Source organism: Flavobacterium sp. (assembly GCF_024642105.1).
Classification (GTDB): domain Bacteria; phylum Bacteroidota; class Bacteroidia; order Flavobacteriales; family Flavobacteriaceae; genus Flavobacterium.
Genome location: NZ_JAHEBT010000055.1, coordinates 1 through 115,343, shown reverse-complemented (window position 1 = coordinate 115,343; position 115,343 = coordinate 1). Strand labels below are relative to the sequence as shown.

At 34.7% G+C, this 115,343-nt stretch carries 122 protein-coding genes and 1 tRNA gene; 27 read left to right on the top strand and 96 right to left on the bottom strand.

All coding sequences use genetic code 11. The features are described from left to right. The first annotated feature begins 98 nt into the window (after positions 1 to 98). A complete protein-coding gene (locus tag Q0L65_RS11580; protein ID WP_296686501.1) occupies positions 99 to 635 on the top strand; it encodes a hypothetical protein in 537 nt (178 codons plus the stop codon). A 124-nt stretch (positions 636 to 759) separates the two neighbouring features. On the opposite strand, the gene argS is transcribed toward Q0L65_RS11580, so the two are convergent. From argS to Q0L65_RS11560, 4 genes are all read right to left on the bottom strand, one after another. Next, positions 760 to 2,538, bottom strand: a complete 1,779-nt coding sequence (gene argS, locus Q0L65_RS11575) for an arginine--tRNA ligase (RefSeq protein ID WP_296686498.1) — start codon at positions 2,536 to 2,538, stop codon at positions 760 to 762. Between the two features lie 416 nt (positions 2,539 to 2,954). Further along, on the bottom strand, positions 2,955 to 3,962 hold the full coding sequence (locus tag Q0L65_RS11570; protein WP_296686496.1) for a beta-ketoacyl-ACP synthase III: 1,008 nt from the start codon (positions 3,960 to 3,962) through the stop codon (positions 2,955 to 2,957). A 282-nt stretch (positions 3,963 to 4,244) separates the two neighbouring features. Next, entirely contained in the window at positions 4,245 to 5,177 is a 933-nt protein-coding gene (locus Q0L65_RS11565) for an ABC transporter ATP-binding protein (protein ID WP_296686494.1), read from the bottom strand. 105 nt (positions 5,178 to 5,282) lie between these two features. Further along, positions 5,283 to 5,972: an OmpA family protein gene (locus Q0L65_RS11560; protein WP_296686492.1), complete on the bottom strand. Its 690-nt coding sequence runs from the start codon at positions 5,970 to 5,972 to the stop codon at positions 5,283 to 5,285. A 168-nt stretch (positions 5,973 to 6,140) separates the two neighbouring features. Between Q0L65_RS11560 and htpG the strand changes: the two genes are divergently transcribed. The 3 genes from htpG (at position 6,141) to Q0L65_RS11545 (ending at position 8,935) form a co-directional block, all read left to right on the top strand. Then, the gene (gene htpG, locus Q0L65_RS11555) at positions 6,141 to 8,024 is read left to right on the top strand and encodes a molecular chaperone HtpG (RefSeq protein WP_296686490.1); all 1,884 of its coding nucleotides are present in this window, start codon (positions 6,141 to 6,143) and stop codon (positions 8,022 to 8,024) included. A gap of 121 nt (positions 8,025 to 8,145) precedes the next feature. Continuing rightward, on the top strand, positions 8,146 to 8,427 hold the full coding sequence (locus Q0L65_RS11550; RefSeq protein WP_296686487.1) for a hypothetical protein: 282 nt from the start codon (positions 8,146 to 8,148) through the stop codon (positions 8,425 to 8,427). 106 nt (positions 8,428 to 8,533) lie between these two features. Next, on the top strand, positions 8,534 to 8,935 hold the full coding sequence (locus Q0L65_RS11545) for a hypothetical protein (RefSeq protein ID WP_296686485.1): 402 nt from the start codon (positions 8,534 to 8,536) through the stop codon (positions 8,933 to 8,935). A gap of 262 nt (positions 8,936 to 9,197) precedes the next feature. Here Q0L65_RS11545 and Q0L65_RS11540 read toward each other — a convergent pair whose 3' ends face one another. Next, positions 9,198 to 11,303, bottom strand: a complete 2,106-nt coding sequence (locus Q0L65_RS11540; protein ID WP_296686482.1) for a TonB-dependent receptor — start codon at positions 11,301 to 11,303, stop codon at positions 9,198 to 9,200. Between the two features lie 136 nt (positions 11,304 to 11,439). On the opposite strand from Q0L65_RS11540, the gene Q0L65_RS11535 reads away from it, so the two are divergent. The 8 genes from Q0L65_RS11535 to Q0L65_RS11500 all read left to right on the top strand — a co-directional run bounded on the left by Q0L65_RS11535 (position 11,440) and on the right by Q0L65_RS11500 (position 18,302). Beyond that, positions 11,440 to 11,853, top strand: a complete 414-nt coding sequence (locus tag Q0L65_RS11535) for a DUF2721 domain-containing protein (protein WP_296686481.1) — start codon at positions 11,440 to 11,442, stop codon at positions 11,851 to 11,853. Next, positions 11,853 to 12,746 (top strand): DMT family transporter, encoded by an 894-nt coding sequence (locus tag Q0L65_RS11530; RefSeq protein WP_296686479.1) that lies wholly within the window; start codon positions 11,853 to 11,855, stop codon positions 12,744 to 12,746. The genes Q0L65_RS11535 and Q0L65_RS11530 overlap by 1 nt, the downstream gene beginning before the upstream one ends. After that, positions 12,730 to 13,353: an alpha-ketoglutarate-dependent dioxygenase AlkB gene (locus Q0L65_RS11525; RefSeq protein ID WP_296686477.1), complete on the top strand. Its 624-nt coding sequence runs from the start codon at positions 12,730 to 12,732 to the stop codon at positions 13,351 to 13,353. Before Q0L65_RS11530 ends, Q0L65_RS11525 begins: the two co-directional genes overlap by 17 nt. Before the next feature lie 31 nt (positions 13,354 to 13,384). Then, positions 13,385 to 14,197, top strand: a complete 813-nt coding sequence (locus Q0L65_RS11520; protein WP_296686474.1) for a sterol desaturase family protein — start codon at positions 13,385 to 13,387, stop codon at positions 14,195 to 14,197. A 98-nt stretch (positions 14,198 to 14,295) separates the two neighbouring features. After that, positions 14,296 to 14,574 carry a DUF2805 domain-containing protein gene (locus tag Q0L65_RS11515; protein WP_296686472.1) on the top strand — a complete coding sequence of 93 codons (279 nt, stop codon included), beginning with the start codon at positions 14,296 to 14,298 and terminating at the stop codon, positions 14,572 to 14,574. 50 nt (positions 14,575 to 14,624) lie between these two features. After that, positions 14,625 to 15,566, top strand: coding sequence for an alpha/beta hydrolase (locus Q0L65_RS11510; RefSeq protein WP_296686471.1), 942 nt, complete (start codon positions 14,625 to 14,627; stop codon positions 15,564 to 15,566). Between the two features lie 54 nt (positions 15,567 to 15,620). Next, positions 15,621 to 17,480: a peptidase M61 gene (locus Q0L65_RS11505; RefSeq protein ID WP_296686469.1), complete on the top strand. Its 1,860-nt coding sequence runs from the start codon at positions 15,621 to 15,623 to the stop codon at positions 17,478 to 17,480. A gap of 111 nt (positions 17,481 to 17,591) precedes the next feature. Further along, positions 17,592 to 18,302 (top strand): DUF4369 domain-containing protein, encoded by a 711-nt coding sequence (locus Q0L65_RS11500; protein ID WP_296686467.1) that lies wholly within the window; start codon positions 17,592 to 17,594, stop codon positions 18,300 to 18,302. A gap of 98 nt (positions 18,303 to 18,400) precedes the next feature. Here Q0L65_RS11500 and Q0L65_RS11495 read toward each other — a convergent pair. From Q0L65_RS11495 to idi, 6 genes are all read right to left on the bottom strand, one after another. Next, positions 18,401 to 18,477, bottom strand: a tRNA-Thr gene (locus Q0L65_RS11495). Positions 18,478 to 18,555: 78 nt separating this feature from the next. Beyond that, entirely contained in the window at positions 18,556 to 18,822 is a 267-nt protein-coding gene (locus Q0L65_RS11490; RefSeq protein ID WP_229316154.1) for a hypothetical protein, read from the bottom strand. A 57-nt stretch (positions 18,823 to 18,879) separates the two neighbouring features. Further along, positions 18,880 to 19,848 (bottom strand): type I phosphomannose isomerase catalytic subunit, encoded by a 969-nt coding sequence (locus Q0L65_RS11485; protein WP_296686463.1) that lies wholly within the window; start codon positions 19,846 to 19,848, stop codon positions 18,880 to 18,882. A gap of 23 nt (positions 19,849 to 19,871) precedes the next feature. Continuing rightward, positions 19,872 to 20,339: a peroxiredoxin gene (locus tag Q0L65_RS11480; RefSeq protein ID WP_296686461.1), complete on the bottom strand. Its 468-nt coding sequence runs from the start codon at positions 20,337 to 20,339 to the stop codon at positions 19,872 to 19,874. After that, positions 20,339 to 20,749: a 6-carboxytetrahydropterin synthase gene (locus Q0L65_RS11475; RefSeq protein WP_296686460.1), complete on the bottom strand. Its 411-nt coding sequence runs from the start codon at positions 20,747 to 20,749 to the stop codon at positions 20,339 to 20,341. Before Q0L65_RS11475 ends, Q0L65_RS11480 begins: the two co-directional genes overlap by 1 nt. Positions 20,750 to 20,759: 10 nt before the next feature. Beyond that, positions 20,760 to 21,287 (bottom strand): isopentenyl-diphosphate Delta-isomerase, encoded by a 528-nt coding sequence (gene idi, locus Q0L65_RS11470; protein WP_296686458.1) that lies wholly within the window; start codon positions 21,285 to 21,287, stop codon positions 20,760 to 20,762. A gap of 149 nt (positions 21,288 to 21,436) precedes the next feature. Between idi and Q0L65_RS11465 the strand changes: the two genes are divergently transcribed. The 3 genes from Q0L65_RS11465 to Q0L65_RS11455 all read left to right on the top strand — a co-directional run bounded on the left by Q0L65_RS11465 (position 21,437) and on the right by Q0L65_RS11455 (position 24,137). Then, the gene (locus tag Q0L65_RS11465; RefSeq protein WP_296686456.1) at positions 21,437 to 22,528 is read left to right on the top strand and encodes a bifunctional methionine sulfoxide reductase B/A protein; all 1,092 of its coding nucleotides are present in this window, start codon (positions 21,437 to 21,439) and stop codon (positions 22,526 to 22,528) included. A 104-nt stretch (positions 22,529 to 22,632) separates the two neighbouring features. Beyond that, complete coding sequence (locus Q0L65_RS11460; RefSeq protein ID WP_296686454.1) at positions 22,633 to 22,848, top strand: SHOCT domain-containing protein; 216 nt, start codon at positions 22,633 to 22,635, stop codon at positions 22,846 to 22,848. Between the two features lie 209 nt (positions 22,849 to 23,057). Further along, positions 23,058 to 24,137 (top strand): glycoside hydrolase family 130 protein, encoded by a 1,080-nt coding sequence (locus Q0L65_RS11455; RefSeq protein WP_296686451.1) that lies wholly within the window; start codon positions 23,058 to 23,060, stop codon positions 24,135 to 24,137. 3 nt (positions 24,138 to 24,140) lie between these two features. On the opposite strand, the gene Q0L65_RS11450 is transcribed toward Q0L65_RS11455, so the two are convergent. Further along, positions 24,141 to 25,700, bottom strand: coding sequence for an FAD-dependent protein (locus Q0L65_RS11450; protein WP_296686449.1), 1,560 nt, complete (start codon positions 25,698 to 25,700; stop codon positions 24,141 to 24,143). A 29-nt stretch (positions 25,701 to 25,729) separates the two neighbouring features. Then, positions 25,730 to 26,800, bottom strand: coding sequence for a DUF2891 domain-containing protein (locus Q0L65_RS11445; RefSeq protein ID WP_296686447.1), 1,071 nt, complete (start codon positions 26,798 to 26,800; stop codon positions 25,730 to 25,732). 85 nt (positions 26,801 to 26,885) lie between these two features. Between Q0L65_RS11445 and Q0L65_RS11440 the strand changes: the two genes are divergently transcribed. Continuing rightward, the gene (locus Q0L65_RS11440) at positions 26,886 to 27,125 is read left to right on the top strand and encodes a hypothetical protein (protein WP_296686446.1); all 240 of its coding nucleotides are present in this window, start codon (positions 26,886 to 26,888) and stop codon (positions 27,123 to 27,125) included. An 11-nt stretch (positions 27,126 to 27,136) separates the two neighbouring features. Here Q0L65_RS11440 and recQ read toward each other — a convergent pair whose 3' ends face one another. Beyond that, the gene (recQ, locus tag Q0L65_RS11435) at positions 27,137 to 29,332 is read right to left on the bottom strand and encodes a DNA helicase RecQ (RefSeq protein ID WP_296686444.1); all 2,196 of its coding nucleotides are present in this window, start codon (positions 29,330 to 29,332) and stop codon (positions 27,137 to 27,139) included. Positions 29,333 to 29,416: 84 nt separating this feature from the next. Between recQ and Q0L65_RS11430 the strand changes: the two genes are divergently transcribed. The 5 genes from Q0L65_RS11430 (at position 29,417) to Q0L65_RS11410 (ending at position 32,586) form a co-directional block, all read left to right on the top strand. Continuing rightward, complete coding sequence (locus tag Q0L65_RS11430) at positions 29,417 to 30,382, top strand: KpsF/GutQ family sugar-phosphate isomerase (RefSeq protein ID WP_296686443.1); 966 nt, start codon at positions 29,417 to 29,419, stop codon at positions 30,380 to 30,382. Further along, on the top strand, positions 30,382 to 31,197 hold the full coding sequence (tatC, locus tag Q0L65_RS11425; protein WP_296686441.1) for a twin-arginine translocase subunit TatC: 816 nt from the start codon (positions 30,382 to 30,384) through the stop codon (positions 31,195 to 31,197). Before Q0L65_RS11430 ends, tatC begins: the two co-directional genes overlap by 1 nt. Next, positions 31,190 to 31,537 (top strand): carboxymuconolactone decarboxylase family protein, encoded by a 348-nt coding sequence (locus Q0L65_RS11420; protein WP_296686439.1) that lies wholly within the window; start codon positions 31,190 to 31,192, stop codon positions 31,535 to 31,537. The genes tatC and Q0L65_RS11420 overlap by 8 nt, the downstream gene beginning before the upstream one ends. 72 nt (positions 31,538 to 31,609) lie before the next feature. Next, complete coding sequence (gene lptB, locus Q0L65_RS11415; RefSeq protein ID WP_296686438.1) at positions 31,610 to 32,350, top strand: LPS export ABC transporter ATP-binding protein; 741 nt, start codon at positions 31,610 to 31,612, stop codon at positions 32,348 to 32,350. Positions 32,351 to 32,361: 11 nt separating this feature from the next. Continuing rightward, positions 32,362 to 32,586: a DUF5808 domain-containing protein gene (locus Q0L65_RS11410; protein ID WP_296686436.1), complete on the top strand. Its 225-nt coding sequence runs from the start codon at positions 32,362 to 32,364 to the stop codon at positions 32,584 to 32,586. 127 nt (positions 32,587 to 32,713) lie between these two features. Here the strand turns inward: Q0L65_RS11410 and Q0L65_RS11405 are convergent, their stop codons facing one another. Beyond that, positions 32,714 to 33,427 carry a CDP-alcohol phosphatidyltransferase family protein gene (locus Q0L65_RS11405; RefSeq protein ID WP_296686922.1) on the bottom strand — a complete coding sequence of 238 codons (714 nt, stop codon included), beginning with the start codon at positions 33,425 to 33,427 and terminating at the stop codon, positions 32,714 to 32,716. Positions 33,428 to 33,612: 185 nt separating this feature from the next. On the opposite strand from Q0L65_RS11405, the gene Q0L65_RS11400 reads away from it, so the two are divergent. Next, the gene (locus Q0L65_RS11400; protein WP_366051708.1) at positions 33,613 to 34,737 is read left to right on the top strand and encodes a DUF4105 domain-containing protein; all 1,125 of its coding nucleotides are present in this window, start codon (positions 33,613 to 33,615) and stop codon (positions 34,735 to 34,737) included. A 536-nt stretch (positions 34,738 to 35,273) separates the two neighbouring features. On the opposite strand, the gene Q0L65_RS11395 is transcribed toward Q0L65_RS11400, so the two are convergent. From Q0L65_RS11395 to Q0L65_RS11215, 37 genes are all read right to left on the bottom strand, one after another. Then, the gene (locus Q0L65_RS11395) at positions 35,274 to 36,152 is read right to left on the bottom strand and encodes a hypothetical protein (protein WP_296686433.1); all 879 of its coding nucleotides are present in this window, start codon (positions 36,150 to 36,152) and stop codon (positions 35,274 to 35,276) included. Further along, entirely contained in the window at positions 36,152 to 37,585 is a 1,434-nt protein-coding gene (locus Q0L65_RS11390; RefSeq protein WP_296686432.1) for an MBOAT family O-acyltransferase, read from the bottom strand. Before Q0L65_RS11390 ends, Q0L65_RS11395 begins: the two co-directional genes overlap by 1 nt. A gap of 1,325 nt (positions 37,586 to 38,910) precedes the next feature. Next, positions 38,911 to 40,863, bottom strand: coding sequence for a nucleoside-diphosphate sugar epimerase/dehydratase (locus Q0L65_RS11385; RefSeq protein ID WP_296686430.1), 1,953 nt, complete (start codon positions 40,861 to 40,863; stop codon positions 38,911 to 38,913). Between the two features lie 125 nt (positions 40,864 to 40,988). Next, positions 40,989 to 41,858: a glucose-1-phosphate thymidylyltransferase RfbA gene (gene rfbA, locus Q0L65_RS11380; RefSeq protein WP_296686428.1), complete on the bottom strand. Its 870-nt coding sequence runs from the start codon at positions 41,856 to 41,858 to the stop codon at positions 40,989 to 40,991. Positions 41,859 to 42,275: 417 nt separating this feature from the next. Then, positions 42,276 to 43,322, bottom strand: a complete 1,047-nt coding sequence (rfbB, locus tag Q0L65_RS11375; RefSeq protein ID WP_296686426.1) for a dTDP-glucose 4,6-dehydratase — start codon at positions 43,320 to 43,322, stop codon at positions 42,276 to 42,278. 435 nt (positions 43,323 to 43,757) lie between these two features. After that, entirely contained in the window at positions 43,758 to 44,606 is an 849-nt protein-coding gene (gene rfbD / locus Q0L65_RS11370) for a dTDP-4-dehydrorhamnose reductase (RefSeq protein ID WP_296686423.1), read from the bottom strand. A 460-nt stretch (positions 44,607 to 45,066) separates the two neighbouring features. Continuing rightward, positions 45,067 to 45,390 (bottom strand): type II toxin-antitoxin system RelE/ParE family toxin, encoded by a 324-nt coding sequence (locus Q0L65_RS11365; RefSeq protein WP_296686421.1) that lies wholly within the window; start codon positions 45,388 to 45,390, stop codon positions 45,067 to 45,069. Beyond that, positions 45,381 to 45,617, bottom strand: coding sequence for a hypothetical protein (locus tag Q0L65_RS11360; RefSeq protein WP_296686417.1), 237 nt, complete (start codon positions 45,615 to 45,617; stop codon positions 45,381 to 45,383). Before Q0L65_RS11360 ends, Q0L65_RS11365 begins: the two co-directional genes overlap by 10 nt. A gap of 400 nt (positions 45,618 to 46,017) precedes the next feature. Beyond that, positions 46,018 to 47,214, bottom strand: coding sequence for an AAA family ATPase (locus Q0L65_RS11355; protein WP_296686414.1), 1,197 nt, complete (start codon positions 47,212 to 47,214; stop codon positions 46,018 to 46,020). 678 nt (positions 47,215 to 47,892) lie between these two features. Next, entirely contained in the window at positions 47,893 to 48,441 is a 549-nt protein-coding gene (gene rfbC / locus Q0L65_RS11350) for a dTDP-4-dehydrorhamnose 3,5-epimerase (protein ID WP_296686411.1), read from the bottom strand. Positions 48,442 to 48,751: 310 nt separating this feature from the next. Beyond that, positions 48,752 to 49,255 carry a phosphoheptose isomerase gene (locus Q0L65_RS11345; RefSeq protein ID WP_296686409.1) on the bottom strand — a complete coding sequence of 168 codons (504 nt, stop codon included), beginning with the start codon at positions 49,253 to 49,255 and terminating at the stop codon, positions 48,752 to 48,754. Next, on the bottom strand, positions 49,243 to 50,178 hold the full coding sequence (locus Q0L65_RS11340) for a GDP-L-fucose synthase (RefSeq protein WP_296686407.1): 936 nt from the start codon (positions 50,176 to 50,178) through the stop codon (positions 49,243 to 49,245). The genes Q0L65_RS11345 and Q0L65_RS11340 overlap by 13 nt, the downstream gene beginning before the upstream one ends. 20 nt (positions 50,179 to 50,198) lie before the next feature. Beyond that, positions 50,199 to 51,311 (bottom strand): GDP-mannose 4,6-dehydratase, encoded by a 1,113-nt coding sequence (gmd, locus tag Q0L65_RS11335; RefSeq protein ID WP_296686405.1) that lies wholly within the window; start codon positions 51,309 to 51,311, stop codon positions 50,199 to 50,201. A 3-nt stretch (positions 51,312 to 51,314) separates the two neighbouring features. Beyond that, a complete protein-coding gene (locus tag Q0L65_RS11330; protein ID WP_296686403.1) occupies positions 51,315 to 51,914 on the bottom strand; it encodes a sugar transferase in 600 nt (199 codons plus the stop codon). Further along, complete coding sequence (locus Q0L65_RS11325; protein ID WP_296686401.1) at positions 51,911 to 53,140, bottom strand: DegT/DnrJ/EryC1/StrS family aminotransferase; 1,230 nt, start codon at positions 53,138 to 53,140, stop codon at positions 51,911 to 51,913. The genes Q0L65_RS11330 and Q0L65_RS11325 overlap by 4 nt, the downstream gene beginning before the upstream one ends. 3 nt (positions 53,141 to 53,143) lie before the next feature. Next, positions 53,144 to 54,496 (bottom strand): fatty acid--CoA ligase family protein, encoded by a 1,353-nt coding sequence (locus Q0L65_RS11320; protein ID WP_296686398.1) that lies wholly within the window; start codon positions 54,494 to 54,496, stop codon positions 53,144 to 53,146. 2 nt (positions 54,497 to 54,498) lie between these two features. After that, entirely contained in the window at positions 54,499 to 55,212 is a 714-nt protein-coding gene (locus Q0L65_RS11315) for an SDR family oxidoreductase (protein WP_296686395.1), read from the bottom strand. Further along, positions 55,205 to 55,516: a hypothetical protein gene (locus Q0L65_RS11310; RefSeq protein ID WP_296686394.1), complete on the bottom strand. Its 312-nt coding sequence runs from the start codon at positions 55,514 to 55,516 to the stop codon at positions 55,205 to 55,207. Before Q0L65_RS11310 ends, Q0L65_RS11315 begins: the two co-directional genes overlap by 8 nt. A 3-nt stretch (positions 55,517 to 55,519) precedes the next feature. Further along, on the bottom strand, positions 55,520 to 56,143 hold the full coding sequence (locus Q0L65_RS11305) for a hypothetical protein (protein ID WP_296686391.1): 624 nt from the start codon (positions 56,141 to 56,143) through the stop codon (positions 55,520 to 55,522). A gap of 319 nt (positions 56,144 to 56,462) precedes the next feature. Then, positions 56,463 to 57,707 carry a glycosyltransferase family 4 protein gene (locus Q0L65_RS11300; RefSeq protein ID WP_296686390.1) on the bottom strand — a complete coding sequence of 415 codons (1,245 nt, stop codon included), beginning with the start codon at positions 57,705 to 57,707 and terminating at the stop codon, positions 56,463 to 56,465. After that, positions 57,704 to 58,492, bottom strand: a complete 789-nt coding sequence (locus tag Q0L65_RS11295) for a hypothetical protein (RefSeq protein ID WP_296686388.1) — start codon at positions 58,490 to 58,492, stop codon at positions 57,704 to 57,706. Before Q0L65_RS11295 ends, Q0L65_RS11300 begins: the two co-directional genes overlap by 4 nt. Continuing rightward, positions 58,489 to 59,484 (bottom strand): acyltransferase, encoded by a 996-nt coding sequence (locus Q0L65_RS11290; protein WP_296686386.1) that lies wholly within the window; start codon positions 59,482 to 59,484, stop codon positions 58,489 to 58,491. Before Q0L65_RS11290 ends, Q0L65_RS11295 begins: the two co-directional genes overlap by 4 nt. Beyond that, positions 59,481 to 60,509 (bottom strand): glycosyltransferase, encoded by a 1,029-nt coding sequence (locus Q0L65_RS11285; protein ID WP_296686383.1) that lies wholly within the window; start codon positions 60,507 to 60,509, stop codon positions 59,481 to 59,483. The genes Q0L65_RS11290 and Q0L65_RS11285 overlap by 4 nt, the downstream gene beginning before the upstream one ends. Before the next feature lie 12 nt (positions 60,510 to 60,521). Then, the gene (locus Q0L65_RS11280) at positions 60,522 to 61,775 is read right to left on the bottom strand and encodes an O-antigen polymerase (protein WP_296686382.1); all 1,254 of its coding nucleotides are present in this window, start codon (positions 61,773 to 61,775) and stop codon (positions 60,522 to 60,524) included. Positions 61,776 to 61,839: 64 nt separating this feature from the next. Then, the gene (locus Q0L65_RS11275; protein ID WP_296686380.1) at positions 61,840 to 63,360 is read right to left on the bottom strand and encodes a lipid II flippase MurJ; all 1,521 of its coding nucleotides are present in this window, start codon (positions 63,358 to 63,360) and stop codon (positions 61,840 to 61,842) included. Positions 63,361 to 63,380: 20 nt separating this feature from the next. Further along, positions 63,381 to 64,934, bottom strand: a complete 1,554-nt coding sequence (locus Q0L65_RS11270) for a sulfatase-like hydrolase/transferase (RefSeq protein ID WP_296686377.1) — start codon at positions 64,932 to 64,934, stop codon at positions 63,381 to 63,383. Next, positions 64,921 to 66,267, bottom strand: coding sequence for a hypothetical protein (locus Q0L65_RS11265; RefSeq protein WP_296686375.1), 1,347 nt, complete (start codon positions 66,265 to 66,267; stop codon positions 64,921 to 64,923). The genes Q0L65_RS11270 and Q0L65_RS11265 overlap by 14 nt, the downstream gene beginning before the upstream one ends. Further along, complete coding sequence (locus tag Q0L65_RS11260; protein ID WP_296686372.1) at positions 66,260 to 66,421, bottom strand: hypothetical protein; 162 nt, start codon at positions 66,419 to 66,421, stop codon at positions 66,260 to 66,262. Before Q0L65_RS11260 ends, Q0L65_RS11265 begins: the two co-directional genes overlap by 8 nt. Before the next feature lie 4 nt (positions 66,422 to 66,425). After that, a complete protein-coding gene (locus Q0L65_RS11255; protein ID WP_296686370.1) occupies positions 66,426 to 67,487 on the bottom strand; it encodes a Wzz/FepE/Etk N-terminal domain-containing protein in 1,062 nt (353 codons plus the stop codon). Between the two features lie 658 nt (positions 67,488 to 68,145). After that, the gene (locus tag Q0L65_RS11250; RefSeq protein WP_296686368.1) at positions 68,146 to 69,114 is read right to left on the bottom strand and encodes a PDDEXK nuclease domain-containing protein; all 969 of its coding nucleotides are present in this window, start codon (positions 69,112 to 69,114) and stop codon (positions 68,146 to 68,148) included. A 2-nt stretch (positions 69,115 to 69,116) separates the two neighbouring features. Next, a complete protein-coding gene (rhuM, locus tag Q0L65_RS11245; RefSeq protein ID WP_296686366.1) occupies positions 69,117 to 69,479 on the bottom strand; it encodes a RhuM family protein in 363 nt (120 codons plus the stop codon). A gap of 282 nt (positions 69,480 to 69,761) precedes the next feature. Continuing rightward, on the bottom strand, positions 69,762 to 70,073 hold the full coding sequence (locus Q0L65_RS11240; RefSeq protein WP_296686364.1) for a helix-turn-helix transcriptional regulator: 312 nt from the start codon (positions 70,071 to 70,073) through the stop codon (positions 69,762 to 69,764). Beyond that, on the bottom strand, positions 70,070 to 70,426 hold the full coding sequence (locus Q0L65_RS11235; protein WP_296686362.1) for a type II toxin-antitoxin system RelE/ParE family toxin: 357 nt from the start codon (positions 70,424 to 70,426) through the stop codon (positions 70,070 to 70,072). Before Q0L65_RS11235 ends, Q0L65_RS11240 begins: the two co-directional genes overlap by 4 nt. A gap of 539 nt (positions 70,427 to 70,965) precedes the next feature. Next, positions 70,966 to 72,261, bottom strand: coding sequence for a nucleotide sugar dehydrogenase (locus Q0L65_RS11230; RefSeq protein WP_296686361.1), 1,296 nt, complete (start codon positions 72,259 to 72,261; stop codon positions 70,966 to 70,968). Positions 72,262 to 73,025: 764 nt separating this feature from the next. Further along, positions 73,026 to 75,467: an SLBB domain-containing protein gene (locus tag Q0L65_RS11225; protein ID WP_296686359.1), complete on the bottom strand. Its 2,442-nt coding sequence runs from the start codon at positions 75,465 to 75,467 to the stop codon at positions 73,026 to 73,028. A gap of 140 nt (positions 75,468 to 75,607) precedes the next feature. After that, on the bottom strand, positions 75,608 to 76,609 hold the full coding sequence (locus Q0L65_RS11220) for a sugar phosphate nucleotidyltransferase (RefSeq protein ID WP_296686357.1): 1,002 nt from the start codon (positions 76,607 to 76,609) through the stop codon (positions 75,608 to 75,610). 63 nt (positions 76,610 to 76,672) lie between these two features. Continuing rightward, positions 76,673 to 77,104, bottom strand: coding sequence for an adenylyltransferase/cytidyltransferase family protein (locus Q0L65_RS11215; protein WP_296686355.1), 432 nt, complete (start codon positions 77,102 to 77,104; stop codon positions 76,673 to 76,675). A gap of 889 nt (positions 77,105 to 77,993) precedes the next feature. Between Q0L65_RS11215 and Q0L65_RS11210 the strand changes: the two genes are divergently transcribed. After that, entirely contained in the window at positions 77,994 to 78,386 is a 393-nt protein-coding gene (locus tag Q0L65_RS11210) for an endonuclease domain-containing protein (protein ID WP_296686352.1), read from the top strand. A 1,035-nt stretch (positions 78,387 to 79,421) separates the two neighbouring features. On the opposite strand, the gene Q0L65_RS11205 is transcribed toward Q0L65_RS11210, so the two are convergent. The 42 genes from Q0L65_RS11205 to rpsL form a co-directional block, all read right to left on the bottom strand. Then, positions 79,422 to 79,886 (bottom strand): UpxY family transcription antiterminator, encoded by a 465-nt coding sequence (locus Q0L65_RS11205; RefSeq protein ID WP_296686350.1) that lies wholly within the window; start codon positions 79,884 to 79,886, stop codon positions 79,422 to 79,424. Positions 79,887 to 79,993: 107 nt separating this feature from the next. Further along, positions 79,994 to 81,385, bottom strand: coding sequence for a UDP-glucose 6-dehydrogenase (locus Q0L65_RS11200; protein WP_296686348.1), 1,392 nt, complete (start codon positions 81,383 to 81,385; stop codon positions 79,994 to 79,996). 30 nt (positions 81,386 to 81,415) lie between these two features. Further along, positions 81,416 to 82,036: a recombination mediator RecR gene (recR, locus tag Q0L65_RS11195; RefSeq protein WP_296686346.1), complete on the bottom strand. Its 621-nt coding sequence runs from the start codon at positions 82,034 to 82,036 to the stop codon at positions 81,416 to 81,418. A 415-nt stretch (positions 82,037 to 82,451) separates the two neighbouring features. Then, positions 82,452 to 82,817 (bottom strand): CoA-binding protein, encoded by a 366-nt coding sequence (locus Q0L65_RS11190; protein WP_296686344.1) that lies wholly within the window; start codon positions 82,815 to 82,817, stop codon positions 82,452 to 82,454. 62 nt (positions 82,818 to 82,879) lie between these two features. Next, positions 82,880 to 83,821, bottom strand: coding sequence for a citrulline utilization hydrolase CtlX (ctlX, locus tag Q0L65_RS11185; RefSeq protein WP_296686341.1), 942 nt, complete (start codon positions 83,819 to 83,821; stop codon positions 82,880 to 82,882). 145 nt (positions 83,822 to 83,966) lie between these two features. After that, positions 83,967 to 84,335 (bottom strand): four helix bundle protein, encoded by a 369-nt coding sequence (locus Q0L65_RS11180; RefSeq protein ID WP_296686339.1) that lies wholly within the window; start codon positions 84,333 to 84,335, stop codon positions 83,967 to 83,969. Between the two features lie 148 nt (positions 84,336 to 84,483). Then, the gene (locus Q0L65_RS11175; RefSeq protein WP_296686338.1) at positions 84,484 to 85,398 is read right to left on the bottom strand and encodes an arginine deiminase family protein; all 915 of its coding nucleotides are present in this window, start codon (positions 85,396 to 85,398) and stop codon (positions 84,484 to 84,486) included. Positions 85,399 to 85,476: 78 nt separating this feature from the next. Continuing rightward, a complete protein-coding gene (locus Q0L65_RS11170) occupies positions 85,477 to 86,748 on the bottom strand; it encodes a citrate synthase (protein ID WP_296686337.1) in 1,272 nt (423 codons plus the stop codon). A gap of 159 nt (positions 86,749 to 86,907) precedes the next feature. Continuing rightward, positions 86,908 to 88,200 (bottom strand): phosphopyruvate hydratase, encoded by a 1,293-nt coding sequence (gene eno / locus Q0L65_RS11165; protein WP_296686335.1) that lies wholly within the window; start codon positions 88,198 to 88,200, stop codon positions 86,908 to 86,910. Between the two features lie 243 nt (positions 88,201 to 88,443). Then, a complete protein-coding gene (gene carA, locus Q0L65_RS11160; RefSeq protein WP_296686333.1) occupies positions 88,444 to 89,544 on the bottom strand; it encodes a glutamine-hydrolyzing carbamoyl-phosphate synthase small subunit in 1,101 nt (366 codons plus the stop codon). Positions 89,545 to 89,708: 164 nt separating this feature from the next. Further along, positions 89,709 to 90,212 (bottom strand): 50S ribosomal protein L17, encoded by a 504-nt coding sequence (gene rplQ, locus Q0L65_RS11155; protein ID WP_229316095.1) that lies wholly within the window; start codon positions 90,210 to 90,212, stop codon positions 89,709 to 89,711. 40 nt (positions 90,213 to 90,252) lie between these two features. Continuing rightward, positions 90,253 to 91,245 carry a DNA-directed RNA polymerase subunit alpha gene (locus tag Q0L65_RS11150; RefSeq protein ID WP_026706997.1) on the bottom strand — a complete coding sequence of 331 codons (993 nt, stop codon included), beginning with the start codon at positions 91,243 to 91,245 and terminating at the stop codon, positions 90,253 to 90,255. A gap of 21 nt (positions 91,246 to 91,266) precedes the next feature. Next, positions 91,267 to 91,872 (bottom strand): 30S ribosomal protein S4, encoded by a 606-nt coding sequence (rpsD, locus tag Q0L65_RS11145; protein ID WP_296686329.1) that lies wholly within the window; start codon positions 91,870 to 91,872, stop codon positions 91,267 to 91,269. Positions 91,873 to 91,963: 91 nt separating this feature from the next. Continuing rightward, a complete protein-coding gene (rpsK, locus tag Q0L65_RS11140) occupies positions 91,964 to 92,347 on the bottom strand; it encodes a 30S ribosomal protein S11 (RefSeq protein WP_229316093.1) in 384 nt (127 codons plus the stop codon). Between the two features lie 8 nt (positions 92,348 to 92,355). Then, entirely contained in the window at positions 92,356 to 92,730 is a 375-nt protein-coding gene (rpsM, locus tag Q0L65_RS11135; RefSeq protein WP_296686325.1) for a 30S ribosomal protein S13, read from the bottom strand. A gap of 2 nt (positions 92,731 to 92,732) precedes the next feature. Continuing rightward, positions 92,733 to 92,849 carry a type B 50S ribosomal protein L36 gene (gene ykgO / locus Q0L65_RS11130; protein WP_002987490.1) on the bottom strand — a complete coding sequence of 39 codons (117 nt, stop codon included), beginning with the start codon at positions 92,847 to 92,849 and terminating at the stop codon, positions 92,733 to 92,735. Between the two features lie 14 nt (positions 92,850 to 92,863). Next, on the bottom strand, positions 92,864 to 93,079 hold the full coding sequence (gene infA / locus Q0L65_RS11125) for a translation initiation factor IF-1 (RefSeq protein ID WP_007136545.1): 216 nt from the start codon (positions 93,077 to 93,079) through the stop codon (positions 92,864 to 92,866). A 3-nt stretch (positions 93,080 to 93,082) separates the two neighbouring features. Continuing rightward, on the bottom strand, positions 93,083 to 94,429 hold the full coding sequence (secY, locus tag Q0L65_RS11120) for a preprotein translocase subunit SecY (protein ID WP_296686322.1): 1,347 nt from the start codon (positions 94,427 to 94,429) through the stop codon (positions 93,083 to 93,085). Positions 94,430 to 94,442: 13 nt separating this feature from the next. Then, the gene (gene rplO / locus Q0L65_RS11115) at positions 94,443 to 94,895 is read right to left on the bottom strand and encodes a 50S ribosomal protein L15 (RefSeq protein ID WP_229318514.1); all 453 of its coding nucleotides are present in this window, start codon (positions 94,893 to 94,895) and stop codon (positions 94,443 to 94,445) included. An 11-nt stretch (positions 94,896 to 94,906) separates the two neighbouring features. Next, entirely contained in the window at positions 94,907 to 95,089 is a 183-nt protein-coding gene (rpmD, locus tag Q0L65_RS11110; protein WP_264533718.1) for a 50S ribosomal protein L30, read from the bottom strand. A 14-nt stretch (positions 95,090 to 95,103) separates the two neighbouring features. Further along, the gene (rpsE, locus tag Q0L65_RS11105) at positions 95,104 to 95,628 is read right to left on the bottom strand and encodes a 30S ribosomal protein S5 (RefSeq protein ID WP_024981522.1); all 525 of its coding nucleotides are present in this window, start codon (positions 95,626 to 95,628) and stop codon (positions 95,104 to 95,106) included. 6 nt (positions 95,629 to 95,634) lie between these two features. Continuing rightward, a complete protein-coding gene (rplR, locus tag Q0L65_RS11100) occupies positions 95,635 to 95,985 on the bottom strand; it encodes a 50S ribosomal protein L18 (RefSeq protein WP_229318510.1) in 351 nt (116 codons plus the stop codon). An 11-nt stretch (positions 95,986 to 95,996) separates the two neighbouring features. Then, entirely contained in the window at positions 95,997 to 96,539 is a 543-nt protein-coding gene (rplF, locus tag Q0L65_RS11095; RefSeq protein WP_296686315.1) for a 50S ribosomal protein L6, read from the bottom strand. An 18-nt stretch (positions 96,540 to 96,557) separates the two neighbouring features. Next, the gene (gene rpsH, locus Q0L65_RS11090; RefSeq protein WP_229318508.1) at positions 96,558 to 96,956 is read right to left on the bottom strand and encodes a 30S ribosomal protein S8; all 399 of its coding nucleotides are present in this window, start codon (positions 96,954 to 96,956) and stop codon (positions 96,558 to 96,560) included. A 75-nt stretch (positions 96,957 to 97,031) separates the two neighbouring features. Further along, positions 97,032 to 97,301 (bottom strand): 30S ribosomal protein S14, encoded by a 270-nt coding sequence (rpsN, locus tag Q0L65_RS11085; RefSeq protein WP_121337687.1) that lies wholly within the window; start codon positions 97,299 to 97,301, stop codon positions 97,032 to 97,034. Positions 97,302 to 97,304: 3 nt separating this feature from the next. Further along, positions 97,305 to 97,856 (bottom strand): 50S ribosomal protein L5, encoded by a 552-nt coding sequence (gene rplE, locus Q0L65_RS11080; protein ID WP_296686311.1) that lies wholly within the window; start codon positions 97,854 to 97,856, stop codon positions 97,305 to 97,307. Positions 97,857 to 97,858: 2 nt separating this feature from the next. After that, positions 97,859 to 98,173: a 50S ribosomal protein L24 gene (rplX, locus tag Q0L65_RS11075; protein WP_229318507.1), complete on the bottom strand. Its 315-nt coding sequence runs from the start codon at positions 98,171 to 98,173 to the stop codon at positions 97,859 to 97,861. Between the two features lie 11 nt (positions 98,174 to 98,184). Continuing rightward, entirely contained in the window at positions 98,185 to 98,553 is a 369-nt protein-coding gene (gene rplN, locus Q0L65_RS11070; RefSeq protein WP_007803649.1) for a 50S ribosomal protein L14, read from the bottom strand. Positions 98,554 to 98,555: 2 nt separating this feature from the next. Then, positions 98,556 to 98,813, bottom strand: a complete 258-nt coding sequence (gene rpsQ / locus Q0L65_RS11065) for a 30S ribosomal protein S17 (RefSeq protein ID WP_264533725.1) — start codon at positions 98,811 to 98,813, stop codon at positions 98,556 to 98,558. 17 nt (positions 98,814 to 98,830) lie between these two features. Further along, positions 98,831 to 99,022, bottom strand: a complete 192-nt coding sequence (gene rpmC, locus Q0L65_RS11060) for a 50S ribosomal protein L29 (RefSeq protein ID WP_229318503.1) — start codon at positions 99,020 to 99,022, stop codon at positions 98,831 to 98,833. Positions 99,023 to 99,034: 12 nt separating this feature from the next. Further along, positions 99,035 to 99,460: a 50S ribosomal protein L16 gene (rplP, locus tag Q0L65_RS11055; protein ID WP_017495016.1), complete on the bottom strand. Its 426-nt coding sequence runs from the start codon at positions 99,458 to 99,460 to the stop codon at positions 99,035 to 99,037. A 19-nt stretch (positions 99,461 to 99,479) separates the two neighbouring features. Beyond that, the gene (gene rpsC / locus Q0L65_RS11050) at positions 99,480 to 100,235 is read right to left on the bottom strand and encodes a 30S ribosomal protein S3 (RefSeq protein ID WP_229318501.1); all 756 of its coding nucleotides are present in this window, start codon (positions 100,233 to 100,235) and stop codon (positions 99,480 to 99,482) included. Positions 100,236 to 100,240: 5 nt separating this feature from the next. After that, entirely contained in the window at positions 100,241 to 100,651 is a 411-nt protein-coding gene (gene rplV / locus Q0L65_RS11045; RefSeq protein ID WP_264533729.1) for a 50S ribosomal protein L22, read from the bottom strand. Between the two features lie 6 nt (positions 100,652 to 100,657). Then, positions 100,658 to 100,936 (bottom strand): 30S ribosomal protein S19, encoded by a 279-nt coding sequence (gene rpsS / locus Q0L65_RS11040; RefSeq protein WP_229318495.1) that lies wholly within the window; start codon positions 100,934 to 100,936, stop codon positions 100,658 to 100,660. A 6-nt stretch (positions 100,937 to 100,942) separates the two neighbouring features. Then, a complete protein-coding gene (rplB, locus tag Q0L65_RS11035; RefSeq protein WP_059114053.1) occupies positions 100,943 to 101,767 on the bottom strand; it encodes a 50S ribosomal protein L2 in 825 nt (274 codons plus the stop codon). Positions 101,768 to 101,776: 9 nt separating this feature from the next. Further along, on the bottom strand, positions 101,777 to 102,067 hold the full coding sequence (gene rplW / locus Q0L65_RS11030; RefSeq protein ID WP_229318493.1) for a 50S ribosomal protein L23: 291 nt from the start codon (positions 102,065 to 102,067) through the stop codon (positions 101,777 to 101,779). A gap of 8 nt (positions 102,068 to 102,075) precedes the next feature. Then, on the bottom strand, positions 102,076 to 102,705 hold the full coding sequence (gene rplD / locus Q0L65_RS11025) for a 50S ribosomal protein L4 (RefSeq protein WP_229318484.1): 630 nt from the start codon (positions 102,703 to 102,705) through the stop codon (positions 102,076 to 102,078). Beyond that, on the bottom strand, positions 102,705 to 103,322 hold the full coding sequence (gene rplC, locus Q0L65_RS11020; protein WP_296686301.1) for a 50S ribosomal protein L3: 618 nt from the start codon (positions 103,320 to 103,322) through the stop codon (positions 102,705 to 102,707). The genes rplD and rplC overlap by 1 nt, the downstream gene beginning before the upstream one ends. A gap of 157 nt (positions 103,323 to 103,479) precedes the next feature. Next, complete coding sequence (rpsJ, locus tag Q0L65_RS11015) at positions 103,480 to 103,785, bottom strand: 30S ribosomal protein S10 (protein ID WP_007803605.1); 306 nt, start codon at positions 103,783 to 103,785, stop codon at positions 103,480 to 103,482. 11 nt (positions 103,786 to 103,796) lie between these two features. Continuing rightward, a complete protein-coding gene (gene fusA, locus Q0L65_RS11010) occupies positions 103,797 to 105,953 on the bottom strand; it encodes an elongation factor G (RefSeq protein ID WP_296686297.1) in 2,157 nt (718 codons plus the stop codon). A 10-nt stretch (positions 105,954 to 105,963) separates the two neighbouring features. Continuing rightward, positions 105,964 to 106,440: a 30S ribosomal protein S7 gene (gene rpsG, locus Q0L65_RS11005; protein ID WP_121337677.1), complete on the bottom strand. Its 477-nt coding sequence runs from the start codon at positions 106,438 to 106,440 to the stop codon at positions 105,964 to 105,966. Between the two features lie 102 nt (positions 106,441 to 106,542). After that, the gene (rpsL, locus tag Q0L65_RS11000) at positions 106,543 to 106,926 is read right to left on the bottom strand and encodes a 30S ribosomal protein S12 (protein ID WP_007136570.1); all 384 of its coding nucleotides are present in this window, start codon (positions 106,924 to 106,926) and stop codon (positions 106,543 to 106,545) included. Between the two features lie 492 nt (positions 106,927 to 107,418). On the opposite strand from rpsL, the gene Q0L65_RS10995 reads away from it, so the two are divergent. The 4 genes from Q0L65_RS10995 (at position 107,419) to Q0L65_RS10980 (ending at position 114,397) form a co-directional block, all read left to right on the top strand. Beyond that, positions 107,419 to 110,679: a SusC/RagA family TonB-linked outer membrane protein gene (locus tag Q0L65_RS10995; protein WP_296686289.1), complete on the top strand. Its 3,261-nt coding sequence runs from the start codon at positions 107,419 to 107,421 to the stop codon at positions 110,677 to 110,679. Positions 110,680 to 110,682: 3 nt separating this feature from the next. Continuing rightward, on the top strand, positions 110,683 to 112,149 hold the full coding sequence (locus Q0L65_RS10990) for a SusD/RagB family nutrient-binding outer membrane lipoprotein (protein WP_296686287.1): 1,467 nt from the start codon (positions 110,683 to 110,685) through the stop codon (positions 112,147 to 112,149). Between the two features lie 67 nt (positions 112,150 to 112,216). After that, positions 112,217 to 112,951, top strand: coding sequence for a 23S rRNA (guanosine(2251)-2'-O)-methyltransferase RlmB (rlmB, locus tag Q0L65_RS10985; protein WP_296686284.1), 735 nt, complete (start codon positions 112,217 to 112,219; stop codon positions 112,949 to 112,951). A gap of 168 nt (positions 112,952 to 113,119) precedes the next feature. Further along, complete coding sequence (locus Q0L65_RS10980; RefSeq protein WP_296686282.1) at positions 113,120 to 114,397, top strand: replication-associated recombination protein A; 1,278 nt, start codon at positions 113,120 to 113,122, stop codon at positions 114,395 to 114,397. Here Q0L65_RS10980 and Q0L65_RS10975 read toward each other — a convergent pair. Together Q0L65_RS10975 and Q0L65_RS10970 are read right to left on the bottom strand one after the other, a co-directional pair. Continuing rightward, positions 114,394 to 115,134, bottom strand: a complete 741-nt coding sequence (locus Q0L65_RS10975; protein ID WP_296686279.1) for a hypothetical protein — start codon at positions 115,132 to 115,134, stop codon at positions 114,394 to 114,396. The two genes, Q0L65_RS10980 and Q0L65_RS10975, sit on opposite strands and share 4 nt — an antisense overlap. A gap of 2 nt (positions 115,135 to 115,136) precedes the next feature. Then, positions 115,137 to 115,343 (bottom strand): HAD hydrolase-like protein (locus tag Q0L65_RS10970; protein ID WP_296686277.1); only part of this gene is annotated, 207 nt, incomplete at its 5' end.

Genomic DNA, 115,343 nt, shown 5'->3' with positions numbered 1-115,343 from the left:
TTAAAGTTTGTTTTGTAATTTTGATTTTAATGATTAGTCAATAATTTTAAACTTTCAAATCCAAAATTTATAAAACCAAAAAATTGCTTCTAAAACTTATGAAAAAAGCATTAAAAATACTAGTATTACTTACTACATCTTTGGTTTATTCACAAAACAACTCACAATCTGAGGTTTTTAAAAAAATCATTGAGGAGCAAATTAATAAAGGAGCATTAAACCTTTATGTCCAATGTGAAAAACCACAAACTTTTTTTGACAAAACCATTTTTAAAGAAGAAACTGGACTTGAAGTCTCTGAAAAAATATTAAATGAAATCGAAGTAAATATTGAAAAAAGTAGTGCTAGTTTTTGGAATTCAAAATTAACAACCGAATTAAATTACAACTCTAATTTTTTAAACGGCAAAAAATGTTTGACTAGAAAAGATACCGAAAAACTATTTTTAAAAACTAAAAAAAGACAAAATATTATTTCAATAAGTGAACCCATTTTTGACTATACTTATGAAAATTGTATTGTTTCTATTACTTACCATACATATATAGATAGTGCTGCCGGACATAGTTATTTTCTTAAAAAAATTCATGGAATTTGGACAATTATTACTATTTATAATTTTTGGATGACTTAAAACCTTTAATCCCCAACTAACTATCGATAACAATAATATAAATAAACAGCAAAAATCAGCTGGTATACCAACAAAAAAACGACCTCTACTAAAGGTCGTTTTCTATTATAATACAATTTCAATTTTACATTCTTTCCGGAACATTGATCCCTAATAAACTAAAAGAAGAAGCAATCGTATCAGCAACTTTTTTAGACAATTGGACTCTGAATATTTTCTTTTCTTGGTTTTCTTCGCCTAAAATAGGCACCGCTTGGTAAAACGAATTGTATTCACGAACCAACTCATACGTATAATTGGCAATCAAAGCCGGACTGTGATTTTGAGCTGCATTCTGAATCACTTCTGGATACAATTCAATTTGTTTCAACAGTTCTTTTTCTTTTTCGTGCAAGTCAGTAGTTTTGGCTGTAGCCGAAAAATCAAAAGTCGCTTTACGAATAATCGACTGAATACGCGCATACGTATATTGAATAAACGGCCCTGTATTTCCAGCAAAATCAACCGACTCTTCTGGATTGAACAAAATGCGTTTTTTAGGATCTACTTTCAAAATATAATATTTCAAAGCACCCAAACCAATCGTGTTATATAATTTGGCTTTTTCTTCTTCTGAATAGCCTTCTAGTTTGCCTAATTCTTCCGAAATAGTTTGAGCCGTACTCGTCATTTCTTGCATCAAATCATCGGCATCAACTACGGTTCCTTCACGGCTTTTCATCTTACCCGAAGGCAAGTCCACCATTCCGTAAGACAAGTGATACAAGCTCGAAGCCCAATCAAAACCTAGTTTTTGCAAAATCAAAAACAACACTTTGAAATGGTAATCTTGTTCGTTACCCACCGTGTACACCATACCTCCTACATCAGGATGGTCTTTCACACGTTGAATCGCCGTACCAATATCTTGTGTCATATACACCGCTGTGCCATCGGAACGCAAAACGATTTTTCGGTCCAAACCTTCGTCAGTCAAATCAATCCAAACCGAACCGTCTGGATCTTTTTCAAAAACGCCTTTTTCTAGACCAATTTGAACGACATCTTTTCCTAATAAATAGGTATTGCTTTCGTAGTAAAAACTATCAAAGTTAACGCCCAAATTGCTGTAGGTAGTCGCAAAACCATCGTACACCCATTGGTTCATCATCGCCCAAAGTGATTTTACTTCCTCATCTCCTGCTTCCCATTTCAGCAACATCTCTTGCGCTTCCAAAATGATGGGCGCTTGTTTTTTGGCTTCTTCTTCGGTTTTACCCGCAGCCATTAAGTCGTTGATTTCTTCTTTGTAGGCTTTATCAAAAGCTACATAGTAATTCCCAACTAATTTATCTCCTTTTAATCCTGTAGAAGCAGGCGTTTCTCCATTACCAAATTTTTTCCAAGCCAACATCGACTTGCAAATATGAATCCCACGGTCGTTGATAATTTGGGTTTTGTACACTTTTTTACCCGAAGCTTTAATAATCTCAGCCACCGAATACCCTAACAAATTGTTACGCACGTGTCCTAAATGCAAAGGCTTATTGGTATTTGGTGAAGAATACTCCACCATTACCGCCTTGTCTGAAGGATTTGGTGTTACAAAACCGTACTTCGCATCGTCTTTGATTCCGTTAAAGAAATTCAAGTAGTACGAGTCGGAGATTACAATATTCAAAAATCCAGACACCACATTAAAACGGGCTACTTCTGAAACGTTCTCCACCAAATAATTCCCAATTTGAGTTCCTAATTCTACCGGATTACTTTTCACCAATTTCAACAAAGGAAAAATAACTATGGTAATATCGCCTTCAAACTCCTTGCGGGTAGCCTGAAACTCTACTTTATCAACGGATACTTCAAATAAATCCTGAATCGCTTTTGTTATTGATGGGGTAAGAATGTGTTGTAATGACATTGAATCTGTTTTTTTAAGAGTGCAAATATAAGGATTTCAGAAGGAAATAGAATAGCCTTTTTTTGTATTGGTTTTAGTAGGTTAAAAAAGCTTTTATTTGTTTTTTTCGACACAGATTACACAGATTACACGGATTTTATTATTGGAAATAATTCACAATTTTTAAAGTTTTTTTTACCACATACCTGCCTGCCGCAGGCAAGGAGACATAGACAAAATGTACAAAACAAAGAATTACTATATTTTTTTTCGCCCCAGATTCAACGGATTTAATCCGTATGAATCAGTATAATCTGTGAAATCTGTGGCAAATTTAAAAAAAGAAACCAGTAAGTAATTAAGATTCATTAAGCGCTTAATGAACCTTAATTACTTAATGGTTTACAATTTTAATAAAAATAGTTACTATCCAACAACTACCATTTAATAATAGCACTTGCCCAAGTAAAACCGCTACCAAATGCCGCTAAAACTACGGTATCTCCTGACTTGATTTTACCTTGTTCCCAAGCCTCAGTCAAAGCAATCGGAATAGATGCCGCGGTGGTATTACCGTATTTCATCACGTTATTATGAACTTGTTCGTCTTTCAATCCGAATTTTTTCTGAATGAATTGCGAAATTCTCAAATTCGCTTGATGCGGAATCAACATATCAATATCAGCCACTTGCAAATTATTGGCTTCCAATCCTTCATTAATTACCTCCGCAAAACGAACCACTGCATTTTTAAACACAAATTGACCATTCATATACGGGAAATAACTTTCGTCTTCTGGATTGTTGTCTTTCAAAATATCCGTTACCCATCGACCGCCCATTCCAGGTGCTTTCACAATCAATTCTTCGGCGTGAAGCCCTTCTGAATGCAAATGCGTAGATAAAATTCCTTTAGTCAAATCTTCTTCACGACTTAAAACCGCCGCTCCTGCTCCATCACCAAAAATTACCGAAACCCCACGACCACGAGTCGTCATGTCCAATCCAGTGGATTGCACTTCGGAACCAATAACCAAAACGTTTTTATACATTCCGGTTTTAATGTATTGATCAGCCACAGATAAGGCATAGACAAATCCCGAACATTGGTTTCTAACATCCAAAGCACCCACGGTACGTAAACCCAAATCGCGTTGCACTAAAACACCCGGTCCTGGAAAATAATAATCGGGACTTAAAGTGGCAAAAACGACAAAATCAATGTCTTCTTTGGCCAAACCGGAACGTTCAATCGCAATGGCTGCCGCCTTGACTCCCATAGAAGTGGTCGTATCTTGACCTGGTACAATATGGCGACGTTCTTGAATCCCAGTTCTTTCTTGAATCCATTCGTCATTCGTATCAATGATTTTAGATAAATCATCATTAGTAACTACATGGTCAGGAACATAAAATCCTAATCCTGTTATTTTTGAGTGGTACATAGTAGGTTATTTAAGCCCGTTGGGTATAATTAGTTTTTGATGATAATTTTACGTCAGTTCGAGTGATTTTCGAAAGAAAATTGTATCGAGAACACGTAAAATTTCATTAAAAACGATTCTCGATACATTTTTTGTTCCATTTAATTTCACAAAAAACACTCGAATTGACGTTTTTAATAATTACACCCAACGAGTTTATTTATATTAATTTTTAAGACAATCCTTTTTCTTTTACAAAAGATTCCAAAATCTAAAGTACTAAATAAATCGGATTTAGCCGACTTATAATGAATTTATTGAAATACGCACAGCAATTGGCGTTCCTGCATCTAATACAGATTCGTTCTCGAAAAACAAGGTTTGAGAACCTGAAGTGAAGGCGATCAAATAGTGACTCCCTTTAAAATAGGATTGTTGCACAACACCTTTCAACAACCCCTTCGGATCCAGCTTGAGTTGATGAGGATATACCAAATGTAGTTTTCCATCCAGTTCCAACGAATTAACTTCGCCAAACAGAGAGGCTATATAAATTGTTTTAGGATGGTGGTAAAGGTTTTGAGGCGTGTCCTTGGCAATGATTTTGCCGTGCTGCATTACTATTGTTTCGTCCGAAAAAGACAAGGCATCGGTACTATCGTGGGTGGCGATGATACAAGTAATTTTCTTTTCTTTTAAATACTGAAATACATTTCTGCGCAACGCATTTTTCCGAAAGGAATCGATTTGGCTAAAAGGTTCGTCCAGCAATAAAATTTGGGGTTCTAAGGCCAAAACTCTGGCCAAAGCTACACGTTGTTGCTGACCGCCACTCAAATATTTAGCTTTGACTTTGGCAAACTCAGTCATTTCAACCATTTCAAGTAGTTCCTGCACACGGGCTTTCTTTTTGTCACGATAGATATTCGAAAGGAACTTACCTACATTTTCTTCCACAGTAATATAAGGCATCAAATCAAAATCTTGTGCCAAATATTTAATATAATCTTCACCCGGAATCAAATTGTATTTGGGTCCTAAAATAGGATTTCCATTATAATTGATAGTTCCCGAATCCAAATCGTACAAACCATAAATCAACTTCAGCAAGGTGCTTTTACCACAACCGCTTTCGCCAATGACAGAAATATTCTGTCCTTGTTGCGCCACAAAACTAAGCCCATCAATAACGGCTTGGTCAATGTACGTAAATGTAATATTCTTAAGTTCCAGCATGGTTTGATTTAAAGAAGCCAAATTTACAATGTTTAATTTGAATACTTCAATAAAAAAAAGCTGCACCTTAAAAGAACAGCTTTTACAATGGGATGTTATGAATAGTTAATTGCCATTTTTTGCGTCTTGTATCATTTGTTCATTGGCCGTAATGGCAAATTCTACTCGGCGATTTTGGGTTCTTCCTTCTGGGGTATCGTTAGTTGCAATAGGGTCTGCTATTCCGTTGCCAACCGTTGTAAATCGACTCGCTTTTAAGCCTTTGGAAACCAAATGCCATTTCACTGTTTCGGCTCTTTTTTGTGAAAGTGTCAAATTGTATTCTGGAGTACCTGTAGTATCGGTATACCCAAAAATTTGGATATTCGTTTCTGGATATTCTTGTAAAATCGGAACTAGTTTATCCAAATTCTGTTGGGCTTGAGTCGTCAAAGTTGACTTGTTGGTATCAAAACGAATCGCATTTTCATTTAAAACCAAACGAATCCCTTCTCCTACTCGTTGTACTTCGGCACCGGGCAAAGCTTCATCAATTTTTTTAGCTTGTTTGTCCATTTGGTTACCAATAACGCCGCCAGCAACTCCACCAATAACACCTCCTAAAACTGCTCCCATAGCCCCCTTGCCTCCTTTTCCTGCATTATTCCCTATAATACCGCCAATTACAGCTCCTCCAACGGTACCTATCACAGCTCCTTTTTGTGTATTGCTAGCGTTTTTAACGGAGTCGCAACTGCTCACTAAGCTTACTAAAATCAATACAACACTACTGCCAATGCTAATTATTTTTTTCATTTTTTTCTGTATTACACGATTAAACTAACCTAAAGATACAAGAAGAAAAAACAGTTCGAACATTCTCAATTAGAAAATCGACCAAATGCCAATTTGTCACTCCAAAGGGGTTTGGTATTCTATTTGAAAACTAAATTTCCATCAATTTAAACTTAAAATTTATACATTATGACAACTGGAAAAATTAATGTTTCGGTAGAGAATATCTTCCCATTAATCAAGAAATTTTTATACAGCGATCACGAAATTTTCTTGCGCGAATTGATTTCAAATGGAACAGATGCTACCCTAAAATTAAAGCACTTAACAAGTATTGGCGAAGCCAAAGTAGAGTACGGCAATCCCATTATTGAAGTAAAAATTGACAAAGAAGGCAAAAAACTGCACATCATTGATCAAGGTTTAGGGATGACGGCTGACGAAGTAGAAAAATACATCAACCAAGTGGCTTTTTCTGGAGCTGAAGAATTCTTAGACAAATACAAAGATTCGGCTAAAGATTCTGGAATTATTGGTCATTTTGGTCTTGGATTCTACTCGGCTTTTATGGTGGCTGAAAAAGTAGAAATCATCACTAAATCATTCAAAGACGAACCAGCAGCCCACTGGACTTGCGACGGTAGTCCTGAATTTACTTTGGAACCTGCTGACAAAACCGACAGAGGAACCGAAATTATTTTGCATATCGCCGAAGATTCTTTGGAGTTTTTGGAAGAATTCAAAATCAAAGAATTACTGAATCGTTACAATAAATTCATGCCGATTCCAATTAAATTTGGAACCAAAACAGAAACACTTCCGTTACCAGAAGGGGCTGCCGAAGACGCAAAACCAGAGACTATCGAAGTAGACAATATCATCAACAACCCAAATCCAGCTTGGACCAAACAACCGGCTGAATTAAACGAGGAAGACTACAAAAAGTTCTACCACGAGTTGTACCCAATGCAGTTTGAAGAACCGCTATTCAACATTCACTTGAATGTGGATTATCCGTTCAACTTAACGGGGATTTTGTACTTCCCTAAATTAGGATCGGATTTACAAATTCAGAAGGACAAAATTCAGTTGTACCAAAACCAAGTGTTTGTGACTGACAATGTAGAAGGAATTGTACCGGAGTTCTTGACGATGTTAAAAGGAGTCATCGACTCACCAGACATTCCGTTGAACGTGTCGCGTTCAGGCTTACAAGCGGATGCTGCGGTAAAGAAAATCTCGAATTACATCACCCGTAAAGTAGCCGATAAACTAAAAGCACTTTTCAATGACAACCGTGCCGATTTTGAGCAAAAATGGAACGACATTAAAATCGTTTTGGAATACGGAATGTTGTCTGAAGATAAATTCTATGAAAAAGCAGGGGCATTTGTTTTGTACCCAACAGTAGACGACAAGTACTTCACTTTGGACGAATTGAAAGAACAACTGAAAGAAAAGCAAACCGACAAGAACGACAAATTAGTCTTGTTGTATGCCAATAACAAAGAAGCACAACATTCGTACATCGAAATTGCCAAAGAAAAAGGATACGAAGTATTGTTGTTGGATTCGCCAATTATTTCTCACCTCATCCAAAAAATTGAAGGCGACAATAGTGAGATTAGTTTTGTACGTGTCGATTCAGACCACATTGATAATTTAATCAAGAAAGAAGATACGGCGATTTCTAAATTGTCTGAAGAAGAACAAACGAGTTTAAAAACGGTAGTAGAAACGATTGTGCCTAAACAAAACTACACGGTACAATTAGAAGCCTTAGACAGTCAGTCGGCGCCATTCATCATTACGCAACCAGAGTTTATGCGTAGAATGAAAGAAATGAGTCAATCTGGCGGTGGTATGTTTGGTATGGGCAACATGCCAGAAATGTACAACTTAGTGGTAAACACCAACTCCGATTTGGCCACCACTATTTTGAACACCGAAGACAAAACCTCTCAAGAAAGCTTGGTCAAACAAGCCTTAGACTTGGCTAAATTGTCTCAAAACTTATTAAAAGGAGAAGCTTTAACGGCTTTTGTAAAACGTAGTTTTGAGTTGATTAAATAAGCTCAAAAAACAAGCACTTTGTAAAGCTGCCCGAAAGGGTGGCTTTTTTTTTTGGATTCAAGAAATGTTATTTTACAAGAAAATAGATATATTTGATAAACATAAAAACCCAAAATTAAAAATGAATCCAGAAAAGAAAAATGCTTTATTTTCGATAACATTTTATGTAATTTCTATTTTAATAATAGCTGCTATAAATTTTTCTGGAAAATTTAAATCAGGTCCATGCACTCCAAACTTAGATGTGTTTTCAGTTTTTATAGTTATTGTAATAAATGTAATTTTATTAATTGTTAATGGAGTGAGAGGGTTTTTAATGGAAAAACAAACAAAATTTTCATTTTTAATACATTTAATTGTACTATTAAGTTGGATAATTTGTATAAAGTATAGAATGATATAATAATTATAATCGCCAATCTTGCCCAAATAGCAGGATACAAGTTTGAAAGTTTCGCATATAAACTAGTTAGCATTAACCTTTATCGAACCCTTGCAAATAAGAACTCATGAAATTTACTAAAATATTTTTTTTACTTTTAAATATCTTGATAATTCAATCGTGTCAAAAAAAAGTTGAATGTGTAACTAAACTAAAATTTGATAAAAGTTTGTGGTTAAAGAATCAGCAAAAAGATTGCTACAAAGACAGAGAAAAAATGCTTTATGATTTATTAGACAATCATAAAATCAAAGGTCTAAAATATTCAGAAATTTGTGAGCTTTTGGGAAATTCAGAAATTGAATCTTCGTCGCATTCAAAACATATAAAATATATTATAACAACAAAAAATGATTCAACAATCGAATCAAAATTTTCTAAAGAGCTAATCATTTTTCTAAATAAAGATAGTATTGCAGAAAGTATTATAGTCGCCAAAAGTGATAAAAGTGATGAAAGTGATAAATAAATGCTACCGCGTGCCCACGCTAGCGCGAGCATCTTACTAGTGCCTTGAGTAACAATAAAAAACCCTGCTAGTGACTAGCAGGGTTTTTTGTTTTAACCACATAAAAACATAGTAAAATCTATAGCAAAAGATTGGGATAGACGTTTCACTCTTCACAATATCACTATGTGAAAAATAGTGCTTTTTCTAAAACCTCTTTATTTATTTACATAAATCTATGTTTCTATGTGGTTAAACCTTAATTGCAAAAACAACAAGATTATTAATTTCCAATAATTCCCGTTTCTTCTTTTTTATCCTTGTTCAATAAAACAGGAGTTTCTTTAGCCAATCTATTCTTCGTTGGAATTTTATAATTAATACTAAATCCAAAACGACGCGAATCCATTTTATTACTCAACAACAAAGGCGTGTTGTAGGAATTGAACACAAATCGGTTGGAATTAAAAATATCATCCGCATTAATAGAAATAGACAACTGATCTTTCAAGAACTTTTTAGACAAGGACAAATCTACCGTATTGTTGAACGGTTTATTGGCAATGAAATAATAGTAATTCCCTTTGGCAGTGATGTAGCTAAAATTGGCTACAAACTTAATTTTGCTTGGCAATACCATTTGCGACATTACATTATACACCCAAAACCCTTTGGTTTCTATAGCTGGAATTTGATGCAACTGATAGGCCGCATACACAAATAGAAAGTTCATCTCATCCGGATTCACATTCATTTTCATCGTTTCGGCTAGGCCTTTGGTAAACAACATATACGGAATCGGCATTCCGATATTGAAATTATGTACTTTCAACTCGGGAATATTTTCATTGGTATTGACCACCACATTGGAATTCAAATTCACTCTTTGAATCACTTGATTTTTAGCCGAACTTACAGAATAGCCAATAAAAGCATAATCATACGCACTCAATTTCACTTCATAGTTGTCAAATATCGTAGGCTGCAAATTCGGATTTCCTACATAACCGATATTCGGGTTTTGATAATTGGTATTGTTCGGATTCAAAGCTGACGTACTTGGCAACGTAATCTTCTTATTGTAATTCACATTAAAGAAAACCGACTTGTTAAAATTGTACTGCGCACTGGCATTTGGAAAGAAACGAAACTGTTTGAAAGGCGTCAAATCAGTCGTATTCGTTTTTCCTGAAATGCTATAATCTTCGGCTCTACCTCCTACAATAAAACTCAAACTCTTGAACTTGGTTTGCATTTCAAAATAACCGGCGGTAGTTTTTCTTTGGTAATCCAAATTAGTCACGCCTCTGTTTTGTGTTTGAAAAGACAGCTCTTCGTGCAAACTTCCAAAACTTACTTTTCCTTCGTCAGAAAAAGCAATGGGTTGCGAATAATCAAATTTGAAGTTGTAGTATTTTTGGTCTGAGGAATTGTCCAAAACCGGTATTGAATTCCCTAAAGAGTTCAATACAAAATCACTTTGATTGCGATTGAAATTGAATTTAAAATCCAATTTTTTGGTCTTGTCCTCAAAACGTTTTTGATAGGTCGCTACCGCATCTTGACGCCATCCTTTCGTATTGGAATCGTCTTGAGTAGCATAACCCGTTCCGCTAGCTAATGTGGTGCTTCCGTTGTTGTTGTAATTCACATCGTAATTCAACAACAAACGATCTTTTTTCAAATCAAAAGTCACTGCCGATTTAATAAAATTGGTTCTATTGGTTCTGTCAGCATCCGTTTTAGAAAGTAAGGTCTGGCTGTTGTTTTCTTCTTTAATCAACGAAGTCCACATGGCGCTTTCTCTGTAGTTTTGCCCCATATTCAACTGCCAACCAAAGTATTTGTTTTTGGCATTCAACAAAACACTGTTGTTCACTCTCCATCGCAAACGATCGTAAGTAGTCACATTAGTACTATTGGTATAGGTAGCACTCAAAAAGTTCTTCGCATTTTTATTGGTAATAATATTCAAAATAGCACCACCCGAAGTAGCTGGAAACTCCGCACCTGGCTGGGTTACAATCTCAATTCTTTCAATGGCATTCGCCGGCATTCCTTCCAGAAATCCGTTCAATTCATTGGAAGAAATATTCAAGGGTCTTCCGTCCATATACACGTCCAATTGTTTCCCTTGGTACATCATTCCTGCAATATCCGAAGCAATTAAACCTGGTAATTTTTTCAATCCTTCCAAAACGGAACCCGAACTCAAACTCGGCTGATTAGCAAAATCAAAAATAGTTCGGTCAGCGCGTTGCTCGACTGCTTTCTTGGTTTTGGTAATCGTCACTTCTTTTAATTCCTGCGCTTTTTTAGTAGTCTCTTGGGCAGTAACTTGGAGAATAGTTCCAAAAAATAAGGCTTGTAAAATAAAAATCTTTTTCATTATGATAATTTCGTTTGGCTATTTAGACTACTACACCGTTCTTTTGTTACACATCCAATTGAAGTTATTGGTAAAAAAATTAAAACTATGACAAAGAATACCGAACTTTGCCCACTGAAACAACATTCATTGTAGTATGACTTTAGAAATAGGAACTCCAGCCTTGCTTTTTTCGGCAACTTCGTTAATTCTGTTGGCCTATACCAACCGATTTTTGACCATTGCGAGTATTATTCGCGGACTAAAAAAAGTGTACAAAGAGAAAGAAAACAGCATGATTTTATTAGAAATCAAAAACCTCAACCTGCGTCTGACGTTAATTCGTTACATGCAAATGGCAGGGGTGTTGTGTTTGTTCTTGTCTGTTTTTGCTATGTTGTTATTGTTTTTTGGGGAACAAGAAATTAGTTTGTATTTCTTTGGACTCAGCATGTTGAGCCTGCTCATTTCGTTAGGGATATCATTTTGGGAAATCAGCATTTCAGTCAATGCCTTGCGTTTGCATTTGAGTGATTTATCAGAAATGGATCGAAAACAAATCAATTCCTAATGACCAACCGTTCAAAACTAAAAGGCGTTTTCCTTATTGCGCTTGGAGCAACCAGTTATGGTATGTTAGCTACTTTTGTAAAAATGGCTTATGCCGAAGGTTTTACCACGCCTGAAGTAACTATAGCGCAATTTGTGTACGGAATTACAGGAATCCTACTCATCAATGCAATTCAAAAAGCTCAAAATAAAAACCAAGCTACCAAAGCGGCTCCAAAAACGATAGCACAACTACTACTTGCAGGAACTTCGCTAGGTATGACCAGTGTTTTTTATTATTTAGCGGTTAAATACATTCCCGTTTCTATTGCCATTGTACTCTTGATGCAAACGGTTTGGATGGGCGTGCTATTTGAAATGCTACTCGAAAAGAAAATACCATCCGCTCAAAAAATTACATCGGTTCTAGTGGTACTGCTAGGAACGGCTTTGGCAACGAATATCATCGAAAATCAAATTGCATTCGATTGGCGCGGCATTGTGCTTGGACTATTATCTGCCGCTTCATTTACCACTACGATGTTTACCGCTAACCGAGTGGGCATTGGGGTCTCATCAGCACAACGCAGTTTGTTCATGTTGTTAGGTGGTGCCGTAATTGTCTTCGGATTTGCTATCGCCAATCAAACAGGAGATTTCCATTTCGAAATTTTTGCCAAATGGGGAATCGTCTTAGCGCTTTTCGGCACCATTATTCCGCCATTATTATTCAATGCAGGTTTTCCTCTAACGGGAATTGGCTTAGGCAGTATCGTTTCGGCTTTAGAACTTCCCGTTTCGGTATTGATGGCCTATTTCCTTTTGAATGAGAACATCAACACTTGGCAATGGATAGGAATTGTGCTAATCATTCTGGCGATTGTCATTATGAATGTCAATGATACCAAAAACTAGCCCTTTGGAGTCACTATTCAATTCAGAACCCCTAACGCTTGACTTGCCAGACGCTGAGATCATCTATTATCCGCAGTTTTTTGACAAAGAACAAGCAGATACCATCTATACTCAATTACTCCAAGAAATAGCCTGGCAACAAGATAACATCACAATTTACGGAAAAACACATCCGCAACCGCGTTTAACCGCTTTGTATGGCAATGAAGGAAAACCCTACTCCTATTCCAATATCACGATGCACCCACATCCTTGGAATACCCTATTGCAAAAAATAAAATACTATATCGAAGCGACTACCCAATGCCAATTCACCACCGTATTACTCAATCAATACCGCGATGGGAAAGACAGTAATGGTTGGCATGCCGATAACGAAAAAGAATTAGGTACCAATCCCATTATTGCTTCGCTAAGCTTTGGTGCGGAACGGGTTTTCCAACTCAAACACAACAATCTGGAGGATGCTAAAAAGAGCATCACATTGGAACACGGCAGCCTCTTACTAATGAAAGGAAGTACCCAACATTTTTGGAAACACCAAATCCCAAAAACGGCCAAACCCATTGGCACACGAATCAATTTAACCTTCCGAACCATTAAATAATTGTTTATATTTGGATTCAAATCGTTCCAATATGCAAACAATTATTGATTATTTTTCGACTATTCCTTCTGCACATCGTACCTTAATTTTAGTAGGTGGAATCACTATTTTTTGGTTAATAGAAAATGCATTTCCGTTGTTTAATTTTAAATACCGTAGATGGCACCATGCAGGGATCAATATCTTTTTTACCCTAACGACTATCATCGTTAATTTTTGTCTGGCTTTCATTTTATTGCGAGTGGCAGATTGGTCCTATCAAAATAACTTTGGGATTTTACAATGGTTGCCTGAAATGCCAATTGGTATATACACCATCATTGGATTGCTATTATTAGACTTAATCGGTGCCTATTTAGTGCATCTGATCGAACACAAATTAAAATTGTTCTGGCGTTTTCATTTGATTCACCATACCGACACTTGGATTGATACCACGACAGCTAACCGACACCATCCTGGCGAAAGTGTGATTCGATTTGTATTTACCAGCTTAGGGGTTGTTCTAGTTGGAAGCCCAATGTGGATGGTATTTTTATACCAAACACTTTCTGTAGTGGCAACCCAATTCAATCATGCTAACATTGCCTTGCCTAAAAAAGTCGATTTGTTTTTGAGCTATTTCATTGTATCGCCAGACATGCACAAAGTACACCACCATTACCTCATGCCCTATACCGATAGTAATTATGGAAACATCTTTTCTATTTGGGACAGACTATTTGGCACTTTTATGGTTTTACCAAGAGAAGAAATCGTATACGGAGTGGACACGCATTTACAACCCGAAGAACACAATAATCTAAAGAATTTATTAAAAATACCTTTTCAGAAAAAAAAATAAACTTGGTTTAAAAAGTAATTCTTTTTTTTATTAATATTGAAATGCAATTAAACCTATTAACGAATAACTAACAACACTATTTGAATTATTTTCATCCGATGAAAAAGAGTAGCCGTAAAGAATTAAATTGGGAAGAGACGGAAAAACTGATGACTTTAGCCCTAGAAGAAAGAAACCCTTTTGAAATTATTAAAAAAGAATTTGGCCTAGCCGAAAAAGAGGTTTTAGAAATTATGAAAAAGAAAATGCCCGCAGAAAAATTCGAAATGTGGAAAAAGAAAGCGGCAGCCAACAAACCGAAACCAAAACCAGTAAAAATCGATGATTTTGACGACGAATTGGATGGTAAATATTACATCAAAAACAAATTAGACTAAGATACAGAACTCCTGAAAAACAGGAGTTTTTTTATTCATTCCACAAAACCATGAGAAAAACCATTTTTACCTTACTGTGTATAATGCTAACTGCAACTGTATTTTCACAAGCTCCAGCGGCATTTACAAAAGAAAATATTGCCGTAAACGCACTTTTAAACGGGACTTTGTATACGCCAATAAAGCAAAGTAAAAAACCAAATTTGGTCATTCTCATTGCAGGTTCAGGACCAACAGATCGAGATGGAAATCAAAAAATGATGCCCAATAATTCTTTAAAATTATTAGCCGAAGCAGTAGCCAATAACGGCATTGCCGTTTACAGTTATGACAAACGAATCTTTGCTCAAATGGCGGCTGGCCAACTAGACGAAGCCAGTCTATCTTTCGATAATTTCATTGACGATGCCAAAGCAGTGCTTTTGTATTTCAAAAACCAAAAAAAGTACCACACCATTACCATCGCTGGACATAGCGAAGGAGCCTTAATTGGTATGGTGGCGGCCAATGGCAATGCCGATGCGTATATCTCAATTGCTGGAGCAGGTCGACCTATCGACGAGGTTTTGTTAGAGCAAATTGGAAAACAGGCCCCTTTCTTAAAAGAAGAAGTAGAGAAAGACTTGGCTACTTTAAAAAGTGGAAATACCTTCGAATTAAAGAATCAAATGCTAGCCACTTTATTTAGAGCGAGTGTGCAACCGTATATGATTTCATGGATCAAATACAATCCACAAACCGAAATCAAAAAACTACACATCCCAATCCTACTAATCAATGGTGACAAAGACATTCAAGTAAGTGTGAATGATGCCCAATTATTATATCAAGCAAAATCAGATGCCCAACTCAAAATCATTCCCAATATGAATCATATTTTTAAAGAAATCAAAGGAGATGATACTGAAAATAAGGCTTCCTATACGAATCCCGATTTACCTATCAGCAAAGAATTGCCATCCGTACTAACAGCTTTTATTCAATCATTATAAAGTGTAACATTTATCCCAAACAACATACTAATAACCCAATCTAAATAATTCAAAATGAAAAAATCAATTATTGCACTCGCTTTGGTGGCTTTTCTTTGGAACAGCAACGCAGCTAACGCACAAAAAAAGACAACTACTTCTCTAGATATTAAAGTAGGTATCGACCTAATCGACGTAAAAGACGACAAGGTAAAAGTAACTGTACAAGCTCCAAAAATAACAGCTGATAAAATCACGTACAGCATTCCTAAAATTGTCCCTGGAACGTACTCCGAAGACAATTACGGAAAAAATGTAGAAGATTTTAAAGCTTTTGACTCTAAAGGAACTGCACTAGCTGTAACTAAAACAGACGACAATACGTGGTCGATTTCGAATGCTAAGAATTTAGCTAAAATCACCTACTTAGTGAATGACACTTTCGATACTGAAAAAGGCGGAAGCTTTGGAACCGATATTTTTTCACCTGCGGGTACCAATATCGATGCTGGCAATAACTTCATGTTAAACACTCACGGATTTGTAGGCTACTTCCAAGATAAAAAAGACCTTCCGTACCAAGTGACCATCACGCATCCTGAAACACTCTGGGGAGCAACTTCCATGATTGACACCGATGCGAGTAAAACCAAAGATGTATTCAACACACCGCGTTATGCTGAATTGGTAGAAAACCCAATCATGTATGCCAAACCTGACTACACTACTTTCAATGTAAACGGAATGGACATCCAAATTGCAGTCTATTCTCCTTCAGGAAAAGTAACCGCAGCAAGCATTACTCCTGAAATGAAAAAAATGATGACGGCTCAAAAAACATTTTTGGGCAATATCAATGCAACCAAAAAATACAGTGTATTACTCTACCTTTCTTCAATGAAACCAGATGATGCCAAAGGATTTGGCGCTTTGGAACACCCAACAGCAACCACAGTAGTTTTGCCTGAAATGATGCCTTTGGAAGAATTACAAAAATCAATGAAAGATGTAGTTTCACACGAATTTTTCCATATTGTAACACCTTTAACCATCCATTCTAACGAAATTCAATACTTTGATTACAACGCACCAAAAATGTCTCAACACTTATGGATGTATGAAGGAGTAACCGAATACTTTGCTAATTTGTTCCAAATCAATCAAGGTCTAATCGACGAAGCCGAATTTTATTCGCGTATGGCAGAAAAAATCGAACAAGCAAAAACGCTTGACGATACTATGCCATTCACAACTATGAGTGCTAACGTATTAAAAAGTCCGTACAAAGAACAATACTTAAACGTCTACCAAAAAGGAGCTTTGATCGGAATGTGTATCGATATCATCATCCGTGAAAAAAGCAATGGCGAAAGAGGTATTTTGAACTTGATGCAACAATTATCAAAAGAATACGGCGTACACAAAGCATTCAAAGACGAAGAATTATTTGCCAAAATTACGGCACTAACTTATCCTGAAGTAGGGAACTTTTTAAGTACCTATGTATCGGGGGCAACGCCTATTCCTTACGCTATTTTCTTAGCCAAAGTGGGTGTAAGCAAATCAAAAGACAAAAAAGCGGGTAACGTATTCCTAAAAGGACAAACACCTTATATTACTGTAGATAAAGCTACCAAAGAAATTTTGGTAAGATCCAACACTGATTTAATCGATTTCTACAAAAACTTGGATTTGAGGGCCAATGATATTATAATGGCTATCAATGACAAAACGTATACGCTAGACAACATCTACGATATGATTGGCGAAAGCGAAAACTGGAAAGAAAACGATGCGATTACCATCAAAATCAAAAGAGCCGGTAAAGAACAAATTCTAACCGGAAAAGTAAGCTTACCGTATGAAGAAATAGAAGGTTTACAAGCAACTGATGCAACTAAAACCAACTTAAAAAATGCTTGGTTAAAAGGATAAAAATAAAATCCTTTTTCCAAAATCCCAATTTAGAAATAGATTGGGATTTTTTTTGCAATTCAATCTCGCTTTCCAACAATTTTCATTATTTTGCGCCAAAATAAATCAACAATGAAAAAAATTAGTATCGCTTTCGTAACAATGACGCTTTTGTTTGCTTGTTCCGAAAAAAAATTGGAAAACAATTTACATTTAACTGGAAATATCAAAGGATTAAAAAAAGGAACCTTATATGTACAACGAGTGAATAACAATAAACTAATCGCATTAGATACCATTGCTATTGACGGTAATTCCAATTTTGAAACCAATATCGAGTTAAAATCACCTGAAATGCTATACTTATTTCTAGACAGAGGGGTAAGCAACTCTTTAGACAATAATTTATTATTCTTTGCAGAGCCTGGAAATGTAAATATCGAAACCAATTTAGAAAATTACATTGCCGATGCTAAAGTAACAGGATCTAAAAACCAAGATTTATATTATGAATACAAAAAAGTAGATCGCCGTTTTCAAGACGAGAGTTTAACTTTAATCGAAAGAAAGTTCAAAGCATTGAAAAGTAAAAATGAAAGTGAAGTAGCTAGTATTACAGCAAAGCAAGAGTCAAATATTAAAAGAAAGTACTTGTATGCTACTAATTTTGCTATCAACAATAAAGAATACGAAGTAGCTCCTTATATCGCACTTTCTGAAATCTACGATATCAACATGAAGTACTTAGATACCATTCAGAAATCAATGTCGCCTAAAGTAGCCCAATCACTTTACGGAAAAAAATTAACTGAGTACATTGCTGCTGTCAAAAAGCAACAATAAAAAGAATCTCCAAAAACAAAAAACCGTCAATACCAATTGACGGTTTTTTTTATGCCTTTTATACAATAAAAAAAACCATAACTTTCGTTATGGTTTTTTGGAGCCGGCGGAGGGACTCGAACCCACGACCTGCTGATTACAAATCAGCTGCTCTAGCCAACTGAGCTACGCTGGCAGCGTATTACGGGTGCAAATATAATTCTGAATTTCTATTTTCCAAAATAATTTGACACTTTTTTACCGTTTTTTTCGACTATAATTCGTTGATTTTAGCAATCAATTGATTAGCAGTTTGTTCCAATTCAACATTAATTTGTTTGAAGTGCGCTTTTTTGTTTTCAACGTTCTTAGCGTTTACTTTTGTAATCAAAACATCAAAAGCTGCAATAGCTTCATCAATCAAAGCATTAGTTTCTGGTGTTGGAACTCCTGAAGTTGAAATTTCGAACAAATAAACTGCTTCAATAATATCTCCTAAAACGTAGTTGATGTCTTTCTTTAAATTCTTAACGTTTGCCATTTTATTTTTAATTTTAATTTGCGTCTGCAAAAGTACACATAATCTTTCTATTCACTACTACGAAATGTAAATTTCTAAAATTGAAGCTTTTCCACTCAATTGAAAAGACGTTAAAGCGGCTGGGATCAAAACCGTGTCGCCTTTAGAATACAAATAGTTTTGTCCCGCTAACTCCAATTCAAAACTGCCCTCTACACACATATACACCGTAAAGGTAGCGCCTGTTTTTTGAACTCCTATCTCCCCTTCTAGCGGAATAAATTGAGTAGTAAAATAAGGACAATCAACCACTGGATTGGATTGATTACTGTTTTTTTGGTAGTGCTTCTGAGACGATACGGTATTGTAATTAATCGCATCTAAAGCCAGGTCAACATGCAATTCTCGTAAATTCCCATCCGAGTCAACTCGATCAAAATCATACAATCGATACGTAATATCAGAGGTTTGCTGAATTTCAGCAACCACTATTCCGGCTCCAATAGCATGAACGGTACCCGTTTCGATAAGAAACACATCGCCTTGCTGCACTTTAATTTCATTCAGTGTAGTCAATAAGGTCTTATTCTCTAAATGTGCTAGATAAGTAGCTTGGTTCAACTCTTCTTTAAAACCAACAATTAATCGTGCATCGGCATTCGCTTGTACCACATACCACATTTCTGTTTTACCAAAGGAATTGTGACGTTGCTTTGCCAAAACATCGTTAGGATGCACCTGAACCGATAAATCTTCTTTGGCGTCTAAATATTTAAACAACAACGGAAATTGATTTCCGAAACGCTCATATACTGCTGTTCCTAAAATTTCATTCGGAAATTCAGCAAGTACAGAAGTAATTAATTGTCCTGCAAAAGCTCCATTAGCAATCGTACTCACATTTCCTTCAACAGTAGACAATTCCCAACTCTCCCCAGTTTGATTGGAAGAAATGGATTTGTGAAGCAATGATTGTAGTTTTTCTCCTCCCCAAAGTCGTTCTTTGAAGATCGGATGAAACTGTAATGGATAGAGTGGTATTTTCATTTTATTTTAAACCTAATTGAACGTTACATCTGTTGTGCAACTATTTTTTTAACCGCCTCGAGGGCTTTCGGGATGTGTTGCCCCGCTAACATACTATTGAATACCATTTGCACTACTCCTTTTGCATCTATAACATACGTAACTCGACCTGGAAGTAGCCCAAGAAAAGCGGTTGGAACACCAAACAATTTCCTTATTTTTTTGTCCGTATCCGACAAAAGTAAAAAAGGAAGTTGGTATTGAGCGGTAAACTTTTGGTGCGAAGCCAAGCCATCACTACTAATTCCAATCACCTCGGCTCCCAAATCTAAAAAGTCTTCGTATTGATCTCTAAAACTACAAGCTTCCGCAGTACACCCAGGCGTATTGTCCTTAGGATAGAAATAAAGCACTACCGGTTTTTTCCCTACCACAGAGGCACTATCAAAAAGAGTTCCTTGAGCATCTATAGCACTAAAATGGGGTACAACATCACCTACTGCTATCGCCATTACTCTCCTTTATAGGTTACAAAATTACGGGGTGTTTCATACAAAACCACTTCCAAATCATGGGTAGCTTGAATGTGTTTTCTGATTTTATTCCAAATCACTACCACTATATTTTCAGCCGTTGGATTCAAATCTTGGAATTCAGGAACATCCAAATTCAAGTTTTTATGATCCATTGCATCTTCTACTTCTTTTTTGATAATATCCGAAAGAATTTTAACATCCATCACATAGCCTGTTTCGGGATCAATTGGTCCAGTAACACTCACTATCAATTCATAATTATGTCCGTGAAAATTAGGATTGTTGCACTTCCCAAAGACGGCATCATTTTGCTCAAATGACCAATCTTTTCTGTACAATCGGTGTGCCGCATTAAAATGGGCTTTTCGTGAAATCGTAACTCTCATTTGAATTATTTTAAAGTGTATGCTCTTCTAAAAAATGATAAAATTGGTCAAAAATAATTTGGAACCAAATCGTATATAAATCTGGATGATTCTGAATATCTTCCTTAACCGCTTCAATAGGCATCCATTTCCATGCTTCTACTTCATCGGGGTTAATACTCGGAGCTTCATTGTAATATCCTATCATCACATGATCCAATTCATGCTCTGTCAAACCATTATCAAAAGGAGCTTTGTATATAAAATGAAATAGCTCTTTCAACTCGGTTTGAAATCCCATTTCTTCGAATAAACGTCGGCTACCCGCCTGAATATTAGTTTCTCCCTCTCGTTGATGACTACAACACGTATTGGTCCATAACAGTGGAGAATGGTATTTGTGATGGGCGCGCTGTTGTAACATAATTTCGTTCTTGCTATTCAAAACAAAAACAGAAAAGGCGCGATGCAATACCGCTTTTTCATGCGCTTCCATCTTCGGCATCAAGCCAATAGGCTCATCCCTTTCATTCACTAATATAACATTCTCTTCTAACATAGGATTGTATTAATCGTCAAAAATACAAAAAAGATGGAGCAAGAACGCCTATTTTTAATTTTAAGCAAAGTTTAACGACTGTCTAACTGGTAAAATGGTATTTTTACATTGAAAATACGGGTTGCTAAAAATGCTAAAAACAAATACAAATGAAATATTATTTTTTATTACTCGTCCCCTTGCTTATTTTTAATGCTTGTGGACAAACAACAACTCAAAAAAAATCCAACACCTCAACTATGTCAAATACTATTTCTAAACCTGAAAATCCATATTATTCCAATACCGACACCACGAAATTAAACGTCTCGGATGCCGAGTGGAAAAAAATACTACCCCAAGATTTGTATGCCGTAGCTCGTGAAGCCGACACCGAAAGAGCTTTTACAGGAACCATGTGGAACGACGAGACTAAAGGAACCTATTATTGTGCCACTTGCGGGTACAAACTATTTGAATCAAATCAAAAATTCACTAGTAGCTGTGGATGGCCAAGTTTTTTTGAGCAAGAAAATAAAGAAAGTATTGTCTTTAAATTAGACAAATCCTACGGAATGATTCGCACCGAAGCACTTTGTGGCAGATGCAACAGCCATTTAGGACATTTATTCAATGACGGACCAGAACCCACAGGCAAAAGATACTGTATGAATGCTATTTCATTGGATTTTGTACCGAATAGTTCTCCAAAAAATACAGCTATTAATTTGGAAACCATTACACTTGGCGGAGGCTGTTATTGGTGTGTCGAAGCAGTTTATGATAATTTAAAAGGAGTACAATCCGTCGTATCGGGTTATGCTGGAGGGAAAACAATTAATCCAAGCTATGAAGAAGTATGTTCTGGAACAACGGGACATGCCGAAGTAGTCCAAATTACTTACGACAAAACACAAACCAATTTAGACGAGATTTTCAAAGTGTTTTTTACCGTTCACGACCCCACCACACTCAACCGTCAAGGAGCCGATGTGGGAACACAATACCGTTCAGTTATTTTCTACAAAAACGAACAAGAAAAAAAAGAAGCACAAAATGTTCTTGAGGCTCTAAAGAAGGCTCATGTCTATGATAGTCCAGTGGTAACTACTATTGAACCACTGACACAGTTTTATAAAGCTGAGAACTACCATCAGGACTATTACAACAACAATAAGAACCAACCGTATTGCAAAATGGTCATCCAACCTAAAATTGAAAAATTCGAAAAATTATTTAAAAGTCGTTTGAAAAAAGAATAAGCAAACTGCATTTTACCAACAAATAAATTCCGTTTATCGTCTTTTTAAAATACAAAACACGGAAAAACATACATTTATAATACCAACTTTTTAAATCTATAGTTATGTATTATGAAAGACATTTTTGGGGAATGCATTTTTTTTGGTGGCTTTTTTGGATTGTAATGATAATCTGGATATTCGCAACTCCGTATGATATTCCAAGACGAATCAACAGAAAACAAAATCCTCTATCAATTCTGAAAAAAAGATTGGCAAAGGGAGAAATTACCTCAGAAGAATACAACGAAAAGAAAAAAATTCTAGAAGACAAGGAATAAAATAGTTGTTGGATTTATCGCTTTAAAAAAGCAGACGTAATAAGTAAAAAGCATAGGAGTTACTATTTTTGATGACTATTTTGCGTCCATTCGAGTGATTCCTTCCCGATGCTTAGGAAAGACATTCGTATCGAGATCAACAAAATTGTAATCAAATACTACATTATAATAGTATATTTACTTTATTATTTCAAACAAATAGATCCCAGATGAAACAACTCATTCGTTTTACACTACTTCTTGTTGTACTGAATTGCCATGCCATTGAGGCTCAAGAATCCAAACCTACTTGGGCACTTCTCAATTTTGTAAAAACGGACAGCATTAATCCCATTTTATCACCTGATAAAAAACAAACTTTTATATGTCCGGTAAGTAAAAAAGAAGTGAGTTGGGAAGAACGCAATGTACTCAATCCATCTGCCATAGTAAAAGACAATAAAGTATACCTCATCTACCGAGCGCAAGACAACCAAATGACTTCCCGTTTAGGTTTGGCGATAAGCGAAGACGGTTTGCATTTTAAAAAAGAAGCCGAACCTATCTTTTACCCCGACAATGACAGTATGAATCAATACGAATGGAAAGGCGGAGTGGAAGATCCAAGAGTGATTGAATGTCCAGACGGAAGCTATTTCATGACCTATACTGCTTATGATGGAAAAGTGGCCCGACTCTGTTTTGCTACTTCCAAAGATTTGAAACATTGGACTAAACAAGGCCTAGTGCTGAAAGACGAAAAATACAAAGACCTCTGGGCAAAATCAGGAGCAGTTATAGGTGAAAGAAAAGGAAATAAAATAGTTGCTACCAAAATCAATAACAACTATTGGATGTATTTTGGCGATACCGATTTGTTCATGGCGTATTCTGACGATTTAATCCATTGGCAAGCCGCTGTCAATGACGAAAGTCAAAAAATGATTAGTGTTCTTCATCCTAGAATGGGCTATTTTGACAGTCGATTGGTAGAGCCAGGGCCTTTTGCCCTTTTGCAAAAACAAGGAGTTGTATTAATCTACAACGGTAGTAATGCAGCCAATTACAATACAACTGAATTACCAAAATTCACCTATGCTGCAGGTCAAGCTTTATTTGACAAAAACCAACCGTATAAACTAATCGACCGTACTCAAAATCACTTCATTCATCCTAACAAACCCTATGAAAAAATGGGAGAAGTAAATGAAGTTTGTTTTGTAGAAGGATTGGTTTTCTTTAAAAACAAATGGCTGTTGTATTATGGTACTGCCGACTCAAAAATTGCAGTAGCGGTGCGTAAACAATAGGTATTACTGTAAACTTTCAGCGATTTTTAAAGCACATTTTTCACCGTCAATGGCAGCCGAAATAATGCCGCCAGCATAGCCTGCTCCTTCTCCACAAGGATACAGTCCTTTGATTTGCAAATGCTCAAGAGAAATCCCATCTCTCGGAATTCTCACAGGCGAAGAAGTACGCGATTCAGGCGCATGAAGAATCGCTTCGTTGGTCAAATAGCCTTTCATCGATTTACCAAATTCGGTAAATCCTTCTCTCAAAATCTGACTTAAAAAACCAGGGAACACCTGTCCCATTTCTACCGAAGTAGTCCCTGGAACATAGGATGTGGTAGGAATGGTAGACGAGACTTTATTTTGAGTAAAATCAACCATTCGTTGTGCGGGAACACGTTGGGTTTGACCAGCCAAATGCCATGCTTTTTGCTCGATACTCTTCTGAAATTCCATTCCAGCCAAAGGGCCAAATTTGGCAAAAGGAGCAAAATCTTCTAACTTCAATTCGATAACAATACCGGAATTGGCGGTAGCCTGATCGCGTTTAGAAGGCGACCATCCATTGGTCACCACCTCGCCCGGGCTAGTAGCACAAGGCGCAATTACGCCTCCTGGACACATACAAAAAGAATACATCCCTCGACCTCCCACTTGTTTCACAATCGAATACGGAGCGGGTGGCAAATATTCCCCACGATAATCACAACTGTATTGAATACGGTCTATTAACGATTGTGGGTGCTCTGCTCGAACGCCCAAAGCAAAAGGCTTGGCTTCAATCAATATGTTGTTGCGATCCAACAATTCAAAAATATCACGAGCCGAATGTCCTGTGGCCAATATGATTTTATTGGCTGCAATGGCATCCCCTTTTTGAGTTACCACGCCTTGGACTTCGTTATTTTTAATCAAAATATCGGTAACACGGGTTTCAAACAAAACCTGTCCGCCACATTCTATAATTTTTTCTCGAATATCCTGAATAATTTGAGGAAGCTTGTTTGTTCCAATGTGCGGATGAGCATCAACCAAAATATCGGGGGTAGCACCAAAAGCAACTAGCAATTCCAGAATTCGAGTTACATCACCTCGTTTTTTAGAACGGGTATATAATTTTCCATCCGAATAAGTTCCTGCCCCACCTTCGCCAAAACAATAATTGGAATCTTCATTCACAACATGATCTCGATTAATTGCTTTTAAATCACGACGACGACCACGAACGTCTTTTCCGCGCTCAATCACAATGGGCTTTAATCCTAATTCGATCAATTGCAAAGCGGCAAAAAGTCCCGCAGGACCTGCACCAACAACAATTACTTCTTGGGCATGAGCGACATTTTTATAATCTGGAAGTGCTATGGATGACTCTTTAAAAGCTTCGCCTTGCAAATAAATCAATACTTTCAAATTGATTTTAATCGCTTTTTGACGCGCATCAATAGAACGTTTTACTATGGAAACATGTTGAATTTCAGAAACCCCAACCTTAATTTGTTTAGACAAATACTGTTGTAGCAACACGGCATCGGCAGCTATTTCGGGACTAACTTGGAGTACTAATTCTTTAGGCATAATGCAAAGGTAGAAAAAGCATTGCTCTTTTATGGCATCTTTTTAGAAGGATTACTTTCTTCAAAAGCTTTCAAAGCAAATGAAGCCAGCCAATGCTCTCCTTCATAATTACCATCTACTACTGAAGGTAAAGAATAATTCAAATGATACTTTGCTAAAGGAACAAGATGTGAAAATGGTTTTGGATACTGATGAATCAAATGAAATAAATTCCAAGATCGACTAAAATTCAGTCCATCCAAATGCACCAAATGCCCATCCGTTCTATCCGAAACCTTAGCCACCTCCCAAGTGAATTTGGAATCAAAAAGTAATGGAGCAAAAGTTGTTAACCATTTCAAAAAATCAGCTGAAGGCAAAACACGTTGCATAATGCCAATCTCTTCCATACAAGGGGACAAAAAATCAGTTCCACTTGGTTCCCAATTAAAAGGACAGTTCTCATCTTTTAGGAACAACCGAAGAGCATTCTCACGCAAACAATTTTGAAACGGCTGATTGTTAGTAAAAACAGCATAATCCCATGCAAGACTCAAACCAAATGCGGTGTTGGTATGAGTTCCAGCACGAACAGAATAAAGCAATTTGGGCAAAAATTCCATATACCTGTTCACTATCAAATCCGACAAAGGCTGTAGATTTTGTGCTAAATCTTTGGCATAAGGATCTTGACTACTAGCTAATTCCATCTGCAATTGTAGCAACCAAGCCCAACCATACGTTCGTTCAAAAGATTTTTCGTGTGGCTTAGAAAGGTAATCTATCTCTAATTGGATATTTTTTTGAGATAAATTGGTTTGCAGCTTATTTATTATTGCTTCTCTATGCGATAAATTAGGAAAACGATTCAATAAATACACCAAACTCCAATGACCATGAACCGAAGAATGCCAATCAAAACAACCATAAAAAGAAGGATGTAATTGTTGAGGTGGGGCTATTTCAGTACTATTGGCTAATAATTGTTGTAATTTATTAGGATATTCCTGTTGCAAACACTTCAAAGGCAAAGAAGCCAAATGGTTAGCTTGTTCCACACTCAATTCTTGTGAAAAAAGTGACGAACAAATGAAAAGTAAGGGTATCGTAAAATAGCGCATAAAATAAGTTTTGTCCAAATATAATACAATAAACTAAAGCAGAACAAAAATCAAAGTTTGTACCTTTGCTTTTCAATTGCAAAAAATGGAAAGAAAAATTAAATTAATTTGGGATTTTAGAGGACCCGCAGCAGCAAAAACCGCCGAACATCATGAAATTCACCTCAAAGAATTCATTGCCATCGAAAAACTACCCCTCAAGATTACGGGATTTGAAATACAAAATGAAATGTACGCTATTGCTTATATGGTAGTCACTGACAACTATATGATTGCTGTTCGAGATGCCTTAAAACCACATCGCGGAGAAATTTACCAAGAATAACTCGTAGGAAATTAGTTGGCTACTTCGCTAATGAATTGAATACGCATCAAACGCAATTCATCAATATCGTATTCTCCGTCAAATTCTTTGAGCGCATCTTCAATTTTATCCGATTCAGATTCCATAAAATAATCGTGAATCTCTTCTTGCTGATCGTCATCCAACAAATCATCAACCCAATACTTGATATTTAATTTGGTACCAGAATACACAATCTGCTCCATTTCTTTAATCAAATCGTCCATCGACATCCCTTTGGCAGAAGCAATATCATCCAAAGATAATTTTCGGTCTATATTTTGAATGATGTACAACTTATTAGCCGAATTAACCCCTGTAGATTTCACTACCAAATCATCTGGGCGAATAATATCGTTATCTTCAACATAACGACTTATTAATTCCACAAAAGGGGCGCCATATTTTTTAGCTTTCCCTTCACCAACACCATGAATATTAATCAATTCATCTTGAGTAATTGGATATTTTAACGCCATATCTTCTAATGAAGGGTCTTGAAAAACCACAAAAGGCGGAACCCCTAATTTTTTAGCTACTTTTTTACGCAATTCACGCAACATACCCATCAAAATTTCATCAGCAGTTCCTGATGATTTAGCAGCAGTTACAATGGCATCGTCTTCACTTTCATTGTACTCATGATCTTCAGACATCATAAATGAAACTGGATTTTTGATAAAATCCAATCCTTTATCCGTAATCTTAACAATACCATAGGTTTCAATATCTTTAGCCAAATACCCTTCAACTAAAACTTGACGCAACAGAGCCATCCAATATTTTTCATCGTAATCGGCACCCGACCCAAAAAAGGATTGCGAATCTGTTTTATGTGCCTTAATCACCGCATTGACACGACCTATCAAAGTAAATACCACTTCTTTAGATTTGTATAAATGTTTGGTATCGCGAACAACTTCTAATAATTGTACGACTTGATTTTTAGCTTCTACTTTATTCTTTGGATTGCGAACGTTGTCATCCATATCGGCTCCTTCACCCGTTTCGCTATCAAATTCTTCACCGAAATAGTGCAATAAAAATTTACGTCTTGACATCGAAGTTTCAGCATACGCCACTACTTCTTGCAACAAAGCAAATCCAATTTCTTGTTCAGCAACAGGTTTGCCCGACATGAATTTTTCTAATTTCTCTACGTCCTTATACGAGTAGTAGGCCAAACAATGCCCTTCGCCACCATCACGTCCTGCACGTCCTGTTTCTTGATAATAACTTTCCAATGATTTTGGAATATCGTGATGAATCACAAAACGAACATCAGGCTTATCAATTCCCATACCAAAAGCGATAGTTGCCACAACTACCTCTACATCTTCCATCAAAAACATATCTTGATGTTTCGCTCTGGTTTTTGCATCTAAACCCGCATGATACGGTACGGCACTTATTCCATTGACCTGCAAAACTTCAGCAATAGCCTCTACTTTTTTACGGCTTAAACAATAAATAATTCCTGATTTTCCTTTATTTTGTTTGATAAATCGAATGATATCCGATTCAATATTTTTCGTCTTAGTGCGTACTTCATAATACAAATTGGGTCTATTGAAAGACGCTTTAAAAGTAGTGGCGTCCGACATATCCAAATTTTTCAAGATGTCTTCCTGTACTTTCGGAGTCGCCGTAGCAGTCAACCCAATAATAGGCACATCCCCCAATTGTTTGATAATATGGCGTAAATTACGGTATTCAGGTCTAAAATCATGACCCCATTCGGATATACAATGCGCCTCGTCAATAGCGACAAAGGAAACTTTTACCGACTGAAGAAATTGTACATACTCTTCCTTTGTTAAGGATTCTGGAGCAACATATAATAATTTAGTAATTCCGGCAGAAATATCATTCTTAACCTGACTAATCTCGGTTTTTGTCAAAGAGGAATTCAACACATGAGCAATACCATTCTCCGAAGAAAGACTTCGAATAGCATCTACCTGATTTTTCATTAAAGCAATTAAAGGAGACACCACTATCGCGGTTCCCTCTTGAATTAAAGCAGGCAGCTGATAACAAAGTGATTTACCTCCCCCTGTCGGCATAATCACGAAGGTGTTTTGCTTATTAAGAATACTTTTGACAACTTGCTCTTGCAGTCCTTTAAATTGACTGAAGCCAAAATACTTCTTTAATTCTTTGTGGATATCAATTTCGTTTGAATTCATTCTTTATTATGTGGTATTTTGTATAAATTTGCACCACATAAAGATACAATTTTCTTTTACAAACACAAATTTAACTATTCTGTTTTGATATCTACACCAAATATTTTGGCCAGCGCCAAGAAAACCATACTCTCAGAGAGCCTATCCATCTCAAAACTAGCTGATTTTCTAGACGACAATTTTGTGGAGGCGGTACAAAAAATTTACCAATCCAAAGGACGATTGGTGGTTACTGGGATAGGAAAAAGCGCTATTATTGCTCAAAAAATGGTAGCAAGCTTCAATTCAACAGGTACACCTTCACTTTTTCTACATGCAGCCGAAGCCATTCATGGAGATTTAGGAATGCTACAAAAAGAGGATGTTGTCATTTGTATTTCTAAAAGTGGTAATAGTCCTGAAATCAAAGTATTGGTCCCTTTATTGAAACGTTTTGACAATCTTTTAATTGCCATAACAGGAAATATGAGCTCTTTTTTAGCACAAGGAGCTGATATCGTTTTAAACACTACAGTAGAAAGTGAATCGTGTCCGAATAATTTGGCACCAACGAACAGCACTACCGCACAATTAGTAATGGGAGACGCCTTAGCCGTTTGCCTAATGGAAATGCGCGACTTCAAAGCAGAAGATTTTGCAGTCTACCATCCTGGAGGAGCTTTAGGGAAAAAACTACTTCTTCGCGTCAAAGACATGCTTGAAAATTCCTTAAAACCAATGGTTGCTCCCGATGCATCGATAAAAAAAGTAATTTTCGAAATCTCAGAAAAACGTTTAGGCGTTACCGCTGTAGTAGAAAACAATAAAGTAATCGGCATCATAACTGATGGGGATATCCGACGCATGTTAAACAATAGGGATTCTTTTGCTGATCTAACAGCCAAAGACATCATGACCAACAACCCAAAAACCACTACCTCCGAAGCAATGGTAATTGATGCTTTCCATTTGATGGAAAATTTCAAAATTACCCAACTCATTGTAGTAGACGACTCAGAATTTAAAGGCGTATTGCACTTACACGATATTTTAAAAGAAGGAATTATATAATGGCAAAGAAAGATTTAAACGAAATGTCCTTTTTAGACCACCTAGAAGAACTACGATGGTTATTGGTTAGAAGTACAATCGCAATTCTGATTGTAGCAACAGCTACGTTCTTTGTAAGCGATTATATCTTTGATGTAATTATTTTTGGCCCTACAAGCCCTGATTTCATCACCTACCGTTTTTTCTGTGATTTATCACACCAATTAGGATTTGCCGATAGTATCTGTGTAACCGAAATGCCTTTCATTATTCAAAACACCGATATGGAAGGACAAGTAAACATCTTAGTATGGACCTGTATTTTATCCGGTTTCATTCTTGGCTTCCCTTATATTTTATGGGAATTATGGAAATTCATTAGTCCTGCCTTGTACGAAAAAGAAAGAAAACACGCCAAGCTATTTATATTCGTGTCTTCTATGCTTTTCTTTTTAGGAGTTCTTTTTGGCTACTTTGTAGTAGTACCAATGTCAGTCAACTTTTTTGCCACTTTCAAAATAAGCGAAGTAGTCAAAAACCAATTTAGCATTGATTCCTATATCGGAATGGTAAAAACCAGTGTAGTAGCTAGTGGATTGTTTTTTGAACTGCCAATCATCATTTATTTCCTAACCAAGTTAGGATTAGTAACCCCAACTTTCCTAAGAAAATATTGGAAATACGCTGTAATTATTATTTTGATTGTAGCCGCTATTGTAACACCACCAGATGTAGTAAGTCAAACCATCGTGGCCATCCCAATGTTAATCATCTACGAAGCAAGTATATGGATCTCTAAAATTGTAGTACGAAACCAAAAGAAAGAAAATGGCTGATATAGTGCAAGAATTTAACGACTACCGTTCTAAAATGAACGAAAAGTTATTGGCAGACAACAATAAAATTGTCAAGCGTATCTTTAATTTGGATACCAATGCGTACGCCGAAGGGGCTTTGGATGTTAAAACCAAAGAACTGTTAGGACTAGTAGCTTCTGCTGTATTGCGTTGCGACGACTGTGTGAAGTACCACTTAGAAACTAGCTACAAAGAAGGGGTAACCAAAGAAGAAATGATGGAAGCCATGGGAATTGCTACCTTAGTAGGCGGAACCATAGTAGTCCCTCATTTGCGTAGGGCCTATGAATTTTGGGAAGCATTAGAAAATAACAAATAATGTAACAATACGTCAATGTAACAATAAACCAATTGCTACATTGACTAATTTGATTAATTTACACATTACACTATGATATTAAGAGCAGACAATCTAATCAAAACCTACAAAGGCCGTAGTGTCGTAAAAGGGATTTCGGTAGAAGTAAATCAAGGAGAAATCGTAGGTCTTTTAGGTCCTAACGGAGCGGGTAAAACCACTTCTTTTTACATGATTGTTGGCCTAGTCAAACCCAACTCAGGCAGTATTCATTTGGATAATTTAGACATTACCGATTATCCAATGTACAAAAGAGCACAAGCAGGAATTGGCTACTTAGCGCAAGAAGCCTCTGTTTTTAGAAAACTGAGTATTGAAGACAATATATTAAGCGTACTGCAATTGACTAACCTATCAAAAGCAGAACAAGAAGCCAAAATGGAAAGTTTAATTGCCGAATTCAGTTTGGAGCACATCCGAACCAACCGAGGCGATTTACTATCAGGTGGAGAAAGACGTCGTACCGAAATTGCACGTTGTTTAGCAACCGACCCTAAGTTCATTTTATTAGACGAACCTTTCGCAGGTGTGGACCCCGTAGCGGTAGAAGACATTCAGCGTATTGTAGCCCAATTAAAAAATAAAAACATCGGCATCTTAATTACCGACCATAATGTCCAAGAAACACTAGCCATTACAGACAAAACGTACTTGATGTTTGAAGGTGGAATCCTAAAAGCGGGAGTTCCTGAAGAATTAGTGGAAGACGAAATGGTACGTCGCGTATACTTGGGACAAAACTTCGAATTGAGAAAGAAAAAATTGGAATTCTAACTTTCAAAAGAATGGAAGAACCAAGCAAAGAAACCCTAGAGAAGTGGCATAAAGATCCTAACAATTGGAAATGGGGTTGCTTTTATTATAACAAAGAAGACAAACGATTATTACCTCCTAAGCGTCAAGAATGGATGGGATTAACAATTAATTTTGCCAACAAAAAATCCGTTTTTGTTTTTGTGGTAATGCTTTTATTATTTCTTTCTATGCTACTAATGCAATTTATTCAATAGTAACCCATTGGGTGTAATTATTAAAAACGTCATTTCGAGTGTTTTTTTGTGTAATGAAATGGAACAAAAAATGTATCGAGAAACCTTTATGTTCAACGGAGTTAATCATTTTTAATGAAATTTTACTTTACACCCTACTATTATTAGCAACAGAAAGCAACACATAGAATACAATCACTAAAGGAATCCCAGCATACTGAAAAAACACCAACAGCAAAAGTGAAGCGACTAAAAAGCCTATTTGTAGCGCATTCTTCTGCACACTAAACGTCTTGATTTTTAAAGAAAATAAAGGGATTTCAGCATTTAACAAATACACACTCAACAAAGCAATCACTACTAATACCCACGGATTCGTAAGTAATTCCAATACCAACATCGAATCGGAATAACGCAATACCAAAGGCAAGCTCAAAATAAATAACGCATTAGCTGGTGTAGGCAAACCAATAAACGAATCGGTTTGACGGGTATCAATATTAAAATTAGCCAAACGATAACACGATCCCAAAGCAATCAAAAATCCTAGAAACGGAAACGGTTCAACCGCCCAACCTAATTTTGGATAACCACTTGAACTACCTAACAATTGGTACATAACAATCCCAGGCACAACCCCACTAGTCACCATATCAGCTAATGAATCCAATTGCAATCCTAACGGACTAGACACTTGAAACAAGCGCGCAAAAAAACCATCAAAAAAATCCAAGAAAATCCCCAAGCTCACAAAATAAAAAGCCATTTCGAAATCATTGTTCAAAGCAAATACCATAGCAATACAGCCACAGAAAAGATTGAGCAAAGTAATCACATTAGGGACGTGTTTTTTAATAGTCATCATAATACAAAGTCTTCAGATCGTTGAGAGCAAATTTAATATAATAAGTTCAAGCGAGAGCGGTTTACCTACCATTTTTTTATTTCGTTCTCCTTCTTTACCGTTATTTACAACACAGAAAGAGGTGCTCTTTATAAAAAAAGAGTATTTTTGGCAACAAGAATAACACTGCCCAATAACCTACTATGATGAAGTATTCCGTGCTAAAAAAAACAATCTTTTTCACCCTATTTACCTTAAGTATACAAATTAGTTTTGCGCAAAACCTATTGCTTTCTAAAGAAGCCAAAGCCAGCGTCCTTACTTGTGTAACAAGCAATGAAATCTATGCTTTATTTGGTCACACCGCTATCCGAATAACAGATACCATCAACGGAATTGACGTAGTGTATAATTATGGCGCATTCGACTTTAGCACCTCTAATTTTGCCTTAAAATTCGTTAAAGGAAACCTGCAGTATTTTGCTGTCGCCAATTCGTATGCCGATTTCATTGCGAATTACACCTACGAAAAGCGCGCTGTTTACGAACAAGTCCTCAACATTTCGGCAGCACAAAAACAACGATTATTTGACAACCTGAACCAATCCCTACAATTAGAAAACCGAGAATACATTTATAAATTCATTGACCAAAACTGCACATCGATGGCGGTGGACGTAATCAATCGTTCCTTAAATCAAAAAGTAATTGTAAAAAAAGGAGATACCGACAAGAGTTACCGAACCATTTTATACCCCTACTTTGACCACCATTTTTATGAACAATTAGGCACAAGTATCCTCTTTGGAACAAAAACAGATCAACTAGGCACAACCATCTTTTTGCCTTTTGAACTTCAAAAAAGCCTCAATCAAATCAAACTTAACCAACTCCCTATTGTAAAAGAAAACAAAACGGTATTGGAATTTGAACCAGAACCCAATTCTTCTTGGTGGAACAATCCCTACACCTACCTACTCTTTTTAGGACTAATCGTAATCGTAAACAAAAGTAGCATCGATGCCATTTACCTAACAATAATGGCGGTTTTAGGATTGACATTTACCCTTTTAGGAATGTATTCTACCCACTTAGAACTAGCCAACAACTACAACATCTTGTTATTCAACCCCAGTCTAATCGCTTTATTGTATTGTGCTAAAGCAAATAATAAAAAGGGAATAAAATACCTCCTTTGGTTCAACCTCATGGCATTAGCTAGCTATACACTTATCGTAATCAACAAAGCCCACCTTTGGATTGTGGCACCCTTAATCATCACTAACGGACTTATTCTTGTACGACGCTTTTGGAACAAACAAAGGTGATATACGAATTACGATGTAAGATATACGATTTAAAAATGTAACAATTTAAAAATATACCAATTCGTATGTTTAGCACTGACGTTCCCCTCTTATGAAGAGCTAGGGGTGTGTTAATTATATACGAAGTAAGATATTCGATTTACGATATAAAAATTTGAAAACACGCTTACCTTAATCAATCTTAATTTCTTAACGGTTTAAAAATATTGGTTCTTAAAAAGAGCGAAGCGACTTCTTATATTTCCTTATATGGTTCAAAATTTACGATTTGAGAGGTACGATTTACGATATAACAATTTGAAAACAAGTATATCGTAATACACCTTAATTTCTTAATGGTTTAAAATATTGGTTCTAAAAAAACTTCTTATATTTCCTTATATGCCTTATATGGTTTTAAATTTACGATTTGCGAGGTACGATTTACGACCCGAGGCGCAGCCGAACGGAGCGAAGCTATTCACAAATAACCGACAACCAACAACTGACAACCAACAACTGACAACTGACAACCGATAACCGACAACCATAAAAACCTACTTCCCAAAGAAATCCTTCAAAATTCTAGCGGTAAATAGTCGAGCACCTGCATCATTCAAATGCCCACAAGAAGAAAAATACTGATCGCCTTCCACCGCATTTTCATAATTATAAATCTCAGGATATTTAGATTTCACTTTATCAAAATAGTCCATTCCTTTTACGTTGGAACACATCGGAGTCATAATCGCAATCAATTGGATATGATTCGCTTTACAAATAGCCTTGATTTCCTTGTAGTATTTATTATCCAGCGGATTCAACGCACGAATATCATTCTTCATATTCCCCTTCTTCTTACCACTCAAAGGATGATACCCCAAATTTTCCAAATAATTAGTAGGAACACCGCGCCAGCTTCGGTTCATTTCACGAAAGCCAATTTTAGCATCAAAAGCCACATAGCGATAAAACGGAATATAATACAACTCCCAAAAATCAGCCTCTTGAGCAAAATGGTCTTTGATAATTTTAGAATCGTGAAGATACGGTAAGAATTGAGCTGAAATTCCGGCATCACGCGTTTCATTGGCCAAATTCATATCCGTTTCCAAGAGCAACTTTTTAATCACAAAATGGCGTTCTACCATCAATTTCAATAGCAAAGAAGCCTCAAACAAATGCGACGCACTCATACCGTAGTTAAAAGTCTTGATGCCTTTCTCCTCAAATAAGGGCGCTACAAAATGATTGTTGGCTCTAGACGAACCTAAAAAAACCACATCATACTGTTGCGGACGAGCATGGTACACATATTCAATTTTCCCTCTGGTGGAAGATTGCTGAAAAATGGTGGTATACACCCAATCCAAAACAACCGCCAAAAGCAAAACCATCACGAGTACAAAAGCAATTAAACGTATAAATTGTTTCATTAAAACTGAAAATAAATAAATTCTTTATAATCCGAAAAAGTGCCCAAAGCCAAAATTGCAGCCAAGCACAACACTAATTTCAAACCACTATACTTCCCTGAAATAGGCTCCACTTTCGTGCGAGAATTCCATTCTACTACCACAAAGGCGCCAATCAAAAACAACAACTCATAGTTGTACCGTTCATTTTTCAAAAACTGAGAAACAAAATGCTGCTCTGTAAAAATACGCTGAATATAAAGCAATGCCTGTTCTATAGAATTGGCCCTAAAGAAAATCCAAGCCAAACAACTCAACAAGAACGTACTTAAAATACTACCTACAACACGAACCGAATGCCAGTCTCGGGTCAGTATCACCGATTCTATATTAGCACGATTTTTTTTCAAGATCAATAAGGGTAAAAAATAAACCGCATTGATCAATCCCCAAGCAATAAAAGTCCAATTGGCGCCATGCCAAAAACCACTCACCAAGAAAATGATAAACGTATTGCGAATTTTCATTCCCATACCGCCACTACTGCCACCTAAGGGTATGTACAAATAATCTCGGAACCAAGACGAAAGTGAAATATGCCAACGGCGCCAAAACTCGGCAATATCCCTCGAAAAATAGGGGTAATTGAAATTGCGCAACAAATCAATCCCAAACAACTTCGACATCCCTAACGCCATGTCAGAATAACCAGAGAAATCACCGTAAATCTGAAAAGCGAAATAAACCGCTCCCAAAATCAAGGAAAGGGAATTCATATTGGGATAATAATCAAAAATAGCATTGGCATAGGTCGCACAAGTATCGGCAACAACCACTTTTTTAACCAATCCCCAAAGAAATTGATACACCCCTTCTTTGGCTTTCTCAAAATCAAAATGACGTTTAATTTTTACCTGTGGCAATAAATGAGTAGCTCTTTCAATAGGCCCTGCGACTAATAACGGAAAGTAACTCACAAAAAGAGAGTAATCCACAAAGTTCGTTTCGGCCTTGATACGCTTCAGATAAATATCAATCACATACGACAAACCGTGAAAAGTATAAAACGAAATCCCAACGGGCAATACCACATTCAATAACAACGGACTAGTAGACAACCCTACAGCATTCAACGCTTCGGATAGCGAACTAGCAAAAAAATTATAGTACTTAAAAACACCTAGAAAACCTAGATTAACGATAATACTCAACCAAAACCAAAACTTCCTTCCGCTTTCGGTGGCACCTTTTTCAATTCGGAGACCCGTATAATAATCCAAGAAAGTAGAAAAGACCAACAAGAACAAAAACCGCCAGTCCCAACACGAATAAAAATAATAACTCGCCACAATCAGCACCGCATTCTGACTGCTTTTCGTTTTATTGAAAACAAACCAATACAGCACAAATACTATGGGCAAAAAAATCGCAAAGGATAACGAATTGAAAAACATAAACGAGGATATCGAATTTGAAAACCCCAAAATTAAGATTTATTCCTATTAGAAACTAATAATATACGATTTACGAGGTAAGATATACGAATTTCAAACTACAATACGTTCCCCTCTATAGAGGGGCTAGGGGTGTGTTAGATAATATACGAAGTAAGATATACGAAGTACGATATTGCAATTTGAAAACAAGTAAATCTTAATGAACCTTAATTTCTTAATGGTTTAAAAATATTAGTTTTAATAAAGAGCGAAGCGACTTCCTTATAATACCTTATATGCATTATATGGTTTTAAAATTTACGATTTACGAGGTAAGATATACGAATTTCAAACCACAAAACGTTCCCCTCTTCAAATCGAAGATTCAACGATTCCAAAAAAACAATAAAAACAAGAGTTATAGGGGCTAGGGGTGTGTTAGATAATATACGAAGTAAGATATACGAAGTACGATATTGCAATTTGAAAACAAGTAAATCGTAATAAACCTTAATTTCTTAATGGTTTAAAAATATTAGTTTTAATAAAGAGCGAAGCGACTTCCTTATAATACCTTATATGCCTTATAGGATTTAAAAATTTACGATTTACGAGGTAAGATTCACGAATCACAAACCACAAAACGTTCCCCTCTTAAAATCGAAGATTCAACGATTCCAAAAAAACAATAAAAACAAGAGTTATAGGGGCTAAGGGGGTGTTAGATAATATACGAAGTAAGATATTCGAAGTACGATATAGTAATTTGAAAACAAGTAAATCGTAATGAACCTTAATTTCTTAATGGTTTAAAAATATTAATTTTAATAAAGAGCGAAGCGACCTTCTTATAATACCTTATATGCCTTATATGGTTTTAAAATTTACGATTTACGAGGTAAGATACACGAATTTCAAACCACAAAACGTTCCCCTCTTGAGAGGGGTTAGGGGTGTGTTAGATAATATACGAAGTAAGATATTCGAAGTACGATATAGTAATTTGAAAACAAGTAAATCGTAATGAACCTTAATTTCTTAATGGTTTAAAAATATTAGTTTTAATAAAGAGCGAAGCGACCTCCTTATAATACCTTATATGCCTTATATGGTTTTAAAATTTACGATTTACGAGGTAAGATATACGAAGAAAAAATTCAATCCCGACACTTCGAATCAACATTTGAATAACGAACCAAAAACTAACAACCAAAAACTAACAACCAACAACAGATAACCGACAACTAACAACCAACAACAAATAACCGAAAACCGAAAACCAAAAAAAAATCCCCAGAGCAAAACACTCCAGGGATTCATATCAATTGGCAAACAATTACCGCTTACTTATCCAAAACGGCAAAAGTAGAATTCATACTCTTAAACTCCGGTACAATTTTTTTCATTTGGGCAACAATCGCATCATTATCAAAAACATCCGAACCCGTAATCAATTCGATAATATCCTGATGCAATTCCTCGAACTCCTCTTCCATTTCTTGAGCAATCATGATTTTATTGTGATGAGTAGGAATAGTCTTTGCAGTATCATTCAATAATTCTTCGTACAGTTTTTCCCCTGGACGAAGTCCAACCACATCAATTTTAATATCAACATCGGGTGTAAAACCAGCCAATTTAATCATCTTACGAGCCAAATCATAAATCCTAACCGGTTTACCCATATCAAAAATATAGATTTCGCCTCCATTACCCATAGCACCAGCTTCCAACACCAGCTGACAAGCCTCCGGAATAGTCATAAAATAACGAATAATATCTTTATGCGTTATGGTCACAGGACCTCCTTCAGCAATTTGTTTCGTAAACAATGGGACTACAGAACCATTAGATCCTAAGACATTCCCAAAACGGGTAGTAATGAATTTAGTAACAATACCTGTACGATCTTTTTTATGTTTCCATTGCAAAGACTGTACATACTTCTCTGCAATACGTTTACTAGCTCCCATCACATTCGAAGGATTAACCGCCTTATCGGTGGAAACCATCACAAACTTGGCCACCTCATATTTACATGATAAATCAGCTACATTTTTAGTTCCTTTAACATTCGTTACAATCGCTTGTGCAGGATTTTCTTCCATCAAGGGCACGTGCTTGTAGGCTGCCGCATGATACACCACCTGAGGGTGATAAGTAGAAAAAACAGCTTCCATGGCCTTTTTACTTCGCACATCAGCAACCAAACTATAAATAAGAGTATCTGTTGCTAATGCTTGCGTTTCCAAAGTCAATTGATGCAAAGGTGTTTCAGCTTGATCCAACATCAAAATCACTTTGGGATTAAAAGTCAAGACCTGGCGAACTATTTCACTACCAATAGAACCCGCAGCACCCGTAATTAAGACCGTTTTATCTTTCAATTGTTTAGAAATAGAACAACTATCTAACACAATAGGTTTACGTTCCAATAAATCTTCAATCTGAATATTTTTAATTTTTTGAGAAATCTCTTTTTGGTTTTCCCAGTTGGTAATCAATGGTACCGTAAACACCTTATAATTGAATTCCAAACATTGATCTACAATATGGATTTGTTCTTCTTTGGTCAAACTCTTATCGGCTATAATAATCCCTTCAGCACTTAACGAACGCATCAAAGCGGGTAATTTTTTCTTTTGTGCCAAAATAGGCAAATCCAACATACGCTTAGAAACATTCTGATTATGGTGATCCACAAACCCAATTACCTTAAAACGAGCTGGAGTTTCAAAATTCAAGGCATTAGCCACAGAAATGGCATTAGCATCTGTTCCATAAATAACAACCCGAACTAATTTATTTTTGGTAGTATCCGAAAAATACAGTTCAAAGGTGCGCTTGACAATAACACGATACAAAAAGAGCCCACAAAAAGTAAAAACAGTATTTATAAACAAGGCGGTATTTAAAAAGGCTTTTTCATGAAAATGATATTCATAAATAAGATTAAAAACCAGAAAAAACACCAATACCATTACCTGTGAAAACAAGAGCTTAACCGCATCGATATAAGAAGAATGGCGAATAATACCAGAATAAGTTCTAAAAAGCCAAAAAGAGAATAAATTGACTACTAAAAAGAAAACAATAAGTTCTATCCATAGTGGAGTAATAACATAATCCAGCCCTGTCCCTCTAAATAGCAAAAAGCTAAACAAACAAGAAGCTATCAATACCCCAAAATCAATTGACAAAACAATCCAACGAGGCAAATAGTTCAAACTACTGATACTAAATCGCAAATTTTCTCTTGAAAAAAAGGAATTGGAAGAAGTTTCTTTTGCTGACATATTGATATTCAATTAACTAGAATTATTAATAGTATTGCACCCCTATTTTTTTAGGTTCAATTCAAATGTAAACAATTTAAATGATATAAAAAGCACGTTCTAATTGATTTTTTTTCGAATAAGTCTTACAATTTATATTGTAATAATCCTAAAAGATAGTCGCCATAACCCGACTTACGCAAGGGTTCAGCAAGTACTTTCAACTGCTCGTTCGAGATAAAACCCTGACGCCAAGCGATTTCCTCAATACAACCTACTTTCAACCCCTGACGCTCTTCCAATACCTGAACAAACTGCCCTGCTTGCATCAAGCTGGCAAAAGTTCCAGTATCTAGCCAAGCCGTTCCACGACTTAAAATCCCCACTTTCAACTTCCCTTGTTTTAGGTATTCTTTGTTGACATCCGTAATCTCATATTCCCCACGAGCGGAAGGCTGAATATTTTTAGCAATTTCCACCACCGAGTTATCATAAAAATACAATCCAGGTACCGCATAATTCGATTTGGGTTCCAATGGTTTTTCCTCTATGGAAAGTGCTTTATTGTTGGCATCAAATTCCACTACCCCATAACGCTCTGGATCCGAAACATGGTAGGCAAATACCACCCCACCCTCAGGCGTCGTATTAGAACGCAACAATTCTTGCATATGGGCACCAAAGAAAATATTATCGCCTAACACTAAAGCCACCGAATCATTTCCTATAAAATCAGCACCAATCACAAAAGCCTGTGCCAATCCATTCGGCACAGCTTGTTCAGCATAACTAAATTGACAACCAATCTCTGACCCATCACCCAATAATCTCTGAAAATTCGGCAAATCATGAGGCGTCGAAATAATCAAAATTTCGTTAATCCCCGCCATCATCAAAGTCGACAACGGATAATAAATCATGGGCTTGTCATACACAGGCATCATTTGCTTACTCATCGCCAAAGTCAAAGGGTGCAATCGAGTCCCAGACCCACCAGCTAATATAATTCCTTTCATATTTTATTTTATTTTGCCGCGAAGGCACTAAGTCACTAAGTTAATTTTTATCTAGTGTTTGTCATTACGAACGCAGTGAAGCAATCTCTAATTTCCCCAATCTGTGTATTTTTTTTTGCCACGAAGACACTAAATCTATTTGTTATCTGTCATTGCGAACGCAGTGAAGCAATCTCGAATTTTCCCAATCTGTGTTCCAATATTGCAACTAGTAAATTCTGAAATTGTTCCATTTTCTAATTTTCAAATTGTTACATTCCAAAATCGTACATCGTATATAGTAAATCGTACCTCGTATATCGTACCTCGACCCGAGGCGAAGCCGAACGGAGCGAAGCTAATATCGTAAATCCCTAAATTGCTACATTCCTACATCGTAAATCGTAAATCGTAAATCGTATATCGTAAATCGTACATCTAAGAATATTGTTTCTCATAGTAGGATGCATACGCCCCCGAAGTCACATTATCCAACCATTCTTGATTCTCCAAATACCAATTTACCGTACGTTCCAATCCCTCTTCAAAAGTAACGGATGGCTTCCAACCCAACTCTTGGTTAATTTTAGTCGCATCAATCGCATAACGCAAATCGTGTCCTGGACGGTCTTTTACATAAGTAATCAATTGTGCCGACGTTCCTGCTGGGCGGCCTAATTTGTCATCCATGATTTGGCACAACAATTTCACCAAATCAATATTTTGCCATTCGTTGAACCCACCAATATTGTAAGTATCGTGATTCACTCCTTGGTGAAAAACCAAATCAATCGCTACGGCATGATCTTCTACAAACAACCAATCACGCGTATATTTCCCATCGCCATAGACAGGTAACGGCTTATTCTGAATAATATTATTAATGAAAAGCGGAATCAATTTCTCCGGAAAATGAAAAGGGCCATAATTGTTAGAGCAATTCGTGAGCACATACGGCAAACCATAGGTCTCACCATAAGCTCGTACAAAATGATCCGAACTCGCTTTCGAAGCGGAGTAAGGCGAATTAGGGTCATAAGCCGTAGTTTCAGTAAACAAGCCTTCAGCACCCAGACTACCATACACCTCATCGGTACTGATATGGTAGAAACGTTTGCCTTCTTCTTTCCCTACCCAAATCGTTTTAGCGGCATTCAACAAATTCATCGTCCCAATCACATTCGTTTTCACAAACGCCAAAGGATCGGTGATAGAGCGATCCACATGCGACTCGGCTGCTAGGTGCAATACCCCATCAAACTGATGTTCAGCAAACAAAGCGTCAATAAAAGGAGCATCCACAATATCCCCTTTCACAAAGGTATAATTAGGCGCCTTTTCAATATCGGCTATATTCTCTAAATTCCCTGCATACGTCAACGCATCCAAATTAAAAATTTGGTAATTCGGATACTGATTCACAAAACGTCTCACCACATGAGATCCAATAAATCCGGCACCACCGGTAATCAATATTTTTTTCATTTTTTTATTTTGCCACAAAGGCGCTAAGTCACTAAGTTTTTTTATCTCTTGTCTGTCATTGCGAACGCAGTGAAGCCTGCCTGCTGCAGTCAGGCAATCTCTAATTTTCCAATCTGTGTTCAACCCTTAACATTAAAAGAATAGATGCATTAAGATTGTACCAATTTCTCAAATTTCATTAATCTGTGTTCTCCTCTTTTGTATACAAAGTATTAAGTCACAAAGATTTTGCATTTTCAAATTTTCAAATTGTTACATTCCCACATCGTACCCCGACCCGAGGCGAAGCCGAACGGAGCGAAGCTAATATCGTACATCGTAAATCCCTAAATTGCTACATTGTCACATTGATACATTGATACATTGATACATTGAAACATCGTACATCGTATATCGTACATCGTAAATCGTATATCGTAAATCGTATATCGTAAATCACTTCATACACCGCTCCAAACTCTCCCGATACCCGGGAACCACCACCCCAAAAGTAGTTGTAATTTTGGATTTGTCCAATAAGGAATAATGCGGACGACGCGCCGGTGTAGGATAATCCGAACTTGGAATACCACTGACCACACAATCAAACCCGCCTATTTCCCGAATCGCCAAAGCAAATTCATACCAACTGATTTCGCCTTCATTCGAAAAATGATAAATACCACCTTGCCAATGCGGATGAGTGATGATTGTCATAATAGCTTGCGCCAAATCAGCAGCATAAGTGGGACTACCTATTTGATCATTCACCACATTGAGACTATCGCGTTCTTGCATCAAACGACTCATGGTTTTAACAAAATTATTGCCAAAACGAGAATACACCCAGGAAGTCCGAATAACAATCACCTCCGGATTTTCATACAGACAAGCCTGTTCTCCGGCAAGTTTGGTTTGACCATACACATTGATCGGACCCGTAGGTGCCTCTTCAGTTAGAGCAACACTCGAATTGCCATCAAAGACATAATCGGTGGAAACATGAACCAATTGACCCCCATTAGACTGAGCCCATTGCGCCAAAACCGCCACCGCTTGATGGTTCAACACATCGGCCAATTCCGTTTCTGTTTCTGCTCTATCCACGGCAGTATATGCAGCACAATTAATAATAATGTGAGGTTGAATCCCATCCAACACCTTGGATATCGATGCCAAATCACTCAAATCCAAAACCGAACGATCCGCAAACACCCATTCAAATTGGGCATACTGAAATGCCAACACCTTCAATTCCGAACCCATTTGTCCGTTAGCTCCTGTAACTAATATTTTTTTATTCATTATTCTGCTTTTGTTGCCACTAAGGCGCCAAGGCGCTAATGTAAGTCATTGCGAACGTAGTGACGCAATCTCTATTTCTCAAATCGTAAATCAAACTACAAAACGTTCCCCTCTTGAGAGGGGCTAGGGGTGTGTTAAATATTTACGACTATTGTTTGTCGAATGACAATTCACGAATCACGCCTTACAAACTACAAAACATTCCCCTCTTCAAATCGAAGATTCAACGATTCCGATAAAACAATAAAAACTAGAATTATAGGGGCTAGGGGTGTGTTAAATATTTACGACTACTGTTTCTCGAATGACAATTCACGTTTCACTAATAACGCTTTACAAACTACAAGACGTTCCCCTCTCGAGAGGGGCTAGGGGTGTGTTAAATAATTACAAACTATTATTTATCGACACATACATTTCAGTTACCGACTCACGAATATTGAATTTTAAAATCTTTATGTTATTTAAGCGTGCTTTTAATAATTTTAATCGGATTTTGACGAGCATCAAAGACGTCCACTATTTCAATTGCCTTGCGATCTAAATTAATCCAATAGATAATTTTGTAGGATTTATACAAAATACAACGAAATTCTCTAGGATCTTTTTCTAACAATGGTTCTAGTGTTCCCATTGTGGGTTGATATTGAAGTTGCCTAGTTTCAGATACAATTCCAACAACTAATTTTCTAGCCAGATTACGACTAACATGTTCAAGGTAATAATCAAAAATAGAACGAACTGCTGATTTAGCAAAATCAGTCCAAAGGACTTTTATTTCCATTCTGCGATTTCTTCCAAAAATTGATCGGATGAAGTCAATTTACCAGCCTTTGAATCAGATACCGATTGATGGATTCTTTTTTTAAAATCATCAACAGACATAGGCTCAAAAGTAACGTTTAAATCAGTCTGTTTTTGCAATAATTTTTCAAATTGAACAATAACTTTTTCACTTTCTAATTTTAGAAAATCTTGAACAAAGGCTATTTTTCGAGTTTGTAAATCCATCGTATTTTTTTATAAAATTACAAATTATCTTAATAGGTCACAATTTTAATTATTTATTTTCCTATAAAAGCAGTTAGTACGAAATTCTTACCAATTGTTACAGGCATTTTCAGTTGACAACAGTTTGAAGTCAACTGGTTCCTTAAAAATTTATTTAAACCTAATTTGCATTTCGTACCTCTAACTTCGTAACTCGTCCCGAAGCGTCGGGATCGTAAATCCATAAATTGTTACCTTCTCGAATTGTTACATTTTCAAATCGTACTTCATATATCGTACCTCGTATATCGTAAATCGTATATTCCTAAACCCTATAAGTCATATAAGAAAATAGAAGAAGTAGCTTCTTCAATTTAAGTTCAGATAATCTCTTGTTAACTAAAGCCATTAGGTGTAATTATTAATACAAAAAGCCAAAAAGCCATAAGGGTATCTTGTTTTGAAATCCATATTCAATATCATCGGCAACAACATAGGCATTTTCAACGCCTGCAATTTGTTGCTGGGATTTATCTTTTCCCCCTATCTCAAAAGAATACAAATTATTAACAAAAAAATCTGTTTTTTCATGATACTCTAATTTGTTTTTATATCCCACTTGATTAGCAAAAAAAGTTTCTCTTGCATTACCCATATTGGTATTGGTAGGCGACAAAACATACATTAAATTAGTATTTTCCAAATATACTTTAGCCGGTTTTTGCAATCTAACACTTCCTTTTGCTTCTTTCTGTAAATTAATTGTCAAACCTACCTCCTCTAAATAATGCAAATAGGTCATCAAAGTGGCTCTGTGCAATCCCATTTTTTGACTTAAATTAGCCACATTAGGCGCAAACGGAACCGATTCTGATATGATGGATAACAATTGTTTTATCTTGGAGACTAACCCAATGGATACACCTCGCAACAAAGGCAGTTCAATTTCAAGCATCATAGTGATTACCTCCTCTAATCGTTGCTCATACAAATCGGACTCTTCCCTATAAAAAGGATAATACCCCTGTTTCAAATATTTAGTAAAATAACGAAATGGAGGTACCTTACTATTAATTGAAGTAGCAATTTTTATATGATTTTCTAAAATAGTCTCTAGGGTAAGTCTGTCCAATTTTTCTCCCGTTTCCATCTCAAGATATTCCCTAAAAGACAATCCTTGCATATGATAAATGATAGCTCTACGGCTCAAATCAGCACGAGAATTTAGTATCTCTAAGAGTGATGAACCCGTAAACACTACTTTCAAATCAGGGTAGTCATCATAGATATTTTTAAGCTCTTGAGCCCAATTAGCATATTTATGTACCTCATCAAGAAATAAATGTTTACCTCCATTTTTAACAAAATCATCAGCCAGACCAACTAATGTTCGGTCTTTAAAACTAATGGAATCTAAACTGACATATAAGGACTCTTCAATATTTTCGCTGAAATTCAGTTTCATATATTGCAACAGCAGAGTAGTTTTACCAACACCCCTAGCTCCTTTTATTCCTATTAGTCTGGTATTCCAATTAATATCATCACTGAGACTTCTGACAAAACTGGTATCAATACGTTCTATTTTTTTTCGGTATTTACTAATTAAATCTTCCATAATGTACATTATATTATACAAATATAAGTAAAAAAAGTACATTGAACTATACAAAAACACATTTAATTAAACCTGCTTCTTATTGTATTACTTAAAGTTTGTGCTTTGGAATTTGACCCAAGGCTAAGAAAAAAAACAAAGCTAAAATCGTACTTCGTAAATCGTAAATTTTTAGTTTCTCTAATTTTACCAATCTGTGTTCTTAAATCCCAACTTGTAAATCTTAAATTGTTACATTGATATATCGTACCTCTAACTTGGTAAATCGACCCGAGGCGAAGCCGAACGGAGCGAAGCTAATATCGTAAATCCATAAATTGGTACATTCTCACATCGCTACATTGACACATCTTACCTCGTATATCTTAAATCGTACCTCGTATATCGTATATCGTAAATTTCTAAACCATATAAGGCATATAAGGGAATATAAGAAGTCGCTTAATTTAAGATCAGATAAGTTTTTGGTTGAACCATTAAGAAATTAAGATTCATTAAGATGATACAAATTTCTCTGATTTTTGTGATCTGTGTTTCTGGAGTATAATCTTAACATCTTCACACTCCTAAATTTCCACATTGCTACATTCTCGAATTGTTACATTTTCAAATTGCTACATTGACACATCCTACCTCGTATATCTTAAATCGTACCTCGTAAATCGTATATCGTAAATCCTAAAACTCACTATTACACCCCTCAATCCCCGGCAACACTAAATCCTTATCCGACACAATAGCAGCCGCTAAGTCCATCCCCCAATCAATATTCAAACTAGGATCATCAAAGCGAATCCCTCCTTCACTGGCTTTGTTGTAAAACTGATCGCATTTGTACAGCACTACTGCCGTTTCACTGATCACCGAAAAACCATGGGCAAAACCATGTGGAATCAACAATTGTTTCTTGTTCTCAGCTGATAACCTAATCGCAAAATGTTGACCATAGGTTGGTGATTGCTTTCTAATATCTACCGCTACATCAATGATTTCACCTTGCAGCACACGCACCAACTTGGTTTGAGCATACGGCGGATTTTGATAATGCAAGCCTCTCAAAGTACCGCGTTTGGAAAACGATTGGTTGTCTTGCACAAAATTAATATGTATTCCTTGCACTGCTAAGGAATTTTGATTGTAGGCCTCAAAAAAATACCCACGAGCATCTTCAAATACGGTGGGATTGATAATTATTAAATCTTGTATGGGTGTTGTTTCTATTTTCATTGTAAATGGTTGTCGGTTATTGGCTGTCTGTCATTACGAACGCAGTGAAGTAATCTCTAATTTGCCACGAACCTGCCTGCCGCAGGCAGGGACGCTAGGGCTCCAAGGTTGGTTATTGCTAACTCAGTGACGCCTGTCTGCGGCAGTCAGGCAATCTCTATTTCTCAAATCGTAAATCAAACTACAAAACGTTCCCCTCTCGAGAGGGGCTAGGGGTGTGTTAGATATATAAATTGTTCCATTTTCAAATTGCTACATTTTTAAATCGTAATTCGTAAATCGTATATCGTAAATCTAACTTCGAATCATTCTATCTTCCAAAATCATCCTGCACCCGTACAATATCCTCTTCATCAGAAGGATGACTAGCATCCGTATGTTGCCAAATCTCAGCAATAACAGCATAATCATCTAAACCTATCAAACGGTGACGTTCTCCTTGTTGCAAGGTAATCGTATCCCCCACATTGAGAACTTCTAACTCTCCTTCATTATCGGTAGAACTTCTCTTAACACCTGCCTGACCTTGAATCACTCTCCATATCTCAACCCTACGATGATGGTACTGCCATGACAACCGCTTCTCAGGTGCCACCACTAATATTTTAGGACTTAATGCCCCACCTCTTTTTAAGGTAGACACATCCAAGCCTTCAAAATACTGATTGGCAAAATCTTGCGCCTGCTCCTCAGCAATAACGAAAAAACCACCCCAAGGGCGGTTGTGATCTTTTGAAACGATGGTAAAGTGATTTGTTTTTAATTGGTTTTGTATGTTTTCAAATATCATAATATTACAATTTATTCCGACCAATTAAGGTCTTTTATTTCTTCATATACTTTTTGAATCCCTTGCTCTAAACTAATAGATGCTTTCCAACCCAAATGAGTCAACTTCGACACATCCATTAATTTACGTGGTGTACCATCTGGCTTGGAAGTATCAGTTAGAATTTCTCCTTCAAAACCAGTTATTTGCTTCACCATTTTAGCTAAATCTAAAATAGAAATATCTTCCCCTACTCCTATATTCACTAATCCTGCCTCATTATGAGTCTCCATTAAGAACAGGCAAGCCGCTGCTAAATCATCCGCATGTAAAAACTCACGCAATGGACTACCGCTTCCCCAAATAGTAACTACTGAATCTCCATTATTTTTTGCTGTAATAAATTTTCGTAAAAGAGCGGGCAATACATGTGAATTATTCAAATCGTAATTATCGTTGGGTCCGTATAAATTGGTTGGCATGACCGAAATAAAATTACATCCGTATTGTTCCCGATAGGCATCACACATTTTAATCCCTGCAATTTTAGCAATAGCATACGGTTCATTGGTAGGTTCTAATAAACCAGTCAATAGATACTCTTCTTTCAAAGGTTGGGGTGCTAATTTGGGATAAATACAGGACGAACCTAAAAACAATAACTTTTTAACTCCATTCAAATAGGATTGATGAATCACATTCGATTGTATCATCATATTTTCATAAATAAAATCGGCTCTATAGGTATTATTAGCTATAATACCTCCAACTTTAGCTGCTGCTAAAAAGACATAATCCGGTTTTTCAAGGGCAAAAAAATCAGCAACCGCTTGTTGATTTCTTAAATCCAACTCTGCAGATGACTTTAGTAAAAAATTACTGTACCCTTTAGCTTTCAATGCTCTTAAAATAGAAGAACCCACCATACCTCGGTGACCTGCAATATATATTTTTGATGATTTTTCCATAGCATTAAATGCTGTTTGAGTTAAGCTCTAAAGCCATTTTGTTGTAACATTATTTCTCTTTTTACTCGTTCAACATCTGAACTTACCATTTCACTAACTAAACCAGCTAAATCGTATTGTGGAGTCCAGCCCAACTGTCTTTTGGATTTGGTTGGATCGCCAATTAACAAATCGACTTCTGTAGGACGGAAATATTGAGGGTCAACAGCAATCACTTGTTTACCAATTTCAATTTGAAATTCAAGATTGTTACATGACTTAACATACCCTTTTTCATCAACTCCTTTACCTCTGAATTCAATTTCAATTCCTAACTCACCAAATGCCATTCTCACAAAATCACGCACATAAGTGGTTTCACCCATAGCAATAACATAATCTTCCGGCTTATCTTGCTGTAAAATACGCCACATGGCTTCTACATAATCTTTAGCATGACCCCAATCACGTTGCGCATCTAAATTTCCTAAATACAAACAGTCTTGTTGCCCTAGAGCAATCGCTGCTGTAGCCATAGTGATTTTTCGTGTCACAAAGGTTTCGCCTCTTCGTGGCGATTCATGATTGAATAAAATCCCATTTGTTGCAAACATTCCATAAGCCTCTCTATAGTTTTTGGTAATCCAAAAACCATAAATTTTAGCTACTCCATAAGGCGAACGAGGATAAAAAGGAGAATGTTCATCATACAAGCCTTTTTCATTTTTATTTTCAGCCAAACCACCGTACAATTCTGAAGTAGAAGCTTGATAAATACGGGTTTTCTTTTCCAAACCTAAAATACGAACCGCCTCTAAAATGCGTAAAGTACCAATCCCATCCACATTAGCCACATATTCTGGTGAATCAAAAGACACTTTTACATGACTCATGGCACCTAAATTATAGATTTCATCGGGTTGAACTTCTTGAATAATGCGAATAATATTAGTAGAATCTGTCAAATCGCCATAATGCAATTTAAAATTAACATGATCTTCATGTAAATCTTGATAAATGTGATCGATGCGTTGTGTATTGAATGAAGAAGCCCTTCTTTTCACCCCATGTACGATATATCCTTTTTCTAATAATAATTCAGCCAAGTACGAACCATCTTGACCTGTAATTCCTGTAATTAGGGCTACTTTCATTCTTTATTTATTTTTATTTGAAACTATTTTATAAAAAGTTAAAAAAATAATTTTAAAATACTCTTTCAAACTTTTATTCTCTATATATTTAATATTAAGCTCTATTTTAGCTGGTATAATTTCTTGAATATACATTTTATCAGGATCTAATGCCTCACCTAAAATTTTATTTTCATCTGCATATTCTATAGAAGCATAATCGGTAACACCTGGTTTAACGTCTAACACTCTTCTTTGCTCTTCTGTATACAAATCAACATATTTACGCACTTCAGGTCTCGGACCAACTAAACTCATGTCTCCAATCAATACATTAAACAATTGCGGCAATTCATCAATTTTAAATTTTCTTATAAAAAGACCTATTTGGGTAATTCTGGCATCATTCCCTCCTACGGTAATTAAACCTTTTTTATCAGAACCTAAGGCCATAGACCTGAATTTATATAATTTAAACTCTATCCCATTTAATCCAACTCTTTGCTGTATATAAAAGCCACTTCCTTTACTTTCAATAATAATAAGTAGATATATAATAATAATAAAAGGAGAAAGTAAAACTATACCTAATAAAGAAAATATAAAATCAAAAAAACGTATCATTTAATTGTAATTACTGTCTGATATGCCGATTTTACCGAGTCGATAACATAACTGACTTGTTCTGAAGTTAATTGTGGATAGATAGGTAAAGAAATTTCACAAGCATAATTGATATAGGCTTGAGGGTAATCTTTAATTTCATAACCTTGTTCTTTAAAATAAGTTAACATAGGCATCGGAATGAAATGGACATTTACAGCAACTCCTTTTCGGGAAATCTCATCTATAATAGCGTCTCTTTGAATCTCCGAAATTTCATTAATTCTTAATGCGTATAAGTGATATGATGTTACTTTTTCATTTAAAATAGAAGGAGGAAGTATTGCCCAAGATAGCTTACTGAAAGCCTCGTTATATTCATTAAATATTCTCTTTCTTTCTGAAAGTAATTCAGGATATTGTCTCATTTGAGCTAAACCAATTGCAGCATTCACATCAGGCATATTAATTTTCATGCCTAACCCCACAATATCATACCGCCAACCACCTGCCTTACTTTTCGAAAAAGCGTCTTTGGTTTGACAATTCAAGCTCATTTGACGTAGAAAGGTATATAATTCCTTATTGTCGAAAGGAGAAGGTAAGTTCAAACAGATAGCACCTCCCTCAGCTGTAGTGACATTTTTCACAGCATGTAATGAAAAGATAGCAACATCCGTTTCACTTCCAGTCCGAACATTTTCTTTATAGAAAGCACCCAACGAATGCGCCGCATCATTGATGACCAAAATTCTACCTAATTTTTCTTGTACACTAGATGTCGGAACAAATTGAGATTGTATCTCATTTGTAGTAACTAATTGCATTATTGCCTCATAATCGCAAGGAAACCCAGCAAAATCAACTGGTAATATCGCTTTTGTTTTGCTCGTAATAGACTCTTTTATAGCATTTACCGAAATATTAAAATCTTCTCCAACATCTACCATTATAGGCTTTGCTCCAGCATGAATGACCGCTAAAGCAGTAGCACTGTAGGTGTAAGCTGGCACGATCACTTCATCGCCTGCTTGAACTCCTAGCCATTTCAACATCATAATGGCACCTGATGTCCAAGAATTAACACATAGTACTTCTTTAGCTTTGGAAAATTGTTTGATTTCTGCCTCTAAAGCTTTTACTTTTGGCCCTGTGGTGATCCAACCTGAACGCAATGAATCAACTACTTCGTCAATTACTGCATTATCAATAAAGGGAGGTGAAAATGGTATCGTTTGAAATTGCATAAATTAATTATTTTTTCTTTCTTTCTTAAATCGATTAGTAAAATTGACAGACTCTATTTCACGAATCCTAACCGGTATTTTAAAGGAATCTAACTTTTGCATACAATGTTTTTTTATTTTTAACTTTTCGTTTTTAAAATCAAACCCTTCTTTTAAAACGACATCTGCACAAACCATCTGACCCGTTATGGAATTTTTTTCAGATTTAACGATACAGTCTTGTATGAAATCTAATTCCATAATAACTGATTCAACTTCAGCAGGTAAAACCTTTTCCCCTCCTACATTTATTAGTTCCTTTGATCTACCAATTATTTTAATAAATCCATCTTTTGTTTGTTCAACTAAATCACCTGTCATGAACCAACCATCTTCGGTAAAACTCTCATTTGAATGATTTATATATCCAAGCACTTGCGTTTTACTTCTCAACCACAATTCACCACTAACTATCTTATATTCTTGATTTGGATCATCAAACTTTAAAAAGGTACTTGACGAAGACATGCTAGACGTCTTCATTATACCTGTTTCACTTGTACCAAAAGTTTGAAGAAATTTAACTCTAGGTAGTTTCTCTTTTAATTTCAACAATAAACTTTCTGGCATTGCCTCAGTTCCATAAGTAATCATTCTAATGCTTGACAAATCAAAAATATCAAAAACATTACTTATACACATCAAATTTAAAAATGTTGGAGAGGAAGGTAAAATATTAATGTTATATTTTTCAATCAATCGAGCAATATCATTAGGGTTTCTGTTTTTAGGTATCGTTATAATTACCCCCATCGATAAACAATTAAAAAGAGTATTTAACCCCCCAATATGATCAAACATAAGAAATACTAAAAAATTCATTTCTTTACCTTTCTTATCGATATAATTTGAAAGTAAATTTTCTAAATTATGAACCATTGCTTTTGGCTTACCCGTACTACCACTACTAAATAATATAAGCCCGGATGATTTAGTTTCGATTAAAGTGTCTAACAAATGATGTCTTTCTAGTTTATTACTATATTCAATTTTTTTTTCTGAATTAGAATTAAGATTAAATATCCAGTCGGGTTGAGCTACATCAATTCTTTCATTAATCTCTTGTTCATTGTCAGATGTGATTGGTACAATAATATTTCCATTAAGGGCTAAGCTAAAAAATAGCGAAATTGAATCAATAGAATAATCTCCAAGCATAAAAACAACTTCTCCACTATTAACATTTAATTTTTCCAATTTTAAATTGAAATTGGAAATATTTTTAACTAAATCAGAGTAGGAATACTCTCTTTCTGAATCAATAATTGCTATCTTTTCTTTGTACAAAGATAACTTCTCTATAAAACTACTAATCATTGTCATTTGAATACTCCTCCTAGATATATGGTTTGTCCCGTAATAAAATTACTTTTAGAATCAATATAAAAATCTATAATATTAATTATATCATCAAAATTTCCTAATCTTTTAATTGCTTGTTGAGAAAGTAATTCCTCTATTTTATTTTTAGGCACAGCTTTTATCAAATCAGTTTCAATTGGTGTGGGACCAATAGTATTGACTGTTATTCCCATAGAAGCTACTTCTTTGGAAAAAACTTTGGTAAATTGTTCAATAGCACTTTTAGAAGCTGCATAAATTGCTTCTCCTTCTAAATTTAGTGGCACCGCAACAGTAGAAAAATTTACAATTCGTCCAAAATTATTTTTTTTCATCAGCTTTACCGCTTGTCTTGAAAATAAAAAAGTACCTGTGAAATTTGTATCAAAAAGTTTATTAACCGTACTTAATGGTGTTAATAACGAATGATTCATTGACGCCATTCCAGCATTATTTATCAATACATCGAGGCGACCATATTGTTTTCTAATATTCATAAACAGATTGTTCACCTGTTTTTCATCAGATACATCTAGAGAAAAATGTTTATAATTTTCATGCTGCAATTCAGATTCTGACCTACTACATCCAATAACAATATGTCCTTTTTCTAGATAATATTTTGTAAGATTATAACCAATTCCTTTTCTGGAACCTGTTATTAATATGATGTTTTGATTTATACTATTCATTAGGATTTTCATTAATCACTTCTAAAATATAATCTGCTAAATATGAAACTCTTGCGAATGGACTTGTTCGCCTTGACATCGCTTTATCATCAGCTAGAAGAATAGAAACATCAAATTTATCTTCTAAAACCTCCTCGACTGAAACAATAAAACTTACTAAACCCAAAGAATCCAATATTCCATCACCTCCGAATAATTTTGTGTTTTCTCCTTCAGAAAAATCAAAGATTAAATCATATTCCTGACAAAATTCTTTTAAAGTACTTTCAAGAATTTTAATTATACTTTCACGTTCAATTTTCATATATTAATTTTTATTTGTTTTAAGTTTAACTATAAATCGTTTTCTACCATCACTAAGATTTAACTCACTAATAAACTCAGCAGACAGAAGTTTATAATAATTTAATACCAGCTTATTATTTGAATCAACTTCTAAGTAATAATAGTCGTATCCCAATACATTTAATATTTGGCTCCATTTTTCCCTTAATTTTAGAGACTCATTCTTTCCATCATAACTTGGGCTCCATGCCCAATATTCAGCTCTTGGACCTTCATTAGAACTAAACTTATATTTATCATTACTTGATGTTAGAGACTTCTGTCTTAATATGACTTGACTTAATAATGTTGGGTTTGTAATTAATTTAATTAAAATAGGGAGTACAAATTTACAAGCTTTTTTTCTTAAAGCTTTTTTATGCTCCATCGGCTCAATTGATCCTGAATGAAAACCAGCAATTACACCGTTATTATCTTCTGCAACTAAGATAAATGATTTTTTTTCATTAATCAATATTGAATAATAAGCTTCTAAAAAATTAACTCCCAATTTATGCATAAAACCATCGACTTGCTTAACAGAACATTCATAATGTATATTTGAAATTCTACTTATATCGCTTTTTTTTGCAATTCTAAAATTCATTTTTAATATTTTTAATAATATTATTAATTTCAATAATCTAAATTAGATAAGTAGTTATTAAAAATGTACACAGAAAAATTTATTCTTTAAGTTCAAAAGATGTTTTTCATCAATAAAGTTATAGAATGAAATTTAAAACTTTATTTTTTTACTTATTCTAAGAATAATGGCTCATATTTTACATTTTAAAATACTAGATAATAGTAATCTATTTTAAAAAAAACTTAACATGTTTTATACTTTATTTGCTTGATACGAATTTAAATTTGTTTATTTAAAATTTGTATTTTTTATTAAAGTATATTCTCATATTAAATGATTAAAATTTTAGATTTATATTAATTAATTTTGTAAACTTTAAAAAATTATCTAATTGTATTTTTTGATCAAAACTACTTCCTAATTGAAATGATTTTTTCTTTATTAAATCAATATTTTCATCATTAAGAATCAATTGTAATTTATTCATAAATGATTGTACATTTGACGCTTGATAATTATATCCAATACCATATGTATCTACATAATCCATTACCTCGCCTTTTAATGAATTTAAAACAACTAATCCCGCAGCTGTATAATCATAAAACTTGTCAGACATTTCCACATTAGAAAATGCACCATATGAATTCAAACCAACATCACATTTACTATATAGATAAGGTAACGAATTCTTCGAAATCTTTCCAATATACTTTACATTATCCAATTTATTATTTTTTATAAATGTTTCAACATAATTTCTCTCACTTCCATCACCTGCAATAATTAACTTACATAGATTATTATTTAAATTTAAAAATCCTTGAAGTATAGTTTTTATATCATATGAAGGCCCTAAGGTACCCGCAAAAATAAACCAAATCTCATTTTCGTTTTTTTTACATAATTTGGTTTCAATATAAGAATCAATAATGTCCATTTGAGCTCTAAATTCACCAACATCAATTCCATTATAAATAACGGCATGTGGCTTTTGTAGAATATTATTGCTTATGCAAATAGGGATGTCTAAATACTTTTTAGCTAATGAAATAAATCCAACGCAATTATCAAAAACCTTTTTCCTTATAACGTATATTGGTGTACAAAATAAATTAACTAGTGGACGATAAATTTTAGAAAACGAATCAACAATTAATTCTGGCCATAAATCCATCTGATCTACTACATATGGAATTTTATTATTTTTACAGTACCAATAACTAGGGTAATAAAATAAAACTGGAGAATCTCCCACAAAAAATAAATCTGGTTTTATATATTCTTTTTTCAATACTTCAATTAAATTTAAACCATAAGTTAAATCTCTAAAAATCCTTCCAAAAGAAAAGTTGTTTTTGTATGGTCTCGATTTAATTAAATGAATTTTAAGATTTTCTGATATAACAATAATTTTAGATTTATTAGACCTCTCTTTCTTAAAATGATGAGAAAATGTAGATGTAAACCATACCACCTCATGTCCATCTGACGCTAAAGATTTAGCCAACAAATAAAATCTATATTCTCTCCAATCCTCTCCAGGGATTGTACCATAAGGGTTTGATAAATATACTTTCACTTTAAATAATTTAATTTTAAAAAATTAGTTGCTTTTTCCAAAGTATTAAAGTTTTTCTCTTGATAAGAGTTTAATTTAATCGATGTATTCTTTTTGATACTAGTATTGCACAAAATAGAAGATATAAAAGCTAAAGAACTTCCATTTGAATATACTTCATTGTAAATACCAAATAATTTAATTAACTCAATACTTGTATAAGAAGAGGTGTTAATGTACTTTATGTTTTTTGAGGTGACTAATAATTTAATTTCATTATTATCATTAAACAACTTGTCGTTATTTGAAATTATTGAAATTTCAGGTTTAGTAGCATTTAAAAAATTAATTACAAATTTGATTTCTTCATCAGTATTTTTAAAAAAATCTCCTAACCTCAAATGATATAGTGATTTCTCTTTTTTACTTTGAAAAATACCTAACTCTATTCTTATTAAATCAATTTGTTGACATAACATTATATTATTGAATATTTTATAATATATATAGTTTTGAAAATAACCATCAACAATAACGGTTCCAAAGAAATTAAAATACTCTTTATTGGAAATCCCTAGTCTATAAAACAATTGAGGAAGTCTAAATTTTAAAATTAGCTTTTCAATATAATTTGGCTTAACAAATATATTATTTGATGGATATTCCCAATTTGCAACTCTTTCATAATTTGATTCATGATAATGTGCAATTTTATTTAAATTGTATTTTTCAGCAAGTAATCTTACGAATAAAATCTGAAAAATTTGATTTCCTAAACCACCGCATGATCTAAACAATATTTTCATATAGATTTTGTTTCAATTTCTCCCAATAATAATATTTTTAATATTTTAATTTTCTTTATTAAAAAAATTAAAAAATAACTTGCAGTTAAAGAAAATATAAGAAAAAGAATTAACTGCAAATTATAACTCAAAGAATAATACTGATTGTCAAATAAATATTCAATAAAAAGAGTATGTGTAGCATATATACCTAAAGTTACACTTCCTAAATTCTTAAAAAAACAAAAAAAAATATGTAGGTATTTGTGTTTTTCAAAAAAAGATTTGAATATATTAAAAAACAAAAAAATCCCACATAAAGCAACTATAAATTTATATATATATGAAAAATATAGTCCCAAATCAATATTTTTATAAAATAATGGCAACCCTTTAATCACAGAAAAGAAAGCTAAAACAGGAAATAAAATAAGAGTTACTAATAAAATCAAATAATTATATTTATTTATGATAAATTCATATTTATGAATAAAAAAACCGATTATGAAGAACATAAAATACCAAGATATAAATTGAAATCCAAACCATCTAAAATTGGACAATAAGAAAATTATATATAAAAACAAAGCTCCGAAAACTAAAATTATTTCAGGTCTTTGACTAAGTTTATTAGCTATGAAATTCAGAAAATAAAATATACAAATACAAAAAAACAGAACCCATAAGAACCAAAGTCCTGTATCAGGGCTCTTCATTAATATAACAAAACTATCAATAAAAGATTCATTTTTAATAACAACAGACTTGATAAACCACCAACTAAAAAAAGGAATAATTAATTGGAATAATCTAAAATATAAGACTTTAAAATGAAATTCTTTTTTAAAATTCACAAATCCACTTAATACAAAGAATAATGGCATATGAAATGAATAAATATATCTAAATATTATATCATTGTCAAAATTCTTGTTTGTAATTTGAATTACATGCCCTAAAACAACTAAGATTATCAAGAACCCCTTTAAACTATCAATATATTGTAATCTCATTTTAAACCTATTTGAATTAGTATATCATTATTCAAAACGTTTTCAATTTTAAAATCCATTGCTCTTTTTTGACAATTTTTAGACATATTGATTATATTAACCTCTTTATTAACAAACAACAGCATTGCATTCATAAGAGCATCTGGATTCTCTGATTCAATTAGTAAGCCTGTATAATTATTTTCAACAATTTCAGGATTAATATTCCAATTCGATGAAATTATAGGTAAGCCAGCAATAAAAGCATCAATTAATATGCCTGGAAAACCCTCTCCTTTAAAATATGTAGGAAAAAGCATAACATCATATTTTGTTAATTCTTTATAATTTTCAAAACAACTTAAATCTAAAAATCCTTTATAATTCACATTGTTTAAATTTTTCAACTTATTAAAAAAAGAGTTTTCATAATTATTATCTATTTGTCCGAAAAAATCAATTGTAAAACTAATACCCATTTGATTTAAACGTTTAGCACATTCTAAAATTAAATCAGCTCCTTTTTCAGGCATTATTCGTGAAATAAAAACAAATTTCAGATAATTTGTATCCGTTTTTTTTGAAGGTAAATCGAATATTTTTTTAAAATTAGGAATAACGAATACATTATTTAAACCACATCTTTCTAAATCAAGTTTAATACTATCTCCTTCAACTATTATAGATTGAAAATAAGTGAAATATTTAGGATCATATACTCTATTTAAAAGATGTTTTCCTAAATCTCCTCCAATAACCCAAAATATTAAATTTCTTTTAATTTTAAATTTAAAAAGAAATTTCACAAAAACATAAGTACTTCCAGCACTTGTAGAAAAAATAATTTTTCTGTTTTGAAAAAAAACAATTTGAAAAAAAATTTTAAATAAAGTAAATGGTTCTTTTCTAAAATTAATTGTATCAATAAATTTTACATCTTCATATTTAGAATTCAAAAAACTTAATAAGTGTTGATTTTTAGCAGGAGCTCCTGAATAGGCTCTTTTACTATAATTAATTGGACCTATAAATAATATTTTAGTCATAATTAAATATCTTTAAGTTGTTTTATTTGTTGATTTAACAAAAACAATACTAGAATTAGAAGACAATAATAAAAGAAACAAAGACGGTAATAAAATCATCCAAAATGACTGAATAAAAGCGCAGGTTTGACTTCTCATTGTATTTACAATCAAGAAAAATAATATGGAAATAATAATTTTGTTATGATAATTATTATTAGATCTTGCCAATAAACACCAAAAGGCCAAACCTAAATTCCAAAATATGCCATTATAAATTATTCCAAGCCAACCAAATGCATTATAGCCCTCAACAAATAAATGGTATGACCACCCTTCAGCCCTTTCGAAATTATAACCAATTTTTGAAACTATTGTATTTGTTAAAAAAGGATACTTAATTAGTATAAATGAATTTGAAATATTAGATAAAAAAGTATCCAAAGGATCAATTACTCCATATTGCATAGATATAAACAATGTATGTGAGGGGGCATAATAATCTTGGAATAATAATTTAGTTGATGCTAATTCTTCACTAGTGGAAACACTCTCCGTTTCTGTATTTAAAAAAGATGAGAATGAAGTAGTTGAAGATTGAGTTCTTAAACTTAATAGAGTCATCAAAAATTGTATCACAAAAAATCCAACAAAAACAATACTTAATATTTTTTTTTTATTATTCCTAATTGTATTAATTACAGGAAAACATTCAAATATAGAAACCGCAATAAAAAAATATAATATATCGCTTCGTGTTCCAGCAGCAATTGCTACACTAAGAAAAAAAACAAAACACATCAAAAATAAAAAAAAAGAAAAAACCCTTAAATTGAAAGTATTAATTGTATTTCTAAATAAAGTATATAATAAGAATGTACAAATTGTAAAAATCCTAAAACCTAGAACAAACCAAACAGTCCCCATTGGCATTCCTCCACCCCATCCAAACATAGATCTATTGTTTATAAAAAATATATTTAAAATTATATATAAAACAATGGTAATTAAGTAAAACAATATTCTTTTATTTCTATTAACAGAAGGCTTTATTTTATATACTATTTTATCGTAATTCAAAGGGTTTGTAAAACAATAAATTATAAAAGTTACAACAAAAGACAAAAAAATAAATAACCAATAATAATAAAACAATTCTTCACCAAAATATGCACCTATCAATTTAGACAAGTCTGGAAAATATGAATACCCTATTTGTGCAAAAATTGTATACACATATAATACAAAAAATGCCATAGCATGTAAATCATGGCCTCTTTTTATCATTTTAATAATACAATAAAAAACAAAAATAGAGAGTATAGATATTAAGACTGCTGGTAATATCATTTCAATAATTAAATATTTTGTTTAATTGAATAATAACAATTTTTTCTAATTTGAGAATTTCAGAAAGTTTAAAAAGATAACGACTTACGATAAAATAAAAAACAGTAAAAATCATTAAACATAGAATAAGACAAGTAAAATCATTCAATTTATTATTAAGAACATCCCCTATTTTATTTGAAAAATAACCTGATATAAAAGCAATTATTGAATTTGTAAAAATAAAAATAAGAATCCTATACCATAAATATTTATCATCTTTAGTTTTTAACAAAAAAATCATGCAAAAAAATAAAATCAATAAAGCTATTAAATTTGCTAAAGCAATACCATAAATAGAAAATTTAAAAATTAAAATATATGTCAATACAATAAAAAATATAGGTATTAATATCCCAAAAACAGCCATTATCTTATATCTGTTTTGCGAAAAAAAGAAAGTTCTAATTAAATTTAAACCTGCAGTAAAAATAGCCGAGATTAAATAAAATGGAATTACTGAAGCAAAGACATCAATTGACTTAGATGGAAAAGAATCACTACCATAAAAAAAATGCAATATCTTATACCTAAATGAAATAAAAGCAGATGCAATTATAATTGAAAACAACAAAACGAATTTTAAAGAAGTTTCAAATTTACTTATTGCTGAACCAAGATTATTAATAGCTAAATCTTTAGCAGAATCTGGAAATGAGACTATAGCTATACCCATTCCGGTAGCAACAGATAAAAATCCCGCAAAACTTTGAGAATAACCTAAAATTGAAATACTCCCTACATTAAGAAAAGAAGCAAAATAATAACTTATTGCAGATATTAATGTGTATGGTAATAAAGAAAAAATTACCAATACTACTTTTGCTAAAACAAAATTATCTTGGCTATTTTTATAAAACTTAAATAATGTTAATGTATATTTTTTATTTATATTCAAATAAATAAAAATAAACTGAATAACATTTGCAATAAATCCACCTAATGCAATACTAATTACACCTAAATAATTGTGAAATAATAAAACACATAAAATTATCACAATAGGAGGCAATATAGCTATCAAAGCAACTTTAAAAAATTGTTTTTCGAAGTTTAACAAAGCTAATAAAAAGTTAGATATCATAAAAAATCCCGCGCCAAACCAAACTAGAAAAGAAATTTCTACAATAAAAATATAATCTAAATATTGAAAATCTCCAAAATATAATATCCTTAATAATACTATTAAAAATCCAATACATGAAAATATCAATGCAGAAAAAAAAACAAAATTATACACATTATTTATAAAACTTTTTAAGTACATAATATCTTTTTCGATTTTAGCAAAAATCGGAAATAAAACAAATGTAAATAAAACCGGTAACATTCCAGATACAATTGATGGAATAGAAAGTATTTTAAAATAAACATCTATTTCTAAACTTGTCCCAAAAAAATTAGCATATAACAACTGTGCAATAAACCCAAAAAAACTACTTAATATTAAAAATAAGGATGTGACAATAGTATTTTTAAACATATTTATAATTTAGATAAAAATTATTTTTTTTTAATTTGAATAAAGTTATATGGTTCATGTAAATCTGAATAGTATTTAACATCTTTCAAATTTGAATAATTTGATTTAAAATATTCATTAAAAATTATCCTAAAAGTATTGACAGAAGAATAATTCCAATTCTCATATATTTTACGTTTAGAATTATCATTTTTTGAAATATAAATAGCATTAAGTATATGAAATTGTTCATTTACCCAATTTTCTTTATTTAAAAATTTTTTATTATTTATTTTACATCTAGAACCGTGATCTCCTTGAATTAATATTATCTTATTCTTCTTATCATTTTTAATAATTTTATTTAACAAAATTATAGTTTTAAAATTGATATATTTTAATTGCTCAATATATAACTTTTCATTCCAGCCTACACCTTCATTTTCATTATCTATTCCATACATCCCTATTTTTCCAGATTTGTTAAAAAGAAATGGTGGGTGAGGTGAGATTACATGTGCAAAAACAAATTTTTTCTTATTGTTTTTAGCAATGGAAGGTAATTTTTTATAAACATTTAATACTTTATAAGCATAATTTGAAATAATAAAATCTGAAAAAAATGGATTTTTAAAAATTTTAAAAGCTGAATTATTTAAAAAGACGTTTAGCAAGTCATTATCTGATGATGAAAAAAATAAATCTGTATAATAATTTTCTTTTGTGTTAATTAAGAATTCATTTTTTTCTGTTTTTTTTAATCCAAAACCTGAATCAAAAAAGTAATATGAATAGCCATAGGACTTCAATATTTTTGCAACTTTATTATGTGAAATGTATCTTTCTAAATCTTTATAATATATATCACTTTTGATTATTCTATTTATATAATTTAAATTGAGCGTACTGGACAATGAAAAAGAAGTTCTATTATAATTTGAAACTGCATTATCTTGGACTCTAAAACCTATTTCTTTTAGTTGATTATAAAATTGAGAATTATCGTATTTTAAAAATGATTTAATTGAGTTTTCTGAACCATACCCATCTAAGATTATGAAGTAAATATTTGGCGCATCTTTAAAAGAATAATTATTTACTGCAGTTACATTATTATGTAGGTTTTTATAATCTATAAATATTTTATCAACTAGATTAATAAATGGGGTCAAATTTAGTGTTATAAGAAAAATCAATAAAAAATTATATTTAACAGATGTTTTATTAATTTTATTTAACAGATACGTTAATCCAATAATTATAATTACTATTATTGGCAGGAGAAATCTGTGACTACTTAAAAGACCTAAAAAATTAGTCTGACTTGATAAAAATGAATAATAAATGCCATAAGTGAAAAAGAAAATTGATACAATAATCGAAGCAAAAGGATAATTTATTAAACCTAATTTATTTCTTAACAAATAAAATATAGAGTAAACAATTGTAGTGAATAAATATACTATACCTAGAGGTATTATATACATAAACAAATTTGTATTCTGAAAATTTGATGTATATAGAATAGTAACTGGATAAGTACTTAAAGCAAGCGCTATGAATAAATACTTACTAAAAAAATTATTTTCTTTCATAACAAAACAATTCTCTTTTCGTACCAAAAATATTTTTTTTGTCTATCAGAGTAAAATAATTATTAAAACCAATTTCAAAATTAATTTGATTATAAATTAATTTATGATGTGGTCTATTTTGCAATAAAATTTGTGATTGAGAATCTTTCGGATCAACGAATTCAATAATCAAATATTGGGTGTGTTGTGCTAACTTTTTAGCAATTTCTTCAAAACTGATATCGTGAGTAATGACTAAATGATGAACAATAGCTAAAGCTTGTATCACATCTACCTGACAACGCTCCCAAAATGATTTGCGTTCAATATTATTCCAACCAATAGCTGGTGTAGGATTAACTAAATTCATTTGTAAGGGATGAATTAAATTATGTTTGCTTTTAAATGCCCTATCAACAGCTAATTCATCAATATCTACTACCAAAGTGTACATACCTTTATCAGCTAATAATTGAGAGTACAATCCGTCATTAGCACCAATATCCAATGCTTTGTTTCCATCAATTTGATCTAAAAACCCTTTAATAATTTTAACTTTATGTTGCTGACTTTCAATATTATAATTATTATTTTGATTATAATCGTCCCAAACTGTTTGTTTTTGTTTCAGAACTAGATTTTCGATAGAAGAGGCTAGATGAGTAATAATATTGCTTAATTGTTTTTGAGCTACTTTCTTTTCTTTAGAATGATTCGTTATTTTTCCTTCTCTTTTAGCGTGTAAGTATAAATGTAAAAAAGCACCTGAATCTAAAAAATCGTTCCAATTACACAATGAAACTACTTCTTTTAAAGGAATTCCATCAATAAAATACTGTAATAGTTTAGGTAATATACAATTCTTTTTAGCCGCTAGGAACAAAGGCCCATAAAAATGTTTACAAAATTGGTAATAGGCTTTCCAAGGCGTATCCTGCTCATAAATTTCAAAAGAAGCCAAATCAATAAAAATAGGTTTACAACCTATAAATTGCACATTAAACATGGAAGCATCTTTCAAAATCATGCCATATTCTAAAGCGAGTTGATTGATTTTTAAGGTCAATATAGCAGCCTCTTTGAATTGGCTAAAAGACCATTCATAGGGATAGGAAACAAAAGGAAGAATATCGGTTCGTAAAACTCGAGAAGAAATACCTCCTTCAGGAGAGTCATCAATTATCTCAACAAAAGGCAAAATAAACCCTTCCTGAAGTAATCTGTCTTTTAATCCTGACTCAATAAAATGAATGTAATGTTTCTCATAATTAAGACTAATGTGTCTGTAATAGTAAGAACTATCAAATGATAAACTAGAATCAGGATCTCTAAAAGAACTTCCTTCTTTAATCATTTTTCTTTTTAAATTTTGCAAATACTGTAGCAAAAAAATTCATTACCACCATTTTAATATTTTTAAAAAATAACAATGTTGAAATAGCACCTGCTATTAAAGCTTGTAATAATAAACTTCCACTACCGGGATCAATATACAATTGTGGTAACATATAATTAATTGTTAATCTGTTGAAAAATCTTTTTGAATACTAAACCTAAAACCGCTAAAAATCCTGCAAGTATTCCACCAAACACAATTCCTTTCGCTTTCCCAAAACGTTCTTTAGGCAACGGCAAAATGGGTTGGTCAATTACCTGAATTAAAGGGGTTTCCTTGCGTAGTGTTACTTTAGCCAGTTCCGTTTGTTTCACTAATTCCGTTAAAATCGCAGTATTGGCTTGCACATCCACCTGTCTTCGAGCGGATGGCACTCGTTTTACATTTAAAGCAGGATTTAAACCAAACGTATTGTCATTCGCAACAGCTACTCCGGTAATCGCACCATTCAATTCAGCACGCACAGAGTCAGTTTGTCTAACTAGGATATCCATATTTTCTTTGGCGCGTTTACTTTTGGTTTCGATGTAAAAATCAATTACTGTTTTGGTCAATGCCAAAGTAAATTGTTGGGCAAAGTATTCATCAGTTCCTGTCATTGTGATGGTTCCAATAGCCACTTTTTTGTCTTTTTGCTCTACAGTTAAATTATTTTTAGACAAATCATTGTAGATGATGCCAAAGATACTATCCTGCACACGGTTAAATTGACTTCGATTGGCATTGGGAGCAAATTGCAATGACTTCAATTGGGATTTTTCTTGCCATTTCTCGCGCCATTTTTTATTTTGGATGTAGAGTTCAGCTAATGAAATCGTAGCCTTCCCTTTCATCACTGGAGCTAACAGCGTTTGTTCTACCATTACTCTAGACTTAAACAACTCCATTAAATTAGCTCCTGAAAAGGCACCACCTGTAGTTCCTCCAAGATCAAATCCTAAAGAACTAGCCAAACCTAAAGCACTACCCAAGCCGCCACTAGATTTACCATCTTCCAAAGCATAGGTCAATGATGCGGTATAAATAGGTTTTTTAATAAATGAATAGGTCAAGCCTAAAGCCGCTCCTACTACTCCTGCTAGCACAATGATCTTCCATTGTGACAAAAGGTAAGAATACCATTCTTTGGCTTTTTCGATAAGTTCTTTAAGGGTGATTTCGTCGTTTTGTGTTTCCATGTTATTTTTTTTTGCCACGAACCTGCTTGCCGCAGGCAGGGACGCTAAGGCACTAAGGCTAGTTATTGCGAACGCAGTGAGGCAATCTATAACTCACTAATGATTCGCAGATTTATTATTTTATTGTTGTTGGTCGTCTGTCATTGCGAACGCAGTGAAGCAATATCTATTGTTTTTTTGTTTAAAATTCGTTGTTAATGGTCTGCCATTGCGAACGCAGTGAAGCAATCTTTAGTTGTATTGGTTTAAACTTTTTGTAAATCGTAAATCGACCCGAGGCGAAGCCGAACGGAGCGAAGCTAATATCTTAAATCGTAAATTGTTAACACACCCCTAACCCCTCTCAAGAGGGGAACGTATAGTACTACTTACAAGAATTGCTAAATTTTCAAATTGGTACATTCCCATATCGTAAATTATTTCTTTAATTTCTTCAATCTGTGTTCTTATAATTATAATGCTATTTACATGAATTGCTACATTTTCAAATTGGTACATTTATGAAATTCGTATATCCTAAATCGTACCTCGTAATTTTTCACACACCCCTAACCCCTATAAATCTGGTTTTTATTGTGTTTTTGGAATCGTTGAATCTTCGATTTCAAGAGGGAGAACGTGTAGTGTAAGGTACACGAATTGTTATATTATTAAATTACTAATGATCAAATAAGTCGTGTAATTTTTTCTGTAAAAGTTGTTTATCTGGCAATTGCGTAGTATATTCAGCTATCATAGTTGGAGAAAGGCTTCTACTTAATGCGTATTCTACTACTTCATTGTCTTTGTCTTTACATAACAAAACACCGATACTCGGATTTTCATTATCTTTTTTTACATCACGATCTAAAGCTTCTAAATAAAAATTGAGTTGTCCCAAGTGCTCTGGTTTAAATTTATCGGTCTTTAATTCAAAGGCAACCAAGCATTGTAATCCACGATGATAAAAAAGTAGATCGAGAAAAAAATCACTGTTCCCAACAAGTAATTTGTATTCCTCTCCAATAAATACAAAATCTTTTCCTAGTTCTAGTATAAAATTTTTCATTTGTCTTACTAGTCCATGTTGTAACTCCCTTTCGGTGTAAGGTTCAGATAAATTTAAAAATTCAAAAACATAACTATCTTTGAATAGTGCTTCTGTGTCTTTTTTACTTTCTCTCAACATTGTCGATAATTTTGAGTTTTCGAGCATGTTTCGCTCGAAATAACTTGCCGAAATCTGTCGATCTAATTCTCTTTTGCTATAATTCTCTTCTTGAACGAGTTTTAAATAGAACTCTTTTTCTTCTATCGTTTTGCACCTTGAAAATATAAGCATATTGTGAGTCCAACTAATTTCTCTCACCACTGGTACGAGTTTTGGAAAATCTTTATAAGTTTCATAAAACTGTTTCATTCTCCAAATATTTTTATCAGAGAATCCTTTTATTTCAGGTTCTGATTGTTGAATATATTTAGCTAATTCGGTTACTACACCATCTCCCCATTCGGACTGTATTAATTTATTGCTAATGTATTTTCCTATATTCCAATAGAGATTGATAAGTTCTGCATTTACAGCTCTTATTGCATTCGATCTAGAATGCTTAATCAATTGAATAATATCTGTAAATCGTTTATCCATTTTTAATTTACTTGGGAATAGTCTTTTAAGATTTTGTTTGCCCAAATTCTGAATTGTGTCCCTGTTTTAGACTTAACTCGATACCCTACTGAAATGATTACATCTAAATTGTATATTTTAATTTTTCGACTAACTTTTCGTTCTCCTTCATTTTGAACTGTCAAGTATTCCTTGACAGTTGAATTTTCTTCTAATTCTCCCTCTTTAAAAATAGTAGCAATATGCAAACTAATATTTTGTTTGGTGGATTGAAACAATTGTACCATTTGCAATTGAGTAAGCCAAACAGTGTCGTTTTCAATTAATACATCAATAGGTTGCGATTCAATTCCTGATGTATAAGGAATTAGTATATTATTTTCCATAGGGGGCATTTTATGGTAATAGTATTTTATATGTTTATTAATAAAAAACTAGCTTTTCAAATAACTAAATTGATACATTTCAAATTGGCACATTTTTTTTGAACTTCGTATATCGTATATTTTTAACACACCCCTAACCCCTCTCAAGAGGGGAACGTGTAGTGCTCCTTACAAGAATTGCTACATTTTCAAATTGATACATTCCCATATCGACCCGAGGCGAAGCCGAACGGAGCGAAGCTAAAATCGTATATCTAATATCGTACTTCGTAAATCCAAATCCTAGCCCACGCTAATATTCAAATTAGGCAATTCAATCTGTAATTTAACCGTTGCTTTTAATGCAGTAAAAACGCGCAATAAGGTATCCATGGTAACATTACTAGCATTATTTTCAATTCTAGATATCTGAGCTTTCTGAACTCCAATTAATTTTCCAAGTTCTTCTTGGGTTAAATTTCTTTCTTTTCGAGTCTGCTTGATTGCCTTGCCAATTAAGTCCATCTGAAGTTCATACTCAAAAATATCACGCGATACAGTACCTATCTTACCGATAAGTTCATCTTGTACTTGATCTAAGGTATATGTTTTCATTTTTTCTTGTTTGCTACTTGTTGTTCTTCAAAATAATGAATCTTCAATCGAATGGCTTTCTGAATTTCTTTGTCAGGGACTTTACTTTGTTTTTTTATGAACCCATGTGTAGCAATAACTACGGTTTCTGTTGCTGCTGTTTTGTCCCAAAAAGCAAGAAGTCTGTATTGCAATCCATGATACAAAGTTCGAAACTCCCAAATATCATTAGTTAATTTCTTAAATAAATCAGAATTGGTTTCATTTTGTGCACGACGGATATTGTACAGCACTTTCTCGTAATGCTTTCGATCTAATTGTTTCAAAAACTCAAATGCGTCTTCTAAAAAAAGAATTTCAAAAAGGGGCTTCATCTTTTTTTATTATTGAGAACAAATATAATTTAAGTTTCATTAAATAGAAACTTTTGATTGTAAAAGTTATCACAAATTGTGATAAGCTCTTATCGTATTCAATTGTTGGTCGTCTATCATTGCAAACGCAGTGAAGCAATCTTTAGTTGTATTGGTTAAACTTCGTAAATCGTACTTCGTACTTCGTAAATTGTAACACACCCCTAACCCCTATAACTCTAGTTTTTATTGTTGTATTGGAATCGTTGAATCTTCGATTTTAAGAGGGGAACGTGTAGTGCTACTTACACGAATTGGTACATTTTCAAATTAATACATTTCTAAATCATACTTTGTAAATTTAAAAACTACATATTTTAGTTTATGCTGAGCACTAATAACTGAATACTGATCACTTTTCTATTGCCTTTTGCCTAATGGCTATTGCCTCTTATTTTGTATACACGAATTGCTATATTTTCAAATTAGTACATTTCAAACATCGTACCTCGTATATCGTACTTAATATATCGTATATCGTACTTCGTACCTCGTATATCTTACAATCTCCAATAATTCACATACTCTTCCTGCTTCAATACTCCTTTAATATCAAAAAGATAAACAGGTCCGTTAGACAAGACTTCAAAGTCAGATGGTTGCATACTACGATACACTTGGTGCCCTACAGCCAAAACAATACTATCGTATTGTCCTTCGGGTGCCGCTTTCAAATGAATATTGTATTCGTGTGCTAATTCTACTGGACTTCCAAAAGGGTCAATCACATCAACGGCAATCGAATAATCTTCTAGCTCTTTGATTAAATCAACTACTTTCGAATTGCGAATGTCAGACACTTCTTCTTTGAAGGTAATGCCCATCACCAAAACTCTCGATTTCCCAGGATTTTTATCTTGTTCAATCAACGATTGTACAATGCGTTTGGCAATAAACGACGGAATAAAATCATTCACCCTACGACCTGCTGCAATCACCTGAGGTTCAATGCCAATCATTTTGGCTTTGTGCATCAAATAAAAGGGATCCACACTAATGCAATGTCCTCCTACCAAACCAGGTTGGTACGGATGAAAATTCCATTTAGTCCCTGCAGCAGCAATCACGGCTTGAGTATCAATGCCCATTTTATCAAAAATAATAGCCAATTCGTTCATTAACGAAATATTAATATCGCGTTGGGTATTTTCAATCACCTTAGCAGCTTCAGCTACTTTGATGGATTCCGCACGATGCAATCCCGCTTTAATAATGCTACCATAAACCGCCGCAATCAATTCCAAGGCTTCGACATCATTACCCGAAACTATTTTTAAAATAGTAGTCAAAGTACGAACCTTATCCCCCGGAACAATACGTTCTGGACTATACCCGTATTTAAAATCAACACCCCCTTGCAATCCCGAAACGGATTCCAAGATAGGCAAGCAATCGTCTTCGGTACAACCGGGATATACGGTGGATTCATACACCACCACATCCCCTTTTTTCAAGGCCGAAGCCACACTTTTAGTAGCACCTAATAGCGGATTTAAATTCGGTACCTTATTGGAATCAATATCCGTAGGCACCCCTATAATATGGAAATGGGCCTGTTGTAAATCTACAACATCAGCCGTAAAAGTAATATCACAACCCTCAAAAGCAGTAGCATCTAATTCTTTAGACGGATCAATCCCTTCTTGCATCAACGCAATACGCTCCTGATTAATATCAAATCCAATAACCTTAAAATGCTTCGCTAACTCCAATGCCAAAGGCAATCCAACGTAACCTAATCCAGTTACGGAAATACATTTTTCTTTATTGATAAAAGCTTGAAGTTTGTAAGACATTATTGTTTAGTGGTTGTCGGTTATCGGTTGTCTGTCATTGCGAACGCAGTGACGCAATCTTTAATTAGAAGATTTTTTATTAATTCTTATCTAATAGCGTTTATCGGTCGTCTATCATTGCAAACGCAGTGACGCAATCACTAATTCGCAGATTTTATATTAATTCTTATCTGATAGCGTCTATAGGTCGCCTGTCATTGCGAACGCAGTGAGGCAATCTCAAGTAAGCATTCGTTGTTCTAATGTTGTCCCGAAGCGTCGGGATTAAATTTTCTACTTCGTAAATCGTACTTCATATCTCGTACATCTTTAACACACCCCTAACCCCTCTCAAGAGGGGAACGTGTAGTGCTACTTACACGAATTGATACATTTTCAAATTTTCAAATTAGTACATTTCTAAATCATACTTTGTAAATTTAAAAACTACATATTTTAGTTTATGCTGAGCACTAATAACTGAATACTAAGTACTTTTCTATTGCCTATTGCCTAATGGCTATTGCCTCTTATTTCGTATTCACGAATTGATACATTTTCAAATTTTCAAATTAGTACATTTCTAAATCATACTTTGTAAATTTAAAAACTACATATTTTAGTTTATGCTGAGCACTAATAACTGAATACTAAGTACTTTTCTATTGCCTATTGCCTAATGGCTATTGCCTCTTATTTCGTACACACGAATTGATACATTTTCAAATGGGTACATTATTAAATCGTATATCGTACTTCGTAAATCGTACCTCATATATCGTAAATTATTTAAACGCCGTTACAATCAACAACGCCAAACTCGTCATCACACTACCAATACTCACCCATTCTCCCGTACTCATCTTCTTGGTTTCTGGCTTTTCAGGAATAATAATCTGAGATCCAGGTGTCACTTTAGGATACGATTTGAAAAATAAGAAGGATCCGGTTACCGCTGCTTTTCCATTAGGGTAAATCACATAGGCTTTTTTCTTCCAAGCTTTAGCATCGGTTCCTCCCACAGCATTCAAATAATAATTGATTCCTCTGCCGCTATTATACGGTATTTCCGAAGTCAACAACACATTACCCGTTACTTTCACACTCTCACTAAACGCGGCTACCTCAATTTCATCTCCAGGAAGCAAAGTAATATTAGTACGACTATTCGGATTACGTACAACACGATCCCAATCCACAGGAATGGTAGCATATTTCAGTTCTTCTTTTAATTTCTTAACCGCCTTATTCTTAACAGTATCTTTTTTAGTAATTGTAGCATCGATTACATTTTTAGATAAGTCAATATTGACATTTTCTAAATCTTCAATTTGTTTGGCCGAAATCGGGCGTTTGATTTTTACTCCTTTTGCATTGGCCAAAGGCGTTAAGCCACCAGCGCGTTGAATCAGACTGTATACTTTTTCTTTTTTATCTGCCAATACGTATTTCCCTCCATAGGTAACAGCTCCAGATACGGTTACCATCTCTGGTTTTTCATAGACCGCCATCTTGCGAATGTTCACTACATCAAAAGGGGCTAGCACAAAGTTTTGAGCTTGTTCGTTGTTTGTTGGAGTAATTTCGATATTGAACAATTCCGCACGAGCGGTATTGGTATTATCAATGTCTTCTGATTGAATCATACGTGCAACTTCTACTCTTTTAGAGGCCGATCCAATTAATCCGCCAGCTTGCACTAATAAATCATTCAAGGTCAAAGCGGGATGAAAATCGTATTCTCCTGGTTGTTTGATTTCGCCATCAATGGTTACTTTGTATTCTTCTTTGAAATCCAAAATAGAATAGACAGTCACTACATCTTCTTTGTCTAAGACAATATTCGCTTGAGAATCACCCGATAAGGCTTTCGCTAAATTTACTGAAACAGTTTCTTTGGTTAAATCGTCTTTCACTCTTACAATTGTGGCACGAGTCATATAAGCATCTTCTTTCAAACCATCGGCTTTGGCTACCAAATCAGCAATGCGCATACCTTCGTAAAACGAATAGGTATTAGGGCGAAAAACTGCTCCTTGAATACTGATACGATTTTGAAAACGATTCAAAATTCGATTGACCGTGATCACATCACCCGCTTGTGGGGTATAACTAGCAAATTCAGCGGCTTTGACATCACGTACTTTGAATTCTTTGCTTGTTTTTTGTAAAACCGATACCGAAGCCGTAAAAGCCACATCCGTAAATCCGGAAGCAAAACGAACCAAATCGCTAAAGCTTTCGCCTTTTTTCATTTCGAAAATACCAGGACGTTGCAATTGACCTTCTAAAGTCACGCGTTGGGTATAGGCTGGAATGCGAATCACATCATTGTCTTTCAATCCTATATTATCCGACTGATTACCATTCACCAAAAAACGGTACAAATCAATGGTACGGTATACTTTGTTGTTGCGAATCAATTCAATATTACGGTAACTGCCATTTTGAGCTGGACCACCACCCAAGAATAAAGCATTATACACCGTTGCTAAAGAGGAAACCGAATAATTACCCGGTTGTTTACTCCCAATCAAAGTAACCTTGATAGTGCGAATACGACTTAAACTCACTCCAACCTGTGATTGTCCCGAACGAACTGTGCTGTATACTTTTGCAATGGCATTTTTAATTTTTACGGTAGCCGCTTCAATGGTCATTCCAGAAACAGCAATTTGCCCTACGTACTGAATGTTCACTTTTCCTTCTACGGTTACTGGAACCGCATCGCTAAACTCTTGGATACCATAGACACTAATTTGCAATTCGTCACCTGGTCCTAAAACGTAATTCACTGGAGTAGCCAATTTCAAATTGGGCTCAAAATTCAAGGTAGGTGTATCAAACAATTCTGATCCAAACACCAAAGCGTTGGCTTCGTCTTTGACCTTGGTATTGACAATAGGATCTTGCACTCTTCCTAAAATTTCTGTACTTTCAGTAGCATTCCCTTTTTTGGTATTGGCTGCCATAGGAGTTCCCAAACGCGCCTTTAATTTAGCAAATTCAGCTGCCGGCATCCCTTTAGCCAAAGCCATTGGTTCCGCCTGGTCAATCGTCATATTATTATTTTGTAATTGTATACGCAATTTAGCCAAATCAGCATCGGACAAATAATCCACTTTAAGTGTACTTAAATTTTGCCCTTTTAATAAGTCTTGAGCAACGACTGAATGGGTTGGCGTCAACGCAAAAAACAAAAAGGCGATAAAGAGTAATTTTTTCATATTTTATATTAGTATTTCGTAAATCGTATATCGTAAATTAATTTAATTTCTTCAATCTATGTTCCTCTTATTAATCTTTAACTTCGTAAATCGTACATCGTACATCGTACATCGTATATCGTATATCGTAAATTATTTTTTTAATTCAACAAATCAGAGCCTTGTCGTTCCAGCTCATTGTAGATGTATTTTACATCTTGTGATTGTTCTTTTTGCAAAATCAAATTAGCATCAGGCGTACTGACAAAAATGGTATTCTTTAATCCAATAAAAGTCGAAAAAACATCCGTACCAATCACCATATTCCCTTGGGCATCCACGGGATGACCTTGAGCGACTAAATAATCATACACCGACTCAAACGAGCCCAAATCAGACCAAGCAAATTGCGAAGCCACAACTTTTATTTTTTTAGAACGTTCCATCACGGCATAGTCAATACTAATAGACGGAATAGCCATGGATAAATCGTAATCCAATTGCCCTGCTTGATTGGCTTCCCAAGCTTGTTGGGCTTTAGCATACACCTCAGGCTCAAAAGCTTTTAATTCATCTAACAGAACGCTGGCTTTGAAACAAAACATACCGCTATTCCACAAAAAATTACCTCTAGAAATAAAATCAATAGCCGTAGCTTTATTCGGTTTTTCACGAAAGGCAAGTACGGTGTCGCCACGGTACTCAATATAACCAAAACCCGTTTCAGGTTTAGTGGGAACAATCCCAAAAGTAACGATATAATTGTTCTGAGCCTTGGCAATAGCTTCCGTGATTGCACTAGTGTAGGCTTCCATTTCATCAATGATATGATCCGAAGGAGTAACAATCAAAATCGCATCAGGGGCAGCGGCAAAAGCAGCAAAAGCTATGGCTGCTGCGGTATTTCTTGGTGTCGCTTCTACAATGTCAATATATGAGGTTTGTGTTTTTTCCAACACCTTGCGACTCAAATGACAATTATCCACATTACCCACCACCACAACCTGATCAACCAAATGACTATTGCGAGCCACAGTCATTTCAAACAACGATTTCCCCTCAAACAATTCTAAATACTGTTTGGGTTGACTTTTACGAGAGAGAGGCCACAAACGACTTCCCACTCCTCCAGTAAGTACAACATGTATAATAGATGAACTCATACTATATATTTTTTCAACAACCGTATCATTTCAACTGACAACCGACAACCAACAACCGACAACCTATTTTCTCGCTTGTTTTTCAGCTACTTCCTGACGCAAGCTGCTACTAGAAAAGCGATGTTCTCGTACATTAAAATACAGTTCAATTCCTTTTTCTTCACAATAGGTTCTGCCCGTAAAATTTTTATCTTGGTATTCGTCCCCAATAATACGCACATCAATCTTGAACGAACGTAAAATATCTTCTAAATCTTGTTCCGTAGCATAAGGTACTATTTCATCCACAAACTTACAGCCCTTCAATTGGATATAACGCTCTACCACAGACTGTACCGGACGATTTTTTTCAGGACGATCCAAAGTAGGATCTGTTTGCAATCCACAAATCAAATAATCACACTGTCTTTTAGCCTCTTCTAACATAGTGATATGACCCGCATGAAGCAAATCAAAAGCACTAAAAGTGATTCCTACTTTTTGTTTAGCACTCATAATTTCTATATAATTTTGAATTAAAACGTCTTGATTTTATTCCACGGCTTCGCCTCTCCCAGTCCCATAATGAGTACTGAAAAAGACAAATTTTTAAGCAAAGCAAAAGTAATAAAAATAAGCTGATTTCGGATTGATTTTTGAAACTATCCAGAGATTATAAATTACCCGCATTTAAAATAAATCCCTAAAATACTAATAATCAATTAAAAATTAAGAATTCAACCCTAAAATTAAATTCAAATATCACTAAATGTAGTGACACCAATTTACAAGGCACAATCCCGAAACACCAGACCGATTTACGATTCACTAACTACAAGACGTTCCCCTCTTGAAATCGAAGATTCAACGATTCCAAAAAAACAATAAAAACGAGAGTTATAGGGGCTAGGGGTGTGTTTCGATCTACGATTCACTAACTACAAGACGTTCCCCTCTTGAAATCGAAGATTCAACGATTCCAAAAATAAAATAAAAACGAGAGTTATAGGGGCTAGGGGTGTGTCCCAATTTACAATAATAAATAAACAGCATACGATAATAAAACAATTCAGGCATTTGAAACACTGAACGTTCCCCTCTTGAAATCGAAGATTCAACGATTCCAAAAATAAAATAAAAACGAGAGTTATAGGGGCTAGGGGTGTGTTATATTCTCTTACAATTACTCCCAACATCCAAACTACTAAACGCACTATTCACCCTACACAATTCCCCTCTCGAGAGGGGCTAGGGGTGTGTTTTTGAGTTACAATAGTAAACAAACAATACACAATAATAAAACAATTCAAGTACATGAAACACTGTACATTCACCTCTTCAGAGGAGCCAGGGATGCGTATTTTTAAAATAAATAATTACCTTTAACATCCCAAATCAAACCCAAATGTCAAAACGAAAAATCATCCCCTACAACCCAAAACTAACTGTATTAGCAAGAAAACTCCGAAACGAATCTACCGAAACAGAAATCTTCCTTTGGCTAAAACTAAAAGGAAAACAAATGTACGGTTACGATTTCCATAGACAAAAACCAATAGACAATTACATTTTAGATTTTTTCTGCTATGAGCTCTTATTAGGAATTGAAGTAGATGGTTACTCCCATGAAATTCTAGAAGTTCATAACAAAGACATCATAAAAGAAAAACGAATGAATGAATTAGGAATAAACATTCTCCGTTTCAGTGATTTTGAAGTTTTGAGGGATATGGAAAATGTAATTCGAGCTATTGAATTTTACATTTTAGAATTTGAGAAAACTCACAAAAGCAATTAATTAGCACGATAAAACAAACCCCTAACCCCTCTCAAGAGGGGAACCGTCTTGAATAAACAAACACTATTAAAATAAAAAGAAAAATTATTTTAAATTAAATGGTCACTTTTTGTGACTAGTTCAACTAGTTAGTTTATCTCTTGCCGAGTTGTCGCAAAATTTGAGTTAACTGTTTATTCCCAATATTCAATAAAGCCAAGCGACTTTGTTACATTCCCTTATATGACTTATATGGTTTTAAAATTTACAATCCCGAAACACCAGACAGATTTACGCTTGAAAAAAACACAACTTAAATAGCACCCCACTAAACGGCTGTCTTGCTGAACTTGTTTCAGCATCGCAACACCTACCATGAAATACGCCATACAATTTTAAGACATAAAACTAAGAAAAACACAAAGTACTTCCACTTATATTCCCTTATTATGACTTATAAATTAATAAAGTACATAACTCCGCCACGAAAAAAATAGAACAACTTGAGAATAGTTACAACTTAATAGTTCTTAATCTCTTAATGAAAAAAACTTTAGTGACTTTCTTACATTCCCTTATATGACTTATACGGTTTTTAAATTTACAATCCCGAAGACTCGGAACGATTTACGATTGAAAAAACACAACTTAAATAGCACCCCACTAAACGGCTGTCATGCTGAACTTGTTTCAGCATCGCAACACCTACCATAAAATACACTATCCAATTTAAAACATGAAACTAAGAAAAACACAAAGTACTTCCACTTATGTTCCCCTTATATGATATATGAATTGATGAAGCTTGGGGAGAAATACAACAATTTGAGAATAGTTACAACTTAATAGTTCTTAATCTCTTAATGGTAAAAAAACTTTAGTGACTTTCTTACATTCCCTTATATGACTTATATGGTTTAAAAAAAGTGAAAAGTAATTAGTAAATAGTGATTAGTTTTAAACTTGAAACAACGAATATTAAACAATGAACTAACAACAGACAACCATCAACTGACAACCGATAACAGATAACAGATAACGGACAACCGACAACACCTACTTATGCTTCATCTTCAAAACACAACCCATCGATTCCAAAACCAAAATATAGTGAGAAGCAGTTACTTCTTGCACTACAGCTTGTTGGTTCACAAAAGGACCTGAATCCACTTGAATGGTATCACCAACTTGATAGGTACTGACTTCAATTTCAGCAATACCAGGTGAACTCAACCATTTTTTAATAGTAGCGATTTCCTCATCGCGAACAATAGCGGGTTGTTGCAACCAAAACAAATACCGCACAGCTCCCGGAGATTGAAAAACCAAGGAACGATCTTTCTCTTCCAAATGCACAAAAACATAGGAATTAAACAACGGTACTTCTACCTTCTTTTTTCGATCCGACCATTGGCGCTCTTTGGTCACCAAAGGACAATAGCAATCGATTCCGATAGCTTGCAATTGCTCGGCAACTTTTTTCTCCCATTTGGGTTTTGTATAAAGTACGTACCAGTTCATATTGTTATTATCTGTCATTGCGAACGCAGTGAGGCAATCTTTAATTTGCTTCAAAGGCACTAAGGCGCAATTAATAGTAATTATTAAAAGTCAATTTAAAAAAGCAACTAAGCCCCAATACCTTGATAAACAAACCCAATTGCTTCCAATTCAGAACGATTCAATAAATTACGTCCGTCAAAAAGGAAGGCTGGTTTTTGCATTCCATCATAAATTTGTTGCCAATCATAAGTCGTGAATTCATCCCATTCGGTCAGTACTGCAATAGCATGCGCTCCTTGACAAGCTTCATAGGGATTAGAGAACGATTGCACTTGAGCCACATTCGCATCATGCGAACGGGTTTCTAAATAATCCAAATCAGACACTACTTTAGCAGCAGACACCTTAGGATCATACACCGCTATCTGAGCTTGCTCATTAATCAAATCATCCGCTACATAGATGGCTGCCGATTCGCGAGTATCATTGGTATCTTTCTTAAACGCCCAACCCAAAAAAGCAATCTTTTTGGATGCCACCGTATTATATAGTGTTTGGACAATTTTAGCAGAGAAGCGTCTTTTTTGATGATCGTTCATAATAATCACCTGTTCCCAATAATCAGCTACCTCGTTCAATCCATACGACTTAGCGATATAGACCAAATTCAAAATATCTTTTTGGAAACAAGAACCTCCAAAGCCTACAGAAGACTTCAAAAATTTAGAACCAATGCGGCTATCCATTCCAATAGCACGAGCTACTTCATTCACATCAGCACCTGTTTTTTCACACAATTCGGACAACGCATTGATAGACGAAATACGTTGTGCCAAAAAAGCATTGGCAGTTAATTTGGACAATTCCGAAGACCAAACATTAGTCGTCAGAATTTTGTCGGTTGGTACCCAATTCGCATACACATCCACCAAAGACTGGATTGCTTCTTGCCCTTCAGGACTAGTATCGCCACCTATTAAAATACGATCAGGATGCAATAAATCGTCTACCGCTGTCCCTTCCGCTAAGAACTCGGGATTGGACAAAATTTGAAATTGCACCCCATTTCCAGTATGATCTAAAATATTTTTAATCGCCTCAGCAGTACGCACAGGCAAAGTAGATTTCTCCACTACAATTTTATTGTCTTTGGCAACCTGAGCTATTTGGCGTGCACACAACTCAATGTACTTCAAATCGGCGGCCATGCCTTTTCCTTTCCCGTAGGTTTTAGTTGGCGTATTCACCGAAATAAAAATCAATTGTGCTTCATCAATCGCTTTTTCGACATCTGTAGAAAAAAAGAGGTTTCTGCCTCTGGCTTCGGCCACAACAGCACTCAAGCCTGGTTCGTAAATCGGAATATTATCCACATTTTCATCATTCCATGCTGCAATACGATCAGCATTCAAATCCACTACCGTCACCTGAATATGCGGACATTTTTGTGCAATTACCGCCATAGTAGGTCCACCCACATATCCTGCTCCAATGCAACAAATTTTTGTAATCTTCATTGATTCTATCATTAGTCGTTCGACTTTATTTTAATTATTCGTAATGGATTTTTCAAAAGGAACCCGTTGCAAAATACTACGCCCTAGTGTCACTTCATCTGCATATTCCAGTTCATCTCCTACTGAAATTCCTCTGGCTATCGTAGACAGTTCCACTGGATAATCCATAATTTGTTTGTAAATATAAAAATTGGTAGTATCCCCTTCCATAGTGGAGCTTAACGCAAAAATGATTTCGCTCACACCACCTTGTTTCACTTTATCAATCAAAGGACTAATATACAACTGACTAGGCCCTACCCCATCAATGGGAGAAATCTTACCCCCCAACACATGGTAAATCCCTCTAAATTGTCCTGTATTTTCAATTGCCATGACATCGCGAATGTCTTCCACCACACAAATTATCTGATGGTTCCGACTCACATTGGCACAAATTTCACACAAAGCAGTATCGGAAATATTATTACAGCTAGTACAATGTTTGATGTCTTCTCGCATGGTCATCAAAGCCTGAGACAAATACTGTGTTTGCTCCTGAGGCTGTTTCAACAAATGCAAAACCAATCGCAAAGCCGTACGCTTACCGATACCCGGCAATTGAGACATTTCGTTAACTGCTTTTTCTAATAATTTTGAAGAAAATTCCATGAATGCAAAAGTAGTGAATTTAAAAAAGAATAATCCTACCCCTTGTTTAATTTGTTTTTGATGATAATTACACGTCAGTTCGAGTGATTTTTGCTAAAAAATTGTATCGAGAACAAGTAAAATTTAGTCTAAAAAACAATATTGTATTATTGTCTATAGATTGCAAATCCGTCTACGTCAGTTCGAGTGATTTTTGCTAAAAAATCGTATCGAGAACAAGTAAAATTTAGTCTAAAAAACAATATTGTATTATTGTCTATAGATTGCAAATCCGTCTACGTCAGTTCGAGTGATTTTTGCTAAAAAATCGTATCGAGAACAAGTGATATTTCATTAAAAACGAGTAACTTCCCTAAATCTGAAGGTTGGTCAATACACGTCAATTCGAATAACGAAGCATATCGAAAGATTAATCCTAATATTGATTAGTTGCCAATAAAACCAAAGTACAAGCTACTTCCACCTGAATATCGTTCAATGCTAACAATTGGTAAAACTCTGGATTTTCAGTTCCCGGATTAAAAATAACACGTTTAGGATGCGCCTCAATAATATAATTGTAATACTCCCTTTGACGTACTGGATTAAGATACAAACTGACCGTATCCACACTTTTAATGGGCAACGCTTTGGTTTGAATTTTAATACCTGCCACTTCTCCTGCATTTTGACCAATCGCCAATACCGAATGGCCTTTGGCAACCAAAGCAGTGACAGCTTTAAAAGCATAACGTTCAGGTTTAGTAGTAGCGCCAAGCACCAAAGTTTTTTTATTTTTCATCGATTTGAATTGTGAAAGGCAAAAGTAATCAAAAAAGAAACGGTTGTGTCAAATTATTCGGACTAAACCGTTGTTTTAGGCAAGAAAATTTCAGCCATCATACAACGCGCACTACCCCCTCCACAAGCTTCAATAGTATCTAAACTAGCTTTCAAAATAGTTAGATGTTCTTCTAATTGAGCTATTTGTTTCTTAGTCAAGCTTTGGTAAGCCGAAGCACTCATTACCAAATAACGACGCTCATTAGCGCCAACTACTTCTAGCATATTGCCTGCAAAATGGTTCAATTGTGCTTCAGTAATCAAAATAATTTCTTTTTCATCACCACGCAAACTATCCAAGACCATTTTGCGTTCTTTTTTATCATCAATACAATCCGCACAAATTACGGCAAAAGTATCGCCAATACACATCATCACATTAGTATGATAAATCAACTTACGTTCATCACCAACAGTCTGAAAGGCTTCAAAAATAACGGGGGTATATTCAAAATCTTCACAAAACTCGATAAACAATTCTTCATCAGCCCTAGGAGACAAAGCACAATAGGCTTTTCCGTTTTCACGATCCAACACAATGCTACCAGTTCCTTCCAAGAAAAACCCTTCCGTTTCAGCCGAAGTATAGTCCATAATTTCGTTGACCACAAATCCCTCGTCTTCTAGCACATCCAGAATATCTTCTCGGCGTTCCAAACGACGATTCTCAGCAAACATAGGATACAAAACCACATCGCCATTTTCGTGAAACGAAATCCAGTTGTTTGGAAAAATACTATCTGGTGTATCAGTCTCAGCAGTATCATCAACTACAATCACTTGTACACCCACAGCACGTAATTGAGCAACAAAAGCATCAAATTCCTGCTGCGCTTTGGCATTTACCGTAGCAGGCAACAATCCGTCCAACACTTTTTGATAGTAATTATTGACAGCAGTTTGTTCATTCATTCGAAATGCCACAGGGCGAATCATCAAGACAGCGTTAGTAGTTTGGTTCATATTTTATATCTGTTTTCTGTTATCGGTTATCTGTTCTCTGTTCTCTGTCATTGCGAACGCAGTGAAGCAATCTCTAATTTGCCACGAAGTCGCAAAGGCACAAAGTTTTTTATGTATTGTTTCTGTTTTTTGTTCTAGAGAAGAATTAGGTTTTCCAATTCGATTCAACATACTGTATAAATTTATAGATTTTTGCACCTAAAGCATCATAGTCGGTAATAAATCTATCTATATCGGGAACTAAACCAGCGTACAGATGCCTTATTTTGAATAAATGCGCTTTGGTTTCTAAACAACTGGAATGAGAATACACTAAAAATTTGATAAAATCTGCTTTATAGCGCTTTCTGCCATAACCTTCAACTATATTTGAATTCACTGAATCGGCAGATCGTCTGATTTGGCTACCCAACTCATACAATTCATGCTTTGGCAATAACAACGAAGCAGGATGAATTTCGTAAAACAGAGCCAAACTAATTGTATATATGTCTAAATCTTCATGACTTTTCATCTTAATGTAATTTTAAATAAAACAACAGCCAACTAACAACTGACAACCAACAACCAACAACCAACAACCGATAACTGACAACCGATAACCAATAACCGATAACTGATAACTGATAACTGATAACTGACAACCAACAACCGACAACCGATCACTCCCTAATCAACGGCAATGTCGAGCAACGCAACAAGCCTTCTTGTTTCGCTATTTCAGCATACGGAATTGTTTCAACGGTAAATCCATTATCTCTAAGCCAATGGTTCAAACGTGTAAATTTTCGTTCAGAAACTACTACATCTGGTGCAATAGAAAACACATTGGAATACATATGATACATCTCCTTGCGTTTGATATGGAATAGATTTTCTTTCCCAAACAAATTGACCAAAAACAAATAATCGGCCTCTTCACGAAAACCGCGTTTGTAAATGATAGCTTTGTCTTTACCCACGGGCTGAAAACAACAATCCAAATGCAACGCATTATCGCGGGCTTCTATTTTGGATTTAACCAAATCGAATTCCTTAACTATTTTATTAGGGAATAATTTACGGAGGTACTCCACTCCTAGCATATTAGTTCGGGCAGTAATATAATCTTTGTAATCACTTCCTTTATAAGTCCCCACAAAAATATAATTCCCCCACAACATGACATCGCCACCTTCAATATGAACCTCTTCAGGAGGACGCACCACTTTAGCAGGCGCAATTTGATCGATGATATACTGTATCGCATCGAGCTCACGCTCTCGATCAGGTAAAATATTAGATTTAATAAATACATCGTCAATAACAAATCCAATATCACGAGTAAAAATCTGATTGTAATTCGGGATGAGTTGAGGACGAAAAACCGTTACCCCATAGTTTTGTAATACCGCCTCAAAAGCATCCATTTCAGTCACCATATCGGCTTCAATAGGGTAAGTCCCTGCTTTGATATGTTCCAATGATTTAGGGTCATACGCCTCTTCGGGTTGGGGAGTAGGCCCATTGCTCTCCGCCGTCCCTAATACCACTGCCCGCAAACGGGACGTTTCATCTTTTATATTCAATTGCAACATAAACTCGGGATTTAACTAAGGCTAAGATAACAAAAAAAGCTTCACTGAGAAGTGAAGCTTGATGTATTGAAGTTGAAATTATCGTTTAAATGCTCTCAAAGGATGACCGATGTAGATTTGTCTTGGTCGACCAATTGGTTCTTTATTTTCACGCATTTCTTTCCATTGCGCAATCCAACCTGGTAACCTTCCAATAGCAAACATAACCGTAAACATATCGGTTGGAATACCTAAAGCTCTGTAGATAATACCAGAGTAGAAATCCACATTAGGATATAAGTTTCTCGATTTGAAGTACTCATCTTCCAAAGCGGCAGCTTCTAATTTTTTAGCAATGTCCAAGATAGGATCATTCACTCCTAAAGTACCCAATACTTCATCGGCTGCTTTCTTAATGATTTTCGCTCTTGGATCAAAGTTTTTGTACACACGGTGACCAAATCCCATCAAACGGAACGGATCGTTTTTATCTTTGGCTTTTGCCAAATATTTATCCGCATCACCACCTGTTTTATAAATTTCTTCTAACATCTCAAGTACCGCTTGATTCGCTCCGCCATGCAATGGTCCCCAAAGTGCAGAAACACCGGCAGAAATAGAAGCAAACAAACCAGCGTGAGAAGAACCTACCATACGTACGGTTGAAGTAGAACAGTTTTGTTCGTGATCAGCGTGAAGAATGAATAATTTATCCAATGCATTAATAACTACTGGATCAGCAGCATAAGGACCTGTAGGCAATTCAAACATCAAACGCATGAAGTTTTCTACATACCCTTTCGTATTATCGTAGTAGTTCAATGGGAAGCCCATACTCTTTCTGTACGTCCAAGTAGCAATTACTAAGAATTTACCCATAGTTTTACATACCGCCTCATACATTTCTTTACTGTTCTCTACATTAACTGACTTGGGATTAAAAGCAGTCAAAGCACTGGTCAAAGCAGACAAGACACCCATTGGATGCGCTGTTTTTGGAAAACCGTCAATGATGTTTTTCATTTCCTCGTTAACCAAAGTATATTTTCTAATGTCTTCCTCAAATTGATGCAATTGCTCAGCGGTTGGCAATTCTCCAAAAATAACCAAATAAGAAACCTCTAAAAAATTAGACTTTTCAGCCAAATCTTCGATAGAATACCCTCGGTAACGTAAAATACCCAACTCACCGTCAAGGAATGTAATTTCACTTTTGCAAGAACCTGAATTTTTGTAACCTGGATCAAGTGTAATCAAACCTGAAGCGTCACGTAATTTACTAATATCGACAGCGCCTTCATTCTCACTTCCTACAATAACTGGAAGTTCAAATTGATTTCCATCGATTTCTAATGTTGCTATTTTTGACATAATATAAAAAGGAAATAAACTGTATTAAAATAATAATTCTTCAAATTTAGGCAATTTCATATTAATTTGAAAGTGAAAATAGAAGTGAAAATGTTAAAATTCAAAAAAAAAAGCCATTCACGAACCGTGAATGGCTTTAAAAAATATTATTTTATATAATTATTTTACTTTAAATGCATTTTTTCCAGGGAAATAAGCGGTGTTTCCAAGCTCTTCTTCAATACGAATCAACTGATTGTATTTAGCCATACGATCAGAACGTGAAGCCGAACCTGTTTTAATTTGACCACAGTTCAATGCTACTGCTAAATCAGCAATAGTATTGTCCTCTGTTTCTCCTGAACGGTGAGACATTACTGAAGTATAACCCGCATTTTTAGCCATGTTTACTGCAGCAATAGTTTCTGTCAAAGTACCAATTTGGTTTACTTTTACTAAAATAGAATTAGCAATACCTTTTTCAATACCAGTTGACAAACGCTCTACATTAGTTACAAACAAATCGTCTCCAACTAATTGTACTTTATCACCAATTTTTTCAGTCAATAATTTCCATCCATCCCAGTCGTTTTCATACATACCGTCTTCGATAGAAATAATTGGATATTTAGCTGCTAATTCAGCCAAGTAAGAAGCTTGTTCTTCTGAAGTTCTAATTTTTCCTGTTTCACCTTCAAATTTAGTATAATCGTATTTTCCGTTTACATAAAATTCCGAAGCTGCACAGTCTAAAGCAATCATAATTTCGTCACCAAAAGTATATCCAGCATTTTCAACTGCTTTTTTAATCGTATCCAAAGCATCTTCTGTACCTCCAGCTAAGTTAGGTGCAAAACCACCTTCATCACCTACTGCAGTAGAAAGACCTCTATCGTGCAATACTTTTTTCAAGCTGTGGAAAATTTCAGTTCCCATTTGCATAGAGTGAGAAAAAGAAGTCGCTTTTACTGGAAAGATCATAAACTCTTGGAAGGCGATAGGCGCATCAGAGTGAGATCCTCCGTTGATGATATTCATCATCGGTACTGGCAAAGTGTTGGCTGATACACCACCTACGTAACGGTATAATGGCAATCCTAATTCGTTAGCAGCCGCTTTAGCAACAGCCAAAGACACTCCTAAAATAGCATTAGCTCCTAATTTAGATTTATTAGGCGTACCATCTAAATCAATCATCATTTGATCCAATACATTTTGTTCGAAAACAGAAGTACCTACTAACTCATCAGCGATAAGAGTATTGACATTTTTCACTGCATTCAAAACTCCTTTTCCTAAGAACGCTTTTCCTCCATCACGTAACTCAACAGCTTCGTGTTCTCCAGTAGAAGCTCCAGATGGAACTGCTGCTCTTCCTAAAACACCGTTTTCTGTGATAACATCAACTTCAATAGTAGGATTCCCTCTAGAATCAAAAATTTGTCTTGCGTGAATTGTAACGATAATACTCATAATCATTTATTTTTATAATGTTGAACTTTATAATTTTAACGCAAATATATTACATCTTTCGTAATCAAAACACAAAAAAAACCAATCTTATTAACGAAAACGTTGTAATTTTTAAGTACAAAAGTAGAGGCGAATTGTGATTATCAAAGTTTTAAAAGAAATAACACGCAATTATATCAAAATGTTATATAAAAAAAGCGGAGTACTAGTACTCCGCTCTCAGAACATCTTGAAAGGATGTAATTATTTTTTCATGTTCTCAATAAATTGATCAAACAGATACGAAGAATCATGTGGACCTGGACTAGCCTCTGGATGGTATTGTACCGAAAAACAATTTTTATTTTTCATACGCATTCCAGCAACCGTTTCATCATTCAAATGCAAATGCGTAATTTCCAAATCAGGATGTTGTGCTAATTCTTCTTTATTGACAGCAAAACCATGGTTTTGAGACGTAATCTCTCCTTTGCCAGTAATCACATTTTTAACCGGGTGATTAATTCCACGGTGTCCATTGAACATTTTATAAGTAGACACTCCATTGGCCAAAGCAATAACTTGATGTCCTAAACAAATTCCAAACAAAGGTTGATTATTGGCTATGATTTCTTTGGCAACACCAATGGCACTCGTCAAAGGATCTGGATCTCCAGGACCATTCGACAAAAAGAAACCATCAGGATTAAAGGAAGCCAAATCAGCATAGGATGAATCGTAAGGAAAAACCTTGATATAACAATCTCTTTTCGAAAAATTGCGGAGAATATTCGTTTTAATACCTAAATCTAAGGCTGCAATTTTATAAGTAGCATTCTCATCTCCGTAGAAATAAGGAGCTTTAGTGGAAACTTTAGAAGCCAACTCTAATCCTTTCATATCAGGAACCTGAGCCAAAGCCGCTTTCAATTCTTCGATGGGAGTACCATCAGTACAAATCACCGAGTTCATAGCACCGTTGTCACGAATATAACTTACCAAAGCACGAGTATCTACATCCGAAATACAGATTAAATTTTGTTGCGTAAAATAATCTTCCAAACTCTCCGTAGCATCGGGACGAGAATAATTAAAGCTGAAATTTTTACAAACCAAACCAGCAATCTTAATTCCTTGAGATTCTATTTCTTTATCATTAACTCCATAGTTACCTATATGAGCATTAGTAGCCACCATGATTTGTCCAAAATACGAAGGATCAGTAAAGATCTCTTGGTATCCTGTCATTCCAGTATTAAAACATACTTCACCAAAAGTAGTTCCGCTAATTCCGATAGATTTTCCGTGAAAAATAGTCCCATCGCTTAGTAATAGAATGGCACTTTGTCTAGTTGTGTATTTCATGTGTAGTTTAATATGCTGCAAATTTAATTCATAAAAGCAGCGAATGCAAAAAATTGGTTGAAGTTTTTTTTATTTTGAAAAAAGGATTCTAAAAAATTCAAAAAAAAAGGATAAACTAAAAATTAGTTTATCCTTTTTTTATTATTGAATGATTATAATCATAATTATTCAGCAGCTTCTGTTGTTGGTTCAGCATCAGCAACTGGAGCTTCTGCAACTGGAGCTGCTTCTACTTCGTCTGCTTTTTTAGCTTTTCCACCACGACGGCTTTTTGCTTTTTTAACTTCTTTTTTACCTCCGTTGTAAAGTTCGTTAAAATCTACTAATTCGATCATTGCCATATCAGCATTATCTCCTAAACGATTTCCAACTTTAATGATACGAGTGTATCCACCTGGACGGTCACCTACTTTAGCAGCAACATCTCTGAACAAGTCAGTAACTGCATATTTGCTACGTAAGTAAGAAAAAACAATACGACGATTGTGAGTCGTATCTGCTTTTGATTTTGTTATTAATGGCTCAACAAATTGTTTAAGCGCTTTTGCTTTAGCAACAGTAGTGTTAATACGTTTGTGCTCGATTAGAGAACAAGCCATATTAGCTAACATAGATTTTCTATGTGCAGTCTGTCTGCTTAAGTGATTGAATTTTTTTCCGTGTCTCATTGCTTTATGAAATGTAACCTACCCTAACGGGAAGATTAGATTATTCTTTATCTAGTTTGTATTTTGCCAAGTCCATTCCGAAGGTCAAGTTTTTAACCGCAACTAACTCATCAAGTTCAGTCAACGATTTTTTACCGAAATTACGGAATTTCATTAGGTCATTTTTATTGAACGATACTAAATCACCAAGTGTATCAACTTCAGCCGCTTTCAAGCAGTTTAATGCTCTAACAGAAAGATCCATGTCTACAAGCTTAGTTTTAAGCAATTGTCTCATGTGCAATGATTCCTCATCGTATGATTCTGTTTGTGCGATTTCGTCAGCCTCAAGAGTGATTCTTTCGTCTGAGAACAACATGAAATGGTGAATTAAAACTTTAGCCGCTTCAGTAAGAGCATCTTTAGGATTGATAGAACCATCAGTTTTGATTTCAAAAACTAATTTTTCATAATCTGTTTTTTGCTCTACACGGAAGTTTTCAATAGCATATTTTACATTTTTTACCGGAGTAAAAATAGAGTCTGTAAAAATGGTTCCAATTGCAGCATTTTGTTTTTTGTTCTCTTCAGCAGGAACATATCCTCTACCTTTTTCGATAGTTAAATCGAAATTCAGTTTGATTTTGCTATCCAAATTACAGATAACTAGTTCTGGATTCAAAACTTGAAAACCTGAAATGAATTTTTGAAAATCACCAGCTGTTAATTGATCTTTACCAGAAACTGAAATAGTAACAGCTTCATTATCGATATCTTCAATTTGACGTTTGAAACGTACTTGTTTAAGATTAAGGATAATTTCGGTAACGTCTTCAACAACTCCTGAAATAGTAGAAAACTCATGATCTACACCTTCGATACGAACAGATGTAATTGCATAACCTTCCAATGCTGAAAGCAAAACTCTTCTAAGTGCATTACCAACAGTCAATCCGTAACCAGGTTCTAAAGGTCTAAATTCAAATTTACCTTCAAAATCGGTTGAATCGATCATGATAACTTTATCGGGCTTCTGAAAATTAAATATTGCCATAAATTTCGACTAAGTCAATTATTATTTGTTGTACAACTCTACGATTAATTGTTCTTTAATGTTTTCTGGAATTTGCAATCTTGCAGGTACAGAAACAAATGTTCCTTCTTTAAGATCGTTGTTCCATGTAATCCATTCATAAACATGACTTGAATTAGATAAAGAACGTTCGATAGCCTCTATAGATTTAGATTTTTCACGAACAGCAACTTTATCACCAGGTTTAAGGTGGTAAGAAGGAATATTAACTACTTCACCGTTTACAGTGATGTGTCTGTGAGAAACGATTTGACGAGCACCTCTTCTAGAAGGAGCAATACCCATTCTAAAAACTACGTTGTCTAATCTAGCCTCACATAATTGTAATAATACTTCACCAGTAACTCCTTTAGTAGCTGATGCTTTTTCGAATAAATTTCTGAATTGTTTTTCTAAAATTCCATAAGAATATTTAGCTTTTTGCTTTTCCATCAATTGGACAGCATACTCAGATTTTTTTCCTCTTTTTTTAGCCATCCCGTGTTGACCAGGTGGGTAATTTCTTTTTTCGAAAGCTTTATCGTCTCCGAAAATTGCCTCGCCGAATTTACGTGCGATTCTTGTACTTGGACCAGTATATCTTGCCATTTTAAATTGTTTAAGATAGAGATTATGAATTCAGGTCGTATCCTTCGATAATCTATAGTCTATCTAGTTTATACTATAATTATTTTGAGTATTAAACTCTACGTCTTTTAGGAGGACGACATCCATTATGAGGCATTGGTGTTACATCAATGATTTCTGTAACTTCAATTCCACCGTTATGCAAAGAACGGATAGCAGACTCACGTCCGTTTCCTGGTCCTTTAACATACACTTTTACTTTTTTAAGTCCAGCTTCAAGAGCTACTTTAGTACAATCTTCTGCTGCCATTTGAGCTGCGTACGGAGTGTTCTTTTTAGAACCTCTGAAACCCATCTTACCAGCTGAAGACCAAGAAATAACTTCACCTTTTTTGTTAGTCAAAGAAATGATGATGTTGTTAAAAGTAGCAGAAATATGAGCTTCTCCCGTTGATTCAACGATAACTTTACGTTTTTTTGCAGTTGCTTTAGCCATATTACTTATTATTTAGTTGCTTTTTTCTTGTTAGCAACAGTTTTTCTTTTACCTTTTCTTGTTCTAGAGTTGTTTTTAGTTCTTTGTCCTCTTAATGGAAGACCAGATCTATGACGGATACCTCTATAACAACCAATATCCATTAAACGTTTGATGTTTAAAGAAACCTCAGAACGCAATTCTCCTTCAATTTTGAAAGCCGATACCGCTTCACGAATTGCTCCGATCTCAGCATCATTCCAATCTTGAACTTTTTTATCTTGGCTAACTTGAGCTTTTTCTAAAATCTCAATTGCTCTACTTTTTCCTAATCCGAAGATGTAGGTAAGTGCTATAACACCTCTCTTGTTTTTTGGGATATCTACCCCTGCTATTCTTGCCATAATTATCCTTGTCTTTGTTTAAATCTAGGATTCTTTTTGTTGATTACGTATAATCTTCCTTTTCTACGTACGATAATGCACTCGGCACTTCTCTTTTTCACTGATGCTCTTACTTTCATTGTTGAAATATCTTTTAATATCTATAAGTAATTCTTGCTTTTGACAAATCGTAAGGACTCATTTCTAGTTTCACTTTATCACCAGGTAATAATTTGATGTAATGCATACGCATTTTTCCAGAAATATGAGCAATTACAATATGTCCATTTTCTAACTCTACACGGAACATCGCATTGGATAATGCTTCAATGATGGATCCGTCTTGTTCTATTGCTGATTGTTTTGCCATAAGTTAAGCTACTGCTTTTCTATTTTTACCAGTTTTCATTAAACCATCATAATGTTGATTCAACAAGTATGAATTGATTTGCTGTATGGTGTCGATAGCTACTCCAACCATAATAATTAAAGAGGTACCTCCAAAAAACATCGCCCAAGATTGTTGAACATCCATAATGCTTACAACAATTGCTGGGAACACAGCGATTAGAGCAAGAAATAAAGACCCTGGGAAAGTAATTAAAGACATCACTTTATCAAGAAAATCAGAAGTTTCTACACCTGGTTTTACACCTGGAATAAATCCTCCACTTCTTTTCAAATCATCAGACATTTTGTTAGTAGGAACAGTAATTGCAGTATAAAAGAAAGTAAACACAACAATCAATGTTGCGAAAACAAAATTATACCAAAAACCGAACATATTACTAAAAGCACCAACAATAGATTGAGATGCATCTGATTTCGATAATCCTGCAACAGCAGCTGGAATAAACATAATGGCTTGAGCAAAGATAATTGGCATAACCCCTGCAGCATTAAGCTTCAAAGGAATCCATTGTCTATTACCCCCCATTACATCTTGTTCGTAGTCTCCAGTTGAAGTACGACGAGCATACTGAACAGGTATTTTACGTACCGCCATCACTAACAATACACAAGAAATAATTACTAGTAACCAAACAATAATTTCGATAACCAATAACATTGGTCCTCCATTATTATTAGTAACTCTAGTTGTAAACTCTTGAATAAATGCTTGTGGCAAACGAGCCAAAATACCCACCATAATTAACAATGATATACCATTACCAATTCCTTTATCAGTAATTTTTTCTCCCAACCACATAGCAAATATGGTACCTGTAGTCAAAATAACTACTGAAGAAAACAAAAACTCAAAAGAATTAAAACCTAATAAAAAGGCATTACTTGGTAATGTTCTGTATAAATTGTAAATGTAAGTAGGACCTTGAAGTAAAGTAATTCCAATTGTTAACCAACGAGTAATTTGATTGATTTTTTTTCTTCCACTTTCGCCATCACTTTGCAGTTTTTGCAAATAAGGAATCGCAATACCCATTAACTGAACCACAATAGAGGCAGAAATATAAGGCATAATTCCTAAAGCAAAAACAGACGCTTTAGAGAAAGCTCCACCGGTAAACATATCCAATACAGAACCAATACCATCTTTGGTTTGTCCCGCTAAACCGCTTAATTGTGTAGCATCAATCCCTGGTAGCGTAACATGTGCTCCAAAACGATAGATTAAAAGTAAACCAAGAGTTAAAAGAATACGATTCTTTAACTCTTCGATTTTCCAAACATTACTTATTGATTCAATAAATTTCTTCATCTTAATTGAAAAATTATAGTGTTACCGCTTCACCACCAGCAGCTTCAATAGCCGCTTTTGCAGTTGCAGTAAATTTGTGAGCCGTTACTTTTAATTTTGCTTTCAATTCTCCTCTACCTAAAATCTTAACGATTTCATTTTTGGTAGCCAAACGATTAGCAACATAAACTGTCATATCAACAGTATCAGTAATTACTCCATTATCAACTAATAATTGAAGGGTATCTAAATTAACACCTTCGTATTCTTTACGATTGATGTTAGTGAAACCAAACTTAGGCACACGTCTTTGAAGTGGCATTTGCCCTCCCTCAAAACCAATCTTTTTAGAATAACCAGAACGAGATTTAGCTCCTTTGTGTCCTCTAGCGGCAGTACCACCTTTACCAGAACCTTCTCCTCTACCTAATCTTTTATTTTGATTGTGTGTAGCACCTTCAGCAGGTTGTAAGTTACTTAAATTCATAACTATAATTGTTATTTAACTTCCTCAACGGAAACTAAGTGTTTAACTTTATTTATCATACCAAGGATTGCAGGATTTGAATCATGCTCTACAACTTGTCCCATTTTACGTAGACCTAAAGCTTCTAAACCTCTCTTTTGAGAAAGAGGACAGTTAATTTTGCTTCTAACTTGTTTTACTAATAATTTAGCCATAATTTCCTTGAATATTAACCTTTAAAAACTTTTTCTAAAGAAACTCCTCTTTGTTTTGCAACAGTGTGAGCACTTCTCATTTGTAACAAAGCATCAAAAGTTGCTTTTACTACGTTGTGAGGATTTGAAGATCCTTGAGATTTAGACAATACATCGTGAATACCTACTGATTCAAGAACTGAACGAACAGCTCCACCAGCAATAACTCCTGTACCATGAGAGGCTGGAATTAAGAATACACGTGCACCACCAAATTTACCTTTTTGTTCGTGAGGAACTGATTGCCCGTTCAAAGGAATACGTACTAAATTTTTCTTAGCATCTTCTACTGCTTTCGCAATTGCCTCAGAAACATCTTTAGATTTTCCTAATCCGTGACCTACCACTCCGTTTTCATCACCTACAACTACAATAGCAGAAAAACCAAATGCTCTACCACCTTTTGTAACTTTAGTAACACGATTTACACTCACCAAACGGTCTTTCAATTCAAGACCACTAGGTTTTACCAACTCTATATTTTTGTATTTATTAGACATACTATATTAGAATTTAAGTCCAGCAGCTCTCGCGCCTTCTGCTAATGATTTAATACGACCGTGATATAAATAACCTCCTCTATCGAAAGTTACTGCATCAATACCGGCTTTTAACGCTTTCTCTCCAACTAGTTTTCCAACTGCTGCAGCAACTTCAACGTTTGTACCTTTACCTATTTCTTTTTCTCTTGAAGAGGCAGCTAATAAAGTAACTCCATTTACATCGTCAATTAATTGAGCATAAATTTCTTTGTTACTTCTAAACACAGAAAGTCTAGGTTTAGCAGCAGTACCGCTAACAATCTTTCTAATTCTGAATTTAATTCTCTGTCTTCTATCAGATTTTGTTAATGACATAATCTTATTTTTTAAGCTGATTTACCTGCTTTTCTTCTTAATACTTCACCTACGAATTTAACACCTTTTCCTTTGTATGGCTCAGGCTTACGGAAACCTCTGATTTTCGCAGCTACCTGTCCTAAAAGTTGTTTGTCAAATGATGTTAATTTCACAATTGGGTTTTTACCTTTTTCAGAGATAGTCTCCACAACAACTTCTGGAGCTACTTCTAAAACGATATTATGTGAATATCCAAGAGCTAAATCTAATTTTTGACCTTGGTTTGAAGCTCTATAACCTACTCCTACCAATTCCAATTCTTTAGTAAAACCTGTAGATACACCTTGAATCATGTTATTGATTAAAGATCTGTATAAACCGTGTTTTGCTCTTTGGTCTTTCTGATCAGACGATCTTTCTACTAGAACTTGACCGTCTTCAACTTTTACAGTAACGTCCGAAAACTCCTGTGTAAGTTGACCATTCTTTCCTTTTACTGTAACCACTCCATTAGCAACTTCAACAGTTACTCCGGCAGGAATTACAATTGGATTTTTACCTATTCTTGACATCTTATATAGTCTTTAATATTAGTATACGTAACAAATTACTTCACCACCTACATTCAATTGCTTAGCTTGTTTCCCAGTCATAAGACCTTTAGAAGTAGAAACAATCGCAATACCTAATCCATTAAGGATTCTTGGAATTTTAGAAGCACCTGCGTATTTACGTAAACCTGGTTTACTAATTCTTTGGATATCTTTGATTACAGGCTCTTTGGTATCTTTATCATACTTCAAAGCAATTTTGATAGAACCCTGAACGGTATTCTGCTCAAATTTGTAACTTAAGATATACCCTTGATCAAATAAGATCTTGGTAATCTCTTTTTTTAGATTAGAAGCCGGAATCTCAACAACTTTGTGGTTTGCAGCCACAGCGTTACGAACTCGCGTCAAGTAATCTGCAATTGGATCTGTATACATATGTATCAATTTGCGGTTTTGGTTTTCGATGGCACTCTGCCATCGAACCTTAAACCAATTTATAATTCTTTATTCTTACCAGCTAGCTTTCTTAACTCCAGGAATTAACCCGTTGTTAGCCATTTCGCGGAATGTTACACGTGAAATACCAAATTGACGAATATATCCTCTTGGTCTTCCAGTTAATTTACAACGATTGTGTAAACGAACAGGTGAAGCATTTTTTGGTAATTTTTGCAAACCTACGAAATCTCCAGCTTCTAACAAAGCTTTTCTTTTCTCAGCATACTTCGCTACCGTTTTTTCTCTTTTCACCTCGCGGGCTTTCATTGATTCTTTAGCCATGTCTTAATTCTTTTTAAAAGGTAATCCTAATTCAGCCAATAACGATTTTGCTTCCTTATCGGTTTGAGCAGTAGTAACAAATGTGATATCCATACCAGCAATTTTGTTTACTTTATCAATATCAATTTCAGGGAAAATGATTTGCTCTAACACTCCAAGGTTATAGTTACCTCTTCCGTCGAAACCAGTAGCTTTGATACCACTAAAATCTCTAACACGTGGTAAAGCAGAAGTAATAAGTCTATCTAAAAACTCATACATTCTTTCTCCACGAAGGGTTACTTTTGCACCAATTGGCATTCCTTTTCTCAATTTGAAAGACGCAACGTCTTTCTTAGAAATTGTAGAAACTGCTTTTTGTCCAGTGATCTTTGTCAATTCATCAACTGCATAGTCGATTAATTTTTTATCAGATACAGCTGCACCAACTCCACGGCTCAAAACGATTTTTTCCAATTTTGGAACTTGCATTACGTTTGTATATCCGAATTCCTCTTTAAGAGCAGCAATTACTCTACTCTTGTATTCTTCTTTTAGTCTAGGTGTATATGCCATCACTATAGTACTTGATTAGATTTTTTTGAAAATCTCACTTTCTTATCTCCTTCTACTCTAATACCTACTCTAGTTGTTCCTTTAGTTTTAGGATCAATTAAAGCAATATTGGAAATTTGAATAGAAGCTTCTTTTTTAACGATACCACCTTGAGGGTTTTTAGCACTTGGTTTAGTATGTTTCGAAACCATGTTTACACCTTCAACTATCGCTTTGTTTTTCTCACGGTACACGCGTAATACTTTACCTTCAGCACCTTTATGGTCACCTGCAATAACTCTTACTACGTCTCCTGATTTTATTTTTAGCTTTATCATCTTAAAACGAATTAAAGCACTTCTGGTGCTAATGATACAATTTTCATGAATTGTTTTTCACGAAGTTCTCTTGCTACCGGACCAAAAACACGAGTTCCTCTCATTTCACCAGCAGCATTCAATAACACACATGCGTTGTCATCAAATCTGATGTATGAACCATCGGCTCTTCTCACTTCTTTTTTGGTACGTACAACAACTGCAGTTGAAACAGCTCCTTTTTTAACGTTTCCGTTTGGAGTTGCATCTTTGATAGAAACTACAATCTTGTCACCAACAGAGGCATACCTTCTTTTGGTACCTCCTAAAACACGGATAGTTAAAACTTCTTTAGCTCCTGTGTTATCTGCTACTTTTAGTCTTGATTCTTGTTGTACCATAATTATTTAGCTCTTTCAATGATTTCAACTAATCTCCAACATTTTGATTTACTCAAAGGACGCGTTTCGCTAATTCTTACAGTATCTCCAATGTTACAGTCGTTTGTTTCGTCGTGTGCAACGTATTTTTTTGTTTTCAACACGAACTTACCGTATAATGGGTGTTTTACTTTACGTACTTCTGCTACAACAATAGATTTCTCCATTTTGTTAGAAGTAACAACACCAATTCTCTCTTTTCTTAAATTTCTTTTTTCCATCTTTCAGCAGATTACAATTATTGTAACTCTCTTTTTGTAAGCTCAGTAGCTAATCTTGCAATTGTTCTTCTTACAGTTCTAATTTGTAGAGGATTTTCAATTGGTGAGATAGCGTGAGCCAATTTTAGGTTAGCATAAGCTTTCTTAGTCTGGCTAAGTTTTTCTTGCAACTCCGCTGCAGAAAGATTTTTTATTTCTGATTGTTTCATAATATAATTAGATTATGCTTCGAAATCTCTCGCAACAACGAATTTAGTTTTTACTGGAAGTTTTTGTGCTGCAAGACGTAACGCCTCTTTTGCAACTGACAAAGGTACTCCTCCAACTTCAAACATAATTCTTCCGGGTTTAACAACGGCAGCCCAATATTCAACGGCTCCTTTACCTTTACCCATACGTACTTCAAGAGGTTTCTTAGTAATTGGTTTGTCTGGAAATATTTTGATCCATAATTGTCCTTCTCTCTTCATGTAACGAGTAGCTGCAATACGAGCTGCTTCGATTTGACGAGAGGTTAAGAACATTCCATCTTCATGTACAGATTTAATACCAAACATTCCATTAGAAAGTTCATGCCCTCTTTGAGAGTTTCCTTTCATTTTACCTTTCTGTACCTTACGGTATTTTGTTCTTTTAGGCTGTAACATTTTTCTTTAGTTTAAAAATTTACTTTCTTTTACGAGCGTCTGGTTTTCCACCTTTATTAAAGTTAGATTTGCCTCTAGGAGCATCTCCACCTTTACCACCTGCACCAGATTGTTTTTTGTCCATTCCAGCAAGCGGAGAAAGATCTCTCTTTCCATAAACTTCACCTTTCATGATCCACACTTTAATACCCATTCTACCATAAGTAGTATGCGCTTCTGCTAAAGCATAATCAATATCGGCTCTGAAAGTTGATAGAGGAATTCTACCTTCTTTGAAACCTTCTGAACGCGCCATCTCAGCTCCATTCAAACGACCAGAAATCAAAACTTTGATACCTTCAGCGTTCATACGCATAGAAGCAGCAATAGCCATTTTGATTGCACGTCTGTAAGAAATACGACTCTCGATTTGACGACAGATACTTGTTGCAACTAAATAAGCATCAAGTTCAGGTCTTTTGATTTCAAAGATGTTAATTTGAACCTCTTTGTCAGTAATTTTCTTAAGTTCTTCTTTCAACTTGTCTACCTCTTGACCACCTTTTCCGATAATGATACCAGGTCTAGCAGTAGTGATAGTAACGGTTACAAGTTTCAAAGTTCTCTCGATGATTACTTTTGATACACTAGCTTTTGATAAACGAGCATGGATGTACTTTCTGATTTTGTGATCTTCGGCTAATTTATCGCCATAATCATTTCCACCATACCAGTTAGAGTCCCATCCTCTGATGATACCAAGTCTATTTCCAATTGGATTTGTCTTTTGTCCCATCTTTATTAATTGCTTTGTGTGTTATTAATAGCTCCTAACACGATTGTTACGTGGTTAGAACGTTTTCTAATTCTGTGTGCACGACCTTGTGGAGCTGGACGAAGTCTTTTCAACATCATTCCACCATCTACTCTGATCTCTTTTACAAATAAGCCTGCTTCAGCTACATTACCTTCACTATTTTTTTGCTCCCAGTTATTGATAGCAGATAATAATAGTTTCTCTAATTTTCTTGAAGCTTCTTTTGAGCTAAATCTTAATATATTAAGTGCTCTTTCCACTTTCTGACCTCTTACCAAGTCCGCAACTAAGCGCATTTTTCTAGGTGAAGTAGGGCAGTTATTCAATTTTGCAAAAGCTAGTGACTTATTAGCCTCTTTTCTTGCGTCTGCTGTTTCTCTTTTACGAACTCCCATTGCTTCTTATTTTTTACCTTTATTTTTTGCTCCAGCGTGACCTCTAAAAGATCGTGTTGGTGAAAATTCTCCTAATTTGTGACCTACCATGTTTTCTGTAACGTAAACTGGTACAAACTGACGACCGTTATGAACTGCGATTGTTTGTCCAACAAAGTCTGGAGTAATCATAGAAGCTCTAGACCATGTCTTAACAACTCCACTACCACCTTTTTCTATGTTTTCTTGAACTTTCTTGTCTAACTTATAATGAACGAAAGGTCCTTTTTTTAATGAACGTGCCATATCTTATTATTTCTTTCTACGTTCTACGATATACTTGTTACTCGGGTTTTTCTTAGAACGAGTTCTATAACCTTTAGCTGGTATTCCATTTCTTGAACGTGGATGTCCACCAGAAGAACGTCCTTCACCACCACCCATTGGGTGATCGACAGGGTTCATTGCAACAGGTCTTGTTCTAGGTCTTCTTCCTAACCATCTTGTTCTACCTGCTTTTCCAGATACAACTAATTGATGATCAGAATTAGAAACAGCTCCAATAGTAGCCGAACAAGTTAACAAGATCAATCTTGTTTCTCCTGATGGCATTTTAATTGTAGCATATTTTCCATCTCTTGCCATTAATTGAGCAAAAGTTCCAGCTGAACGAGCAATAACTGCTCCTTGACCTGGACGTAACTCAATACAAGAAATAACAGTTCCTAACGGAATTCTGCTTAATGGCAATGTATTACCAATTTCAGGTTGAGATTCTGGTCCAGAAACTAATTTCTGACCCACTTTCAATCCGTTTTGTGCAATAACATAAGTTTTCTCTCCATCAGCATAAGCTAATAAAGCGATAAACGCAGTACGATTTGGATCGTATTCGATTGATTTAACCGTAGCAGGAATTCCTTCTTTAGTACGTTTAAAATCAATAATACGATATCTCTGCTTGTGACCACCACCCGTATAACGCATGGTCATCTTTCCTTGACTATTTCTACCTCCAGAGTTTTTTATCGGCGCTATCAAAGAGCGTTCCGGCTTATCAGTTGTAATGGCGTCATAACCATTCACAACTCTAAATCGCTGACCTGGGGTAATAGGTTTTAATTTTCTAACTGACATTGTTCTCTATTAGATATTGTTGTAAAAATCAATTGATTCTCCTTCTTTTACTTGTACAAATGCTTTCTTTTCAGCATTTGTTTTTCCACTGATCAAACCACTTTTAGTGTATTTTGTAGTTCTATCCGGTCTTACGTTAATTGTGTTAACACTAACAACAGTTACTCCATAAGTAGCCTCAACAGCTTTCTTAATCTCAACTTTATTTGCTTTTTTGTTAACAAAAAATCCGAAGCGGTTTAAAACTTCACTCTCTTTGGTTACTTTTTCAGTTACTATAGGTCTGATTATAATACTCATTTTCCTATTTATTTGCTTAAATTATCTTCAATTCCTTCCAAAGAACCTTCTAAAAGCACTACATTATTAGCGTTTAAGATGGCGTAAGTACTTAATTCTGAGCTACTTACTACGTTAGAAGCCTTTAAATTGCGTGACGACAAATATACATTTTTATTTGAATCACCCAACACGAATAAAGATTTTTTGTTTTCTAAGCCCAACGATTTCAAAACGTTAATGAAATTTTTAGTGCTTGGAGTTTCAAAATTGAAGTCTTCTAAAACGATGATATTGGACTCTTTTGCTTTGATTGAGAAAGCTGATTTTCTAGCCAAACGTTTCAAGTTTTTATTCAATTTGAATGAATAACTTCTTGGTCTAGGTCCGAAAACTGTTCCTCCACCTTTAAACAATGGATTCTTTGCACTACCCGCACGAGCAGTACCAGTTCCTTTTTGTTTTTTAATCTTACGTGTACTTCCCGCTACTTCAGCTCTTTCTTTTGCTTTGTGCGTTCCCTGTCTTTGATTAGCAAGATATTGCTTAACATCAAGGTATACAGCGTGATTATTTGGTTCAATTGCGAATACTGAATCAGAAAGTTGAACTTTTCTTCCAGTATCTTTTCCGTTGAAATCTAATACTTTTACTTCCATTACTTCTGAATGATTACATAAGAGTTGTTATGACCAGGAACACATCCTTTAATAACAAGTAGGTTCTTATCAGCCACTACTTTTAAAACTCTAAGGTTTTGAACTTTTACATTTTCTCCTCCCATTCTTCCAGCCATACGCATTCCTTTGAATACTCTAGATGGATAAGAAGAAGCTCCTACAGAACCTGGCGCTCTTAAACGGTTGTGTTGACCATGAGTAGCTTGTCCAACACCACCAAAACCGTGACGTTTAACAACCCCTTGGAAACCTTTACCTTTAGATACACCTTGTACATCTACAAATTCTCCTTCTTCAAAAATAGTAACATCAATAAGATCTCCTAATTTTTGTTCAGTTGCAAAATTTTGGAATTCAACGACTTTTTTCTTAGCAACAGTTCCCGCTTTTTTAAAGTGACCTACAGCCGCTTTTGTGGAATGTTTCTCGTTTTTGTCATCGAAACCAAGTTGCAACGCTTCATACCCGTCAACACCTTTGGTTCTGACTTGGGTAACAACACATGGTCCAGCTTCGATTACTGTACAAGGAATATTCTTCCCGTTTTCGTCGAAAATGCTAGTCATGCCGATTTTTCTACCAATTAACCCAGACATAAATATTAATTATTAATTATTAAATATAAATATAGAACACACGTTTAAGCGAATCCTATTTTTTAAAATGAGGTGCAAAAGTAGAACTTATTTGCAGATATTCCAAAAAATGTTTTCGCTTAAACGGAATGCTCTTCTATTTCGAAAATACAGGTACCTAAACTTTGATTTCTACTTCAACTCCACTAGGCAATTCTAATTTCATTAAAGCATCAATAGTTTTAGATGAAGAAGAATAAATGTCAATTAATCTCTTGTATGACATAACTTCAAATTGCTCTCTCGCTTTTTTGTTAACGTGTGGAGAACGCAATACCGTGAATAATTTTTTGTGAGTTGGCAATGGAATTGGTCCTGTTACAACTGCACCGGTAGTTTTAACCGTTTTTACAATCTTCTCAGCAGACTTGTCTACCAACATGTGATCGTAAGATTTTAGTTTTATTCTGATTTTTTGACTCATTTTCTTAAAAATTAAGCGTTACCTTTTGCTTTTTTGATCACTTCTTCTGAAATATTAGAAGGAGTTTGTTCGTAGTGTGAAAATTCCATAGTAGAAGTTGCTCTACCTGAAGACAATGTTCTCAATGTAGTTACATAGCCAAACATTTCAGATAAAGGAACATTGGCTTTAATAGTTTTAGCACCTGCTCTATCTCCCATGTCATTAACTTGACCTCTTCTTCTATTCAAATCTCCAACAATATCCCCCATATTTTCTTCTGGAGTAATTACTTCGATTTTCATAATAGGCTCAAGGATAACTGCACCAGCTGCTTTTGCCACTTCTTTATAACCCATTCTTGCTGCTAATTCAAATGACAAAGCATCAGAATCCACTGGGTGATAAGAACCGTCTAATAAAGTTACTTTCAAACTATCTACAGTATAACCAGCTAATGGTCCTGTTTTCATAGCTTCTCTGAAACCTTTCTCAACAGCAGGAATGTATTCCTTAGGAACGTTTCCTCCTTTTACTTCATTCACAAACTGTAATCCAACTGGAGCTTTTCCATCAACTACATCTGCAGGCTCTAAACGGAAAACAATATCTCCAAATTTACCACGACCTCCAGATTGTTTTTTGTACACCTCTCTATGTTGAGCTTCTTTTGTAAACGCTTCTTTGTACTCTACTTGAGGCTCACCTTGGTTTACTTCAACTTTAAACTCACGTTTCATACGATCTACAAGGATATCTAAGTGTAACTCACCCATACCTGAGATAATAGTTTGACCTGAAGCTTCATCAGTTCTAACCGTAAATGTAGGATCTTCCTCAGCCAATTTAGCCAAAGCCATACCCATTTTATCAACGTCAGCTTTAGTTTTAGGCTCAATAGCGATACCAATTACTGGATCAGGGAATTTCATTGACTCAAGGATAATTGGGTGTTTTTCATCACACATAGTATCCCCAGTTTTGATATCTTTAAATCCAACAGCAGCTCCAATATCTCCAGCCTCAATATATTCGATTGGATTTTGTTTGTTAGCGTGCATTTGGTAGATACGAGAAATTCTTTCTTTGTTTCCTGAACGAGTGTTCAAGATATAAGAACCTGCATCCAAACGACCAGAATACGCACGGAAGAAAGCCAAACGACCAACATAAGGGTCAGTAGCAATCTTAAATGCCAAAGCAGCGAACGGCTCTTTTACATCTGGACGACGTAATATTTTAGTTTGATCTTCTTCTAATAAATCAGCATCATCAGGATGAATTCCTTCGATACCTTCTTTATCCAATGGAGATGGTAAGTATTTACATACTGCATCTAACATAAATTGAACTCCTTTGTTTTTGAAAGAAGAACCTGCAATCATAGGAATGATCGCCATGTCAATTGTAGCGGCTCTCAAAGCAGTGTTGATTTCATCCTCTGTAATAGAGTTTTCATCTTCCATATACTTATCCAATAGATTCTCATCATAATCAGCTACTGCCTCAATAAGAATAGATCTATAAGCTTTAACATCATCCACCATATCAGCTGGAATATCAACAATATCAAAAGTAGCTCCTTGTGTAGCATCATGCCAAATAATCGCTTGATTTTTCACTAAGTCAACTACCCCTTTGAAATCATTTTCCTCACCGATTGGCAATGTAATAGCAACAGCGTTAGATTTTAACATGTCTCTAACTTGCTGACATACATTTAAGAAGTTAGAACCTTGACGGTCCATTTTGTTTACGAATCCCATACGTGGAACTCTATACTGATCCGCTAATCTCCAGTTAGTTTCTGATTGTGGCTCAACACCATCAACAGCACTAAATAAGAAAACTAAACCATCCAATACACGTAACGAACGGTTTACCTCTACGGTAAAGTCAACGTGTCCAGGAGTATCAATAATATTAAAGTGGTAACCTGTAGATTCAGGTAAAATTTTACCTTGTTCAGTTGGAAAATTCCATTCACAAGTTGTAGCAGCAGAAGTAATGGTAATACCTCTTTCTTGCTCTTGTGCCATCCAGTCCATTGTTGCAGCACCATCGTGCACCTCACCAATTTTGTGTGATTTTCCTGTATAGAATAAAATACGCTCTGTTGTTGTTGTTTTACCAGCATCAATGTGAGCAGCAATACCTATGTTTCTTGTATATTTTAAATCTCTAGCCATTTCTTACGAATTAAAATCTAAAGTGAGAGAATGCTTTGTTAGCTTCTGCCATTTTGTGAGTATCCATTCTTTTCTTAACAGCTGCTCCTTCTTCTTTAGCCGCAGCTAAACATTCTGAAGCTAGTCGTTGAGCCATCGATTTTTCATTTCTTCTTCTAGAATAAAGTATTAACCACTTCATTGCCATAGAAATTTTTCTGTCTGGTCTAATTTGCATCGGAATTTGAAATGTAGCTCCACCAACTCTACGACTACGTACTTCTACGTGAGGCATAACATTAGTTAACGCATCTTTCCAAATTTCTAATGATGATTTTTCTGCATCTTGCTTTTTTGTTTCAATGATATCAATTGCATCATAAAAAACTTTAAAAGCTGTTGATTTCTTACCGTCCCACATTAAGTTGTTCACAAAACGAGTTACCAATTGGTCATTAAACCTTGGATCTGGTAAAAGTGGTCTTTTCTTTGCCGCTCTTTTTCTCATGTCTTTTTTGTTTTTAGAATAAAAGCTTATTCGTTTACAACATATATAGGTATAGTAAAACTAAACTTCTAAATATTTAAACGTCTAACCTTTTTGTTCAAATTACTTTTTTGCTTCTTTTGGGCGTTTAGCACCGTACTTAGATCTTCTTTGCGTTCTTCCTGCTACACCTGATGTATCAAGCGCACCACGAACGATGTGATATCTAACTCCTGGTAAATCTTTTACCCTTCCACCCCTAACTAATACTATCGAGTGCTCTTGTAAATTGTGTCCTTCTCCAGGGATGTAAGCATTTACCTCATTACCATTGGTCAAACGTACACGCGCAACTTTACGCATTGCAGAGTTTGGTTTTTTTGGTGTAGTAGTGTAAACACGCGTACAAACCCCTCTTCTTTGAGGACAAGAATCTAAAGCAACCGATTTACTCTTCTTAGTTATCTGAGTTCTTCCTGTTCTTACTAATTGTTGAATTGTTGGCATAATTAATACTAAAAATTTCTTATTATATTAAATTCCCGCTTTTTACGGGGTTGCAAATGTATAAATAATTTTCAACTCTGCAAACCTTAATTAATTAATTTTCAAGACAATTGTTGAACAAATTTTTCTGAAGCATAAAAACCACATTATAAAAGCTGCTAAAACAATAAAAAACACTCCCCAATAAAAGAAAAAATTAAAGAGCAAGAAAAAAACAATATTAAATCAGCGTTATATTTAAAATACAATTCAAATTAGCACACTTAAAAACAATCTAACAAAAAAGAATTAAAAACCTTAAAACATAACAAAATCAACACGTTAATGAATATAAAAATCCAGAAAAATAAGAAAAAATCAAAAAATACAACAATAACAATAACTAATGTTAAAATGTTAAATTTTAGATGCACGCATAAAAAATAACTCTAAATATTAGGAATGTTAACAAATTATTAAGATTTTTGCTGTACTAATTCAAAATATTTAAAAATGAAACTAAAATTAAATGGATTCTTAGTGCTGTTAGTAGCACTAGTGACGCAAATTACTTTTGCGCAAGAAAGAGCCGTTTCTGGTACTGTTTCTGACAATACAGGTTTACCTCTACCGGGCGTAAGCGTATTAGTTAAAGGGACAAAAACCGGAACGCAAACTGATTTTGATGGAAAATACTCTATCAAAGTGGCACCAAGCCAAACATTAGTATTTAGCTATATTGGGATGACTACTCAAGAAGTTAAAGCAAGTTCAACTACTATTAAAGTAAAATTAGTGAGCGCTGCCATCGAGTTAGAAGGAGCAGTAGTTACAACTGCTCTTGGAGTTAAAAGAGAGAAAAAATCTCTTGGATATGCTACTCAAGAAATTAAAGGAGCAGACATTGTTTCTGGAGCTGGTAGCGGAAACTTCTTCAACGAACTTTCTGGAAAAGTAGCTGGTGTTCAAATTAGAAGAAACAACAACTTTGGAGGATCTACTAATATTGTATCACGTGGTATTAAAAATCTTACAGGTAATAATCAAATGCTTGTAGTAATTGATGGTGTACCAGTTAATAACTCTAACATTAACTCAAGTACTGGATCTCAAACTACTGGAGCAGGACCTACTTACGATTACGGTAACAACGCAATGGACATCAATCCAGACGACATTGAAACTATTAACGTATTAAAAGGAGCTGCAGCATCGGCTTTGTACGGATACCAAGCTGGAAATGGTGTTTTAATGATTACAACCAAAAAAGGGAAAGCGAAAAAAGGATTAGGAATTACTGTTTCTTCTGAATTAGTAACTGGTTCTATCGATAAATCTACTTTCATTAAATATCAAGATAAATATGGTGCTGGTTATGGCCCGTATTACGAAGACGCTTCAGGAATGTTCTTATCAAGAGATATTAATGGTGATGGTGTTGATGACTTAGTAGTACCTACTTCTGAAGACGCTTCTTATGGTGCAGCTTATGATCCAAACAAAATGGTTTATAACTGGAATGCATTCACTCCATATTCTGATAATTTTGGTAAAGCAACTCCATGGGTAGCTGCTAAAAATGGTCCAATAACATTTTTTGAATCACCACTTTCTGTAAATAACTCAATTTCATTAGAAGACGGAAATGATAAATCTAATTTCGTTTTAAACTTTAATAACTTCAAACAAAATGGTATTATGCCAAATTCTGAATTGAAGAAAAATAGTTTAAGTTTAAAATTTAATCACCAATTAACTGATAAATTATCAGTATCCTCATTTGCTAGTTATACTGCGCAAACTACAGTAGGTAGAAACTCAACAGGTTATAGTGATAACATCATGACACAATTCCGTCAATGGTGGCAAACTAATGTTGATGTTCAGGAATTAAAACAAGTTTACGAAAGATCAGGAGGTCAAAACGTTACTTGGAACTGGGCAGATCCTACTGACTTACAGCCAATTTACTGGGACAACCCATATTTTACAAGATACAAAAACTACCAATCTGACGAAAGAAACCGTTTTACGGGTTATGCAAAATTAGATTACAAAATTGCTGACTGGGTAACAGCTACAGGTCGTGTATCTACAGACACATATTCTGAACTACGTGAAGAAAGAAGAGCTAACGGATCTACTGCTGGAACTTTCGGAATCAACAGATTAGATGAAGGATCAGGTTACCAAAGATACTCTAGAAATTTTTCAGAGCAAAACTATGATTTCTTCTTAACTTTCAAGAAAAATATTTCCGATAATTTTACGTTTAATGGAATAGCTGGAGGTACTGTAAACAGATCTAGAATTGTTTCAGAATTAGCATCAACACAAGGAGGACTTGTAGTTCCTGAACTTTATAGTTTGAATAATTCTGCTTCAACTGTACCGTATCCTCTAGATAGTGAAATAAACACAGGAGTAAACTCTTATTATGGATCTGCTTCTTTTGGATACAAAGATTTCTTATTTTTAGACGGTACAGTAAGACGTGATGCTTTCTCAGTATTACCTGCTGGAAATAACTCATTACTCACAAACTCTCTTTCTGCAAGTTATGTATTTACCAAAACTATTGACAAGCCATGGTTATCATTCGGTAAATTAAGAGCTAATATAGCTGAAAGTCCTCTTGGAGCACCTTCACAAGCATTAGTGGATACTTATCCAAGAACAACTTCATACGAATCAGAACATATGTATTCTGTAGCATCAACAAAAAGCAATCCAAACTTAAGACCTGTTAAATCAAGTACAAAAGAAATTGGATTAGAAATGCAATTCTTAAACAGAAGAATTGGTTTTGATGTTGCTGCATATAAAACATTAAGTTCTGGACAAATTTTCCCAGTATCTTATTCTACAGCAACTGGTTACTCAAATAGATATGTAAATGCTGGTGAAATTGAAAATAAAGGTCTTGAAGTACAAATAAATTTAACTCCAATAAAAACAAATGACTTTTCTTGGGATATTTTTGTAAACTGGGCTAAAAATGAAAATAAAGTTATTAGTTTAACTGAAGGAATCTCAAATTTACAATTGGGAAGTTTCCAAGGGGGTGTAACCATTAATGCTCAAGTAGGTCAACCATACGGAACTATTAAAGGAACTGATTACACTTATTTAAATGGTCAAAAAGTGGTAAGCACACTAGGTCGTTATGTAATTAATACCTCAACTAACAATGTAATTGGAAACATTACTCCAGACTGGACAGGAGGGGTACGAAATAATTTTACTTATAAAGATATATCTTTAGGTTTCTTGGTTGATATGCAAAAAGGGGGAGATATGTTCTCGCTTGACCAATCATATGGGTTAGCTACTGGACTTTCTGTGGTAACTGCTGGAAACAATGAATTAGGAAACCCTGTTCGTAATACTATCGCTAATGGCGGAGGGGTAATTTTACCTGGTGTTCAAGCAAATGGAACTCCTAATACAGTTAGAACTTCATCACCTAATCAATATGGTAATATTTCTGGTTATAGAAGAGCACCTAATGCTGCATTCATTTATGATGCATCATTTATTAAATTAAGAGAGGTTAACATTTCATATAACTTACCAAGTTCTATTACTTCTAAGTTAAAACTTACTGCTATGAAATTTAGTATAGTAGGTTCTAACTTATGGATTATCCATAAAAACCTTCCAGATGCTGACCCTGAAAGTGGTTTAGCTTCAGGGAATTTAGCCTCTGGATACTCTGTAGGTTCATTACCAACAACTAGAAATATCGGTTGTAACTTAACATTTAAATTTTAAATTATGAAAAAGATAGTATTATTCATAACGTTTATTTCACTGTCTATATCATCATGTACAGATGATATTACAGGTTTAAATGAACTAAAAAAAGAAGCTACTTCAACGAAACCAGAGTATTTATTCACAAATGCACAGAAAAACTTAGCCGATCAAATGGTAAGCACTTCTGTTAATTATAATGTGTTTCGATTATTTGCACAACATTGGACAGAAACGACCTATCCAGATGAAAGTCAATACAATATAACAACTAGAAGTATTCCTGACAATCACTTCACAGTACTTTATAGAGATGTATTAAGAGACTTAAAAGAATCTAAAACGATTCTATCTGCCGAAGTATATGTAGGTACTACTGCAGAAAAAGCTGCTAAAGAATTAGTTAGAAAAAACAAATTAGCTGTAATAGATATCTTAACTGCATATACATATAGTATATTAGTAGATACATTTGGAAATATTCCTTATACACAAGCTCTAGACTTAGAGAATCATCCACAGCCAGTGTATGATGACGCTAAAACAATCTACAAAGATTTAATAACTAGATTAACTTCAGATGTTTCTAACTTATCTACTAGTGCTGAAAGTTTTGGAAGTGCTGATTTAGTGTATGGTGGTGATGTTACACAATGGAAAAAATTCGCCAATACATTGCGTTTACGTTTAGCTGTAAACATTTATGATGTAGAACCTACTTATGGTAAAGCTCAAGTTGAAGCTGCAGTTACAGCTGGAGTGATAATGAACGCTTCAGATAACGCTAATTTCAAATACCTATCTACACAACCAAATACTAATCCATTGTATGTTGATTTAGTTGCAAGTGGTAGACATGATTTTGTTCCAGCAAATACATTAGTAAACAAAATGAACACTTTATCAGATCCAAGAAGAGAAAAATATTTCACTCTAGCATCTAATGGCACATACAAAGGTGGTACATACGGAACTGGAAATTCATATAGTAGTAATTCACATGTGAGTGCGACTATTGAAGACCCTACTTTACCAGGAACTCTTTTAGACTACACAGAAGTACAATTCCTATTAGCCGAAGCTGTTGAAAAAGGAGCAGCTATATCAGGGACTGCACAATCTCACTATAATGCAGCAATCACTGCGTCAATGGAGCAATGGGGTGTCACAAGTGCTGAAATTACGACTTATCTAGCAAGAACTGATGTAGCTTATACAACTGCTACAGGTACTTACAAACAAAAGATCGGAGAACAAGCATGGATTGCACTTTACAATAGAGGATTTGAAGCTTGGACTTCATACAGAAGATTAGATTATCCTGCATTAGCTGCTCCTGCTGGAGCATATAATGGATTAACTACTGTTCCTGTACGTTATTCTTATCCAGCTAAAGAGCAAACGCTAAACACCGCAAACGTTACTGCAGCCACTACAGCAATTGGTGGAAATGAATTAACTACAAAATTATTCTGGGATAAATTCTAATTTTTCTCAAACAATAGTTAAAAACCATCAGCCTTTGGCTGGTGGTTTTTTTTTGTATCTTTGCGGCATGGAAAAAGAAAACATAATATTCGGAATACGCGCCATTATTGAGGCCATACAAGCAGGAACTGCAATAGACAAAGTCTTCATTCAAAAAGAAATTGCAGGCGAACTGATGAAGGATTTAATGAAGGTCATGAAACGCGCCAATATTAATTTCTCCTATGTTCCAGTTGAAAAACTAAACCGCTTAACACCTAACAACCATCAGGGTGCTGTCGCAAGCATCTCTCCTATTGGTTTCATGGAATTGGAGCATTTAGTTGACTCTACTATGGAATCAGGGAAACAACCGCTGTTTTTAATATTGGACCAAATCTCCGATGCACGTAATTTTGGTGCGATTATCAGAACTGCAGAGTGCACTGGAGTCAATGGTATTATTATTCAAAAAGCAGGTTCCGCACCCGTCAATGGAGACACCGTAAAAACGTCTGCTGGTGCTGTCTTCAATGTGCCTATCTGTAAAGTAGAACACATTAAAGATGCTATCTTTTACCTTCAAGGTTCTGGAATCAAAACCGTAGCTGCTACTGAAAAAACAGAACAAAACATCTACGATATTGCATTAAACGAACCTCTAGCCATCATCATGGGATCAGAAGACCGAGGAATCAATCCATCGGTTTTGAAAATTGTAGACGAAAAAGCAAAATTGCCTATGTTTGGAACGATTGGTTCTCTAAATGTATCGGTTGCTTGTGGTGCCTTTCTATACGAAGCAGTAAGACAAAGAAGTTAAAGATAGTAAAGAAAATCTGCGAATCAGCGGTGATAAAACTATTTGCAAAAGTTGCTTCGTACTATTCAGTTAACCTTATAAACAAATAACCGAATCAACAAATAAACACATCCCCAAATAACCTTATTAACAAATAACCCTATCAACAAATAACCCCATAAACACAAAATGGAAGCTCCTCTAGCAGAACGCATTCGTCCACAACAATTAGAAGACTATATTAGTCAATCCCACCTAGTGGGTACTAATGGTTCGTTGACGCAGCAAATAGCCAAAGGAATTATCCCGTCATTGATTTTTTGGGGACCTCCTGGAACAGGAAAAACAACCCTAGCCCAAATTATTTCTCAAGAATCAAAACGCCCTTTTTATACCTTAAGCGCCATTAATTCTGGAGTAAAAGACATCAGAGAGGTTATTGAAAAAGCCAAACAAAGTGGCGGACTCTTTACTTCCAAAAATCCCATTTTATTTATTGATGAGATTCATCGATTCAGTAAGTCCCAACAAGATTCTTTATTGGCTGCAGTCGAAAAAGGCTGGATTACACTCATTGGAGCTACTACCGAAAATCCAAGTTTTGAAGTCATTCCTGCTTTATTATCCCGTTGTCAAGTCTACACCTTGAATGCTTTTAACAAAGAAGACTTGGAAGCCCTGCTAGACCGAGCAATACAAAAAGACACTGTTTTAAAAGAGAAAAAAATACATCTAACCGAAACAGAAGCGCTACTACGACTTTCTGGTGGCGATGGACGCAAACTATTAAATCTTTTCGAACTGGTCGTAAACGCCTCAAATGAAGATGAAATTTTCATCACCAACGATCGCGTACTCGAATTAGTACAACAAAATACGGTTTTGTATGACAAAACAGGAGAACAACATTACGACATTGTTTCGGCCTTTATCAAATCCATTCGAGGAAGCGATCCCAACGGAGCCGTATATTGGTTAGCCCGAATGATTGAAGGCGGAGAAGATGTAAAATTCATTGCGCGACGCATGCTCATTCTTGCTAGCGAAGACATTGGAAATGCCAATCCTACTGCTTTCATAATGGCGAACAATACCTTTCAAGCAGTAGCTACTATTGGTTATCCTGAAAGCCGAATCATTCTCAGTCAATGTGCCGTGTATTTAGCTACTTCTCCAAAAAGCAATGCGTCTTATGTAGCCATTGGCAAAGCCCAGCAACTGGTCAAACAAACAGGAGATCTATCCGTACCCATCCATTTACGCAATGCGCCTACCCCATTGATGAAAGATTTAGGATATGGTGAAGAATACAAATATTCGCACGATTATGCGAACAATTTTGCCGAACAAGAATTTTTACCCGAAGCAATTGCAGGGACATCCCTCTATGAGCCAGGTAATAATACTAGAGAAAATACCACTCGCGAATTCTTAAAAAACAGATGGAAAGACAAGTACGGATACTAAAACTTTACTGCTACTTTTTCTGAAATTAATTGCTCATTTTCGTAATAATCAAAATACCATTGATTGTCTTTCTGAATAAACACTCCTTGACTATTTCCTTTCGTAGCAATGTATAAATCTGAACGAGAAGTTTTGTACAATTTATAAACTACTTTCGGACTTGCATCTACTAACTGATACCCATTTGGAGTAGCTTGAGCATATACTAAATTAGAAATCGATTTTTCTATTACAGCAGTTGAAACTGGAGGCGAAACAACTGGAACAACCGAAACAACTTCATTTTTTAATGCTACCGCAGGAGTAGTAATAACTATTTTTTCGTATTTATAATTCAATTTATAAATAGATTCAAAAGCACCATCTAAAGCCTTTGAATAGGCCAATTCAGTATCTTTTTCTTTGGTATAGCTAGTTCCCGATTTATAAATTAAATTCCCGCTACAATCCTTCAACTCAATGTGAAATTTAGTGGCTAAAAAGGCATTTTCTTTCACAATATCATAATACAACAATTCGCATCGATCGTTGTATTCCTTAGGAAGAATCTCATTAGCATAAAAAACAGTAAAACCAGCATTGGTAAGATTGATTTTTGACAAGGTGCAAAGACGGTACTGATTGTTTTTCTGAATAAAATCAAATTGTAAGGGAACAATAACGGCTCTGTAGTTATTGATGTTTTGTCCAAAACAAAACGATGTAAATAAAACGAATACAAATACTAATTTTCTCATAATTATAAATAGTTTTTAAGTGCTAACAAATGGTTAATTTCAATAATTCCTTTGGGGCTAATTTCTTTATTCGGGTTGAAAAACACCGCATCAATTCCAAAATCTAAAGCGCCTTGAACATCGGCTTCCAAACAATCGCCAATCATAATACTGTTTTCTTTTTGGGCTTGAGCCAAATCCAACGCATGTTGAAATATAATAGGATTAGG

Coding starts and splice junctions, on each gene's coding strand:
- Q0L65_RS11580 (WP_296686501.1), top strand. CDS start 99: ATGAAAAAAGCATTAAAAATACTAGTATTACTTACTACATCTTTGGTT.
- argS (WP_296686498.1), bottom strand. CDS start 2,538: ATGTCATTACAACACATTCTTACCCCATCAATAACAAAAGCGATTCAG.
- Q0L65_RS11570 (WP_296686496.1), bottom strand. CDS start 3,962: ATGTACCACTCAAAAATAACAGGATTAGGATTTTATGTTCCTGACCAT.
- Q0L65_RS11565 (WP_296686494.1), bottom strand. CDS start 5,177: ATGCTGGAACTTAAGAATATTACATTTACGTACATTGACCAAGCCGTT.
- Q0L65_RS11560 (WP_296686492.1), bottom strand. CDS start 5,972: ATGAAAAAAATAATTAGCATTGGCAGTAGTGTTGTATTGATTTTAGTA.
- htpG (WP_296686490.1), top strand. CDS start 6,141: ATGACAACTGGAAAAATTAATGTTTCGGTAGAGAATATCTTCCCATTA.
- Q0L65_RS11550 (WP_296686487.1), top strand. CDS start 8,146: ATGAATCCAGAAAAGAAAAATGCTTTATTTTCGATAACATTTTATGTA.
- Q0L65_RS11545 (WP_296686485.1), top strand. CDS start 8,534: ATGAAATTTACTAAAATATTTTTTTTACTTTTAAATATCTTGATAATT.
- Q0L65_RS11540 (WP_296686482.1), bottom strand. CDS start 11,303: ATGAAAAAGATTTTTATTTTACAAGCCTTATTTTTTGGAACTATTCTC.
- Q0L65_RS11535 (WP_296686481.1), top strand. CDS start 11,440: ATGACTTTAGAAATAGGAACTCCAGCCTTGCTTTTTTCGGCAACTTCG.
- Q0L65_RS11530 (WP_296686479.1), top strand. CDS start 11,853: ATGACCAACCGTTCAAAACTAAAAGGCGTTTTCCTTATTGCGCTTGGA.
- Q0L65_RS11525 (WP_296686477.1), top strand. CDS start 12,730: ATGATACCAAAAACTAGCCCTTTGGAGTCACTATTCAATTCAGAACCC.
- Q0L65_RS11520 (WP_296686474.1), top strand. CDS start 13,385: ATGCAAACAATTATTGATTATTTTTCGACTATTCCTTCTGCACATCGT.
- Q0L65_RS11515 (WP_296686472.1), top strand. CDS start 14,296: ATGAAAAAGAGTAGCCGTAAAGAATTAAATTGGGAAGAGACGGAAAAA.
- Q0L65_RS11510 (WP_296686471.1), top strand. CDS start 14,625: ATGAGAAAAACCATTTTTACCTTACTGTGTATAATGCTAACTGCAACT.
- Q0L65_RS11505 (WP_296686469.1), top strand. CDS start 15,621: ATGAAAAAATCAATTATTGCACTCGCTTTGGTGGCTTTTCTTTGGAAC.
- Q0L65_RS11500 (WP_296686467.1), top strand. CDS start 17,592: ATGAAAAAAATTAGTATCGCTTTCGTAACAATGACGCTTTTGTTTGCT.
- Q0L65_RS11490 (WP_229316154.1), bottom strand. CDS start 18,822: ATGGCAAACGTTAAGAATTTAAAGAAAGACATCAACTACGTTTTAGGA.
- Q0L65_RS11485 (WP_296686463.1), bottom strand. CDS start 19,848: ATGAAAATACCACTCTATCCATTACAGTTTCATCCGATCTTCAAAGAA.
- Q0L65_RS11480 (WP_296686461.1), bottom strand. CDS start 20,339: ATGGCGATAGCAGTAGGTGATGTTGTACCCCATTTTAGTGCTATAGAT.
- Q0L65_RS11475 (WP_296686460.1), bottom strand. CDS start 20,749: ATGAGAGTTACGATTTCACGAAAAGCCCATTTTAATGCGGCACACCGA.
- idi (WP_296686458.1), bottom strand. CDS start 21,287: ATGTTAGAAGAGAATGTTATATTAGTGAATGAAAGGGATGAGCCTATT.
- Q0L65_RS11465 (WP_296686456.1), top strand. CDS start 21,437: ATGAAATATTATTTTTTATTACTCGTCCCCTTGCTTATTTTTAATGCT.
- Q0L65_RS11460 (WP_296686454.1), top strand. CDS start 22,633: ATGTATTATGAAAGACATTTTTGGGGAATGCATTTTTTTTGGTGGCTT.
- Q0L65_RS11455 (WP_296686451.1), top strand. CDS start 23,058: ATGAAACAACTCATTCGTTTTACACTACTTCTTGTTGTACTGAATTGC.
- Q0L65_RS11450 (WP_296686449.1), bottom strand. CDS start 25,700: ATGCCTAAAGAATTAGTACTCCAAGTTAGTCCCGAAATAGCTGCCGAT.
- Q0L65_RS11445 (WP_296686447.1), bottom strand. CDS start 26,800: ATGCGCTATTTTACGATACCCTTACTTTTCATTTGTTCGTCACTTTTT.
- Q0L65_RS11440 (WP_296686446.1), top strand. CDS start 26,886: ATGGAAAGAAAAATTAAATTAATTTGGGATTTTAGAGGACCCGCAGCA.
- recQ (WP_296686444.1), bottom strand. CDS start 29,332: ATGAATTCAAACGAAATTGATATCCACAAAGAATTAAAGAAGTATTTT.
- tatC (WP_296686441.1), top strand. CDS start 30,382: ATGGCAAAGAAAGATTTAAACGAAATGTCCTTTTTAGACCACCTAGAA.
- Q0L65_RS11420 (WP_296686439.1), top strand. CDS start 31,190: ATGGCTGATATAGTGCAAGAATTTAACGACTACCGTTCTAAAATGAAC.
- lptB (WP_296686438.1), top strand. CDS start 31,610: ATGATATTAAGAGCAGACAATCTAATCAAAACCTACAAAGGCCGTAGT.
- Q0L65_RS11410 (WP_296686436.1), top strand. CDS start 32,362: ATGGAAGAACCAAGCAAAGAAACCCTAGAGAAGTGGCATAAAGATCCT.
- Q0L65_RS11405 (WP_296686922.1), bottom strand. CDS start 33,427: ATGACTATTAAAAAACACGTCCCTAATGTGATTACTTTGCTCAATCTT.
- Q0L65_RS11400 (WP_366051708.1), top strand. CDS start 33,613: ATGATGAAGTATTCCGTGCTAAAAAAAACAATCTTTTTCACCCTATTT.
- Q0L65_RS11395 (WP_296686433.1), bottom strand. CDS start 36,152: ATGAAACAATTTATACGTTTAATTGCTTTTGTACTCGTGATGGTTTTG.
- Q0L65_RS11390 (WP_296686432.1), bottom strand. CDS start 37,585: ATGTTTTTCAATTCGTTATCCTTTGCGATTTTTTTGCCCATAGTATTT.
- Q0L65_RS11385 (WP_296686430.1), bottom strand. CDS start 40,863: ATGTCAGCAAAAGAAACTTCTTCCAATTCCTTTTTTTCAAGAGAAAAT.
- rfbA (WP_296686428.1), bottom strand. CDS start 41,858: ATGAAAGGAATTATATTAGCTGGTGGGTCTGGGACTCGATTGCACCCT.
- rfbB (WP_296686426.1), bottom strand. CDS start 43,322: ATGAAAAAAATATTGATTACCGGTGGTGCCGGATTTATTGGATCTCAT.
- rfbD (WP_296686423.1), bottom strand. CDS start 44,606: ATGAATAAAAAAATATTAGTTACAGGAGCTAACGGACAAATGGGTTCG.
- Q0L65_RS11365 (WP_296686421.1), bottom strand. CDS start 45,390: ATGGAAATAAAAGTCCTTTGGACTGATTTTGCTAAATCAGCAGTTCGT.
- Q0L65_RS11360 (WP_296686417.1), bottom strand. CDS start 45,617: ATGGATTTACAAACTCGAAAAATAGCCTTTGTTCAAGATTTTCTAAAA.
- Q0L65_RS11355 (WP_296686414.1), bottom strand. CDS start 47,214: ATGGAAGATTTAATTAGTAAATACCGAAAAAAAATAGAACGTATTGAT.
- rfbC (WP_296686411.1), bottom strand. CDS start 48,441: ATGAAAATAGAAACAACACCCATACAAGATTTAATAATTATCAATCCC.
- Q0L65_RS11340 (WP_296686407.1), bottom strand. CDS start 50,178: ATGGAAAAATCATCAAAAATATATATTGCAGGTCACCGAGGTATGGTG.
- gmd (WP_296686405.1), bottom strand. CDS start 51,311: ATGAAAGTAGCCCTAATTACAGGAATTACAGGTCAAGATGGTTCGTAC.
- Q0L65_RS11330 (WP_296686403.1), bottom strand. CDS start 51,914: ATGATACGTTTTTTTGATTTTATATTTTCTTTATTAGGTATAGTTTTA.
- Q0L65_RS11325 (WP_296686401.1), bottom strand. CDS start 53,140: ATGCAATTTCAAACGATACCATTTTCACCTCCCTTTATTGATAATGCA.
- Q0L65_RS11320 (WP_296686398.1), bottom strand. CDS start 54,496: ATGATTAGTAGTTTTATAGAGAAGTTATCTTTGTACAAAGAAAAGATA.
- Q0L65_RS11315 (WP_296686395.1), bottom strand. CDS start 55,212: ATGAATAGTATAAATCAAAACATCATATTAATAACAGGTTCCAGAAAA.
- Q0L65_RS11310 (WP_296686394.1), bottom strand. CDS start 55,516: ATGAAAATTGAACGTGAAAGTATAATTAAAATTCTTGAAAGTACTTTA.
- Q0L65_RS11305 (WP_296686391.1), bottom strand. CDS start 56,143: ATGAATTTTAGAATTGCAAAAAAAAGCGATATAAGTAGAATTTCAAAT.
- Q0L65_RS11295 (WP_296686388.1), bottom strand. CDS start 58,492: ATGAAAATATTGTTTAGATCATGCGGTGGTTTAGGAAATCAAATTTTT.
- Q0L65_RS11290 (WP_296686386.1), bottom strand. CDS start 59,484: ATGAGATTACAATATATTGATAGTTTAAAGGGGTTCTTGATAATCTTA.
- Q0L65_RS11285 (WP_296686383.1), bottom strand. CDS start 60,509: ATGACTAAAATATTATTTATAGGTCCAATTAATTATAGTAAAAGAGCC.
- Q0L65_RS11280 (WP_296686382.1), bottom strand. CDS start 61,775: ATGATAAAAAGAGGCCATGATTTACATGCTATGGCATTTTTTGTATTA.
- Q0L65_RS11275 (WP_296686380.1), bottom strand. CDS start 63,360: ATGTTTAAAAATACTATTGTCACATCCTTATTTTTAATATTAAGTAGT.
- Q0L65_RS11270 (WP_296686377.1), bottom strand. CDS start 64,934: ATGAAAGAAAATAATTTTTTTAGTAAGTATTTATTCATAGCGCTTGCT.
- Q0L65_RS11265 (WP_296686375.1), bottom strand. CDS start 66,267: ATGATTAAAGAAGGAAGTTCTTTTAGAGATCCTGATTCTAGTTTATCA.
- Q0L65_RS11260 (WP_296686372.1), bottom strand. CDS start 66,421: ATGTTACCACAATTGTATATTGATCCCGGTAGTGGAAGTTTATTATTA.
- Q0L65_RS11255 (WP_296686370.1), bottom strand. CDS start 67,487: ATGGAAACACAAAACGACGAAATCACCCTTAAAGAACTTATCGAAAAA.
- Q0L65_RS11250 (WP_296686368.1), bottom strand. CDS start 69,114: ATGGATAAACGATTTACAGATATTATTCAATTGATTAAGCATTCTAGA.
- rhuM (WP_296686366.1), bottom strand. CDS start 69,479: ATGGAAAATAATATACTAATTCCTTATACATCAGGAATTGAATCGCAA.
- Q0L65_RS11240 (WP_296686364.1), bottom strand. CDS start 70,073: ATGAAAACATATACCTTAGATCAAGTACAAGATGAACTTATCGGTAAG.
- Q0L65_RS11235 (WP_296686362.1), bottom strand. CDS start 70,426: ATGAAGCCCCTTTTTGAAATTCTTTTTTTAGAAGACGCATTTGAGTTT.
- Q0L65_RS11230 (WP_296686361.1), bottom strand. CDS start 72,261: ATGTCTTACAAACTTCAAGCTTTTATCAATAAAGAAAAATGTATTTCC.
- Q0L65_RS11225 (WP_296686359.1), bottom strand. CDS start 75,467: ATGAAAAAATTACTCTTTATCGCCTTTTTGTTTTTTGCGTTGACGCCA.
- Q0L65_RS11220 (WP_296686357.1), bottom strand. CDS start 76,609: ATGAGTTCATCTATTATACATGTTGTACTTACTGGAGGAGTGGGAAGT.
- Q0L65_RS11215 (WP_296686355.1), bottom strand. CDS start 77,104: ATGAGTGCTAAACAAAAAGTAGGAATCACTTTTAGTGCTTTTGATTTG.
- Q0L65_RS11210 (WP_296686352.1), top strand. CDS start 77,994: ATGTCAAAACGAAAAATCATCCCCTACAACCCAAAACTAACTGTATTA.
- Q0L65_RS11205 (WP_296686350.1), bottom strand. CDS start 79,886: ATGAACTGGTACGTACTTTATACAAAACCCAAATGGGAGAAAAAAGTT.
- Q0L65_RS11200 (WP_296686348.1), bottom strand. CDS start 81,385: ATGAAGATTACAAAAATTTGTTGCATTGGAGCAGGATATGTGGGTGGA.
- recR (WP_296686346.1), bottom strand. CDS start 82,036: ATGGAATTTTCTTCAAAATTATTAGAAAAAGCAGTTAACGAAATGTCT.
- Q0L65_RS11190 (WP_296686344.1), bottom strand. CDS start 82,817: ATGAAAAATAAAAAAACTTTGGTGCTTGGCGCTACTACTAAACCTGAA.
- ctlX (WP_296686341.1), bottom strand. CDS start 83,821: ATGAACCAAACTACTAACGCTGTCTTGATGATTCGCCCTGTGGCATTT.
- Q0L65_RS11180 (WP_296686339.1), bottom strand. CDS start 84,335: ATGAAAAGTCATGAAGATTTAGACATATATACAATTAGTTTGGCTCTG.
- Q0L65_RS11175 (WP_296686338.1), bottom strand. CDS start 85,398: ATGTTGCAATTGAATATAAAAGATGAAACGTCCCGTTTGCGGGCAGTG.
- Q0L65_RS11170 (WP_296686337.1), bottom strand. CDS start 86,748: ATGTCAAAAATAGCAACATTAGAAATCGATGGAAATCAATTTGAACTT.
- eno (WP_296686335.1), bottom strand. CDS start 88,200: ATGAGTATTATCGTTACAATTCACGCAAGACAAATTTTTGATTCTAGA.
- carA (WP_296686333.1), bottom strand. CDS start 89,544: ATGAAATACACAACTAGACAAAGTGCCATTCTATTACTAAGCGATGGG.
- rplQ (WP_229316095.1), bottom strand. CDS start 90,212: ATGAGACACGGAAAAAAATTCAATCACTTAAGCAGACAGACTGCACAT.
- Q0L65_RS11150 (WP_026706997.1), bottom strand. CDS start 91,245: ATGGCAATATTTAATTTTCAGAAGCCCGATAAAGTTATCATGATCGAT.
- rpsD (WP_296686329.1), bottom strand. CDS start 91,872: ATGGCAAGATATACTGGTCCAAGTACAAGAATCGCACGTAAATTCGGC.
- rpsK (WP_229316093.1), bottom strand. CDS start 92,347: ATGGCTAAAGCAACTGCAAAAAAACGTAAAGTTATCGTTGAATCAACG.
- rpsM (WP_296686325.1), bottom strand. CDS start 92,730: ATGGCAAGAATAGCAGGGGTAGATATCCCAAAAAACAAGAGAGGTGTT.
- ykgO (WP_002987490.1), bottom strand. CDS start 92,849: ATGAAAGTAAGAGCATCAGTGAAAAAGAGAAGTGCCGAGTGCATTATC.
- infA (WP_007136545.1), bottom strand. CDS start 93,079: ATGGCAAAACAATCAGCAATAGAACAAGACGGATCCATCATTGAAGCA.
- secY (WP_296686322.1), bottom strand. CDS start 94,429: ATGAAGAAATTTATTGAATCAATAAGTAATGTTTGGAAAATCGAAGAG.
- rplO (WP_229318514.1), bottom strand. CDS start 94,895: ATGAATTTAAGTAACTTACAACCTGCTGAAGGTGCTACACACAATCAA.
- rpmD (WP_264533718.1), bottom strand. CDS start 95,089: ATGGCTAAATTATTAGTAAAACAAGTTAGAAGCAAAATTAACTGTCCT.
- rpsE (WP_024981522.1), bottom strand. CDS start 95,628: ATGTCTAATAAATACAAAAATATAGAGTTGGTAAAACCTAGTGGTCTT.
- rplR (WP_229318510.1), bottom strand. CDS start 95,985: ATGTCATTAACAAAATCTGATAGAAGACAGAGAATTAAATTCAGAATT.
- rplF (WP_296686315.1), bottom strand. CDS start 96,539: ATGTCAAGAATAGGTAAAAATCCAATTGTAATTCCTGCCGGAGTAACT.
- rpsH (WP_229318508.1), bottom strand. CDS start 96,956: ATGTATACAGATCCAATTGCAGATTACTTGACGCGAGTTCGTAACGCT.
- rpsN (WP_121337687.1), bottom strand. CDS start 97,301: ATGGCTAAAGAATCAATGAAAGCCCGCGAGGTGAAAAGAGAAAAAACG.
- rplE (WP_296686311.1), bottom strand. CDS start 97,856: ATGGCATATACACCTAGACTAAAAGAAGAATACAAGAGTAGAGTAATT.
- rplX (WP_229318507.1), bottom strand. CDS start 98,173: ATGATAAAGCTAAAAATAAAATCAGGAGACGTAGTAAGAGTTATTGCA.
- rplN (WP_007803649.1), bottom strand. CDS start 98,553: ATGGTACAACAAGAATCAAGACTAAAAGTAGCAGATAACACAGGAGCT.
- rpsQ (WP_264533725.1), bottom strand. CDS start 98,813: ATGGAAAAAAGAAATTTAAGAAAAGAGAGAATTGGTGTTGTTACTTCT.
- rpmC (WP_229318503.1), bottom strand. CDS start 99,022: ATGAAACAATCAGAAATAAAAAATCTTTCTGCAGCGGAGTTGCAAGAA.
- rplP (WP_017495016.1), bottom strand. CDS start 99,460: ATGTTACAGCCTAAAAGAACAAAATACCGTAAGGTACAGAAAGGTAAA.
- rpsC (WP_229318501.1), bottom strand. CDS start 100,235: ATGGGACAAAAGACAAATCCAATTGGAAATAGACTTGGTATCATCAGA.
- rplV (WP_264533729.1), bottom strand. CDS start 100,651: ATGGGAGTTCGTAAAAGAGAAACAGCAGACGCAAGAAAAGAGGCTAAT.
- rpsS (WP_229318495.1), bottom strand. CDS start 100,936: ATGGCACGTTCATTAAAAAAAGGACCTTTCGTTCATTATAAGTTAGAC.
- rplB (WP_059114053.1), bottom strand. CDS start 101,767: ATGTCAGTTAGAAAATTAAAACCTATTACCCCAGGTCAGCGATTTAGA.
- rplW (WP_229318493.1), bottom strand. CDS start 102,067: ATGAGTATTATAATCAGACCTATAGTAACTGAAAAAGTAACCAAAGAG.
- rplD (WP_229318484.1), bottom strand. CDS start 102,705: ATGGAAGTAAAAGTATTAGATTTCAACGGAAAAGATACTGGAAGAAAA.
- rplC (WP_296686301.1), bottom strand. CDS start 103,322: ATGTCTGGGTTAATTGGTAGAAAAATCGGCATGACTAGCATTTTCGAC.
- rpsJ (WP_007803605.1), bottom strand. CDS start 103,785: ATGAGTCAAAAAATCAGAATAAAACTAAAATCTTACGATCACATGTTG.
- fusA (WP_296686297.1), bottom strand. CDS start 105,953: ATGGCTAGAGATTTAAAATATACAAGAAACATAGGTATTGCTGCTCAC.
- rpsG (WP_121337677.1), bottom strand. CDS start 106,440: ATGAGAAAAAGAGCGGCAAAGAAAAGACCACTTTTACCAGATCCAAGG.
- rpsL (WP_007136570.1), bottom strand. CDS start 106,926: ATGCCAACAATTCAACAATTAGTAAGAACAGGAAGAACTCAGATAACT.
- Q0L65_RS10995 (WP_296686289.1), top strand. CDS start 107,419: ATGAAACTAAAATTAAATGGATTCTTAGTGCTGTTAGTAGCACTAGTG.
- Q0L65_RS10990 (WP_296686287.1), top strand. CDS start 110,683: ATGAAAAAGATAGTATTATTCATAACGTTTATTTCACTGTCTATATCA.
- rlmB (WP_296686284.1), top strand. CDS start 112,217: ATGGAAAAAGAAAACATAATATTCGGAATACGCGCCATTATTGAGGCC.
- Q0L65_RS10980 (WP_296686282.1), top strand. CDS start 113,120: ATGGAAGCTCCTCTAGCAGAACGCATTCGTCCACAACAATTAGAAGAC.
- Q0L65_RS10975 (WP_296686279.1), bottom strand. CDS start 115,134: ATGAGAAAATTAGTATTTGTATTCGTTTTATTTACATCGTTTTGTTTT.